This is a genomic window from Streptomyces sp. NPDC029674, from assembly GCF_044903205.1.
Lineage (GTDB): Bacteria > Actinomycetota > Actinomycetes > Streptomycetales > Streptomycetaceae > Streptomyces.
The window spans coordinates 392,754-508,096 of record NZ_JBJDPY010000005.1 but is presented as its reverse complement, the minus strand read 5'-3'; the positions used below and the strand labels follow the sequence as shown (position 1 = coordinate 508,096).

Annotated in this window: 65 protein-coding genes (2 of these 65 cut by a window edge); 44 read left to right on the top strand and 21 right to left on the bottom strand. The window is 73.5% G+C overall.

Going from position 1 to position 115,343, the window contains the following annotated elements:
• The 8 genes from ACI2L3_RS15480 to ACI2L3_RS15445 all read left to right on the top strand — a co-directional run.
• Positions 1–8,001, top strand: partial view of a type I polyketide synthase gene (locus tag ACI2L3_RS15480; RefSeq protein WP_404752870.1) — the 3' portion only. The gene continues 6,831 nt to the left of window position 1, outside the view; the window shows 8,001 of its 14,832 coding nt (coding positions 6,832–14,832); its start codon lies beyond the left edge, outside the window; it ends in the stop codon at positions 7,999–8,001.
• Positions 8,002–8,087: 86 nt separating this feature from the next.
• Positions 8,088–20,492 (top strand): beta-ketoacyl synthase N-terminal-like domain-containing protein, encoded by a 12,405-nt coding sequence (locus ACI2L3_RS15475; RefSeq protein ID WP_404752869.1) that lies wholly within the window; start codon positions 8,088–8,090, stop codon positions 20,490–20,492.
• On the top strand, positions 20,489–31,573 hold the full coding sequence (locus tag ACI2L3_RS15470) for an SDR family NAD(P)-dependent oxidoreductase (protein ID WP_404752868.1): 11,085 nt from the start codon (positions 20,489–20,491) through the stop codon (positions 31,571–31,573). The genes ACI2L3_RS15475 and ACI2L3_RS15470 overlap by 4 nt, the downstream gene beginning before the upstream one ends.
• 25 nt (positions 31,574–31,598) lie before the next feature.
• Complete coding sequence (locus ACI2L3_RS15465) at positions 31,599–38,009, top strand: type I polyketide synthase (RefSeq protein ID WP_404752867.1); 6,411 nt, start codon at positions 31,599–31,601, stop codon at positions 38,007–38,009.
• 29 nt (positions 38,010–38,038) lie between these two features.
• Positions 38,039–38,950: a 3-hydroxyacyl-CoA dehydrogenase family protein gene (locus ACI2L3_RS15460; RefSeq protein WP_404752866.1), complete on the top strand. Its 912-nt coding sequence runs from the start codon at positions 38,039–38,041 to the stop codon at positions 38,948–38,950.
• Positions 38,950–39,267 carry an acyl carrier protein gene (locus ACI2L3_RS15455; protein WP_404752865.1) on the top strand — a complete coding sequence of 106 codons (318 nt, stop codon included), beginning with the start codon at positions 38,950–38,952 and terminating at the stop codon, positions 39,265–39,267. Before ACI2L3_RS15460 ends, ACI2L3_RS15455 begins: the two co-directional genes overlap by 1 nt.
• Positions 39,268–39,274: 7 nt before the next feature.
• Entirely contained in the window at positions 39,275–40,465 is a 1,191-nt protein-coding gene (locus tag ACI2L3_RS15450) for an acyl-CoA dehydrogenase family protein (protein ID WP_404752916.1), read from the top strand.
• A gap of 98 nt (positions 40,466–40,563) precedes the next feature.
• A complete protein-coding gene (locus tag ACI2L3_RS15445) occupies positions 40,564–41,604 on the top strand; it encodes an HAD-IIIC family phosphatase (RefSeq protein ID WP_404752915.1) in 1,041 nt (346 codons plus the stop codon).
• A gap of 57 nt (positions 41,605–41,661) precedes the next feature.
• Here ACI2L3_RS15445 and ACI2L3_RS15440 read toward each other — a convergent pair whose 3' ends face one another.
• Positions 41,662–42,324, bottom strand: a complete 663-nt coding sequence (locus ACI2L3_RS15440; protein WP_404752914.1) for an O-methyltransferase — start codon at positions 42,322–42,324, stop codon at positions 41,662–41,664.
• A 233-nt stretch (positions 42,325–42,557) separates the two neighbouring features.
• Here ACI2L3_RS15440 and ACI2L3_RS15435 point away from each other — a divergent pair, with 233 nt between their 5' ends.
• The 5 genes from ACI2L3_RS15435 to ACI2L3_RS15415 all read left to right on the top strand — a co-directional run bounded on the left by ACI2L3_RS15435 (position 42,558) and on the right by ACI2L3_RS15415 (position 58,880).
• On the top strand, positions 42,558–49,913 hold the full coding sequence (locus tag ACI2L3_RS15435; protein ID WP_404752864.1) for a SpvB/TcaC N-terminal domain-containing protein: 7,356 nt from the start codon (positions 42,558–42,560) through the stop codon (positions 49,911–49,913).
• Between the two features lie 56 nt (positions 49,914–49,969).
• The gene (locus tag ACI2L3_RS15430) at positions 49,970–55,297 is read left to right on the top strand and encodes a neuraminidase-like domain-containing protein (RefSeq protein ID WP_404752863.1); all 5,328 of its coding nucleotides are present in this window, start codon (positions 49,970–49,972) and stop codon (positions 55,295–55,297) included.
• 178 nt (positions 55,298–55,475) lie between these two features.
• Positions 55,476–55,829 carry a hypothetical protein gene (locus ACI2L3_RS15425; RefSeq protein WP_404752862.1) on the top strand — a complete coding sequence of 118 codons (354 nt, stop codon included), beginning with the start codon at positions 55,476–55,478 and terminating at the stop codon, positions 55,827–55,829.
• Between the two features lie 607 nt (positions 55,830–56,436).
• Positions 56,437–57,594 (top strand): PLP-dependent cysteine synthase family protein, encoded by a 1,158-nt coding sequence (locus ACI2L3_RS15420; RefSeq protein ID WP_404752861.1) that lies wholly within the window; start codon positions 56,437–56,439, stop codon positions 57,592–57,594.
• The gene (locus ACI2L3_RS15415; RefSeq protein ID WP_404752860.1) at positions 57,591–58,880 is read left to right on the top strand and encodes an MDR family MFS transporter; all 1,290 of its coding nucleotides are present in this window, start codon (positions 57,591–57,593) and stop codon (positions 58,878–58,880) included. The genes ACI2L3_RS15420 and ACI2L3_RS15415 overlap by 4 nt, the downstream gene beginning before the upstream one ends.
• A gap of 72 nt (positions 58,881–58,952) precedes the next feature.
• On the opposite strand, the gene ACI2L3_RS15410 is transcribed toward ACI2L3_RS15415, so the two are convergent.
• The 3 genes from ACI2L3_RS15410 to ACI2L3_RS15400 form a co-directional block, all read right to left on the bottom strand.
• A complete protein-coding gene (locus tag ACI2L3_RS15410; protein ID WP_404752859.1) occupies positions 58,953–59,624 on the bottom strand; it encodes a DUF3105 domain-containing protein in 672 nt (223 codons plus the stop codon).
• A gap of 109 nt (positions 59,625–59,733) precedes the next feature.
• Positions 59,734–60,186: a hypothetical protein gene (locus ACI2L3_RS15405; RefSeq protein ID WP_404752858.1), complete on the bottom strand. Its 453-nt coding sequence runs from the start codon at positions 60,184–60,186 to the stop codon at positions 59,734–59,736.
• Between the two features lie 445 nt (positions 60,187–60,631).
• The gene (locus ACI2L3_RS15400; RefSeq protein ID WP_404752857.1) at positions 60,632–61,474 is read right to left on the bottom strand and encodes a class I SAM-dependent methyltransferase; all 843 of its coding nucleotides are present in this window, start codon (positions 61,472–61,474) and stop codon (positions 60,632–60,634) included.
• A gap of 144 nt (positions 61,475–61,618) precedes the next feature.
• Here ACI2L3_RS15400 and ACI2L3_RS15395 point away from each other — a divergent pair, with 144 nt between their 5' ends.
• A complete protein-coding gene (locus ACI2L3_RS15395; protein ID WP_404752856.1) occupies positions 61,619–62,203 on the top strand; it encodes a TetR/AcrR family transcriptional regulator in 585 nt (194 codons plus the stop codon).
• A 49-nt stretch (positions 62,204–62,252) separates the two neighbouring features.
• On the opposite strand, the gene ACI2L3_RS15390 is transcribed toward ACI2L3_RS15395, so the two are convergent.
• Both ACI2L3_RS15390 and ACI2L3_RS15385 read right to left on the bottom strand, forming a co-directional pair.
• On the bottom strand, positions 62,253–63,449 hold the full coding sequence (locus tag ACI2L3_RS15390) for an FAD-dependent oxidoreductase (protein WP_404752855.1): 1,197 nt from the start codon (positions 63,447–63,449) through the stop codon (positions 62,253–62,255).
• A gap of 195 nt (positions 63,450–63,644) precedes the next feature.
• Entirely contained in the window at positions 63,645–64,160 is a 516-nt protein-coding gene (locus ACI2L3_RS15385; protein WP_404752854.1) for a hypothetical protein, read from the bottom strand.
• Positions 64,161–64,490: 330 nt separating this feature from the next.
• On the opposite strand from ACI2L3_RS15385, the gene ACI2L3_RS15380 reads away from it, so the two are divergent.
• From ACI2L3_RS15380 to ACI2L3_RS15370, 3 genes are read left to right on the top strand one after another with little or no spacing between them, the layout of a single operon-like run.
• Positions 64,491–65,177, top strand: a complete 687-nt coding sequence (locus ACI2L3_RS15380) for an ABC transporter permease (protein WP_404752853.1) — start codon at positions 64,491–64,493, stop codon at positions 65,175–65,177.
• Positions 65,174–65,854, top strand: a complete 681-nt coding sequence (locus ACI2L3_RS15375; RefSeq protein ID WP_404752852.1) for an ABC transporter permease — start codon at positions 65,174–65,176, stop codon at positions 65,852–65,854. Before ACI2L3_RS15380 ends, ACI2L3_RS15375 begins: the two co-directional genes overlap by 4 nt.
• The gene (locus ACI2L3_RS15370) at positions 65,851–66,816 is read left to right on the top strand and encodes an ABC transporter substrate-binding protein (protein WP_404752851.1); all 966 of its coding nucleotides are present in this window, start codon (positions 65,851–65,853) and stop codon (positions 66,814–66,816) included. The genes ACI2L3_RS15375 and ACI2L3_RS15370 overlap by 4 nt, the downstream gene beginning before the upstream one ends.
• Before the next feature lie 99 nt (positions 66,817–66,915).
• Here the strand turns inward: ACI2L3_RS15370 and ACI2L3_RS15365 are convergent, their stop codons facing one another.
• From ACI2L3_RS15365 to ACI2L3_RS15330, 8 genes are all read right to left on the bottom strand, one after another.
• On the bottom strand, positions 66,916–68,079 hold the full coding sequence (locus ACI2L3_RS15365; RefSeq protein WP_404752850.1) for an ABC transporter ATP-binding protein: 1,164 nt from the start codon (positions 68,077–68,079) through the stop codon (positions 66,916–66,918).
• Between the two features lie 22 nt (positions 68,080–68,101).
• A complete protein-coding gene (locus ACI2L3_RS15360) occupies positions 68,102–68,749 on the bottom strand; it encodes a lactate utilization protein C (protein ID WP_404752849.1) in 648 nt (215 codons plus the stop codon).
• A complete protein-coding gene (locus ACI2L3_RS15355) occupies positions 68,746–70,266 on the bottom strand; it encodes a LutB/LldF family L-lactate oxidation iron-sulfur protein (protein ID WP_404752848.1) in 1,521 nt (506 codons plus the stop codon). The genes ACI2L3_RS15360 and ACI2L3_RS15355 overlap by 4 nt, the downstream gene beginning before the upstream one ends.
• A complete protein-coding gene (locus ACI2L3_RS15350) occupies positions 70,263–71,024 on the bottom strand; it encodes a (Fe-S)-binding protein (protein ID WP_404752847.1) in 762 nt (253 codons plus the stop codon). The genes ACI2L3_RS15355 and ACI2L3_RS15350 overlap by 4 nt, the downstream gene beginning before the upstream one ends.
• Before the next feature lie 19 nt (positions 71,025–71,043).
• Positions 71,044–72,522, bottom strand: a complete 1,479-nt coding sequence (locus ACI2L3_RS15345) for a rhamnulokinase family protein (protein WP_404752846.1) — start codon at positions 72,520–72,522, stop codon at positions 71,044–71,046.
• Between the two features lie 69 nt (positions 72,523–72,591).
• Positions 72,592–74,664, bottom strand: coding sequence for a bifunctional aldolase/short-chain dehydrogenase (locus ACI2L3_RS15340; protein ID WP_404752845.1), 2,073 nt, complete (start codon positions 74,662–74,664; stop codon positions 72,592–72,594).
• A complete protein-coding gene (gene rhaI / locus ACI2L3_RS15335) occupies positions 74,652–75,839 on the bottom strand; it encodes an L-rhamnose isomerase (protein WP_404752844.1) in 1,188 nt (395 codons plus the stop codon). The genes ACI2L3_RS15340 and rhaI overlap by 13 nt, the downstream gene beginning before the upstream one ends.
• 34 nt (positions 75,840–75,873) lie before the next feature.
• Positions 75,874–79,092 carry an alpha-L-rhamnosidase gene (locus ACI2L3_RS15330; protein ID WP_404752843.1) on the bottom strand — a complete coding sequence of 1,073 codons (3,219 nt, stop codon included), beginning with the start codon at positions 79,090–79,092 and terminating at the stop codon, positions 75,874–75,876.
• A gap of 280 nt (positions 79,093–79,372) precedes the next feature.
• Here ACI2L3_RS15330 and ACI2L3_RS15325 point away from each other — a divergent pair, with 280 nt between their 5' ends.
• From ACI2L3_RS15325 to ACI2L3_RS15290, 8 genes are all read left to right on the top strand, one after another.
• Positions 79,373–80,869 (top strand): sugar ABC transporter ATP-binding protein, encoded by a 1,497-nt coding sequence (locus ACI2L3_RS15325; protein ID WP_404752842.1) that lies wholly within the window; start codon positions 79,373–79,375, stop codon positions 80,867–80,869.
• 22 nt (positions 80,870–80,891) lie between these two features.
• The gene (locus ACI2L3_RS15320; RefSeq protein WP_404752841.1) at positions 80,892–81,950 is read left to right on the top strand and encodes an ABC transporter permease; all 1,059 of its coding nucleotides are present in this window, start codon (positions 80,892–80,894) and stop codon (positions 81,948–81,950) included.
• A complete protein-coding gene (locus tag ACI2L3_RS15315; protein WP_404752840.1) occupies positions 81,943–82,932 on the top strand; it encodes an ABC transporter permease in 990 nt (329 codons plus the stop codon). Before ACI2L3_RS15320 ends, ACI2L3_RS15315 begins: the two co-directional genes overlap by 8 nt.
• Before the next feature lie 61 nt (positions 82,933–82,993).
• Positions 82,994–84,100, top strand: a complete 1,107-nt coding sequence (rhaS, locus tag ACI2L3_RS15310) for a rhamnose ABC transporter substrate-binding protein (protein WP_404752839.1) — start codon at positions 82,994–82,996, stop codon at positions 84,098–84,100.
• 96 nt (positions 84,101–84,196) lie between these two features.
• The gene (locus ACI2L3_RS15305; protein WP_404752913.1) at positions 84,197–85,234 is read left to right on the top strand and encodes a LacI family DNA-binding transcriptional regulator; all 1,038 of its coding nucleotides are present in this window, start codon (positions 84,197–84,199) and stop codon (positions 85,232–85,234) included.
• 112 nt (positions 85,235–85,346) lie between these two features.
• Positions 85,347–86,648: an alpha/beta fold hydrolase gene (locus ACI2L3_RS15300; RefSeq protein ID WP_404752838.1), complete on the top strand. Its 1,302-nt coding sequence runs from the start codon at positions 85,347–85,349 to the stop codon at positions 86,646–86,648.
• Positions 86,649–86,710: 62 nt separating this feature from the next.
• Positions 86,711–87,472 carry a PIG-L deacetylase family protein gene (locus ACI2L3_RS15295; protein ID WP_404752837.1) on the top strand — a complete coding sequence of 254 codons (762 nt, stop codon included), beginning with the start codon at positions 86,711–86,713 and terminating at the stop codon, positions 87,470–87,472.
• A gap of 64 nt (positions 87,473–87,536) precedes the next feature.
• Positions 87,537–88,370: an enoyl-CoA hydratase/isomerase family protein gene (locus ACI2L3_RS15290; protein WP_404752836.1), complete on the top strand. Its 834-nt coding sequence runs from the start codon at positions 87,537–87,539 to the stop codon at positions 88,368–88,370.
• A gap of 38 nt (positions 88,371–88,408) precedes the next feature.
• Here the strand turns inward: ACI2L3_RS15290 and ACI2L3_RS15285 are convergent, their stop codons facing one another.
• Positions 88,409–89,353, bottom strand: a complete 945-nt coding sequence (locus tag ACI2L3_RS15285; protein WP_404752835.1) for an SDR family oxidoreductase — start codon at positions 89,351–89,353, stop codon at positions 88,409–88,411.
• A gap of 205 nt (positions 89,354–89,558) precedes the next feature.
• Positions 89,559–90,587 (bottom strand): NAD(P)/FAD-dependent oxidoreductase, encoded by a 1,029-nt coding sequence (locus ACI2L3_RS15280; RefSeq protein ID WP_404752912.1) that lies wholly within the window; start codon positions 90,585–90,587, stop codon positions 89,559–89,561.
• A 135-nt stretch (positions 90,588–90,722) separates the two neighbouring features.
• Between ACI2L3_RS15280 and ACI2L3_RS15275 the strand changes: the two genes are divergently transcribed.
• From ACI2L3_RS15275 to ACI2L3_RS15235, 9 genes are all read left to right on the top strand, one after another.
• Positions 90,723–91,334 carry a helix-turn-helix domain-containing protein gene (locus ACI2L3_RS15275; protein WP_404752834.1) on the top strand — a complete coding sequence of 204 codons (612 nt, stop codon included), beginning with the start codon at positions 90,723–90,725 and terminating at the stop codon, positions 91,332–91,334.
• A gap of 97 nt (positions 91,335–91,431) precedes the next feature.
• Positions 91,432–92,400 carry an NADPH:quinone oxidoreductase family protein gene (locus ACI2L3_RS15270; protein WP_404752833.1) on the top strand — a complete coding sequence of 323 codons (969 nt, stop codon included), beginning with the start codon at positions 91,432–91,434 and terminating at the stop codon, positions 92,398–92,400.
• Positions 92,397–93,584: an acyl-CoA dehydrogenase family protein gene (locus ACI2L3_RS15265; protein WP_404752832.1), complete on the top strand. Its 1,188-nt coding sequence runs from the start codon at positions 92,397–92,399 to the stop codon at positions 93,582–93,584. The genes ACI2L3_RS15270 and ACI2L3_RS15265 overlap by 4 nt, the downstream gene beginning before the upstream one ends.
• Positions 93,581–94,678, top strand: coding sequence for an acyl-CoA dehydrogenase family protein (locus ACI2L3_RS15260; protein WP_404752831.1), 1,098 nt, complete (start codon positions 93,581–93,583; stop codon positions 94,676–94,678). The genes ACI2L3_RS15265 and ACI2L3_RS15260 overlap by 4 nt, the downstream gene beginning before the upstream one ends.
• Before the next feature lie 150 nt (positions 94,679–94,828).
• Positions 94,829–96,424: an ABC transporter substrate-binding protein gene (locus ACI2L3_RS15255; RefSeq protein ID WP_404752830.1), complete on the top strand. Its 1,596-nt coding sequence runs from the start codon at positions 94,829–94,831 to the stop codon at positions 96,422–96,424.
• A 77-nt stretch (positions 96,425–96,501) separates the two neighbouring features.
• The gene (locus ACI2L3_RS15250; protein ID WP_365360630.1) at positions 96,502–97,467 is read left to right on the top strand and encodes an ABC transporter permease; all 966 of its coding nucleotides are present in this window, start codon (positions 96,502–96,504) and stop codon (positions 97,465–97,467) included.
• Positions 97,460–98,353, top strand: a complete 894-nt coding sequence (locus tag ACI2L3_RS15245) for an ABC transporter permease (RefSeq protein WP_404752829.1) — start codon at positions 97,460–97,462, stop codon at positions 98,351–98,353. The genes ACI2L3_RS15250 and ACI2L3_RS15245 overlap by 8 nt, the downstream gene beginning before the upstream one ends.
• Positions 98,354–98,397: 44 nt before the next feature.
• Positions 98,398–99,309 carry an ABC transporter ATP-binding protein gene (locus ACI2L3_RS15240; protein WP_404752911.1) on the top strand — a complete coding sequence of 304 codons (912 nt, stop codon included), beginning with the start codon at positions 98,398–98,400 and terminating at the stop codon, positions 99,307–99,309.
• On the top strand, positions 99,302–99,976 hold the full coding sequence (locus ACI2L3_RS15235) for an ABC transporter ATP-binding protein (protein WP_404752828.1): 675 nt from the start codon (positions 99,302–99,304) through the stop codon (positions 99,974–99,976). The genes ACI2L3_RS15240 and ACI2L3_RS15235 overlap by 8 nt, the downstream gene beginning before the upstream one ends.
• Before the next feature lie 9 nt (positions 99,977–99,985).
• Here the strand turns inward: ACI2L3_RS15235 and ACI2L3_RS15230 are convergent, their stop codons facing one another.
• Complete coding sequence (locus tag ACI2L3_RS15230; RefSeq protein WP_404752827.1) at positions 99,986–100,387, bottom strand: RidA family protein; 402 nt, start codon at positions 100,385–100,387, stop codon at positions 99,986–99,988.
• A gap of 249 nt (positions 100,388–100,636) precedes the next feature.
• On the opposite strand from ACI2L3_RS15230, the gene ACI2L3_RS15225 reads away from it, so the two are divergent.
• The 3 genes from ACI2L3_RS15225 (at position 100,637) to ACI2L3_RS15215 (ending at position 103,484) form a co-directional block, all read left to right on the top strand.
• Positions 100,637–101,503, top strand: a complete 867-nt coding sequence (locus tag ACI2L3_RS15225) for a phosphatidylinositol-specific phospholipase C/glycerophosphodiester phosphodiesterase family protein (RefSeq protein WP_404752826.1) — start codon at positions 100,637–100,639, stop codon at positions 101,501–101,503.
• Positions 101,504–101,632: 129 nt separating this feature from the next.
• Complete coding sequence (locus ACI2L3_RS15220) at positions 101,633–101,827, top strand: hypothetical protein (protein WP_404752825.1); 195 nt, start codon at positions 101,633–101,635, stop codon at positions 101,825–101,827.
• 88 nt (positions 101,828–101,915) lie between these two features.
• The gene (locus tag ACI2L3_RS15215) at positions 101,916–103,484 is read left to right on the top strand and encodes a hypothetical protein (RefSeq protein ID WP_404752824.1); all 1,569 of its coding nucleotides are present in this window, start codon (positions 101,916–101,918) and stop codon (positions 103,482–103,484) included.
• A gap of 7 nt (positions 103,485–103,491) precedes the next feature.
• Here ACI2L3_RS15215 and ACI2L3_RS15210 read toward each other — a convergent pair whose 3' ends face one another.
• Positions 103,492–104,700 carry a phosphodiester glycosidase family protein gene (locus tag ACI2L3_RS15210; protein WP_404752910.1) on the bottom strand — a complete coding sequence of 403 codons (1,209 nt, stop codon included), beginning with the start codon at positions 104,698–104,700 and terminating at the stop codon, positions 103,492–103,494.
• A gap of 154 nt (positions 104,701–104,854) precedes the next feature.
• The gene (locus ACI2L3_RS15205; RefSeq protein WP_404752823.1) at positions 104,855–105,238 is read right to left on the bottom strand and encodes a DUF779 domain-containing protein; all 384 of its coding nucleotides are present in this window, start codon (positions 105,236–105,238) and stop codon (positions 104,855–104,857) included.
• A gap of 132 nt (positions 105,239–105,370) precedes the next feature.
• Between ACI2L3_RS15205 and ACI2L3_RS15200 the strand changes: the two genes are divergently transcribed.
• Positions 105,371–106,057 (top strand): L,D-transpeptidase, encoded by a 687-nt coding sequence (locus ACI2L3_RS15200; protein ID WP_404752822.1) that lies wholly within the window; start codon positions 105,371–105,373, stop codon positions 106,055–106,057.
• Between the two features lie 30 nt (positions 106,058–106,087).
• Here ACI2L3_RS15200 and ACI2L3_RS15195 read toward each other — a convergent pair whose 3' ends face one another.
• Entirely contained in the window at positions 106,088–108,202 is a 2,115-nt protein-coding gene (locus ACI2L3_RS15195; protein WP_404752821.1) for a choice-of-anchor A family protein, read from the bottom strand.
• A gap of 280 nt (positions 108,203–108,482) precedes the next feature.
• Between ACI2L3_RS15195 and ACI2L3_RS15190 the strand changes: the two genes are divergently transcribed.
• The 6 genes from ACI2L3_RS15190 to ACI2L3_RS15165 all read left to right on the top strand — a co-directional run bounded on the left by ACI2L3_RS15190 (position 108,483) and on the right by ACI2L3_RS15165 (position 114,546).
• On the top strand, positions 108,483–108,761 hold the full coding sequence (locus ACI2L3_RS15190; protein WP_404752820.1) for a polyprenyl synthetase: 279 nt from the start codon (positions 108,483–108,485) through the stop codon (positions 108,759–108,761).
• Entirely contained in the window at positions 108,751–109,806 is a 1,056-nt protein-coding gene (locus ACI2L3_RS15185) for a polyprenyl synthetase family protein (RefSeq protein ID WP_404752819.1), read from the top strand. The genes ACI2L3_RS15190 and ACI2L3_RS15185 overlap by 11 nt, the downstream gene beginning before the upstream one ends.
• Positions 109,807–109,834: 28 nt before the next feature.
• Positions 109,835–110,995, top strand: coding sequence for an oxygenase MpaB family protein (locus ACI2L3_RS15180; protein WP_404752818.1), 1,161 nt, complete (start codon positions 109,835–109,837; stop codon positions 110,993–110,995).
• An 84-nt stretch (positions 110,996–111,079) separates the two neighbouring features.
• On the top strand, positions 111,080–111,991 hold the full coding sequence (locus ACI2L3_RS15175) for a glycoside hydrolase family 16 protein (RefSeq protein WP_404752817.1): 912 nt from the start codon (positions 111,080–111,082) through the stop codon (positions 111,989–111,991).
• 156 nt (positions 111,992–112,147) lie between these two features.
• Positions 112,148–113,626: an esterase gene (locus ACI2L3_RS15170; protein ID WP_404752816.1), complete on the top strand. Its 1,479-nt coding sequence runs from the start codon at positions 112,148–112,150 to the stop codon at positions 113,624–113,626.
• Between the two features lie 98 nt (positions 113,627–113,724).
• Entirely contained in the window at positions 113,725–114,546 is an 822-nt protein-coding gene (locus tag ACI2L3_RS15165) for an SDR family NAD(P)-dependent oxidoreductase (RefSeq protein WP_404752815.1), read from the top strand.
• On the opposite strand, the gene ACI2L3_RS15160 is transcribed toward ACI2L3_RS15165, so the two are convergent.
• A protein-coding gene (locus tag ACI2L3_RS15160) for a hypothetical protein (protein WP_404752814.1) crosses the window boundary here: on the bottom strand, positions 114,543–115,343 show its 3' portion. It continues 324 nt past the right edge of the window; 801 of the gene's 1,125 nt are visible here — the last part of the coding sequence; the start codon falls outside the window, past its right edge; its stop codon occupies positions 114,543–114,545. The two genes, ACI2L3_RS15165 and ACI2L3_RS15160, sit on opposite strands and share 4 nt — an antisense overlap.

Genomic DNA, 115,343 nt, shown 5'->3' with positions numbered 1-115,343 from the left:
GGCGACCCCGCGGCCCTGGAGGAACTGCACGGCGCGCTCGCCGACGACGGCGTGCTGTGCTGGCCCATTCCCGGTGTCGACTTCGCCGGGCACTCCCCGCAGGTCGACGAGATCCACGACGAACTGCGCAGCCTCCTCGCCGGGATCACCCCGCGCCCGTCCCGCGTGCCCTTCTACTCGACGGTCACCGGCGCCGTCCTCGACACCTCGGTGCTCGACGCCGCGTACTGGTACCGCAACCTGCGCGAGCCCGTCGCCTTCCACCGGGCCGTCGACGCCCTCCTGGCCGACGGGCACCGCCTGTTCGTCGAGACCAGCACCCATCCGGCGCTCACCGTATGGCTCCAGGAAGCCCTGGAGACGGCCGGCGGCACCGGCGGCGTCGTGGGCACCCTGCACCGGGGCGAGGGCGGCCGCGCCCGCGTGCTCACCTCCCTCGCCGAACTCCACGTCCACGGCCACCCGGTGGACTGGGACGCGGTCTTCGACGGCACCGGGGCCCGCCGCTGCGAGCTGCCCACGTACGCCTTCCAACGCCGCCACTACTGGCTGGAGCCCCGGGTCCGGAGCGAGGCCGACGGCGGTACCGACCCCGTCGGCCAGGGCTTCTGGGACGCCGTGACCGGGCAGGACCCGGACGCCCTCGCCACCCACCTGCGCATCGAGGACGACGACGTACGGGCCGCCATGACCACGGTGACGCCCGCCCTCTCCGACTGGCTGCGCGGCCGCCGGGGCCGCACCACGCTGGACTCCTGGCGCCACCGCGTCGCCTTCAAGGCCCTGGCGCAGGACAGGAGTTCCGACCTCGCGGGTACGTGGTGGATCGCCGTGCCCGAAGGCGGTGCCGAGGCCCCCGCCGTCGGTGCCTGCGCCCAGGCCCTGCGCGAGCACGGCGCCCACCCCGTCCTGGTGGAACTCGGCGCCGCGGACGCCGGGGAAAGCGGCCGGCGACCGCTCGCCGACCGGCTGCGCGGCCTCGCCGCGGACTCCCCGGCCGACGGCGTGCTCTCCCTGCTGGCCCTTGACGAGTCCCCCTGCGCCGACGGGACCGCCCTGCCCACCGGCCTCGCCCTCACCACCGCGCTGCTCCAGACGCTCGGCGACGCCGACGTGCGGGCGCCCCTGTGGTGCGCGACCCGGGGCGCGGTCTCCGTGGGCCGCTCCGACCGCGTCGCCGCACCCCTCCAGGCCCTGCACTGGGGCCTCGGCGGAGTCGCCGCCGTCGAGCACCCCGAACGCTGGGGCGGCCTCGTCGACCTGCCCGAACGCCTCGACGAGCGGTCCCGCGCCAGGCTCGCCGCCGTCCTCGCCCAGCCGGACGGCGAGGACCAGCTCGCCGTCCGCGCCTCCGGGGTCTTCGGCAGGCGCCTCACCCACGCGGAACCTCGGCGCGAGGGTGACGGTGCGGGCTGGACCCCCGACGGCACCGTCCTCGTCACCGGCGCCACCGGTGGACTAGGTGCCCGGATCGCTCGCCGGCTCGCACGCACCGGCGGCGCACACCTGCTGCTCACCAGCCGGGGCGGCCCGGACGCACCCGGTGCCGATGCGCTCGCCGACGAACTGCGCGCCGCAGGGGCGGAGTTCACCATCGCGGCCTGCGATGTCGCCGACCGTGACGACCTCGCACGGCTCCTCGACGGGATACCGGCGACACGGCCGCTGCGGGCCGTGTTCCACGCCGCGGGCGTGCTCGACGACGGTGTCCTCGACACCCTCACCCCGGAGCGCGCCGCGGGCGTACTGCGCCCCAAGACGGACGCCGCACTCCATCTCGACGAGCTCACCCGGGGCGCGGACCTGACGGCCTTCGTGCTGTTCTCCTCGCTGGCCGGGACCCTCGGCGGCACCGGGCAGGGCAGCTACGCCGCGGCCAACGCGTTCCTCGACGCCCTCGCCCAGGACCGCCGCGACCGCGGGCTGCCCGCCACCTCCGTGGCGTGGGGCCTGTGGGGCGGCGACAGCCTGGCCGCCGGCGCCACCAGCGAACGCCTCGTCCGCAACGGCCTGCCCGCCATGGACCCGGAGCTCGCCGTCGACGCCCTGTGGGAGTCCCTGGACGACGACGAGACCCGCCTCATCGTCTCCGACTTCGCCTGGGACCGCTTCGTCCGCGCCTACACCGCGCTGCGCCCCAGCGCCCTCCTCGGCGACCTCCCCGAGGTGCGCCGCGCCCTCGCCGAGAACGCGGCCGCGCCCGGCGGGGGAGAGGACGGCCCCGCCGCCCGCCTCGCCGGACTGGCGGAGGCCGAACGCGGCGAGAAGCTGGCCGAGCTGGTGCGGTCGTGCGCCGCCGACGTCCTCGGCCACGACGACCCCGCCGCGATCGAACCGGAGCGGGCGTTCAAGGACCTCGGCTTCGACTCGCTGACCGCCGTCGAACTCCGCAACCGCCTCGCCGAGGCCACCGGCCTGCGCCTGCCCGTCACCCTCGTCTTCGACCACCCGACCACCACCGCCCTCGTCGAGCACCTGAGCGCGGAGCTGCCCGGCGCGCCGAAGCCCACCGCCGCGCCCGCCCCGGCGGCCCGCGCCGTCCTGGACGACGACCCCATCGCGATCGTCGCGATGAGCTGCCGCTTCCCCGGTGGGGTCACCAGCCCCGAGGAGTTCTGGCAGCTCCTGGCCGACAACACCGACGCCGTCTCCGGGTTCCCCACCGACCGCGGCTGGGACCTCGCTGGCCTCTACGACCCCGACCCGGAGAAGGTCGGCCGCACCTACGCCCGAGAAGGCGGATTCCTCTACGACGCCGACCACTTCGACCCCGCCTTCTTCGGCATGTCGCCCCGCGAGGCCCTCGCCGTCGACCCGCAGCAACGCCTCCTGCTGGAGACGGCATGGGAGGCGTTCGAGCGGGCGGGCATCGACCCGCGGACCGTCAAGGGCAGCGACGGCGGCGTCTTCGTCGGCTCCAGCTACCGCGACTACGGCTCACGCGTCACCGAGCCGTCCGAGGAGTTCGAGGGCTACCTCGGCATCGGCAGCGCCGGCAGCGTCGCCTCCGGCCGCATCGCCTACACCTTCGGCCTGGAGGGCCCGGCCGTGACCGTCGACACGGCCTGCTCGTCCTCCCTGGTCGCCGTCCACATGGCGGCGCAGGCGCTGCGCGGCGGCGAGTGCTCCCTGGCGCTCGCGGGCGGTGTCACCGTGATGGCGACACCGGGCGCGTTCGTCGAGTTCAGCCGCCAGCGCGGCCTCGCGGCCGACGGCCGGTGCAAGCCGTTCGCGGCCGCCGCCGACGGCACCGCGTGGGCCGAGGGCGCGGGCCTCGTGCTCCTGGAGCGCCTCTCGGACGCCCGCCGCAACGGCCACCCGGTGCTCGCGCTCGTACGCGGCTCCGCCGTCAACCAGGACGGCGCCAGCAACGGCCTCACCGCCCCGAACGGGCCGTCCCAGCAGCGCGTCATCCACCAGGCCCTCGCCGGCGCGGGCCTGGCACCCGGCGACGTCGACGCCGTCGAGGCGCACGGCACGGGTACGAAGCTCGGCGACCCCATCGAGGCGCAGGCCCTGCTCGCGACGTACGGGCAGCAGCGCCCCGCCGAACGGCCGCTGCTCGTCGGCTCGTTGAAGTCCAACATCGGTCACAGCCAGGCCGCCGCGGGCATCGCAGGCATCATCAAGATGGTCCTCGCCATGCGGCACGGCACGCTCCCGGCGACCCTCCACATCGACGAGCCGACGCCGTACGTGGACTGGTCCGCGGGCCACGTACGGGTGCCCACCGAGAACACCGACTGGCCCGACGCCGACCGGCCGCGCCGCGCCGCCGTGTCGTCCTTCGGCGTCAGCGGCACCAACGCCCACACCATCCTGGAACACGTCCCCGGCCCTCCGGCACCCGCCGCGGCACCACCGGCCGTGTCCCGCCTGCCCTGGCTGCTGTCCGCCCGCGGCGAGGACGCCCTGTGCGCTCAGGCACGCCGGCTCCTCGACCGCGTCACCGCCGCCGGTCCCGCACCCGATCCGGACGCCGTCGGGAAGGCCCTGGCCACCGGCCGCAGCTCCTTCGAGCACCGGGCCGTCCTCATCGGCGCCGACCGCGACGCGCTGACGGCCGCCCTGACCGCGCTCGCCGACGGCACCGCCTCGCCCGACGTGATCACGGGCGTCGCCGGGCGGGGCGGCAAGACCGCCTTCCTGTTCCCGGGACAGGGCAGCCAGCGCCTCGGCATGGGCGCCGAACTCGTCGCCCGCCACCCGGTGTTCACCGATGCCTTCGACGCGGTGTGCGCCGAGCTCGACCCGCTCCTGGACCGGCCGCTGCGCGACGTCGTCCACGCCGCGCCGGGCAGCGACGACGCGGCGCTGCTCGACACCACGGCCTACACCCAGCCCGCCCTGTTCGCGCTCGGCGTCGCCCTCCACCGGCTCGTCGAGTCGTACGGGGTACGGCCCGATCTCGTCACCGGGCACTCCGTGGGACAGCTGGCGGCCGCGCACGTCGCCGGAGTGCTCTCGCTGACCGACGCCGCCGCCCTGGTGGCCGCACGCGGCCGCCTGATGCAGGCCATGCCCGGCGGTGGCGTGATGGTCGCGCTCACCGTGCCCGAGGCGGAGCTGCTGCCCCAACTGGCGGGCAGGGAGGGCGAGGTCGCGGTCGCGGCCGTCAACGGGCCCGCGGCGACCGTCCTGTCCGGCGACGCGGCGGCCGTCGAGGAGATCGCCGCACACTGGCGCGCCAAGGGCGCCAAGACCCGGCGGCTCACCGTCAGCCACGCCTTCCACTCCCCGCACATGGACGGCATGCTGGCCGACTTCCGGGCCGTCGCGGAGCAGGTCACCTACCACGGGCCGGAGATTCCGGTCGTCTCCGACCTGACCGGCGCCCTCGCCACCACCGAGGAACTGCGCGACCCCGACCACTGGGTCCGCCACGTCCGCTCCACCGTCCGCTTCCACGACGTCGTACGCACCATGGAGGCCGCCGGCGCCACCGCCCTGGTCGACCTCGGACCCGACGGCGCCCTGGCCGCGCTCGGCCAGGACTGCCTGACCGGTGCCGACGGGGTCGTCTCGGTGCCGCTGCTGCGCAAGGACACACCGGAGCCGGCCGCGGTCACCACGGCCCTGGCCCGCCTGCACGTCCACGGCGTCGCCGTCGACTGGGCCCCGCTCTTCGCCGACGTGCCGGACGGGCACGTCACGCTGCCCACGTACGCCTTCCAGCGCTCCCGGTACTGGCTCGCGCCGACCCCTGCGGCGGGCGACATGCCCGCGGCGGGCCTCCAGCCGTCCGCCCACCCGCTGCTCGGCGCGGCCTCCCCGCTCGCCGACACCGGCGGGTTCCTGTTCACCGGCCGCCTGTCCGTGGCCGCCCACCCGTGGCTCGCCGACCACGCCGTACTCGGCGGCGCGCTGTTCCCCGCCACGGCCTTCCTCGAACTCGCCGTCCACGCGGGCGACCGGACCGGCTGCGCGGAGGTCGACGAACTCACCCTGGAAGCGCCCCTGACCCTGCCCGAGCAGGGCGCCGTCACCCTCCAGCTCGCCGTCCAGGCCCCCGACCCGACCGGCGCGCGGGACTTCGCCTTCCACGCGCGCCCCGAGCACGCCGCACCCGACGAACCCTGGACCCGGCATGCGACCGGCCGCCTGGGCACCGGCACACCGGCCGAGGCCGACGACCTGACGGCATGGCCGCCCCCCGGAGCAGACCCCCTCGACGTCGAGGGCCTCTACGAACGCCTCGCCGACGGCGGCTTCGCCTACGGGCCCGCCTTCCAGGGCCTGCGCGCTGCCTGGCGCCTGGGCGACGACATCTACGCGGAGGCACGCCTGCCCGAGGAGCAGCAGCAGGACGCCGCCCGCTACGGCCTGCACCCGGCGCTCCTCGACAGCGTGCTCCACTCGCTGGCCTTCGGCGTGCTCGAAGGCAGCGACCAGGGGTGGCTGCCGTTCTCCTGGAGCGGCGTGCGGCTGCACGCGTCGGGGGCGGCGTCCCTGCGGCTGCGCATGACGCCGACCGGGCGTGACGCCGTCGCCCTGACGGTCGCCGATCCGACGGGTGCCCCTGTCATCTCCGCCCGGTCCCTGGTGCTCAGGCCGGTGACGGCCGAGCGGATCCAGGAGTCCCGCGCGGGGGCGTACGAGGACATGTTCCGCCTGGAGTGGCCCGTCGCGGCGGCTGCCGGGGATGCGTCCGCGTCCGTGGTCGGGCTCGGGGACGACTTCGCCGACCTCGCGCCGGTGCACGCGGATCTCATGGCCCTGGGCGCGGCGATCGACGCGGGCGCCGAGGTGCCCGGCCTCGTGCTGACCGCCGTGCCGGGCACGGACAGCGGCGACACGGCCCGCGTCGTACACGAAGTCACCTCCCAGGTACTGGAGTTGGTGCGGGCCTGGCTCGCCGACGCCCGCTTCGAAGGGGCGCGGCTGGTCCTCGTCACTGAGGGCGGTGTTCCCGTCGATCCCGGCGACGACGTGCCCGACCCGGCGCACGCCGCCGTGTGGGGACTGGTCCGCTCCGCGCAGACCGAGAACCCCGACCGGTTCGTACTCGTCGACACCGACGGCGACGCGGCCTCCCGCGAGGCCCTGACCGCGGCACTCGCCACGGGTGAGCCTCAACTGGCTTTGCGTGCAGGGCAGTTGCACGTGGCGCGGCTGGCCCGCGTCCCCGCCTCCATGCCCGCGGGTGAAGCCCCCTGGGACCCCGACGGCACGGTCCTGATCACGGGCGGTACCGGCTCCATCGGCGCGCTGGTCGCCCGCCACCTCGCGGGCGTGCACGGCGTACGGCACCTGCTGCTCGCCAGCCGCAGCGGGCCCGACGCCGACGGCGCCGACGAAGTCCTCGCCGACCTCGCCACGTTGGGCGCCGACGCCGAGATCGTCGCCTGCGACGCCGCCGACCGGGAGGCGCTGGAGAAACTCCTTGACGGGCTGGAGCAACCGCTGCGCGGTGTCGTGCACACCGCGGGCGTCATCGACGACGGCGTGGTCGCCGACATGCCGCCCGAGCAGCTCCACCGCGTGCTGCGCCCGAAGGTCGACGCCGCCGTCAACCTGCACGAACTGACCGCCGACCAGGACCTCACCGCGTTCGTCGTCTTCTCCTCCATCGCCGGCGTCTTCGGCGGCATGGGCCAGGCCAACTACGCGGCCGCCAACGCCTTCCTGGACGCCCTCGCCCACCGGCGGCGCGCCCGCGGCCTGCCCGGTACCTCGCTGGCCTGGGGCCTGTGGGCCACCGGCGGCGGCATGACCGGGCACCTCGGCGAGGCCGACCTCGCCCGCATCGCCCGCGGCGGCATCGTCGCCTTCACACCGGCCGACGGCGTCGCCCTCTTCGACACGGCCACCGGCCTGGACGCGCCCGCCCTCCTGCCGCTGCGCCTCGACACCGGCGCCCTCGCGGAGCAGGCCGCCGCGGGCGGCGTACCCGCCTTCCTGCGCGGGCTCGTCCGCACCCCCGTGCGCCGCGCCGCGGCGGGCGAAGGGACGGGACCCGACGCCGCCGACGCGCTGAGGCAGCGCCTGACCGGCCTGCCCCCGGCACAGCGCGAGCGGGTCCTCGTCGACCTGGTCCGCACCCACGCAGCCCTGGTCCTCGGCTTCCCCGACCCGGTGGCCGTCGGCGCCGAACTGCCGCTGCTCGACCTCGGGTTCGACTCGCTGACCGCGGTGGAACTGCGCAACCGGCTGCGGGCCGCCACCGGGCTGCACCTGCCCGCGACCCTTCTCTTCGACCACCCCACGGCCACCGCGGTCGCCCGTCACCTCGCCGAGGAGATCGCCCCCGACGGCGGCACGGGCGGGCCCGCCCCCGCGGCCCTCGCCGAACTCGACCGGCTGGAGACCGCGATGCGCGACGCCGTGCACGACGACGGAGCGCGCACCGCCCTCACGGCCCGGCTCCAGAACCTCCTGGAGACCCTGCGCCCCGACACCGCCACCGACACCGACTCCGCACAGGGCGCCGTCGAGGACCGCATGGGCTCCACCGACGACGAGCTCTTCGACTTCATCGACAGCGAACTCGGCAGGCCCTGACATAGCAACCCGCTACCCGCTACCCGCCACCCGTCCGCCCCTACCGCCCTCCGCCCGCCCCCGCGTACCAAAGGTGACGATGCACGGTGAATGACGACAAGCTGCGCGACTATCTCAAGCGGGTGGCCGCCGACCTGCACTGGACCAAGCAGCGCCTCGGTGAGGCCGAGGCCAAGGACCGGGAACCGATCGCCGTCGTCGCGATGGGCTGCCGCTACCCCGGCGGTGTGCGCACCCCCGAGGACCTGTGGCGCCTCGTCTCGGCGGGCACCGACGCGATCACGCCGTTCCCCGCCGACCGCGGCTGGGACCTGGCCGACCTGCACGACCCGGCGGGGGAGCGCCCCGGCACCACCTACAGCGCCGAGGGAGGCTTCCTCGACGACGTCGCAGGCTTCGACCCCGGCTTCTTCGGGATCTCCCCGCGCGAGGCCCTCGCCATGGACCCGCAGCAGCGGCTCTTCCTGGAGACCACCTGGGAGGCCTTCGAGCGCGCCGGGATCGACCCGCACACCCTGCGGGGCAGCCGTACCGGCGTCTTCGCCGGAGTGATGTACCAGGACTACGCGGCCCGGCTGCGCCAAGTGCCCGACGACGTCCAGGGCTACCTCGGCAACGGCAGCTCCGACAGCGTCGCGTCCGGCCGTATCGCCTACACCTTCGGACTCGAAGGCCCCGCCGTCTCCGTCGACACCGCCTGCTCGTCGTCGCTGGTCGCCCTCCACCTGGCCTGCCAGGCGCTGCGGCAGGGCGACTGCACGCTCGCGCTCGCCGGCGGCGCGATGGTGATGTCCACGCCGGTGCCGTTCGTGGAGATGAGCCGGCAGAACGGCCTCGCCGCCGACGGGCGCTGCAAGTCCTTCTCGGCCGCCGCCGACGGCACCGGCTGGGGCGAGGGCGTCGGCATGCTCCTCCTGGAGCGGCTGTCCGACGCCCGCCGCAACGGGCACCCCGTGCTCGCGCTCGTACGCGGCTCCGCCGTCAACCAGGACGGTGCGAGCAGCCGCCTCACCGCGCCCAACGGGCCTTCGCAGCAGCGCGTCATCCGCCAGGCCCTCGCCCACGCCCGGCTCACGGCGGCGGACGTCGACGTCGTCGAGGCGCACGGTACGGGCACGCCGCTCGGTGATCCCATCGAGGCGCAGGCGCTCCTCGCCACGTACGGCCGCGAGCACACCGCCGAACGGCCGCTGCTGCTCGGGTCGTTGAAGTCCAACATCGGCCACACGCAGGCCGCCGCCGGCGTGGGCGGCGTCATCAAGATGATCCTCGCCATGCGGCACGGCGTGGTGCCGCCGTCCCTGCACGGCACCGACCTCAGTCCCCAGGTCGACTGGTCCACCGGGGCGCTGAAACTCGTCACGGACCCCACCGACTGGCCCGAGACCGGCCGCCCGCGCCGCGCCGCCGTCTCCTCCTTCGGCGTCAGCGGCACGAACGGCCATGTCGTCCTGGAGCAGGCCGAGCCGGTGGGGGAGCGGCCGGTGGGGGAGGGGCCGGTGGGGGAGGGGCCCACCCCGCAGCCCCGTGTGGAGCACACCGGCCCCCTGCCCTGTCTCGTCTCCGCGCGTGACGGTGGTGCTCTGCGCGCCCAGGCGGCCGCCCTCCGCGCCCACCTGGTGGACCACCCCGATCTGCGCCCGGCCGACGTCGCCCACACCCTGGCGAAGGGCCGGGCCGCGCACGAGCAGCGGGCCGCCCTCATCGCCGACGACCGGCAGGCGCTGCTCGACGGGCTCGACGCGCTCGCCCGCGACACCGACCCGCTGCCGCCGGGCACCGTGCGCGGCGCGGCCCGTACCGGCGAGGCCGTCGCCTTCGTCTTTCCCGGTCAGGGCTCCCAGTGGCCCGGCATGGCACGCGAACTGCTCGACGCCTCACCGGCGTTCGCGGCCCGGCTCGCCCAGTGTGCCGACGCCCTCGCCCCGTACACCGACTTCGCACTCCTGGACGTGGTCCGCGGCGTCCCCGGCGCCCCGGGGTTCGACCGCGTGGACGTCGTGCAGCCCGCGCTGTTCGCGGTGATGGTCTCCCTCGCGGAGGTGTGGCGCGCCCACGGCGTCGAACCCGCGGCCGTGGTCGGGCACAGCCAGGGCGAGATAGCCGCCGCCTGCGTCGCGGGGGCGCTCACCCTCGACGACGCCGCGAAGGTCGTCGCCCTTCGCGCGAGGGCGCTGCGGGCCCTCGCCGGGCACGGCGGCATGGCGTCGGTCCCGCTCCCCGCCGACCGCGTACGGGAACGCGTCGCGCCGTGGGGCGGACGGATCGCGCTCGCCGCTGTCAACGGCCCCGAGTCGGCCGCCGTCTCCGGCGACCCCGACGCCTTGGCCGAACTGCTCGCCGCCCTCGAGGCCGACGGCGTACGGGCCCGGGCCATCCCCGTCGACTACGCCTCGCACGGCCCGCACGTCGAGCGGATCCGCGCCGAGCTGTCCGAGGCCCTGGCGGACATCGCGCCCCGCGCGGGGGTCGTACCCTTCTACTCGACCGTCACCGGCGGCCTCCTGGACACCGAGCGCCTCGACGCCGCCTACTGGTTCGAGAACCTCCGCCACACCGTGGAGTTCGAGCAGGCCACGCGTGCCCTGCTGGCCGACGGCCACCGCGTGCTCGTCGAGGTCAGCCCGCACCCCGTCCTGACGGCGGGCCTTCAGGACACCGCTGCCGCCGCCGGCACCGACGCCCTCGCCCTCGGCACACTGCGCCGCGACGACGGCGGCCCGCGCCGCGTGCTCACCGCCCTCGCGGAAGCGCACGTGCGCGGCGTCCCCGTCGACTGGGACGCCGCTCTCTCCCGGTACAGCCCGCACCACGTCGACCTGCCGACGTACGCCTTCCAGCGGGAGCGCTACTGGCTGGAGGACACCGGCACGCCCGCGAGTGACGCCGCCTCCCTCGGCCTGGACCCCTCGGGGCACCCGCTCCTCGGCGCCGTCGTCGCGCTCGCCGACAGCGACAGCCTGCTGTTCACGGGGCGGCTCTCGCTGCGCACCCACCCCTGGCTCGCCGACCACACCGTGCAAGGCAACGCCCTGCTGCCCGGCACCGCCTTCCTCGAGCTCGCCGTCCTCGCGGGCGACCGCACCGGCTGCCCCCGCGTCGACGACCTCACCCTCGAAGCGCCCCTGACGCTGCCCCGGGACGGAGGCGTCGTGTTGCGCCTGTCCGTCGGCGCTGCGGCCGCCGACGGCACCCGCACCCTGGCCCTGCACGCGCGGCCCGACGACCCGGACACGGACGACGAGTGGACCCGCCACGCCACCGGCCTCCTCGCCCCGGCCGCCGCCGAGCCGCCCGCGGACCTGAGCGCCTGGCCGCCGCCCGGCGGCGAGCCCATCGACCTAGACGGCATGTACGCGCGCTACGCCGAGGGCGGCTTCGCCTACGGGCCCGCCTTCCAGGGCCTCACGGCGGCGTGGCGGCTCGGCGACGACCTGTACGCCGAAGCGGTGCTGCCGCCGGAACTCCACCAGGATGCCCAGCGGTTCGCCCTGCACCCGGCGCTGCTCGACGCCGCTCTGCACGCCAGCGGAGTGACCGCTGAGGACGCCGGGGGCGACGGCGGGCGCATGCCGTTCGTCTGGTCGGGGGCGACCCTGCACGCGTCGGGCGCCGTCGCGCTGCGCGTCCGCCTGGCCCGGACCGCGCCGGACACCCTCGCCCTCGACGTCGCCGACGCCACGGGCGGCCCCGTCGCCTCCGTGGAGTCCCTGACCCTGCGCCCGGCGGCACCGGGCGCAGGGGCGGCCCGAACCCACCACGACTCGCTGTTCCAGGTGGAGTGGTCCCCCCTCACCTGCCCGCCCGCACCCGTGACCCCCGACTGGGCGGTCATCGGCCCCGTCGACGCCGCCCTGCCGACGGCGGCGACCGCCTATGCCGACACCGCGGCCTTCATCGCCGCCCTCGACGCGGGCACGACCCCTCCCAGCCTCGTGCTGGCGCCGCAACCGCCGTGCGAGGACGCCGACGCGGACGGCGTGGAGGAGGTGCACGCCGCCGTCCACCGGGCCCTGGAAACCCTCCGGATCTGGCTGTCCGACGAGCGTCTCGCCGATACGAGGCTCGCCCACGTCACCCGGGGTGCCGTTGTCACCGGGGACGTCGTCAATGGTGCGTCGGCTGCCGCCGTCGCGGGCGGAGTAGGTGGCGGCGGCGCGTCAGCTGGCGTGGCCGGTGGCGCCACCGGCGCTTCGTCAGCGGTCGCCACCAGGGGGGCCGTCCGTGACGCGTCAGCGGTCGTCATGGGGGGCGCCGTCGGTGACGCGTCTGCCGTCGTCATGGGGAGCGCCGCGGGTGATGCCTCAGCCGTCGTCATGGGGAGCGCCGGTGGTGACGCGTCAGCGGTCGTCACTGGAAGCGCCGTCGGTGACTCGGCAGCCGTCGCCGCCGAGGGGGCCGATGGCGACGCGCCCGCCGACGGCGCCCGGGGGTCCGTCGGCGACGCGCCCATCGACCCGGCCCGCGCCGCCGGTGACGTGTCAGCCGTCGTCACGGGGGGTGCCGCCGGTGACGTGTCAGCGGTCGTCACGGGGAGCGCCGCCAGTGATGCCTCAGCCGTCGCCACGGAGAGCGCCGCCGGTGACGCGCCAGCCGTCGCCGCCGAGGCGGCCGATGGCGACGTGCCCGCCGACGGCGCCCGGGGGTCCGTCGGCGACGCGCCCATCGACCCGGCTCGTGCCGCCGTGTGGGGCCTCGTGCGCTCCGCCCAGACCGAGCACCCCGGCCGCTTCGTCCTCCTCGACCTGGACGAGGACGCGGCACCGGAGACCGTCGCCGCCGCGCTCGCCTCCGGGGAACAGCAGCTCGCCGTACGCGGCGACACCGTCCTGACGCCCCACCTCGCCAAGGTCCCCGACACCGACCCGGTCCAGGCCGACCTCGACCCGGACGGCACCGTCCTCATCACCGGCGGCACCGGGCTGCTCGGCTCCCGCGTGGCCCGCCACCTCGTCGCCCGGCACGGCGTCCGCCACCTCCTCCTCGCAGGACGCGGCGGCCCCGACGCGCCAGGCGCCACAGAGATCACCGCGGAACTCACCGAACTCGGTGCCCACGTCACCGTCGCCGCCTGCGATGCCGCCGACCGGGACGCCCTCGCCGCCCTGCTCGACGGCGTCCCCGCCGGCCATCCCCTGACGGCCGTCGTCCACGCCGCGGGCGCCCTCGACGACGGCGTCATCACCTCCCTCACGCCCGACCGCGTCGACACGGTGCTGCGCCCCAAGGCGGACGCGGCCCTGCACCTGCACGAGCTCACCCGCGACATGGACCTGCGGGCCTTCGTCCTGTTCTCCTCCGCCGCGGGTACCTTCGGCGGCCCCGGCCAGGGCAACTACGCCGCCGCCAACGCCTACTTGGACGCCCTCGCCCAGCACCGCCGCGCCCTCGGCCTGCCCGCGCAGTCCCTGGCCTGGACCCTGTGGGAGCAGCGCTCCGCCCTGACCGGCCGGCTCGACGACGCCGACCTGCGCCGCCTGACCCGCTCCGGCATGCCGCCGCTCGCCACCGAAGAGGGCCTCGCGCTCCTCGACGCGGCCCTCACCGTCGACGCCCCGGCGCTGCTGCCGCTCCGGCTCGACCCGCGCGCCGTGCGGGCCCGGGCCGCCGAGGGGGAGCCGGTGCCGCCCCTCCTGCGCTCCCTCGTACGCGTACCCGTACGCGTACGCAGGGCCGCGTCCGCCGCCGCACCCTCCGGGGACACCGGCGCCGCACTGCCCGAGCGTCTCGCCGCGCTGCCCGAGGCCGAACGCCTGCGCACGCTCGTCCAGTTGGTGTGCGCCCAGGCCGCCGCCGTGCTCGGCCACACCTCGGACAGCGCGGTCGTACCGGCGCGTGCCTTCCGCGACCTCGGCTTCGACTCCCTCGCCTCCGTCGAGCTGCGCAACCGCCTGAACGCCGCCACCGGCCTGCGGCTGCCCGCCACGCTGGTCTTCGACCACCCGTCGCCGGAGGCCCTGGCCGCACACCTCCGGGACGAACTCACCGGCACGTACCCCGCATCGGCCCCCACACCCGTGTCCGCCGCGTCCGCCGTCGACGAACCGATCGCCATCGTCGCGATGGGCTGCCGCTTCCCCGGAGAGGTCCGCACCCCGGACGACCTGTGGCGGCTCGTGGCCTCCGGCGGCGACGGCATCCGCGCCTTCCCCACCGACCGCGGCTGGGACCTCGACGCGCTCTACGACCCGGACCCCACCCACACCGGCACCTCGTACGTGCGCGAAGGCGGATTCCTCACCGATGCCGCCCACTTCGACCCCGACTTCTTCGGCATCTCGCCCCGCGAGGCGATCGCCATGGACCCGCAGCAGCGCCTCCTGCTCACCCTCACCTGGGAGGCGTTCGAGCGCGCCGGCATCGACCCGGCCGCGGTGCGCGGCACCCCCGCGGGCGTCTTCATCGGCCTGATGCAGCAGGACTACGCGGTACGGCTCCTGCCGCACATCCCCGAGGACGTCGAGGGCTTCCTGGGCACAGGCAACTCCGGCAGCGTCGTCTCCGGCCGCATCGCCTACACCTTCGGCCTCGAAGGCCCCGCCCTCACCATCGACACGGCGTGCTCCTCCTCGCTCGTGGCCCTGCACACGGCGGTCCAGTCGCTGCGCCGCGGCGAGTGCGCGCTCGCCCTCGCGGGCGGGGTCACCGTGATGTCCAGCCCCGAACTCTTCGTGGAATTCAGCCGCCAGGGCGGCCTGGCCGCCGACGGCCGCTGCAAGTCCTTCGCCGCGGGAGCGGACGGCACCAGCTTCGGCGAAGGAGCCGGAATCCTGCTCCTGGAGCGGTTGTCGGACGCGCGTCGGAACGGGCATCCGGTGCTGGCGGTGGTGCGGGGCAGCGCGGTCAACCAGGACGGTGCGAGCAATGGTCTGACGGCGCCGAACGGTCCGTCGCAGCAGCGGGTGATCCGTGCGGCGCTCGCGGACGCGGGGCTGTCGGCGAAGGACGTCGACGCGGTGGAGGCGCACGGTACGGGCACCACGCTCGGGGACCCGATCGAGGCGCAGGCGCTGCTCGCGACGTACGGCCAACAGCGCACGGGCGGAAGGCCGTTGTGGCTGGGATCGTTGAAGTCCAACATCGGTCACACCTCCGCGGCGGCCGGTGTCGCCGGAGTGATGAAGATGGTCCTGGCCATGCGCCACGGACTGCTCCCGCAGACGCTCCACGTCGACGAACCGACCCCGCAGGTCGACTGGTCGGCGGGCGAGGTGCGGCTGCTCGACGAGGCGCGCGCCTGGGAGACCGGTGGCGGGCCGCGGCGGGCCGGTGTCTCGTCGTTCGGCGTCAGCGGGACGAACGCGCACGTGATCGTGGAGCAGGTGCCGGAGGAGCCCGCCGCGGCGGAGGCTTCCGAGGTGCGTACGCCCGTGCCGTGGGTGCTGTCGGCGAAATCGCCGGAGGCGCTGCGGGCGCAGGCGGAACGGCTGCTGAAGTCGGAGGCGTGCGGTGCGGGCGTCCGGGTCGGCGACGTGGGCCTGTCGCTGGCCGCTACCCGCACGCACCACGAGTACCGGGCTGTGGCGGTCGGTGACCACCACCAACTGCAGCAGGGCGTAGGCGCGTTGGCGACCGGTGAGCCCTCGCCGTTCGTCGTGACGGGGAAGGCGTCGGTGTCCGGCGGTGGGACGGTGTTCGTGTTCCCGGGGCAAGGGGCGCAGTGGGCGGGCATGGCGCGCGAACTGCTCGATGAGTCGCCGGAGTTCGCCGGGTTCATGGAGGAGTGCGAGGCGGCCCTGTCCCCCCATGTGGGGTGGTCGTTGCTGGACGTGGTGCGCTCGGGCGACGGGCTCGAGCGGGTCGACGTGGTGCAGCCCGCGCTCTTCGCGGTGATGGTGTCACTGGCGCGGCTGTGGCGTGCCCACGGCGTCGTGCCCGATGCCGTCGTGGGGCACTCGCAGGGGGAGATCGCGGCGGCCGTGGTGGCCGGCGCGTTGACGCTGGAGGACGGGGCGAAGGTCGTCGCCCTGCGCAGCCGGGCGATCGTGCGGCTTGCCGGGCACGGCGGGATGGTGTCGCTGGCCGTGTCGTCGGCGCGGGCCGCCGAGCTGATCGAGGCCTGGGACGGGCGCCTGTCGGTGGCCGCCGTCAACGGCCCCTCGGCCGTGGTGGTCTCCGGCGGCTCCGACGCCCTTGCCGAGCTGCTGGCCGGCTGTGAGGCCGAGGGGGTACGGGCCCGTCGTATCGACGTGGACTATGCCTCGCACTCGGCTCATGTGGAGCGGATCGAGGAGGAGTTGCGGGAGGTTTTGGAGGGCATCGAGCCGGTCGCCGGGCGGGTCCCGCTGTTCTCCACGGTTGCCGGTGACTGGCTGGACACCTCGGGGATGGACGCCGGTTACTGGTACACCAACCTGCGCCGCACCGTCGCCTTCGAGCCCGCCGTCCGCACCCTCGCCGCCGACGGATTCGGCGCCTTCGTCGAGGTGAGCCCGCACCCCGTCCTGACGATGGCGGTCGAGGAGACGCTGGAGTCGGCCGGGGTGACGGCCCCGGTACTCGGCACGCTGCGCCGTGCCGAGGGCGGCCTGGACCGTATGCTCCTGGCCCTCGGCCAGGCCCACGCACACGGTCTTCCCGTCGACTGGACGCCCGTCTTCGACGGCACCGGCGCCACCCGCGTCGACCTGCCCACCTATCCCTTCCAGGAGCGCCGCCTCTGGCTGGACGTCCCGACCACCAGCTGGGACGTCGCCTCGGCCGGACTCGGCACGACGGGACACCCGCTCCTCGGCGCCGCCGTGGAGGTCGCCGACACCGGCGAACTCCTCTGCACGGGACGGCTCTCACGGCGTACGCACCCGTGGCTCGCCGAGCACGCGGTCGAGGGGACCGTCCTGCTGCCCGGCACCGCCTTCCTGGAACTCGCGCTGCGCGCCGCCGCCGAAGCCGGGTGCGCCGCGGTGGACGAACTCACCCTGTCCGCACCGCTGTTGCTGCCGGAAGAGGGCGCCGTTCTCGTACAGGTGCGGCTCGAAGCGCCCGACGGGGAGGGGCGGCGCGCGCTCGGCCTCTACTCACGCGCCGAACGCGACGCCCAGCGCGACGCCGAGGACGTAACCGGGACCGGAATCGGGACCGGAATCGGGGCCGGACAGTCGTGGACGCCCCACGCCACCGGCACTGTCACCCCCACCGGACGACCCGCCGGACCCGCCCTCATCGCCTGGCCGCCGCCCGGGGCCGAGGCCGTGGACGTCGAGGGACTGTACGAGCGGTTCGCGGCCGCCGGATACACGTACGGCCCCACGTTCCGGGGCATCCGCGCCGCCTGGGCCCTGGACGGCGAAATCTGTGCCGAACTCGTCCTGGACGAGCGCCAGCACGCCGACGCCCCCGGATACCGCCTGCACCCGGCGCTCCTGGACGCCGCCCTGCAGACCGCCGCGCTGCTGCCCGGCCGTGACGACACCGCGCGGCTGCCCTTCAGTTGGAACGATGTGACCGCGCATACCACCGGGGCCACCGCCGTACGGGTCCGGCTCACCGCCGACGGTGCGGACGCCGTCGCCCTGACCGTGTACGACCTCGCGGGACAGGAGGTTCTGTCGGCCGGTTCGCTCGCCCTGCGCCCCGCCGCCCCGGGCGGGCTGACCCACGCGGGAGGCGGCAAGGACGGGCTGCACCGGGTGGACTGGGTGCCCGTGCCTGACGTCAAGGAACCGGAAGAGGCGCTGAGTTGGGGCGAGCTGTCGGACCTGCTCGCTGATCCGGACAGCCCCGTGCCCGCCCTGGTCGTCGCGGACTGCCCGCACCCGGATGCCCCGCACGGCGGCGCAGGTGAAGGTGGGGACGAGGGCGCGGTGTTCCACGCCGTCACCGCCGACTGCCTCGCCCTCGTACAGGAGTGGCTGTCCGACGAGCGGTTCGACGGCTCCGTCCTCGCCGTCGTCACCCGGGGCGCCGTGCGCACCGGACCCGGCGACCGGACGGCCGACTGGACGCGGTCCGGCACGTGGGGGCTGCTGCGGACCGCGCAGGCCGAACACCCCGGCCGGTTCCTGCTCGTGGACCTGGACGGCCACCCGGAGTCGCGTGCCGCCCTGCCCGCCGCGCTCACCTCCGGCGAACCCCACGTCGCCGTACGGGCCGGGGAGATCCTCGTGCCACGCCTGACCGCCGGGCCCGGCCGGGACACCCTGGTGCCGCCCCCGGACAGCGCGGACGGCTGGCAGATCGCCCTCTCCGGGGACGGCACGGTCGACGGGCTCACGGCCGTGCCCGCGCCCGACGCGCTCGCCCCGCTCGGAGCGGACCAGGTGCGGGTCGCCGTACGGGCCGCGGGCCTCAACTTCCATGATGTGGTGGTCTCCCTCGGACTCGACCCCGACCAGGCCGGGCTCGGCAGCGAGGGCGCCGGAGTCGTCCTGGAGGTCGGCGCCGGCGTCGGTGACCTCACGCCCGGGGACCGGGTGATGGGGGTCTTCGCCGGCGCGTTCGGGCCGACCGCCGTCGCCGACCGGCGCACCCTCGCCCGGATACCGGCCGGCTGGACCTTCGCGCAGGCCGCGTCGGTGCCGATCGCGTTCCTCACCGCGTACTACGGCCTGTTCGACCTCGGCGGGCTGCGGCGCGGCCGGTCCGTCCTGGTGCACGCGGCGGCGGGCGGCGTCGGCATGGCCGCCGTCCAGCTCGCCCGGCACGCCGGGGCCGAGGTGTACGGGACGGCGAGCCCCGCCAAGCAGGGCGTGCTGCGCGCCTCCGGCCTGGCCGACGACCACATCGCCTCCACCCGCACCCTCGACTTCGCCGACCGCTTCCTCGCGGCCAGCGGCGGCCGGGGCGTGGACGTCGTACTCGACTGCCTGGCAAGGGAGTTCGTCGACGCGTCGCTGGCGCTGCTGCCGCGCGGCGGCCGGTTCGTGGAGATGGGCAAGACCGACATACGCGACGCGGAAGAGGTGGCACGCGACCACCCCGGCGTCCACTACCGGGCCTTCGACCTCATGGAGGCCGGAGCGGAACGGGTCGGCGCCATGCTCGCCGAGGTGCTCTCCCTCTTCGAGCGGGGCGTCCTGACGCCGCTGCCCCTTACCTGCTGGGACCTGCGCCAGGCCCCGCAGGCGTTCCGGCACCTGAGCCAGTCCCGGCACATCGGCAAGAACGTCCTCACCCTGCCCGCGCCCCTCGACCCGGACGGCACCGTCCTGATCACCGGCGGCACCGGCACCCTCGGCGCACTCGTCGCCCGCCACCTGGTCACCGCCCACGGCGTACGCCGTCTGCTGCTGGCGGGGCGGCTCGGCATGGGCGCCCCGGGCGCCGGACACCTCGTACGCGAACTGCGTGACGCCGGCGCCGAGGTGACCGTCGCGGCGTGCGACGCGACCGACCGCGCCGCGCTCGCCGAACTCCTCGCGGGCGTACCGCACGCGCACCCGCTCACCGGTGTCGTGCACGCCGCCGGAGTCCTCGACGACGCCACCGTCACCGCGCTCACGCCCGAGCAACTCACCCGCGTACTGCGGCCCAAGGCGGACGCCGCGCTCGCCCTGCACGAACTGACCCGGGAGCACGACCTCGCCGCCTTCGTCCTGTTCTCGTCCGGCGCCGCCCTGCTCGGCGCCGCCGGACAGGCCAACTACGCCGCCGCCAACGCCGCACTAGACGCCCTGGCCGCACGCCGCCGTGCCGAAGGGCTGCCCGCCGTGTCCATCGCGTGGGGCATGTGGGAGGAGCGCAGCGCCCTCACCGCGCACCTCACCGACGCCGACGTACGGAAGATGGCGCGGGGCGGCATCGGCGCCCTCTCCACCGCAGAGGGCCTCGCTCGCTTCGACGCGGCCCTGGGCGCGGCGCAGCCGCACGTACTGGCCGCCGACGTCGACACGGCCAGGCTGCGCGCGGCGGCCGCCACGGGCACCCCGTTGCCGCCGCTGCTCAGCGGTCTTGTGCGTGGCGCACCCCGCAAGGGCGCCGCACCCGCCGCCTCCGCCGCGCCCGCCGGGCCCTCGCTCGCCGAGCAGTTGGGCGGCCTGTCACCCGCCGAGGCGCACCGCTCCCTGCTCGACCTGGTGCGCGGCAACGCCGCCGCCGTCCTCGGCCACGCCTCCACCGAACTGGTCGGAGCGGACCGGCCGTTCAAGGAGCTCGGCTTCGACTCCCTCACCGGCGTCGAACTCCGCAACCGGCTCATGACGGTCACCGGGACACGGCTGCCGGCCGCCCTCGTCTTCGACCACCCCACCCCCGAAGCGCTCGCCCGCCACCTCGCCGCCCGGCTCCTCACCGGTTCCGCACCCGCCGCGCCACCCGGCGCCGCCGAACTCGACCGGCTCGACACGCTCGCCGCCGAACTGGCCGACGCGGGTACCGACGGGGCCGAGCGGCGCGCCGATCTGGCCCGGCGGCTGCGCGGCGCCCTCGCCCGCCTGGAACCGGCGACGGAGGCCGCAGGGGCCGACGGCGGCGCGGACTCCGCCGCGGCCGTCGAGTCCGCCACCAACGAAGAGATCTTCGACCTGATCGACAAGGAGCTGGGCATCTCGTGAGTCCCGTCCAGAAGCCGCAGCACGAACGGAACGAGCAGAAGCCGCAGCGCGAACGGAGCGAGCAGAAGCCGCAGCACACCGAGCAGAAGCTCCGCGACTACCTCAACCGCGTCACCGTCGACCTGCGCGACACCCGGCGACGGCTGCGCGAGGCCGAGGGACGCGGCCGCGAGCCGATCGCCGTGGTCTCGATGAGCTGCCGCTTCCCCGGCGGCGTCCGCACCCCCGAGGAGCTGTGGGACCTCCTCGCCGAGGGCCGTGACACCGTCACCGGCGTGCCCGGCGACCGCGGCTGGGACACCGCACGGCTCACCGCGGGCGGGGTGCCCTGCCGCGGCGCGTTCATCGACGGCGCCGCCGACTTCGACGCCGAGTTCTTCGCCGTCTCCCCGCACGAGGCCGTCGCGATGGACCCGCAGCAGCGGCTGCTGCTCCAGGCCGCGTGGGAGGCCGTCGAACGCGCGGGCATCGACCCGGCGTCGCTGCGCGCCACCCGCACCGGGGTCTTCGCCGCCGCCATCGACCAGGGCTACGCCCAACTCGGCACCGGCGCCCCCGAGCTCGTCCAGGGCTTCCTGATGACCGGCAACTCCATGAGCGTCATGTCCGGCCGCGTCGCCTACGCACTCGGCCTGGAAGGGCCCGCGGTCACCGTCGACACCGCCTGCTCGGCGTCGCTCGTCGCCCTGCACCAGGCGGCGCGTGCGCTGCGCGCCGAGGAGTGCTCGCTCGCCCTGGCGGGCGGCGTCACCGTGATGTCGCGGCCCTCGGTGTTCACCGAGTTCAGCCGGCAGGGCGCCATGGCCGCCGACGGCCGCTGCAAGCCGTTCTCGGCCACCGCCGACGGCACGGGCTGGGGCGAGGGCGTCGGCATGCTCCTCCTGGAGCGCCTCTCGGACGCCCGCCGCAACGGCCACCCCGTCCTCGCCGTGCTGCGCGGCTCCGCCGTCAACCAGGACGGCGCCAGCAACGGACTCACCGCGCCGAACGGACCCAGCCAGCAGCGCGTCATCCAGGCCGCGCTCGCCGACGCGGACCTGACCGCCGCCGACGTCGACGCCGTCGAGGCCCACGGCACCGGCACCACCCTCGGCGACCCCATCGAGGCCGACGCGCTGCTCGCCACGTACGGCAGGGAACGGCGCGCCGAACAGCCCCTGTGGATCGGCTCGCTCAAGTCCAACATCGGCCACACCCAGGCCGCCGCCGGCGTCGCGGGCGTCATCAAAACGGTCCTCGCGCTGCGCCACGGACTGTTGCCGCAGTCCCTGCACATCACCGAACCGACCCCGCACGTGGACTGGAGCGAGGGCGCCGTCGCGCTCCTGACCGAGGCCAGGAAGTGGCCGGGGACCGGCGGGCCGCGCCGCGTGGGCGTCTCCTCCTTCGGCATGAGCGGCACCAACGCACACGTCATCCTGGAACAGGCCCCCGAGCCCGAACCCGACTCTGAGTCCGGGTCCGCCGCTCAGCCGCACCCCACCGGCACCACCCCGGACGCCGTCCCGTGCGTCCTCTCCGCACGCACCGCGGCCGCCCTGCGCGACCAGGCCGTACGCCTCAGGGCACGCCTCTCCGCGGACCCGGAGGCGCGCCCCGCCGACATCGGCTACTCGCTCGCCACCACGCGTACCGCGTTCGCGCACCGCGCCGCCGTGACAGCCGCCGACCGCACTGAACTCCTCACCTCGCTCGACGAGATGGTCCGCGCCGCCCGCGCCCCGGAGAGCGCCGCGTCCGCCGTGACCGGCCTCGCGGTGCCCGGACCCGGCCGAGTCGCGATGGTCTTCCCGGGGCAGGGCGCGCAGTGGCCCGGTATGGGACGCGAACTCCTCACCTCCGCCCCGGAGTTCGCCCGCTCCATGGCCGCCTGCGAGGGCGCGCTGTCCCCCTACGTGGACTGGTCGCTGCACGACGTCGTACGCGGCGGGGGGCCCGGCGCGGCCGCGCTCGACCGGGTCGACGTGGTGCAGCCCGCACTGTTCGCGACCATGGTGTCGCTGGCCGCCCTGTGGCGGTCGTGGGGTGTCGAGCCGGACGCGGTGGTGGGGCACTCGCAGGGGGAGATCGCCGCGGCGGTGGTCGCCGGGGCGCTCTCCCTGGAGGACGGGGCGAAGGTCGTCGCCCTGCGCAGCCGGGCCATCGCCGCGCTCGCGGGCGCCGGCGGAATGGTCTCCCTCGCGGTCCCCCGCGAGCGGGCCGAGGAAGTGATCGCACCCTGGGCGCCCCGGCTGTCGGTCGCCGCCGTCAACGGCCCCGCGTCCGTGGTCGTCTCCGGCGACGCGGCGGCCCTCGCCGAACTCACCGCGCAGTGCGCGGCCACGGGCCTTCGGGCCCGCACGATCCCCGTCGACTACGCCTCCCACTCCGCGCACGTCGAAGGCATCGAGCAGCAGATCCTGACGGCCCTCGCAGGCATCGCCCCGGCCGCCTCCCGCGTCCCGCTCTTCTCCACCGTCACGGGGGAGTGGCTGGACACCACGGCGATGGACGCCGCGTACTGGTACCGGAACCTGCGCCGCACCGTGCGCTTCGACACCGCCGTCCGCGCACTCGCCGAGCAGGGCCACGGCGTCTTCCTCGAAGTGTCCCCGCACCCTGTCCTGACGGCGCCGGTCCAGGACACCGCCGATGCGGCGGGCTTCCCCGACGCCGTCGTCACCGGCACCCTGCGCCGCGACGAGGGCGGCATCCGCCGCGCCCTCACCTCCGCGACCGAACTGTGGACGCGGGGTGTGCCGGTGGACTGGCGGAAGGTGTACGAGGGCTGGGGCGCGGCCCGCGTCGACCTGCCCACGTACCCGTTCCAGCAGCGCCGCCACTGGCTGACCCCCGCCTCGCCGCCGCCCGCCGACGGCGACGCGGACTTCTGGAACCTGGTGGAACGCGGCGACGCGACGGAAGCGGCCACCGCCCTCTCCGTCGACGCCGCCCCCCTCCGCGAGGTCCTCCCCGCACTTCGCACCTGGCGCCACCACCACAACACGACGGACCCGACCGCCGCCTGGCGCTACCGCGTGACCTGGCACCCCGTCCCCGACCCACCGGCCCCCACGCTCACCGGAACGTGGCTGGTCCTGATCCCCGAGAACCACGGTGAGACGGAAACCGTACGGAACGCCCTACGGGCATTGCGGGAGCACGGCGCCGAGGTGGTCACGGCGGAGGTCGCGGCGATGGGCGGGGTCGGCTCGGCTGCTGGGGGTGGGGGTGGGGGTACCGCCGACGGGGGCGGCCCGGCGGTCGGCTCCGGGGGCGCGGCCGGTGGGGTCGGCTCGGCTGCCGGTCCCGGGGATGTCGCCGGCGGGGTCGGCCCGGCGTCGGGCTCTCACGGTGCCGTCGGCGGGACCGGTCCGGCCCCCGGCTCCTGGGGTGCCGTCGAGGGGTTCCGTTCGGGCACCGGCCCTCGGGACGGCGCCGACGGGGTCGGCCCGGAGCCGGGCTCTCAGGGCCCCGCCGGCGGGGCCGGTCCGACGGCTGGCTCCCGGGGTGCCGTCGACGGGGTCCGGCCGGGCATCGACCCTCGGGACGGCGCCGACGGGGCCTGCTCCGTCACCGGCTCCGGGGGTACCGCTGCCGGCCTCGGGGATGTCGCCGACGGGGTCGGCCCGGCGTCGGGCTCTCACGGTGCCGTCGGCGGGGCCGGTCCGGCCCCCGGCTCCTGGGGTGCCGTCGAGGGGTTCCGTTCGGGCACCGGCCCTCGGGACGGCGCCGACGGGGCCTACTCCGTCACCGATCCCGGGGGTGCTGCCGACGGGACCTGCCCCGTCACCGATCCCGGAGGTACCGCCGACCGCACCCGTCTCGCCGCCACCCTCGCCACCGCTGTCGCCGACGGTCGGCCCCTCGCCGGAGTTCTCTCCCTTCTCGGGCTGGCCGATCAGCCGCATCCCCGTCACCCGGGGCTGCCCGCCGGCACGGCTCTGACGCTCGCGCTCGTTCAGGCGATGGGCGATCTCGGTGTCACCGCGCCTCTGTGGTGTGCCACGCAGGGCGCCGTCTCCACCGACGCGGCCGATGTGCTCGCCGCGCCCGCGCAGGCGCAGGTGTGGGGCACCGGGATGGTCGCCGCGCTCGAACACCCGCAGCGCTGGGGCGGGTTGGTCGACCTGCCCGGCACGGTCGACGCCCGGGCCGGGGAACGGCTCTGCGCGGCGTTGAGCGGCGTGGACGGCGTGGACGGCGAGGAAGGCGAGGACCAGCTCGCGGTGCGTCCTGCCGGCCTCTTCGTACGCCGTCTCGTCCGCGCCCCGCGCCCCGCCCACCCCACCGGCACCCGCCCCTGGAAGCCCCGCGGCACCGTCCTGCTCACCGGCGGTACCGGAGCCCTCGGCCCGCACCTCGCCCGTTGGCTGGCCCGCGGCGGTGCCGCGCACCTGGTCCTGCCCGGGCGGCGCGGGGAGGACGTACCCGGAGCGGACCGACTCCGCGAGGAACTCGCCGAGTCCGGCACGACGCTCGCGATGCCCGTCTGCGACCTGGCCGACCGCGACCAGGTCGAACGGCTCCTCGCCGGACTCGACGCGGACGGCACACCCGTCACCGCCGTCGTGCACGCCGCCGCGTACATCGCGCTCGCCCCGCTCGACACCATCCCCGTGGCGGCGTACGAGCGTGTCGTCGCCGCCAAGGCGGCGGGCGCGGCCCACCTCGACGCCCTGCTCGACCGCGACCTCGACGCGTTCGTGCTGTTCTCGTCGATCGCCGGCGTGTGGGGAAGCGGCGACCACGGCGCGTACTCCGCGGCCAACGCCCACCTCGACGCCCTCGCCCAGTACCGGCGCGGCCGCGGCCTGCGTGCGACCGCCGTCGACTGGGGCATCTGGCGGGCCGGCCCGCCGGACGGAAGCACCGCACCGCCCTCCGACCTCTTCAACCTCGAAGAGCACGGCCTGCCCCGCATCGACGCCGAGCGCGCACTCGACGCGCTCCAGCAGGTCCTCGACGACGACGAGACGCTCGTGACCGTCGCCGACGTCGACTGGGAGCAGTTCGCCCCCGTGTTCACCTCCAGCCGCCCCAGCCCGCTCCTGAGCACCGTCCCCGAAGCCCGCCGCGCCCTGGCAGGACCCGGTGACGGCGTCGGCGACGGCGACGCCCCGGCCGCCTCCGAACTGCGGCGGCGGCTCACCGCGCTGCGGCAGCCCGCCGAGCGGGACCGGCTGCTGCTCGACCTCGTCCGCGGCCATGCCGCCGCCGTCCTCGGGCACGACCGAGCGGACGCCGTACCGCCCGGAACGGCGTTCCAGGAGCTCGGTTTCGCGTCCCTCACCGCCGTCGAACTCCGCAACCGCCTCAACAAGGCGACCGGTCTGCGGCTGCCGTCGACCCTCGTCTTCGACCACCCGTCGGCCACCGCGCTCGCCGCCCATCTGAAGTCCCGCCTGCTCGGTGCGGAGGAGGCGGCGGCCGTGGCGGGGGCAGGTCAGGGGGTCCGTTCCGAAGTCGCCCGTCTCGAAGTCACCCGTCCTGAAGTCACCGGTGACGAACCGATCGCCATCGTCTCCATGGGCTGCCGCCTCCCGGGCGGCATCGCCTCACCCGAGGAACTCTGGCGGCTGCTCGCCGACCGGGGCGACGCCGTCACCGGGTTCCCTGCCGGGCGCGGCTGGGACCTCGACGCGCTCTACGACCCCGACCCGGAGAACCCGGGGACCTCGACCACCCGGCACGGCGGATTCCTGCACGACGCCGCCGACTTCGACGCCCCCTTCTTCGGCATCTCGCCCCGCGAGGCCCTCGCCATGGACCCGCAGCAGCGGCTCCTGCTGGAGATCTCCTGGGAGGCGCTGGAACGCGCGGGCCTGGACCCGGAGGCGCTGCGCGGCAGCCGTACGGGCGTCTTCACCGGCGTCAACTACAGCGACTACGGCGCCGCGGTGGCCCGCTCCGCGGAGGGCGAGGGGCACCTGCTCACCGGCAGCGCCCCCAGCGTCGTCTCCGGGCGCGTCGCCTACACCCTCGGCCTGGAGGGCCCGGCGGTCACCGTCGACACGGCGTGCTCCTCCTCCCTGGTCGCCCTGCATCTGGCCGCCCGCGCGCTGCGCGCCGGGGACTGCTCGCTGGCCCTGGTCGGCGGCGTCGCGGTGATGGCGACACCGGGCGCCCTCATCAGTTTCTCGCGGCAGCGCGGGCTCGCCGCCGACGGCCGCTGCAAGGCGTTCTCCGACGACGCCGACGGCATGGGCATGGGCGAAGGAGCCGGCGTGCTGCTCGTCGAGCGGCTGAGCGAGGCCCGCCGCAACGGCCACCCCGTCCTCGCCGTGCTGCGCGGCTCCGCCGTCAACCAGGACGGCGCCAGCAACGGCCTCTCCGCGCCCAACGGGCCCAGCCAGCAGCGCGTCATCCGCGCCGCCCTCGCCGACGCGGGCCTGTCCGGCGCGGACGTCGACGTCGTGGAGGCCCACGGCACGGGCACCACACTGGGTGACCCCATCGAGGCCCAGGCGCTCCTCGCCACGTACGGGCGGGATCGGCCCGAAGGGCGGCCCCTCCTGATCGGGTCCCTCAAGTCCAACATCGGCCATACGCAAGCACTTTCGGGCGTCGCGGGCGTCATGAAGACGGTCCTGGCCCTGCGCCACGCCACCGTCCCGGCGACGCTCCACGTCGACCGTCCCACCACCCACGTGGACTGGACCGAGGGGGACGTCGCGCTCGTGACCGAGGCCGAGCGGTGGCCCGAGACGGGCAGACCACGCCGCGCGGGCGTCTCCTCCTTCGGCCTCAGCGGCACCAACGCCCACGTCGTCCTGGAACAGGCCCCGGAGCCCACAGAACAACCCGCGACCGACCCACCGGAGTCCGAGCGTGTCCGCCCCGCCCCGGCGGTCGTCCCCTGGTGCCTGGCGGCCCGGTCCGCCGACGCCCTGCGCGATCAGGTCGAACGCCTGCTCCGTCACCTGGACCGGGCGGCCCCCGCCGACGCGGCAGACGTCGCCCTCTCCCTCGCGGGACGCACCGCCTTCCCGCACCGCGCCGTCCTCGTCGGCGGCCACGGCCAGCTGCTGGCCGCCCTGAAGGAGTGGGCCGCGGGCGGCGCCCCCGCCGTCAACGGCGTCGCGGACCCCGACGGGCGCACCGTCCTGATGTTCCCCGGCCAGGGCTCGCAGTGGACCGGCATGGCCCGCCGACTCCTCGACGAGTCGCCGGAGTTCGAGGCCGCCATGCACCTGTGTGCGGCCGCGCTCGAACCGTACGTGGTGGACTGGTCACTGCTCGACGTCGTGCGCGACGGCACCGGCCTCGACCGCGTCGACGTCGTGCAGCCCGTCCTCTTCGCCGTCATGGTGTCCCTCGCACGGCTGTGGCGGGCGTACGGCGTCGTCCCGGACGCCGTCGTCGGGCACTCCCAGGGCGAGATCGCCGCGGCCGTGGTGGCGGGCGCGCTGACGCTGGAGGACGGGGCGAAGGTCGTCGCCCTGCGCAGCCGCGCGATCGCGCGGATCGCCGGGCACGGCGGCATGGTGTCGCTCGCGCTGCCGTCGCGGCAGGCCGCCGAGCGGATCGCGCCCTGGGCCGGACGGCTGTCGGTGGCGGCGGTCAACGGGCCGTCGACGGTGGTGGTCTCCGGCGACGCGGACGCCCTGGACGAGCTCATGGCGGCCTGTGGGCCGGACGGTGTACGAGCCAAGCGCGTCGACGTCGACTACGCGTCCCACTCCGCCCACATGGAAGCCCTCGAAGCCGAACTCGTCACCGCCCTCGGCGGCATCGAGCCCGTCACCGCGGACGTCCCGCTGTACTCCACGGTGACGGACGACTGGCTGGACACGGCGACGATGGACGCCCGCTACTGGTACGCCAACCTCCGCCGCACCGTCGGCTTCGAGTCCGCCGTCCGCGCCCTCGCCGCGGCGGGTCACCGTACGTACATCGAGGTGAGCCCGCACCCGGTCCTCACCCCGGCCGTCGAGGAGACCCTGGAGTCGGCGGACGCCGACGCGGCCGTGCTCGGCACCCTGCGGCGCGACGAGGGCGGCATGGAGCGCGTGCTCCTGTCCCTCGGCGCCGCATGGGCGCACGGCGCCCCCGTCGACTGGGCGCCGCTCCTCGCGGGCACCGCGGCTCACCGCGTCGACCTGCCGACGTACGCCTTCCAGCACCAGCCCTACTGGGCCGTGCCCGGCCCGGACACCGGCGGCGATGTCACGGCGATGGGCCTCGGCGCGACCGGGCACCCCCTCCTGGGCGCGGCCGTCGAGCTCGCCGACACCGGCGAGACGCTGCTCAGCGGGCGGATCTCGGCGCGCACCCACCCCTGGCTCACCGACCACGCCGTATCGGATGTCGTGCTGCTGCCCGGCGCCGCGTTCGTGGACCTCGCCGTCCGCGCCGGCGACGAGGCCGGCTGCCCCGTCCTGGAGGAACTCACCCTCCAGGCGCCCCTGGTGCTGCCCGCGACCGGCGGCGTGCAGCTGCAGGTGCGCGTCGGCGCCCCGGACGCCACCGGCCGCCGCACCGTGGACGTACACGCCCGGCCGGACGCAGTGACCGACGCGCCGTGGACGCCGCACGCCTCCGGATTCCTGACCGAGGCGGATGCGCGAGCCGAGGCGGCTGCGCGAGTCGAACCGGCCGCGCGAGTCGAACCGGCCGCGCGAGCCGAACCTGCCGCACGAGCCGACGCGGCCGCGCGAGCCGAACCTGCCGCACGAGCCGACGCAACTGCGCGAGTCGAACCTGCCGCACAAGCCGACGCGGCTGCACGAGCCGACGCGGCCGCACGAGCCGACGCAGCCGCACGAGCCGACGCGCCCGCACAAGCCGAACCTGCCGCACGAGCCGCGGAAGAGTCACCGCTGGACAGGGCCGGCCGGCCCCCGGCCGGTGCCGAGCCGGTCGATGTCGGCGACCTCTACGACCGCTTCGCCGCGGCCGGATACGGCTACGGTCCCGCCTTCCAGGGCCTGCGCGCCGCCTGGCGCCACGGCGGCGACCTGTACACCGACGTACGCCTGGACCAGGACCAGCACGCCGCAGCGGCCGCCTTCGGCATTCACCCCGCGCTGCTCGACGCGGCGCTCCAAGGCCTGTGGCTGGCACCCGGCAGCGCCGGGGGCGCGGATCTCGCACCGGGCACCGCACGGCTCCCGTTCGCGTGGACCGGCGTGACCCTGCACGCCTCCGGCGCCACCGCGCTGCGCGTCCGCCTCTCCCGGAACGCCGACGAAACCGTGTCCCTCACCGCGCACGACCTCTCCGGCCGGCCGGTGATCACGGTGACCGGACTCGCCGTCCGGCCCGTCGACGTCGAGGCCCTGCACGCTGCCACCACCCCGGCGGCGGACGACTCCCTGTACCGCCTGGAGTGGACGCCCGTACCCGCACCGGTCCCGGCCACCGACCGCACCCCGCCCGCTCGTTGGGCCGCTCTCGGCTCCGGCGTGCCGCTGCCCGACACCTACCCGGATCTCGCCGGCCTCGCCGCGGCCGTCGACCGCGGGGCACCCGTGCCCGACGTGGTCCTCGTACCGTGTGCCGCGGCCGACGGGGACGACGCACCCGCCGTACGGGCCCTCGTGGGCAGCACCCTCGCGCTGCTCCGGACCTGGCTCGCCGACGACCGGTTCGCCGACGCCCGCCTGGTGTTCCTCACGCGCGGCGCCGTACGCACGGGACCCGGCGACATCCTGAGCGATCCGGCCGCCGCCGCGGCACGCGGCCTGGTGCGGTCGGCCCAGTCCGAGCACCCCGGCCGCCTCTTCCTCGTCGACGCGCCGGACAGCGACGAGCTGCTCGCCCTGCTGCCGGGCGCCCTCGACCTCGGCGAACCCCAACTGGCCCTGCGCGGCGGCCGACTGCTCGCCGCCCGCCTCGCCCGCGTACCGGCACCGAAGGAAGCCGGCGAACGCCCCGCACCGCTCGACACCGGCGGCACCGTCCTCGTCACCGGCGCCGGCGGCGTGCTCGGCGGGCTCGTGGCCCGGCACCTCGCGGCCCGGCACGGGGTGAAACACCTGCTCCTGGCCGGCCGGCGCGGAGCCGACGCGCCCGGAGCCGCCGCACTCCTCACCGACCTCCAAGAACTCGGTGCCGAAGCGGACTTCGCGGCCTGTGACGTCGCCGACCCGGCGGCCGTCGCGGAGCTGCTCGCGAGGGTGCCGGCCGAGCACCCCCTGACAGGCGTCGTGCACGCCGCCGGCGTCCTCGACGACGGCGTCCTCACCTCGCTCACCCCCGAACGCCTCGACCGCGTCCTGCGGCCCAAGGTCGACGCGGCCCTCGTCCTGCACGAGGCGACCCGCGACCTGCCGCTCTCCGCGTTCGTGCTCTTCTCCTCGGCGGCGGGCGTCATCGGCAACGCGGGCCAGGCCAACTACGCCGCCGCCAACGCCTACTTGGACGCCCTGGCCGAGCGCCGCGCCGCCGAGGGGCTGCCCGCCCAGTCCCTCGCCTGGGGTCTGTGGGAACAGCGCAGCGAGATGACCGGCACGCTGGGCGGGACCGGACTCCGGCGGATGACCCGCGGCGGAGTCGCCGCGCTCTCCGACGCCCAGGGCCTCGCACTGTTCGACGCGGCGCTGCGCCTCGACGACGCCGTCCTCGTGCCCGTCCGCCTCGACACCGCCCGGCTGCGGGCGGGCACCGCGCGTGGCTCCGTGCCGCCGCTGCTGCGGGGCCTGGTGCGCGGCGCCCGGCCCACCGCGGCCGGGGTCGACACCGGGCAAGTGGCGTCCCTGCACGATCAGTTGGCGCCCTTGAGCGCCGAGGAGCGCCGGGAGCGGATCGAGGAGCTGGTGCGGGCCCGCGTCGCCGACGTACTCGGGCACGCCGGCCCCGAAGGAATCGACCCGGAGCAGGCGTTCAAGGACCTCGGTTTCGACTCCCTGACCGCCGTCGACCTCCGCAACCGCCTGAACGCGGCCACCGGCCTGCGCCTGCCCGCCACCCTCGTCTTCGACCACCCGACCCCCGCCGCCGCGGCCGCGTACGTGACCGACCGCCTCGCCCCGCCCACCGAACCCGCCTCACCCACCGAACCCGTCGCCCCCGACCCCGACCCCGACGCGATCAGGGAGATGGAAGTGGACGCCCTCGTGCGCATGGCTCTGGGCGGCGGCGGTGGCGAGCGTGCTTGAACCGGAGCGGGAAGAAGGGAAGAACATGTCCACGGACCAGGTGGTCGAGGCGCTGAGGGCCTCCCTCCTCGACAACCAGCGCCTGCGCCAGGAGAACAACAGGCTCGCCGAACGAGCCACGCAGGCCGACCAAGCCGACGGGGCCCGAGAGCCGATCGCCGTCGTGGCGATGAGCTGCCGCTTCCCCGGCGGCGTCGACTCGCCCGAAGACCTGTGGGAACTGCTCGTCAAGGAGCGGGACGCCGTCACCGGCTTCCCCGCCGACCGGGGCTGGGACCTCGACGGCGTCTTCGACGACGACCCGGACACGCCGGGCACCTCGTACACGCGCGAAGGCGGATTCCTCCACGACGCCTGCGCCTTCGACCCCGGCTTCTTCGGGATCTCGCCCCGCGAGGCCCTCGCCATGGACCCGCAGCAGCGCCTCCTCCTCGAAACCTCCTGGGAGGCGGTCGAGCGCGCGGGCATCGACCCCCTCACCCTCAAGGGCAGCCGCACCGGCGTCTACGCGGGCGTCATCAACAGCGAGTACGGATCACGTCTCACCCGTGTGCCCGAGGAGCTGGAGGGCTTCCTCGGCACCGGTTCCATCTCCAGCGTCGTCTCCGGACGCGTCGCCTACACCCTGGGCCTGCAAGGGCCCGCGGTCACCCTGGACACCGCCTGCTCTTCCTCGCTCGTCGCAATCCATCTGGCCTGCCAGGCCCTCCGGGCCGGGGACACCACGCTGGCCCTCGCGGGCGGCGTGACCGTGATGGCGACGCCCGGGCTGTACGTCGGGTTCAGCAAGCAGCGCGGCCTCGCGCCCGACGGCCGCTGCAAGTCCTTCTCCGCAGCCGCCGACGGCGCGGGCTTCGGCGAAGGCGTCGGCATGGTCCTGCTGGAGCGCCTGTCGGACGCCCGCCGCAACGGGCACCCGGTGCTCGCCGTCATCCGTGGTTCCGCCGTCAACCAGGACGGCGCGAGCAACGGCCTGGCCGCGCCCAACGGCCCCGCCCAGGAACGCGTCATCCGGCAGGCCCTGGACAGCGCCGGTCTCGCCCCGGCCGAGGTCGACGCCGTCGAGGCGCACGGTACGGGAACCGTGCTCGGCGACCCCATCGAGGCGCAGGCCCTGCTCGCCACGTACGGCCAACAGCGGCCCCCCGGGCGACCGTTGTGGGTCGGCTCCCTCAAGTCGAACCTCACGCACACGCAGGCGGCCGCCGGTGTCGGCGGTGTCATCAAGACGGTCCTCGCGCTCCGCCACGGCCTGCTGCCCCGCACCCTGCACATCGACCGGCCCACCCCGCAGGTCGACTGGACGGAGGGTGCCGTCTCCCTGCTCACCACCGCGACGCCGTGGCCCGCCACGGGCCGCCCGCGCCGCGCCGGGGTCTCCTCCTTCGGAGCCAGCGGCACCAACGCCCACGTCGTCCTGGAACAGGCACCCGATGAACCGGCACCGGAACCGGTTCCGGCGCCGGCGCCGACGGGCGAGCGTGAGGAGCGCGGCGGCCCCGTCGCCTGGCCGCTGTCCGCCAAGGGCGCGGCGGCGCTGCGCGGGCAGGCCGCCACGCTGCACGCCCACATCCTGGCCGACCCGGCGCTCCGCCCGGCCGACGTCGGCCTCTCCCTGGCCACCGGCCGCTCCCTGTTCGCGGACCGCGCCGTGCTCGTGGGCGCCGACCGGGGCGAACTCCTGGATGGGCTCGGCGCGTTGGCGCGCGGCGAGCTGCTCACCGAAGGCGCCACCGGCACCGCCCCGCGCGGCGGCCGCAAAGCCGTGTTCGTCTTCCCCGGACTCGGCGCGCAGTGGCCCGGCATGGCCACCGAACTCCTCGACACGTCACCGGTGTTCGCCGCCCGCATGGCGGAGTGTGAGCGGGCCTTCGCCCCGTATGCGGACCAGTCCCTGGAAGCGGCGCTGCGCGGCGGGCCCGGCGCGCCGTCCCTGGACCGCGTGGAGGTCCTGCAGCCCGCGCTGTTCGCGGTGATGGTCTCCCTCGCACAGGTGTGGCGCTCGTACGGCGTCCGGCCCGCCGCCGTCGTCGGGCACAGCCAGGGCGAGGCCGCGGCGGCCTGCGTCGCGGGCGCCCTGACCCTGGACGACGCGGCCCGTGTGGTCGCCCTGCGCAGCCGCGCCCTGTCCGGGGTCACCGGCGGGGGCGGCATGGCCACGCTCATGATGTCCGGGGACGAGGCCGAGGAGCTGCTCGCCGCACGCGGCGGCGACGTGTCGGTCGCGGCCGTCAACGGCCCCCGCGTCGTGGTCGTCGCGGGCCCGGCGACCGCCGTCCACGACCTCGTCACCGACCTGTCCGGTCAGGGCCTCATGGCCTGGAACATCCCGGTCGACTACGCGTCGCACTCCGGAGCCGTCGACGCCGTACGCGACGAGCTGCGCACCGCCCTCGCCGGCATCACCCCGCGCACGCCCGCGATCCCGCTGCTCTCCACCGTCGACGCCGACTGGCTCACCGCCGAGCAGCTGACCGCCGACCACTGGTTCCGCAATCTGCGGGAGCCCGTCCGCTTCCATCCGGCCGTGCGCCGCCTCCTCGACGCGGGCCACCGCACCTTCGTCGAGGTCAGCCCGCACCCCACGCTCACCTACGGCATCGCGGACACGGCGGCCGACGCCGGCCTCGACGACGTCGAGGTGATCGGCACGCTGCGCCGCGACGAAGGCGGCCCGCGGCGCCTGCTGCTCGCCCTGGGCGAGGCGTACGCGGCCGGGCTCCCCGTCGACTGGCGGCCCGCGTACGAGGACACCGGCGCATGCCGCGTCGACCTGCCCACGTACGCCTTCCAGCGGCAGCGTTACTGGCTCGACGCCCCCGCCGCCGGCGGCGACCCCGCCACCTCCGGCCAGCGCGACCCGGGCCACGCCCTGCTCGGTGCGGCGGTCGACCTGCCGGACGGCGGCACCCTCTTCACCGGGCGGCTGTCGACCGCCGCCCACCCGTGGCTCGCCGACCACGCCGTCGCCGGCACCGTCCTGCTGCCCGGCGTGGCCTTCCTGGAAATGGCGGCCCACGCCGGCACGCTGCTCGACTGCGCGCAGGTCGAGGAGCTGACCCTCGCCGCCCCGCTGGCCCTGCCCGCCGCCGACGAGGCCACGGGCGTTCAACTCCGCCTCTCCGTCGGGCCCTTGGACGAGCAGGGGCGACGCGCAGTCGCGTTCCACTCCCGACCCGAGGACGCGGCGCCGGAAGAGCCGTGGACGCAGCACGCGAGCGGCCACCTCGCACCCGCTCCGGCGGACCGCCCCACGCACGCCGGGCCTGCGGTCTGGCCGCCGGAGGGTGCTCGGCAGCTGAGCGTCGACGACCTGTACGGCGCCATGGAGTCCAGGGGCGTCGAGTACGGCCCCGCCTTCCAGGGCCTGCGCGCCGCCTGGTCCCGAGGGGCAGACATCTTCGCCGAAGTGGCCCTGCCCGACGGCGTGCCGGACGCCTTCACGGTGCACCCCGCGCTGCTCGACGCGGCCCTCCAGACGGCCGGCCTGCGCCCCACCGCCACGAACGCCGACACGGACGCCGCCACGGACGCCGGCGAGGACGGTGGGGATACGTCGGGCGTCCCGCTGCCGTTCTCGTGGAGCCGGGTGACCCTCGGCCCCGGCGCGGGCCGTACGTTGCGCGTGTCCCTGCGTGCTGCGGGGACCGACGGGGCTGATGGGGCTGACGCGGTCAGCGTCCGCATCACCGGTGAGGACGGCCGACTCGTCGCCGACATCGGGGCGTTGACCCTGCGCATGGCCTCGTACGACGGACTGCGCGCCCTCGACCGTTCGCTGTACCGCGTGGATTGGGTCCGCGTGGAGCCGCCCGCCGCGCCACCCGTCGATCGCCGCTGGACGGTGCTCGGGGAGTGCGACGCCGGACTGCTGCCGGACGGACTCACCGCCACGAGGGTTCCCGCCGGCGGGATCAACGGGACCGACGGCGTCGACGCGGCCGTGCTGCCCTGTCCTCCTCCCGCTGCCGGAGCCGACACTCCCGAAGCGGTGCACGCCGTCACGGCGGCCGTCCTGGACCACCTGCGCGCCTGGCTCGCGGACACCGCGTCCGCGTCGGTCCCGCTGGTCGCCCTCACCCGGGGCGCGGCCGGGCCCGGCACGGAATCCGCGTCCGTCCCCTCCGCCTCCTCCGGCTCGTCCGTCGCGTCCGCCGCCGTCTGGGGGCTGCTGCGTTCGGCCCAGCTCGAACACCCCGGGCGGTTCGTGCTGCTGGACACGGACGACCCGGCCGCGACGCCCGCGGTCCTGCCCGTCGTACTCGCCGCCGAAGAGCCACAACTTGCCGTGCGAGGCGGGGTGTTGTACGCGCCCCGGCTCGTCCGTGCCGCAGCGCGGGCCGCCGGGAGCGGTGCGGGGACGTTCGGCCCGGACGGCACCGTCCTGCTGACCGGTGGGGGCGGCGTCCTGGCCGGGATCCTCGCCCGCCACCTCGTCACCCGGCACGGCGTACGCCACCTGCTGCTGCTCGGCCGCCGGGGCGCCGACAGCCCCGGTGTGACCGAACTGGCCCAGGAATTGGTGGAGTCGGGCGCCGACGTGACGGCCGTGGCCTGTGACGTAGCGGACCGCGAAGCCGTCGCCCACGTCCTGGCCGGAATTCCGGCGGAGCACCCGCTGCGCGCCGTCGTCCACACCGCGGGCGTCCTCGACGACGGCCTGCTGGAGGCGCAGACCGCCGAGCGGCTGAGCGCCGTGCTGCGGCCCAAGGTGGACGGGGCCCACCACCTGCACTCCCTCACCCGAGACGCGGGCGCGGACCTGACGGCGTTCATCGTCTACTCGTCGGCCGCCGGCATCTTCGGCAGCCCCGGCCAGTCCACGTACGCCGCCGCCAACGCCGCGCTCGACGCCCTCATGACGGAACGCCACCGCCTCGGCCTGCCCGCCACCTCACTGGCCTGGGGCCTGTGGGAGCAGCGCAGCGGCCTGACCGCCGACCTGTCCGACACCGACCTGCGGCGCATGAACCGCAGCGGCGTACGCGGCCTTTCGGCGGCGGAGGGCATGGCGCTGTTCGACAGCGCGCTCGGCCTGGACGAGCCTGACGAGCGGCCGGACGCGCCGAATGGACCCAGCGCGCCCGGCGATCCCAACAACCCCGTCCTCGTCCCCGTACACCTCGACCTCACCGCCTACCGGGGCCGGGCCGTCCCGCCGCTCCTGCGCTCCCTTGTCAAGGCGCCGGCCAGGCCCCGGACCGCGGCCGACAGCGCGCCGCTGCGGCAGCGCCTCGCCGCCGCCGACGTGACCGAACACGGGCGGATCATCGTCGACCTCGTCCTGAGCCAGGCCGCCGAGGTGCTCGGCCACGCCACACCCGAAGCCCTGCGCGCGGACGACGCGTTCCTCTCCGTCGGCTTCGACTCGCTGACCGCGGTCGAGCTGCGCAACCGGCTCGCCGCCCGCACCGGCCTGCGGCTGCGCCCCACCACGGTCCTCGACAACGGCACTCCCGCCCGCCTCGCCGAACTGCTGCGCACCGAACTGGCCTCGGCGGACCAGATCGCGGACGCGGACCCGGATGTGCCCGGGACCGTACCGCCCGAGGCCGCCGATCCCGTCGGCACCCTTTTCCGGCAGGCCTGCGAACTGGGCCGGGTCGACGACGGCATCGCCCTGTTGAAGCACGCCGCCGCCCTGCGCCCCGACTTCCGTACCGGCAGCGAACTCCTTGCCGCCGGGACGAAGCCGGAGCTGCTGCACCTGTGCCGCGACGACAGCGCGCCGCAGCTGGTCTGCTTCGGCTCCGTCGTCGCGCTGGGCGGCGCGCACCAGTACGCCCGATTCGCCGCCCGGTTCCGCGACCGCTACGGCGTCAGTGCCCTCGCGGCCCCCGGTTTCCTGCCGGGCGAACCGGTCCCGGCCGAGATGTCCGCGCTCCTCGACTTCCAGGCGCGGACCCTGCGCGAGGAGCTCGGCGAGCGGCCCCTCGTCCTCCTTGGCTCCTCCTCCGGCGGCACCCTCGCGCACGGCGTCGCGGCACGCCTGGAGGAGCTGGGCGCGGGACCGGCCGCGGTGGTGCTGCTCGACACCTACCTCTCGGACAACGAAGGGATGACCCAGTTCAACGACGTACTGATCGGCGGCATGTTCGCGCGCGAGGAACGGGCCGCCCCCATGGACGGCACCCGGCTCACCGCCATGGGCCGCTACTTCCGCCTCCTCGACACATGGACGCCGCCCCCGGTGCAAGCGCCCGTCCTCCTCGTCCGCGCCGGCGAGCCCCTCGCCGAACCGGACCCGGGTGCGGGCGACTGGCGCGCCACCTGGCCGACCGCCCAGAGCGTCGTCGACGTGCCCGGCGACCACTTCTCCCTCATGGAGGAGCACGTCGACACGACGGCCGGGGCCGTCACCGACTGGCTCGACACCGTCCTCGCCCCGTCACCCACCACCACGCGGCGCACACCCCGCACACGCCGCACGTCCTGACGTCCCACCGACACCGCTAGGAGAGGCGCATGACACGAGCGCCACACACCACCCCCGATACGCGGGCCGCCGCCGATCCGCGGTCTCCCGCCGGCAACCACCGGATCGCCGTCCTCGGCGCCGGCGTCATGGGCGTGGGCATCACCGCCCTCGCCCTCGGACACGGCGTACCGGTCCTCCTCGTCGACGTCGACGAGGAGCGGCTCGACCGAGCCAAGGACGACATCGACCGCGAACTGCGCATGGCTCAGCTGATGGGCCACCTCCCGGCCGCCGCCGGCACCGGGGCCCTGGAACTGGCCACCACCACCGAAGGCGTCGCCGACGCCACCGCCGTCGTCGAGGCCATCACCGAGGTCGCCGAGCTCAAGGCCAAGGCGCTCGCGGACGTCTCGGCCCGGGTGCGCCCCGGCACCCCACTGATCTCGAACACCTCGTCCATCCCCATCGACGAGCTCGCCGGTCACGCGGAACGCGCCGAGGACGTCGTCGGCACGCACTTCATGAACCCGCCCTACCTGATCCCGACCGTCGAGGTCATCCGGGGCGCCAGGACCGGCGAGGAGACCATGACCGCCGTCAGCGGTCTGCTCACCGCCCTGGCCCGCCACCAAGTCGTCGTACGGGACGCCCCCGGCTTCGTCACCAGCCGCGTCCTCCACCCGATGATCAATGACGCGGCCCGGGTCGTGCAGGAGGGCACCGCGACGGTCGAGGCCGTCGACGCCCTCATGGAGGGCTGCCTGGGTCACCCCACAGGACCGCTGCGCACCGCCGACCTGATCGGCATCGACAACTTGGTGGACTCGCTGCGCGTCCTGCACCAGCACACCGGAGACGAGGGCTGCCGCCCCTGCGACCTGCTGCTCGACAAGGTCCGGCAGGGCGAACTCGGCCGCAAGACCGGCCGTGGATTCTACGCATACCAGGAGGAGAACTGATGAGCAGCTTCGACGCCGGCGCCACCGAGTCCGCCGAGTCCCCCGAGTCCGCCGACTCCACCGAGGCCGTCGAGAAGGAGATCCTGCGCTTTCTGGAGGCGCGCACCAAGCGTTCCTGGGGGACCGACGCGGACCTCTTCGCCTCCGGCGGGCTCTCCTCGCTGTTCGCGATGGAGCTCGTCGTGCATCTGGAGAAGTCCTTCGGCGTCTCCGTCCGCGGCGCCGATCTCCGGCTGGACAACTTCCGTACGGTCACGGCGATGACAGAGCTCGTCCAGCGACTCCAGAAGGCGGCGGCCGGAGGAGCCGGTGAGTGACCAGCTACTGACGGAGGCACCGACCGACGCACCGCCCAACAGGCCCTCCCCGGAGGAGGCGGCCGCCGCCGTCACCGCCCTGGTGGGCGACGAGGCCGACGCCTGGGACCGCGCGGGGCTGCTGCCGGTCGGTCTGCTGCGGGAGCTGGGCGCCGCAGGGCGGCTCTGCCCCCAGGTGCCGGCGGAGTACGGGGGCTGGGGGCTGTCCAGCGCGGCCGCCGGGGAGTTCACCGCGCACGTCGGCAGCCTGTGCAGCTCCCTGCGGTCCGTCATGACCTCGCAGGGCATGGCCGCCTGGACCATCGAGCGCTTCGGCTCCGCCGGGCAGCGCGGGGAGTTCCTGCCCCGGCTCACCGGCGGCGGCCTCGCGGCGGCCGGGTTCAGCGAACGCGGCGCCGGAAGCGATCTGTCCGCCATGACGACCCGGGTGCGCCGCGACGGGGACACGGTCGTCCTCGACGGCCACAAGGTCTGGGTCACCGCCGCGCACTACGCGGACCTGCTCGTCGTATTCGGCAGGTACGAAGACGGCGGCAAGTACGAAGACGGCGGCGGGAACGGGGACGGAGGCGACGGCGACGAGGCGGTGGCCGTCGTCGTCCCCGCGGACACCCCCGGCGTCCGCGTCACCCGCGTCGCCGACCCGCTCGGCTGCCGCGCGGCCGGACACGCCGACATCGCCCTCGACGGGGTGCGGGTACCGGCCGCGCACGTGCTCGGCGGCTCGTCGCTGCCCTTGCCGCTCCTTGTCACCACCGCTCTCGCCTACGGCCGCATGTCGGTGGCCTGGGGGTGCGTCGGCATCCTGCGCGGCTGTCTGACGGCCGCCGCCCGGCACGCGGCCACGCGCGAGCAGTTCGGCGTTCCGCTGGGTGAGCACCAGCTCGTCGCCCGCCACCTCGCCGAGCTCTTCGTCGCCGAGCAGACCGCCGCCCGGGCCTGCGAGCACGCCTCGCGCTGCTGGGACGACGGCTCACCGGAGCAGGTAGTGGCCACGGTCCTGGCCAAACACGTCAGCGCGGGCAGCGCGGCCCGGGGCGCGGCCACCGCCGTCCAGGTGCTCGCCTCGGCCGGAGCCCGGGACGGGCACGTGGTGGCCCGCGCCCACCGCGACGCGAAGCTCATGGAAATCATCGAAGGCAGCAACGAGATGTGCCAGTTGATGCTGGCGCGGCACGTCCTCGGCAGCAGTGTGTGAAGGGAATCGGAGTGACAACCACCGGAGCGAACACACCCGCAGCGACCACGGCGACGCGTGACGCGCCGCCCCTCCATTCCGCCCCCGTACTCAAATGCCTGGTCTGGGACCTCGACAACACCCTGTGGCAGGGGACCCTCCTGGAGGACGGCGAGGTGACGCTGCCGGACGCGATACGCGATGTCGTCGTGGAGCTGGACTCCCGCGGCATCCTCCAGTCCGTCGCCAGCAAGAACGACCACGAGACGGCGTGGGCCCGACTGGAGAAACTCGGCGTCGCCGAGTACTTCGTGCTGCCGCGGATCGGCTGGGGCCCCAAGTCGGACGCGGTACGCCGGATCGCCGACACCCTGGGATTCGCCCTGAGCGCCGTCGGCTTCATCGACGACCAGCCCGCCGAACGCGCCGAGGTCACCTACCACCTCCCCGAGGTCCGCTGCTACGACGCCGAGGACGCCGAACACCTGCCGGGGCGCCCGGAGTTCACGCCGCCCCTGCAGACGGTGGACTCCCGGCGGCGGCGCCAGATGTACCAGGCGGGGTTCCGGCGCGAGGCAGCCCGGGCCGAGGCGGCCGGGCCGGACGAGGACTTCCTGCGCTCCCTGGAGCTGGACATGCGCATCGGCCGCGCCACCGACGACGAACTGTCGCGCGTCGAGGAACTCACCCTGCGCACCAGCCAGATGAACGCCACCGGAGTGCACTACTCCGACGCCGACCTGCGCCGGCTGCTCACCGATCCCGGCCACGAGGTCCTGGTGGTCACGCTCACGGACCGCTTCGGCCCGCACGGCGCCGTCGGCGTACTGCTCCTGGAGCGCCGCCCGGCGGCGTGGCACCTCAAACTACTCGCCACCTCCTGCCGCGTGGTGTCGTTCGGCGCGGGCGCGACCATCCTCAACTGGCTCATCGACGAGGCGGCCCGCGCGGACACGCATCTGGTGGCCGACTTCAGGCCCACCGAACGCAACCGCATGATGGAGATCGCCTACCGCTTCGCGGGATTCACGGACGCCGACCCGTGCTCCTGCGTCGCGACCCTCCCGCCGGCGGCGGACGACCTCCAGCGCCTGCATCTGCGGCCCTCGCCGCGCCCGGCATCGACGACGATCAAGGTGAGCGCGGTGAACCTGGTCTGAGGGACGGGGCGGCCCGGTACGTGGCTCCCACGCACGGGGCCGCCCCCGCCTCCGTACTCAGCGCTTGCGGGCCAGTGTGATGCCGTCCGCCATCGGCAGCAGGGAAATGTCCACGCGTTCATCCGCGGTCAGCGCCGAATTGAGCTCGCGAATGGCCACGGTGTCCGCGTCGTCGAATTCCGGGTCCGCGACGCGCCCGAAGAAGAGCGTATTGTCGATGACGAGAAGCCCGCCGCTCCTGGTGAGAGCGAGCGACTTCTCGTAATAGGTCCGGTAGTTGGTTTTGTCGGCGTCGATGAATACGAGGTCGAACGCGCCGGCGCCCCGTTCCGTGAGCAGCTCGTCCAGGGTGTCCCGCGCGTCCCCGACGCGCAGCTCGATCCGGTCGTCGATGCCGTCCCGCTTCCAGTACGCGGCGCCGATGTCGGGCCACCGGTCGGTGACGTCGCAGGTCACGACCTTGCCGTCGGCGGGCAGCGCCCGCGCCATGCACAGCGTGCTGTACCCGGTGAAGGTGCCGAGCTCCAGCACCGACCGTGCTCCGGTGAGGCGGACGAGCAGCGCCAGTAACTGGCCTTCCTCCGCCATGACCTGCATGGCCGTGCCACCCGGCAGCTGCGCCGTTTCCTCCCGCAGCCCTCTCAGAATGTCGTCGTCGCGGAGTGACACATCCCTGACGTAGGAAAGGAGGGGGCCGGTGGAATCGATCTGGTCAGCCATGAAGGCAACGCCCTTCTCTCTGCCGCGCAATGAATGGGAAGTAATCCCTTCACGACCGTAACAGCGAATACCGCGGCAAGGTCATCGAACGGCTGAAACCGAGCGGTGCTCAATTTCCTGCGGCGCGGGGCGTGACAGGCGGCTCCACGAGGTCCAGACTTCAGCCCCCGGGCACCCGGTCAGACCCGAGCCGGTCCGACTCGGTTCGGTGTGGGGGAGCGGAGGCTCGGCGCATGGGTGGAGGAGCGGCTGCCGCGGCAGAGGGCGCGGTGATCTCGCTGCCCCAGGGCGGCGGTGCGGTCAGCGGTCTGGGGGAGACGTTCGCCCCCGATCTGTTCACCGGCACGGGCAACTTCACGGTGCCGATCGGGATACCGCCCGGCCGCGCGGGGCTGACGCCCCAACTGTCCCTGGGGTACAGCACGGGACAGGGCAACGGCCCCTTCGGCATCGGCTGGCAGCTGAGTCTGCCGGGAGTGGCGCGCAAGACGTCCCGTGGTGTTCCGAGCTACGCGGACATCCCGGGAAACGCGGCCGACCGGCGGCCCGGTGCGGTGGCGCGGCCCGATGTGTTCGTCCTGTCCGGGGCCGATGACCTGGTGCCCGTCGAGGGCGGTCTGCCGGGACGGACGCGCTACCGGCCGCGCACGGAGGGACAGTTCGCGCGGATCGAGCACGTCCGGGACGGGTCGGGCGACTTCTGGGAGGTGCGCGGCAGGGACGGCATGCTCAGCCGCTACGGCAGCCGGCGCCCGGGCGGCGCGGACGCGGCCTGGCGCGATCCCGCGACGGTCGCCGACCCCGACGCCCCGCAGCGGATCTTCGGCTGGCGGGTCACCGAGAGCCGGGACGCCCTCGGCAACCTGATCCGGTACGAGTATTTGCGCGACAAGGGCCGCGAGCCCGGGCACGCCTGGGACCAGCCGCTGCTCTCCCGTATCCGGTACGCGGACTACGGGGACCGGGCGGCCCCTTCGTTCCTGGTCGAGGTGGCGTTCGCGTACGAGCAGCGGCCCGATCCGTTCTCCGGCCACCGCTCCGGGTTCGAAGTGCGCAGCACGCTGCGGTGCCGCTCCATCCGGGTGACCACGCATGCCGCGGACGGTGTCGCCCGTCCGGCGCGCGAGTACCGGCTGGGCTACGAACAGGCCGTGTTCAACGGGGTGTCGCTGCTGACGCGTGTCGACGCGGTCGGCGTCGACGACCAGGGCCTCCCGCCGGGGCAGGAGGCCGCGGAGGAGCGGCTGCCACCGCTGACGTTCGCCTATACGGGATTCGACCCTGCCGCGCACCGCTTGGCCCCGCTGACGGGGCCCGGCCTGCCGACGGCGTCGCTCGGCAGTCCGGTGCTCGCGCTGGTGGATCTGCGCGGCAGCGGGCTGCCCGATGTCGTCGAGCTCGGGCCTGCCGCGGCCCGCGTGTGGCGCAATGCCGGCGGTGGGCGCTTCGAGTTGCCCCGCGCCCTCGCCGAGGTGCCGCCCTGTTCGCTCGCCGATCCCGGCGTGCGGTTCCTGGACGCCAACGGCGACGGCCGCCCCGACCTTCTGGTGTCCGAGAGGGCCGCGCGGGGCGGGCCCACGGGAGCGGGCGTGCGGGCCGAGGGCATGGCGGCGGGCTACTTCCCGATGAGCTTCGCGGGAGGCTGGAGCCGTCGCTCGTTCACGCGCTACGGGCAGTCGCCGTCGGTGGAGCTGAGTGACGCGAACGTACGCCTCGCCGATCTGGACGGGGACGGCCTGACCGACGTGGTGCGGTCCGGGGCACGTCTGGAGTGCTGGTTCAACGACCCGGACCCGCGGCTGGCGTGGCGACGCTCGGCCAGCGGTGCGGCCGCCGGACCGCCGGTCGACTTCACGAACCCCCGGGTGCGGCTCGCCGACATGACCGGTGACGGGCTGCCGGACATCGTGCTGCTGAGCAGCGGCAACATCTCCTATCAGCCGAACCTGGGGCACGGCCGGTGGGGGACGCGGGTGACCATGCGCAACTCGCCCCGGCTGCCCGCGGATTACGATGCGCGGCGGCTGCTGCTCGGCGACGTCGACGGGGACGGCGCGGCCGACCTGATCTTCGTCGACCGCGGCCGGGTACTGCTCTGGGGCAACAGGTCCGGCAACGGGTGGACGGACGAGCCGGTCGCCGTCCGGGGCACCCCGGACGTGGTGGGCACGGACTCCGTGCAGGTGTGCGACCTGTACGGAACCGGCATGCAGGGGCTGCTGTTCAGCCGCACCGCCGACGGGTCCGGCCGCCCGCACTTACGGTTCCTGGACTTCAGCGGCGGAGTCAAGCCGCGGCTGCTCGAGCTGATGGACAACCACCTGGGGGCCGTGACCCGCGTGACGTACGCGCCCTCCACCGAGGAGTACCTGCGCGATCAGCGTGACCCGGCGACCCGCTGGCGCACCACCCTGCCGTTCCCCGTCCACGTGGTCACGAGCGTCGAGGTGACCGACGCACTGTCAGGCAGCCGGACGAGCGCCACCTACCGATATCACCACGGCTATTGGGACGGCGTGGAGCGGGAGTTCCGCGGCTTCGCGAGGGTCGACCGCCTGGACACCGAGACGTTCACCCAGGCATCCCTGCCCCACGAGCGGGAAGAGCACTTCTCGCCGCCCACGCTCACCAAGAGCTGGTTCCACCCGGGCCCCGTCGCCGCCGCCGAAGCGAGCGAATGGACCGAAGCGGACCTCCGCCACGAGTACTTCGGCGGAGACGCCCCGATGCTGCCGCGCCCGCCGGGGCAGTCCGCGTTCCTCGCCTCCCTGCCGCGCGCCGCCCGCCGCTCCGCCCTGCGCGCCCTGCGCGGCCGGCTCCAGCGCACCGAGCTGTACGCCCTGGACGGCGCCGCCCACGCATCCCGCCCCTACACCGTCACCGAGTCGCTCCCCGGCATCCGCGAGGAGTCGCCGCCGACCGGGGACGACGCCCGCGAGCGGATCTTCTTCCCGTTCACACTCGGCGAGCGCGTCACCGAGTACGAGCGCGGCGTCGAACCCATGACGCGCTTCACCTTCCCCGCCGGGCACGACCGGTACGGCCTGCCGACCGGACAGCTGGCCCTCGCCGTGCCGCGCGGCCGCGACCCGCTGGCCGCCGTCGCCACCGTGACGCAGCCCTACTTGTCGACGTACACGATGCTGGAGTACGCCCGCCGCGACGACGCCACGCACTACCTGGTCGACAAGGTCGCGAGGAAGACCGAGTCCGAGGTCGTGCACGACGGCCGGCTGCGCGTGGCCGACCTGCGGGACACCGTTCTCGCCGGGCCGCCACAGGGCAGCGGGGTGGAGCTGCGCCTGCTCACGGACACGCGCAACCGGTACGACGGCGACGCGTACACGGGGCTTCCGCACGGAGTGCTCGGCGAGTTCGGACTGCTCTCCCGCACCGAGTCCCTCGCCTTCACCGACGCGTTCCTCGACTCCCTGTACCGGTCCGACGATCCGGCGGCGACCGGTCCCCGCCCGGCATATCTCACCCCGGGCGGAGCCACCGCCTGGACCGGCGAATATCCGCGGGAGTTCCGCGACCTGCTGCCCCGGCTCGCCGGACATGTGCACCACACCGACGGCGAGCTGCCCGGTTCACCCGCCGGCTACTACGTGATCACCGCACGCCATCAGTACGACACCCAGGTGGCGGGCCGGACACCCCGCGGCCTGCCGCTCGCGTCAATCGACCCGCTGGGCGCGCACAGCCGCATCGACTACGACGCGCACGACCTGCTCCCGGTGCGCTGCGTCGACCCGGCAGGGCTGACGACCGACGCCGTGGCCGACCACCGGCTGCTGTATCCGCGTGAGCTGACGGACGCCAACGGCACGACCACCACGGTCGCCTACTCCCCGGCCGGTTTCGTCACCGCCCGCTCCGTGCGCGGCCGGAACGGGGAGGGCGACCGTGCGGCGCCCGGCACCCGCACGACGTACGACCTGCTGGCCTTCGCCGAGGGGCGGGGCCCGGCCGCCGTGCGCACCGTGCGCCGTGTGCACCACGACACGGACACCGACACGCCGCCCGAGCGCGTCGACGACGTCCTGGTGTCGGTGCAGTACTCCGACGGATTCGGCCGTCTCCTCCAGACCCGCACCCAGGCCGAGGACACCCTCTTCGGCGATCCCGCGTACGGCGGCGGCACCATACCGGCGGGCGACCTCACACCGGTCGGCGACACCATCGGACGCACCCGGGGCGCCTCGGATCCGGAGAACGTGATCGTCTCCGGCCATCAGGTGTACGACAACAAGGGGCGGGTGGTGCGCAAGTACGAGCCGTTCCACGCCACCGGCTTCGCCTATGCCGAGGCGCCCGACGCCCGGTCGGGGCAGCACACCGAGCTGTTCTACGACCCTCGCGGTCAGGTGGTGCGCACCCTGAACCCGGACGGCAGCGAGCAGCGAGTCCTCTTCGGCGTCCCGGCCGACCTCACCGACCCGGACGGTTTCGCGCCGACCCCCTGGGAGTCGTACACCTACGACGCCAACGACAACGCGGGCCGCACGCACCCCGACTCCACGCAGCCCTACGCGAGCCACTGGAACACCCCGGCGAGCATGGAGGTCGACGCGCTCGGCCGGACGGTGCGTACCGTCGCCCGCAACGGGGCCGGGCCGGCGGACCGCATCACCACCGGAGCCGAGTACGACGTCCGGGGCAACCTCGTCTCGGTGACGGACGCGCTCGGCCGGGAGACGTTCCGGTACGTGTACGACATGGCGCGGCGGCGCTGGCGGGCCGACGGCATCGACTGCGGGCGCCGCGACACGGTGCCCGACGCGCTCGGCCGCGCCGTCGAGACCCGGGACAGCAAGGGGTCGTTGACGCTGTGCGCGTTCGACGCACTGCGCAGGCCGACCCGCGTGTGGGCGCGCGACGACGGCACAGGTCCGGTGTCACTGCGTCAGATCGTCGAGTACGGCGACGGCGGCACGCCCGGGCAACCCGCCGCCGAACGGGCCGCGGCCCGCGCCCGCAACCTGCTCGGCCGCCCCGTGCGCCACCACGACGAAGCGGGGCTCGTGACCGTCACCGCGGCCGACTGCAAGGGCAATGTCCTGGAGACCACACGGCGGATCATCGCCGACGCCCCGATCCTCGACAGCTACGAGAACGCTGCGGGCAGGGACTGGCAGATCGTGCCGTTCCAGGTCGAGTGGACACCCGCTCCCGGCCAGTCCCGCGAGACCCGTGACGCACAACTCCTCGAACCCGTCGGCTACGTGACCAACTCGGCGTACGACGCCCTCGACCGGGTCGTGAGGCATGCGTTCCCCGTCGATGTGGAAGGACGCCGCCGGGTCCTCAGGCCCACCTACAGCCGGGCGGGCACGTTGGAGCAGGTGCGCCTCGACGACACGGTGTACGTGCAGCGGATCAGCTACGACGCCAAGGGACAGCGGACGCTGATCGCCTACGGCAACGGCGTCCTCACCCGGTACGCGTACGACCCGCACACGTTCCTGCTCACGCGGCTGCGCAGCGAGCACTACACCCTCGTCGACGCGCGTACCTACCGGCCGTCGGGTGACCCGCTGCAGGACCACGGCTACGAGCACGACCTCGCGGGAAACCTCCTGACCCTGCGCGAACGGACGCCGGGCAGCGGCATCCCGGGCAACGCGGCCGCACTCGGCACGGACGACCCCATCCTGCGCAAACTGCTTGGCGGCGGCGACGCGCTCGACCGGCACTTCACCTACGACCCCTGCTACCGGCTGCTGAGCGCGACGGGCCGCGAGCACCGGGCCCCGCCCGCCGGTGACCCGTGGCACGCCACACCACGCGGCACCGATGTGACCAGGGCGCAGGCCTACCGGGAAACGTACCGGTACGACGCCGCGGACAGCCTGCTCGCCCTGACGCACACGGGCACCGGCGGTTTCGCGCGCACCTTCACCCTCACGCCCGGCAGCAACCGGCTGCGGCGCACGACCACCGGGCAGACACCGTACGACTACACATTCGACCGCAACGGCAACATGACCGGGGAGACCACCTCACGGCACTTCGCGTGGGACCACGGCGACCGGCTCAAGGCGTTCGCGACCCGGACCGCGGGAGCCGAGCCGTCGGTCCACGCGCAGTACCTCCACGACGCGACGGGCCGGCGGATCAAAAAGCTGGTGCGCCGCCAGGGCGGTGGCGTGGAAGTCGTCCACTACGTCGACGAGCTCTTCGAGCACCACCGCTGGGCCGGGTCCGCGGGCAGCGGCGAGAACCAGCACATCCACGTCATGGACGACCGCCGCAGGGTCGCACTCGTCCGGCTCGGCCCGGCCCACCCGGACGACCGCGGCCCCGCCACCGCCTTCCACCTGGGCGACCACCTCGGCAGCAGCACCGCCGTACTGGACCACGCCGGGATCCTCACCAACCGCGAGGAGTACACCCCCTACGGCGAGACCAGCTTCGGCGGCCACACCAGGAAGCGCTACCGGTTCACCGGCGCCGAGCGCGACGAGGAGAGCGGGCTGAACCACCACGGGGCCCGCTCCTACGCGCCGTGGACCGCGCGCTGGACCAGCTGCGACCCGCTGGGCATCGTCGACGGACTCAACCTCTTCACCTACGTACGCGCCAATCCGCTGCGCCTCACCGATCCCACGGGCAAGCAGAGCGCGACCGTCGGCGACGTCGCGTCCGACGCGATCGGCCTTCTCGACAGCTCGGAGAACCCCTTCCAGGTCCAGGGGAAGGCAGGTCTGCGCGAGATTCCCGTCTCGCTCGACATCGACGAGGCGCTGCCGGTCGGACAGCGGGGCATCTCGGTGGGGGAGGCCCGGGCCAGGGCGCTCGACGTGTCCAACCGTCAGCTGCTCGACCCGGCCACGAACCGGTACACCAAATACCTCGGGACCGAGGCACGGGCCGGCTCCCTCAGCCGTGTCGTCCGGTCGGTCGCCGAGGACGCGAGCCTCCTGTTCACACACCGGTTCAACGAGATCACGGAGATGCGGACGGTCTTCGCCGACGCGGTCGCGAGGGTCCGCGACCCCATGGGGATGTCGCCGACCGCCCTCAAGGCCGCGGTCAACGGGCACGTCTGGGACATCATCAAGACGGGCACCGGCCCGGCGGCGACGCGGGTGCGCGAGGCCCTCGGCAAGCTCGGCTTCGAGAACGTCCCCAAGACCGGCTTCGTGATGCGCGGACCACCCGGGGGCGGTGCGGGCCCCGTCCCGTCGGGCGCGGCGCCGGCCCGTCCGTCGGCCGGGGCGGGCACCGCGGCGAAGGGGGCGGCCGCGGCCGAGGGCGTGGCCGCTGCCGAAGTGGCGGAGAAGGGGGCCGGGCTCATGGGCAAGGCCGGGCGGGTCGTCGGCTTCGTCGGCAGGGCGGCCATCGCCGTCCCGGTCGTGTACCGGTCCTTCATGGCCGGCACCCATCTGCGCGAGGGACACGGCTGGGAGGCCGCCAAGCAGGTCGGCCTGCTGCTGTGGGAGGTGAGTCCCGGCCCGCTGCTGCTCGCCGGGGCGGAGGGCAGGCAGCAGCTCGTCGAGCGGATCAGGGCGACCCACGACGCGAAGACGGCGGAGCAGATCATCCGCAACTCCTGCCTGTACGCGTCACCGATCTGCCGTCAGTGATCCGTACCGCGCTCCTCTCGACGACCGTCCGGACACATACACAAGAGGGGGGCGACGTGACCGCCGAGGACCACGAGACACCGCACACGGCGGAGAAGGCCGCGACGGGGAAGCGGCTGCCCGTCGCGGAAGCCCCGCCCATCCCGAAGGCTCCGCCCGACGTCCCGCCGTGGGTCAGCGTCTCGGTCCCCGCGACCCGGGTCGTGGCGGGCACGCCCACGACGGTCGTCGTGCGGGAGGACCGCGGCACCCGCTGGGTCTGGGTCCCCGCGGACCTGACCTGGGAGCCGAGGGACGCCGTCACCTACACGGCGACCCGGATCAGCGTCGACGGCACGGTGGTCATCAACGACCCCCAAGGCGGCGGAGGAAGCTACTCCGTGACGTTCGCACGCCCCGGCGACCACACGCTCGTCGCGGTCGGAGTGGCGGGGGCCCGCGACATAGTGTCGCCGCCCCTCACCGTCCACGTGGCGGCCGCCGCACCACCCGCCTTCACCCTCACCTCCCCGGCCAACGGCGCGGTGGTCAACCTCGACGAGGGCGGCGGACAGGTCTCCGTCCAGTTCACCACGGGCAGCGACCAGTTCTTCCCGCTCACGGTGAGCATCACCAGGGACGGACAGACCACGTCCGAGCGGTTCACCGGCACCACGTACGCGAAGCCGGTGCTGCTCGCACCCATGCCGCTCGGCACCCGGTCCCTGTCGGTCACCTGCGCCGACCCCGACGGCGTGGCGACGACCCAGACCCGCTCCCTCACCGGCCGCGACATCGCGTCGCCACGGGTGCGAGTCGTCTCACCGCAGCCCGCCGCCAACATCATCGGCGACGCCAACGGCGCGGTGACGGTGTCCGTGCAGGGCACCGCCGAGGACGCCCAGAGCGGCATGGTGGGCGCACCGGCCACCGTGGCCTGGGCGCTCGCGCCCGGTGGCCCCTGGACCGCGGCCCGGCCCGCGGCGACGGGTGACTTCCGCAACTGGAGCGCCGACGTACCGCTGTCCGGATTCGGCGCCCACACCATCCATGTGCGGGCGACCGACCAGGCCGGCAACACGACCCCGGCCCCGCAGCTCGCCGTCCCGGTCGTGGTGATCAGCTCCTACGTCCCCGCCACCCTGGACGAGCGGCTCAACGAGCGGCAGTATCTGAGCGGCCTGCTGTCCTTCGCGCAGGAACAGGTCACCGTCCCCGGCACCCCGCCCGCCCCGCTGGACACCCCCACCCTCGTCGCCGCCCTCGGCCAGCCCCTGGGCCGGCTCAGCCAGCCCCTGTCCGCCGCGGCCGACCGGGGCAGCCGCGAGGTCAGCCAACTCCGCGTACCCGTCGAGCTGTTGCGCGCCCGCATCGCCGCCACCAACACCCCCACAGTCCCCGGCGCCGCCGCCGAAGCCACCTACCGCGACACCGCCTACGCCGATCTGCTCGCCGCCTTCGGCACGTCCTACGCGGAGCTGCGACTGGCCAGGGGAGCCGACCCCGCGGCCCGCCGTGCCCTCGCCGGCCGGCTGGGCATCCGCCTCACGGGCCAGCGCCCCGACGAACTGGACCGTCTCGTCCTGGACGGCACGGCCCTGACCGAAGCCGCCCTGGAGACCCTGTTCGGCCTGCCGTCCAGTGCGGCCACCGACCCGCTCAGAGCGCCCGTGACCCCGCTCATCCTCACCTGGCAACTGACCGCCCTCACACCGTCCTGGGCCGAGCAGGACCAGCACCCGCGGACACCCAGGGCCTTCACGGCCCTTGCCGACCCCGACGTCATCGGCGCCGCCGACGTGGTGGCGGGCCCCAAGGGCGACCCCGTCCGCACCCTCCTGGCCCAGCGCGCCCACGCCCTCTCCGACTACGGGAACCTGCTCAACAGCCTGCGCAACGCGGAGACCGATCCCGTGAAGGGCCTCGCCGCGATGACGGCACGCGCGTTGCCGGACACCGACCTCGCCGACCTGGAGGCCAAGGACACCCGCGGCACCGACATCGGCCCGGCCCTCGACGCGGTCGGCCTGCCCCGCGGCGGCTTCCTGCACCTGCGGGCGCTCGCACGCCTCGCAGCCGCCGGGCCGCTCACCCGCGCCGAGTGGACCGACGCCATCGCCGTCCTCGTCGGCGCCCGCCGACGCCAGCTGTACCCCACATGGCGGGCCCAGGAGACGGCGTTCGTCCTCTCGCCCGACTACTTCGTGCTCTCCGGCACCGGCCCCCAGGTCGCCCCGCTCCGCGCCGACCCTCGCGCGCGCGACGACTGGCAGACCGTGCTGCGCGGCCGCACCGCCGAGCGCCAGGACATCCTCGCCGCCGGAGTGCGGGCCGTCGCCTCCGCCGAGCAGGCGGCCCTGCCGATCCTGCGGGACGCCCTCCTCACCGACCTCGCCGCACCCACGAACAGCGACCTCACCGACACCGGCGAGGCGATGTCCGCCCTGTTCCTGGTCGACGTACTCGCCGGCGGCACCCTGCGCACCACCCGGATCAGGCAGGCCATCGAAAGCGTCCAGTCACTGCTGTCCGCGAAGCGCTCCGGCGCGCTGCCCCCGGCCCACCCGGCGGCCGCCTGGACCCTCAACGACTTCGACGCGTTCACCGCCGCCTGGGTGTGGATGGGCGAGCACGGCAGCTGGCAGGCGGCCACCACGGCCTTCCTCTTCCCCGAACGCAACCTCGACCCGACGCTCCTGGTCCCGAACGCCACCCCGGCGAAACCGTTCGACACCTTCTACGCCAACATCCGCGGCACCGGCCCCTTCAGCGCCGCCGACGCCAAACGGCACGCGGCGACATACCTGACCCAGCTGGGCCTGAACTTCACCTACCTGGACCCGAACAGGTCCATGGCACACCAGCGGGCCCTGCGGGACCTGTCCGCCGCCCAGAGCGAGACGGCCGCCCGGGAGACCTTCTGGGCCGTGCCGCTGTTGCTCGCCGCACGCCTGCAGTCGGTCGGCGACCACCCCGCCGCCCTCGACTGGTACTGGCTCGTCCTGCCCTACGACGTCAGCGACCCGGTCTCCATCTACCACCGCCTCAACCTGGAGACACCCGCCCGGCCCGACCTGCGCTTCCCGCCGAAGTGGACGACGCGGCTCGACCCGTTCACGCTCGCCGCGACCCGCCCGACCCCCTACAGCCGGTACACCCTCCTCTCCGTCGTACGCTGCCATCTCGACCACGCCGACGCCGAGTTCACCCGCGAGACCGACGAGTCCGTCGCCCACGCCCGCGCCCTCTACGTCACCGCCCGGCGGCTCCTCGACGCACCCCGGCTCAAGGCGCTGCCGCCGACCAACACCGGCGAACCGGCCCTGGCCATCCCGGAGGCCGAGTCGCTGCGCGCCCGTGCCCGGGTCCAGCTCGCCAAGTTGCGCCAGGGCCGGAACATCGCCGGCATGCCCCGCGCCCAAGGCGTCTCCACGATGCTGACCGTCAGCCAGCCGACGCCGTACCGCTTCCGCGTACTGCTCGACCGGGCCCGTCAACTCACCGCCCAGGCCGCCCAGATGGAAGCCGGATACCTCGCCGCGCTGGAGAAGTACGACGAGCGGAACCTGCGCGTCTTCGAAGCGCTCAAGGGAATCGACCTGAGCGCCGCGCACGCCACCCTGGCGACGAGCCGGATCACCGAGGCCACGGACGCGGTGAGCGCCGCCGAGGCGCAGAAGACCAGGGCCGACGTCATGGCCGAGCGCTACACGGCCGCGATCGAAGCGCCCCCGAACGCCTACGAGACGAGGATGCTGACCGACTACGACAAGCTGCGCGACATCAAGGACGGCATCGTCACTGCGGACACCGCCATCGGCATCGCCCAGGCGGCCTCCAACGCGTCCAGCCTCGCCGACGTCTTCTTCAGCGGAGGCGCCAAGGTGGCCCTCGCCCTCTCCATCTCGGCGGGCGTGGTCATCAAGGGCGGGCTGCAGGCATGGCAGAACGACGTGGAGGCACAGCTCCAGGCCAACCAGCTGCACGCCGGAATCGAGCAGCGCCGTGACGACTGGCGGCGCCAGCTGGTCGCCGCGGAACAGGACTCCCTGATCGCCGCCGCCCAGGTGGCGACGGCCCGGGACCACCTGGGCATCGCCATCCAGGAGTCGGGCATCGCCGCGCTCCAGCACGACCAGGCGCTGGCGACCCTCAAGTTCCTGGGCGACCAGTTCACCAACGCCGACCTGTACCTGTGGCTGAGCACCACGCTCGGCGGCGTCTACCGCTACTTCCTTCAGCAGGCCACCGCCACCGCCCGCCTCGCCCAGGCACAGCTCGCCTTCGAGCGGGCCGAACCGGCACAGTCACTCATCCGCAACGACTACTGGCGGTCGCCCGCCGAAGCCACCGGGCCCAGCCGCCGGGGCCTCGCGGGCGCCGAACAGCTCGCCGAGGACCTGACCCGCCTCGACCAGTACGCGCTCAGCTCCGAACGGCGCCGCCTCAACCTGTCCCAGACGTTCTCGCTCGCCCGCCTCATGCCGGTCGAGTTCCAGGACTTCCGCGCGACGGGCACCCTGTCCTTCGCCACGCCCACGGCGCTGTTCGACGCGGACTTCCCCGGCCACTATCTGCGCCTGATCCGGCAGGTGCACACCAGCGTCGTCGCACTCGTACCACCGGACCGGGGCATCCGCGCGACCCTCCTCTCCAACGGAATCTCGCGGGTGACCACCGGCCAGGACGGCGTGTTCCGCGACATCACCGTGCGGCACGACCCGTCGGTCGTCGCCCTGACCTCCCCGGTGGGAGCCACCGGCGTCTTCGCACTCGACGCCCAGTCCGACCTGCTGCTCCCCTTCGAGTCCAGCGGCGTCGACACCAGCTGGGAACTGCAACTCCCGCCCGCCGCCAACCCGTTCGACTTCTCGTCCATCGTCGACGTCCTCATCACCATCGACTACACGGCTCTGTACGACAGCGGCTACCGCGAGCAGGTCACCGCCCGCCTCAACGCCGACCGGCAGCGCGGCGCCGACTGCGTCTTCAGCCTCGCCCGGGACTTCCCCGACCAGTGGTACGACCTCAACAACCCGCCCGACGCCGGCGACCGCGCGACCACGCTCGTCCTGCGCGACGCCGACTTCCCGATGGGGATCGAGGAGCTGACGACCGCGGCGGTCGCCGTACGCCTCACGAGCTCCGCGGCGGTCCCGCCCACGGTGGTGGCCCTGCGCCGGGGCGCCGCCGGCGGCGAGGCCACCACCAACGACGGCATCGCCTCCACGCGCAGGGGCAACGCGGCCGACTGGCGATCCCTGAACGGCACCACACCGGCCGGAGCCTGGCACCTCGCCTTCGGCCCCGAGGCCAGGACGCTGTTCGACTCCGGCACGCTGGACGACATCCTCCTGGTCCTCAGCTGGTCGGGGCGCGGCCCCGCGTGGACGTCGTCGGGGTGAACCGGACACCTCAGGTGGCTTGTTCCTGCGGTGTACCAGTGGGGCGTGGGTGCCGGGGGAGACGCGGCCGGGCTACGATCACGGCGTGATGACGGCCTGGTCTCCTTCCGGTACCCGGCGGAGCCGCTCGACAGCGGTTCTGCGACGGGCCGTGGGGCTGGGCCTCTTCCTTTTCGCGTTGCTGGTCGCCCATGTCATCGGTCCCGACGCCACGAGCCGGCATCTCGCCGCCGAGAGCGGGGCCGTGCCGGTGGCGGTGGCGGTGGTGGAGGCGTCGGGGGTTTCGGACGGTCCGCGTGCGGGTGAGGGGCCGGGGGGTCATCGGCACGACCACCCCCAGCAGCACACCGTCGCGGAGTGCGCCCTGGGGCAGCCGCCGCAGGGGCCGGCTGTGGACGTGCCCTGCCTCTCCCCGCTCGGGTCGCGGGGGTGGGACGGCGCGCCCGCCCCGACACGCGCCCACCACGTCGCGGGGCGCGACTTCGTGGTCCCGATAGCGCACGCGGCCGACTCCACGATTCTGCGGATCTAGGCGGGACCGGGGCGCTTCCGGTCGGTTCGTCTCCTTCGTTTCCACGGACTGCCCCCGACGAATGTTGCTGAGCTCTGCCCACCTCCCGGGCCCGGCCCCTCGGCCGGGCCGCTGCCGCCACCTGTACCGCTACCTCTACCGCTGCCGTCGTCGCGCGGAGGATCTGTGCCGTCTGTTCCGTCTGTGCTGCCTCAGTCGTCCGTCCGCACCACCCTGTACGCCCTGCTGCTGTGCGCGGTGCTCGCCTGCTTCGGCGGGCACCCGCACGATCACGGACCACCTCACTCACCGGCCACGGCCCACGCGGTCGTGGACGTGTACACCGATACTCCTTCCGACCACTGTCACGAGCCCGGCTCCGGTGCGGGCTCCGTCGTGCAGTCGTCCACCCGACTGTTACCGCTCCCGCTGCCGCTCACCACCGCGCCCCGGGCCGCGGACACCGTGCGTGCCTCCGCGCTCCGCAGTACCCGGAGGGACGGGCGAAGAGCGGTGCCGGGAGGTGGCCGTACCGCACTCGACTCGCTCTGCCGGTGGCGCATATAGGGGCCGACGCGACCCCTCGTATGCGTCCACCCCCCTCGAACGAGAGCGAAGAAGCGAAGAGATGCACTCACCCGTCGCACAAGACCCCACCCCTCTCGGCTCCACCCTCCCCGGCCTCGTCGGCAACACCCCCGTCCTCCACGTCTCCCAGCCCTTCACCCCGCCGGGGCGCGGTTTCTGGGCCAAGCTGGAAGGGTTCAACCCGGGCGGCATCAAGGACCGGCCCGGGCTGTACATGATCGAACGCGCCCGGGTGCGGGGCGAGTTGAAACCCGGAGGCCGCATCGTCGAGTCGACCAGCGGCACCCTCGGGCTCGGCCTCGCGCTGGCCGGGACCGTCTACGGGCATCCGGTCACCCTCGTCACCGACCCGGGCCTCGAACCGTCCATGGTCCGGCTGCTCGCCGCGTACGGAGCCACCGTCGACACGGTGCCCGAGCCGGACCCCGCCGGAGGCTGGCAGCAGGCCCGCCGGGAGCGCGTCGCCGAACTCCTCGCGGAGCACCCCGGCTCGTGGTGCCCCGACCAGTACGGCAACCCCGACAACGTCACCGCGTACACCCCGCTCGCCCTCGAACTCGCCGCGCAGCTCGGCCACATCGACGTACTCGTGTGCAGCGTCGGCACCGGAGGGCACTCCGCGGGCATCTCCCGCGTCCTGCGGCAGCTCTATCCCGGGCTGCGGCTGGTCGGCGTCGACACCGTCGGCTCGACCATCTTCGGCCAGCCCGCCCGGCCCCGGCTCATGCGCGGCCTGGGGTCGAGCATCTATCCGCGCAACGTCGCCTACGAGAACTTCAGCGAGGTGCACTGGGTCTCACCGGCCGAATCCGTCTGGGCGTGCAGGCAGTTGGCGACCTCGCACTACGCGACCGGGGGCTGGAGCGTCGGCGCGGTCGCGCTGGTGGCGGGCTGGCTAGCCCGGACGCTGCCGCGGGACGCCCGTGTCGTCGCGGTCTTCCCCGACGGACCGCAGCGCTATCTGGAGACCGTCTACGACGACACGTACTGCGCCGAACACGGCCTGCTGAACGGGCCACCCGCACCCGAACCCGATGTGGTGGGCCGACCCGACGAGAAGGAAGTCACCCGCTGGACCCGCTGCGCCACCGTCCACGACCCGCTCCTCGCCGCCGACCGGCGGGCGTACGCGGCCGGCGCCGCGGAGAGGGCCGGCGCCGCGGAGAGGGCCGGCGCCGCGGAGGGGGACGCCCGGTGAAGACCACGCTCAAGCAGTTCCGCTCGTACGACCGGAGCGTGCAGCTGCTCCTCGCCAACCAGTTCACCATCAACCTCGGCTTCTACATGCTGATGCCGTATCTCGCCCAGCACCTGTCCGGCACGCTCGGCCTCGCCGGCTGGCTCGTCGGACTCGTCCTAGGGGTACGCAACTTCAGCCAGCAGGGCATGTTCCTCGTCGGCGGCACCCTCGCCGACCGGTTCGGCTACAAACCGCTGATCGTCGCCGGATGCGTCCTGCGCACCGTCGGCTTCGCCACGCTCGGCCTCGTCGACTCGGTGCCGGCGCTGCTCATCGCCTCCGCGGCCACCGGGTTCGCCGGGGCGCTGTTCAATCCCGCGGTACGGGCCTATCTCGCCGCCGACGCGGGGGAGCGCCGCGTGGAGGCCTTCGCGCTGTTCAACGTCTTCTACCAGGCGGGCATCCTGCTGGGCCCGCTCGTCGGAATGCTGCTGACCGGCGTCGACTTCAGGGTCACCTGCCTCGTCTCGGCGGCGGTCTTCGCGCTCCTGAGCGTCGTACAGATCCGCGCGCTGCCCGCTCGCAGGGGAAACGACGCGGGCAACAACACCGTGGACGGCGTCGTCACGCAGTGGCGCGGCATCGTGCGCAACCGCGCCTTCCTGCTCTTCTCGACCGCGATGATCGGCTCGTACGTCCTCACCTTCCAGGTCTATCTGGCGCTGCCCCTGGAAGTGCGGCGGCTCGGCGGCGACGGGCAGTTCGGCACCGTCGCCGTCGCGCTGCTCTTCGCGGTGTCCGGCCTCACGACCATCCTCGGGCAGACACGGGTGACGGCCTGGTGCAAGGAGCGACTGGCGCCGGGACAGGCTTTGGTGCGCGGGCTGTTGTGCATGGGGCTGGCCTTCGTGCCGCTCCTGGCAGCGACGGCGCTGCCGGTGCCCGGCGGGGGCGTCGGGCGGTGGCTGCTCGCCGCCGTGCCGCCGACGCTGGCCGCGCTGCTGCTCGCGCTCGGCACGATGATCGCGTACCCCTTCGAGATGGACACCATCGTCCGGCTGTCGGGGGACCGGCTCGTCGCCACCCACTACGGCCTCTACAACACCATCTGCGGTGTCGGCATCACCGTCGGCAACTTGCTGACAGGGGCCGTCCTCGACGCGGCCCGGGAAGCGGGGATGTCGGCGCTGCCCTGGCTCGCGCTGCTCCTCCTCGGCCTCGGCTGCGCGGGGGCCCTGCACGGAATGCACCGCGCCGGGCGCCTGACCCGCGCGGCCCCCGGCACGCAGCCTGCGGCGGTCTGATCTGAGAGGGTCCGGCCGGCGCGCAGACTTGGGCGCCGCGCGCCGGCCGGACCCGGATCACGTCACGTCACGTCACGCCGAGTCGATCCCTCCGGAACACGCGGCACCCGGCTCGGGGGTCTGCGGGCCCTGCACGTACTTGCTGAAGAACTCGCCGACCCGCGGGTCCGCTGCGCTGTCGACGGTCAGCTGGTGCCCCCAGGCCGACAGCATGATCGGACTCCGCTGCTTCGCGACCGGACTCATCAGGCTGTACGGGGTCTTCGAGACCTTGTCGCCCAGCTTCTTGACGTCAGCGGCGGGCGCCTTGTCGTTGTACGTGACCCAGACCGCGCCGTGTTCGAGGGAGTGCACGGCGTTCTCGTTCGGTATCGCCTTCTCGTAGACCGTGGCGTCGCAGGTCATCCAGGCCTGGTTGTGGTCGCCGCCGACCGGCGGCGTCATCGGATAGTCGACGGCCTTGGTGACGTGGTCACGCCCCAGCTTCTTCGCGTCCCACGTCTTTTCGCCCCGCACGGGCTTCTTGGCGGCGGCGGAGTTCTGCTCCTCCTTGTCGTTGGCACGGTCGACGGCGTACGCGCCGAAGCCGATGAGCCCCGCCACGATCACCGTGCTCACGGTGACGGTGATGATGCGGTTCCGCCGCTCGCGCGCCTGTTCCGCACGGCGCATCTCTTCCATACGGGCTCTGCGCTCGGCGGCGGCCGCCTTCTTGTTCGGCTTGTGTGCCTTGGCCTTGGCCATGGGTGTTCCTTGTCCCCGCCGCGCGGTGGCACGGCGGTGGTGGCGGTGTCGGTGGATGCCGGGGCAGGGGGGGCATGCCGATGAGGCGGGCCGCCCTGCCGGGGTCCGCCTAGGTCCGCTGCACCTGGAGCATGTGGAGATCGGGAGAGCCACGGTCCGATGGCTGCTCGACCGCGGGACCCGGCACCGACAGCGCCTGGGGATACGGGGCCGGCCGGTCGCAGGCCGGTAGCGACGGACCACCGGGGGTCAGCACCGCCCGCACACCGTGGGCGACGGGCGCGCAACGCCGTTCGCCCGGCGGACAGTCGGAGTCCCGCACACGCGGCACGCGCTCGTCGAGGGACACGGTCCCAGCGACGGCCGTCGCGCGGCCGGCGCCCTGGTGATCATCGCCGTGCGGGAGAGGGCCGAGACAGATGAACAGCGCGGCGAGGAGGGAGGTGAGGGCGATGAGGGGCGTGAGGGAGTTGAGGCGAGTGAGAAAGACGGGGGCAGCGGTAGGCGCGACGCGGCACGAGGCGTGCCGGGAGGCGCCGGACCACTGAGTCGTCTGTCTCATCGCAGCGCATCGTAGCGATCGTCGACTGCGAGGACGATGGGCACCCCGTTCCGGGGCTTACTCCGTGTGGGGTGGTGCGGAGCGGTGCTCGGGGTGTGGAGCGGTGCTCGCGGGGCGGTGCGGTGCTCGGGGTGTGGTGCGGTGCACGCGGTGCGGGGTGGTGCTCGCGGTGCGGAGCGGTGCACCCGGTGCGGGGTGGTGCTCGCGGTGCGGTGCGGTGCTCGCGGTGCGGGGTGGTGCACGTGGCGTGTGCGGTGCACCCGGTGCGGAAGTGGTGCTCGCGGCCTGGAGCGGTGGACGCGGTGCGGTGCCGTGCACACCACGCGGGCCGTGCTCGCGGTGTGGAGCGGCGATCGCGGTGCAGAGCAGTGCCCGCGGTGTGGTGCCGTGCTCGCGGTGCGGGGCACCGCGCGCGGGGCGGATCGCGGCGGGCGGCTCCCGGCCTTCACCCCCGTACCGCTGTCACCAGCAGCGCCGCGCTGCGCAGGCGCAAGGTGCCGGCCTGCTCGTGGGGGCGCAGGAGCTCCGTCAGGCGGTGGTGGGCGCGGTCCCGGATCTCGGGGGTGACCTGGCCGGTCAGGTGGCGTCCGGGGCCGGAGTCGAGGAGGAAGCTCGCGGCGTCGGCGGCGTCCCGCCCCCACGTCCCGTACGCCTCCACGTGGGTCGTCCCGATGTGTTCGAACCCGGCGGCGGAGAGGATCTCGCGCGTTTTGTCGGCGTCCGCCAGGGCGAACATTCCCGGGCCGCCGGGCTTGCCGAAGCCGCCGATGGGCAGCAGGTCGCGGAGTTCGGCGAAGGCCTGGAGCCATTCGTTGGCCTCGGGATACGCGCCGCAGATGAACGCCGCGCGCCCGCCGGGGCGCAGCGCCCGCCCGATGTTGGCGAAGCCCGCGACCGGGTCCGCGAAGAACAGCACGCCGTAGCGGCTGATGGCGACGTCGTACGCGGCGGGCGCCAGCGCGTGGACCTGGGCGTCGCCCTGCTCGAAGGAGACGTTGGCGATGCCCTCCTGCCGCGCGGTGGCGCGGGCCCGCGCCAGCATCGGTGCCGACAGGTCGACCCCCAGTGCGTGGCCACCGCTCGCCCGGCGCGCGGCGAGCCTGGTCGTCTGCCCGGCGCCGCAGCCGATGTCCAGGACGCGGTCGTTCCCACCGGGGGAGGCGGCGTCCAGGAGCGGGGAGTTGAGACCTTCGTTCACCGCGTCCCAGCGGTCCTGGTGGCGGGCCCAGTGGTCCCCCTCGTAACCGTTCCATGCCTGTGCTTGCTCGGTGTTGACGATGTTCAGCATTCTCTGCCCCCTGATGAATGGCGCGCGCATGGCGAACGTATGGCGAATGAGGCGCCCCTCAGCGTTAGAATGGGCGCTCGCCCAAACAGTATGGGCAGGTGCCCATTCTGGCAATGGGGTGGGTGAGAGTACGAGGAGGAAGCCATGTCACCGCGTGGAGTCGCGATTCCGGACCTTCGTGAGCGGCTCTTCGGCGCCGCCGAGCGGATCGTCGCCCGCGACGGGGCCGCGGCGCTCACCAGCCGGGCCGTCACCGCTGAGGCGGACTGCGCCAAGGGGGTACTGCACACGCACTTCGGCGGGGTCGACGCGTTCGTCGCCGAGCTCGTGCTGGACCGGTTCGCGCGGACCGCGGCAGCGGCGCAGGAACTTCCCGGGCGGGCCGGCCAGGACACCGTGGCCGCGAACCTCACCGACGTCGCGCTGGGGCTCCTGGACTCGCTCGACCCCGGAGTCGTCGGCCTCGCCATGACCAGCAACGCCACCTCCCAGCGGATTCGTGACGCACTGGCACAGGGCGCACCGGGCTTCGCCGCGATCCAGGAGGCGCTCGCCGCCTACCTGGACGCCGAGCTCCGGCTCGGCCGCCTGCCGGCCGGCACCGACACCGCCACGACGGCGCTCGCCCTGGTCGGAACCGTCCACCACCTCCTGATGACCGGCTGGGCCGGGACGCCGGACCCCCGCGAACAGGTCGAGGATCTGGTCGCCCTGCTCGTGCCGCGCTGAGCGTGCGCCGGGCACCGGGGCGCAGGCGGTAGGTACAGGGGGCAGGCCCTCAGTCGTCGCAGCACGCCGCCACGGACTTCGTGAGCCGCGGACCCGCGAACCACGTGCCGCTGACGAAGCGCAGCGCGGGCCCGAAGCTCGCGGCCGCCGGCGGTCCGGTGAAGTGCAGGCCCGGCACACTGGTGGCGAAACCCTTGTCCAGGACGGGGAATCCGCCGGTCAGCAGGAGGTCTCCACGGAGTTCGGGGGAGAGGAAGTCCAGCGCCTCGACATGGACGCGATAGCCGGTGGCGGCCAGGACGTGGTCCGACCTGACGGTGTGTGTGCCGCCGTCCGGCGTCGCCGTGTGGAGGGTGACGCCGGCCCCGTCCGCCTCCGCCGCCGTGATCCGCCGTTCCGTGAGGACGGGCACTCTGCCCTCGAACCGCTCCTTGAGCCACCACGCCCCGCCCGGCCGCAGCCCCCGCTCGGCGAGCCGCAGCCGCGCGGCCGCGGGCAGCCGACGGAAGGCGGCCGGGTGGCGGGTGAGGCCGTACCGCGACCAGGACCGGCCCGCCGGGGTGTCGGGCTGCAGGCGCGGGCCGGACGACGGCGTCCTGTCGAAACGTACGCGCGTGCCCCGAGCGAGCAGCTGGACGTCGGCGCCCGCCTCGTGGAGCAGCGCCGCGCTCTCCAGGGCGGACTGCCCGGCCCCGACGACGGTCACGCTCCGCCCCGCGAAGGAGCCCGGATCGGTCTGCTGGGAGCTGTGCGAGATCCGGCCCAGGGCCGACGGGCCACCGGCCGCCGCCGCGGCGAGAGGCGCGGGCAGCCGGGCGAAGCCGGTGAGGCCGGTGGCCACGACCACGGCGCGGGCCCGCAGCACCTCACCCGAGGACAGCTTGACGCGGAAGCCGTCCGCGCCCCGGTCGACCATCGCCACCCGCTCGTCCTCGACGCGCGGCACCAGCCGCTCCCTGAACCACCCGCCGTACCGGATGAACAGGTCGACCGGCACCGGGTCGTGGTCGCCCGGCCTGCGCTCCCCGGCCTCGCGGCAGTAGTCGTGGAGAGTGAAGCCCTCGCGCGGGGTGGCGAGCGCGGAGGCGGCGGGCGGCGTCCGCAGGAGCATGCCCGCGGGCATGCGCCGGGCCCAGTTCGCCACGGGGGCGCCGAAGGTCCGGACGGTGAGACCGCGGGCCCGCAGGTGCGCGGCGGCGGACAAGCCGTACGGGCCCGCGCCGATGACGACGACGGTCTTGGACATGGGGGTCCCTCCTGGCGGCCGCCCCGGCGCGTGCTCCGTGTACTCCGTGTGCTCGGTGTGCTCGGTGTTCTCTACGGGCAGGGCTCGGGCGGCGGCGCCGGAATCAGCAGCTGTGGAAGGTGCGGAGTCGGGCGGTCGGGCATGCCGGGCCGCTCCCGTCCGCGTGGCCGGCGCGGGTGACGCGCTTCGGCACCGTCAGGCGGCGGCGAGCGGCGGCCGGGCGGGCGGACCTCGCCGTACGACCGCGTCCGCGAGGAGGAGGGGGAGAGAGGGCGCGCGGACCGGCCGCCTCGCGCGGTGGACCGGGGCCGGCCGCGGCAGCGCGACGGGCAGCGACGCGCGGAAGGGTCGCAGCAGCCGCGCGAGAACGGCCCACAGGAGCCGCAGCATCCGCGCCAGGCGGGCGTGGGCCGCGGTTGGCCGGGGCCGGGCGCCGTGCCGGGTCTCTCGCCGGGTGCCGTGTGGGGTTACGCGTCGGGCGCCGCGCTGGGCCTCGTGCCGGGTGCTGTGCTGGACGTCGCGCCGAGCGACGCGCAGGATGCCGCCGGACGGGGCGTCCGCGCCGTGCGCCGGTTCGGACCACCGTGAGGCGGAGGTGGCGGCCTGCCCGGCGCAGAACAGGACGGTGGCGGCCACCGCCCGAACGTTCCAGGAGGCCGTCGATCCGAAGGCGAAGTGGTATCCGGCCACCGCGAGGAGGGCGCTCGCCACGGAAAACACCACGGACCGCGCCAGCTCCCCCGGGCGCGCGCCCTCCGTCGGTCGCACGGCGGCCGGCCCGCGGCCGCCGTGCGACCGAGAGCGAGGCGCCGGTCCCGAAGTCTCCATGACTCACCCATCATGCGGCGTCAGCTCGCCGCTGTCACGTGGCGCGGGCCGTCCGGGGAAACAACTCAGCCTGCACGTAAGGGAGTTGACGCCTCACATTTGCCCTGCGGGTCGAGTTCGTCCTGGGGCCGGGAGGAGAGCGGCAGTGGCCGGGTGACCCGCTCGGGTCACCAGAACGCGCCGCCACCCCGCGTCTCCGCCTTGAATGGACGAGTGACCGCGCCTCCCGACGACTGCCTCGCGCGCAACGAATGGATCTGCGGTGAGTATCTGAGCACCCGCCGCCAGATCCTGCTCGACGCGGTCGTCCAGCACCTGCAGCTGACGAGCCTCTCCGTCCTGATCGCGCTGGTCGTCGCGGTGCCGCTGGCCGTGCTCGCCCGCCGCTGGGGGTGGGCCGCCGGACCGGTCCTCGCGCTCACCACCGTCCTCTACACCATCCCCTCGCTCGCGATGTTCTCGCTGCTGCTCCCGGTGTACGGACTCTCCGCGTCGCTCGTCGTCGCGGGCCTCGTCCTCTACTCCCTCACCCTGCTCGTGCGGAACATCCTCGCCGGGCTGCGCGCCGTCCCCGAGGACACCCGGCAGGCCGCCCGCGGCATGGGCTACGGCCCGATCCGCCTCCTGCTCACCGTCGAACTGCCGCTCGCCCTGCCCGCCGCCATGGCCGGGCTCCGCATCGCCACCGTCTCCGCGGTCTCCCTCGTCACCATCGGCGCGATCGTCGGCTTCGGCGGGCTCGGCAACCTCATCTACACGGGCATGAACACGTACTTCAAGGCACAGGTGCTCACCGCGTCCGTGCTGTGCGTCGTCATCGCGATCGCCGCCGACCTGCTGCTGCTCGGCGTGCAGCGCGTCCTCACCCCCTGGGAGAGAGCGAGGGCGGCCCGCCCATGAACACACTCGGCGACGCGTGGACGTGGCTCACCGACTCCGCGCACTGGGCCGGCGACGACGGCATCTGGCACCGGCTCACCCAGCACCTCGTCCTCACCGTCGTCTGTCTGCTGCTCAGCTGCCTCATCGCCCTGCCGGTCGCCCTCGTCCTCGGCCACCTCGGCAAGGGCGGCGCGCTCGCCGTCAACATCTCCAACGTCGGACGCGCCGTGCCGACCTTCGCGGTCCTCGTCCTGCTGCTCCTCACGCCCCTCGGCAAGTGGGGCGACGGGCCGACCGTCGTCGCGCTCGTGCTGTTCGCCGTACCGCCGCTGCTCACCAACGCGTACGTCGGCATGCGCGGCGTCGACCGCAGCGTCGTGCAGGCGGCGCGCGGCATGGGGATGACCGGGAGCCAGATGCTGTGGCGCGTCGAACTGCCGCTCGCGCTCCCGCTGGTGCTCAGCGGCGTCCGCATCGCCGCCGTGCAGCTCGTCGCCACCGCCACCATCGCCGCTCTCGCGGGTGGCGGCGGCCTCGGCCGGATCATCACGGCGGGCTTCAACCTGGCGAGCACCCCGCAGGTCGTGGCGGGCGCCGTCCTCGTGGCCGTCTTCGCGCTGCTCGTCGAAGGAGTCTTCGAGGTGGCCGAACGGCTCGCACCGGGCTGGACGCGCAGGCGGGGGAGTACCGGATGAAGCGGCGTGCTGCCGAGCGCCGGACGCAGCGGCGCACAGGGTTCGCGGCGGCTCTCCTCGTCCTCGTGGGCGGCTGCGCGACCGGGCCCTCGCTGGAGAACCGGGGCGAGGTCACCGCGCCACCGGGCGACAGCAAGAACCTCGTCGTCGGCTCCGCCGGCTTCACCGAGTCCGACCTGCTCGCCCAGATGTACGCGCTGCTCCTGAAGAAGGCGGGATACGGCACGCGCATCCTCTCCGTCGCCAACCGCGAGCTCTACGAACCCGCCCTCGAGTCCGGCCAGATCGACGTCGTCCCCGAGTACGCGGCGACCTTCGCGGACTGGCTCAACGCCAAGAAGAACGGCGCCGACGCATCCCCCGTGGGCTCACCCGACCTCGACAGAACCATGAAGGCCCTGCGCCGCCTCGCCGCGCCACGCGGTCTCACCGTCCTCGACCCCGGCAAGGCCGTCGACCAGAACGCCTTCGCCGTCGCCGCCTCGTACGCCGAGCGGCACAAGCTCAAGACGCTCAGCGACCTCGGCCGATCGGGCCTGCGGGTGAGCCTCGCCGCGGGCGACGAATGCGTGCAACGCCCCTACTGCGCCCCCGGGTTGAAGAAGGTGTACGGCATCGACATCACCCGCGTCGACCCCAAGGGCGTCGGCACCACCCAGGCCAAGAAGGCCGTGCAGGGCGGCCAGGACCAGATGGTGCTCACCACGTCGACGGACGCCACCCTCGACAACTTCGGCCTGGTGCTCCTCAAGGACGACAAGCACCTCCAGAACGCCGACTACCTCGTGCCCGTGGTCAACCGCTCCCGTGCGGGAAGTGAGGGCGTCGCGGCCGCCCTGGGCCGCCTCAACCCCGTCCTGACGACCGAGGACCTCGCCTCCATGAACGAACAGGTGGACAGCTGGCGCCGCCTGCCGCAGGACGTGGCAAGGGCGTACTTGGAGGACAAGGGCCTGCTCTGAGCGCCCCTTCAGGGGCGCGGGGAACTGCGCGCCCAGCCACAACCGGCCCGCAGACAGAGAACCGCCCGCACACAGGAAACCGCCCCACCAGCGGAGCGCTCACGCGTCGGCGACCGAGTCGAACTCCACCTCGTCCCGCGCCACACCCTGCGCGTCCGCGTCCACCGAGCGCCGCAGCGCCTCGTGCAGCTTCGCCGGGGTGAGGACGCCGAGGAAGCGGGCGCCGTCCAGAACGGCGACCCAGCCCGCGTCGTGCTGCAGCATCACGCCGAACGCCTGCTTGAGCGGCGCGCCGACCGGCACCCACGAGTTCATCCGGTGCGCCAGGTCACCGACCGTGCCGCCGGTGCCGGCCAGCGCGACCTCGTCGAGCCCCACCCAGCCGTGCAGATCGCCGTCCGCGTCCAGGACGACGGCCCAGCGCGCCTCCTCTGCGCGCAGCCGGGCGGCGGCCTGCGCGGCGGGCTCGTCGAGGCGGGCGATCGGCGGCTCCTCCAGGTCGTCCGTCTGGATCTCGGTGACGGAGAGCCGCTTCAGCCCGCGGTCGGCGCCCACGAACTCGGCGACGTACGGCGTCTCCGGCGCCCCGAGCACCGCCCCCGGCGTGTCGAACTGCTCGATGCGCCCCTGTCCGTACACCGCGATCCGGTCGCCGAGCCGGACGGCCTCCTCGATGTCGTGCGTGACCAGCAGCACCGTCTTGCGCACGGCCGCCTGCATCCGCAGGAACTCGTCCTGCAACTGCTCCCGCACCACCGGGTCGACGGCACCGAAGGGCTCGTCCATCAGGAGCACGGGCGGGTCGGCGGCCAGCGCCCTCGCCACCCCCACGCGCTGACGCTGGCCGCCCGACAGCTGCTCGGGATAGCGGGAGCCGTACGTCTTCGGATCCAGGCCCACCAGGTCGAGCAGCTCCGCCGCACGGGCCCGCGCCTTCGCCTTCTTCCACCCGATGAGAGCCGGAACGGTCGCCGTGTTGTCGAGGATCGTGCGGTGCGGGAAGAGACCGACCTGCTGGATGACATAGCCGATACGGCGGCGCAGGCGCACCGGGTCGACACCGGCGATGTCCTCCCCGTTCACGAGGATGCGGCCCGACGTCGGCTCGATGAGCCGGTTCACCATCATCATCGTGGTGGTCTTGCCGCAGCCGGAGGGACCGACGAGGGTGACCAGTTCGCCCTCGGCGACCTCGAAGGAGAGGTCGTCCACGGCCGTCGTGCCGTCCGGATAGCGCTTGGTCACCTGCTCGAACCGGATCATGTCCTCACGCTAGCCGCGCCCGTCACTCACCGCTCATCAGCACCACCTCCAGGGTGCGCGGGCCGTGCACGCCCTCGACCCGGTCCAACTCGATGTCGCTGGTCGCGGAGGGCCCGGAGATCCAGGTGAGCGGGCGGGCCGGGTCCAGCCGTTCGAGCGCCCGCGGCACGGAGGCGACGACCTGTTCGGGCACCCGTACGACACAGATGTGATGGTCCGGCACCAGGGTGATGCGGCGGCGGCCCTGGTCCGGGGAGCCGTCGAGCACGATCGTGCCGGTCTCGGCGACGGCCACCGCGCAGCCCGTCACGACGCTGTCGACCCGGTCCAGCTCCTGGGGCGTGTTCGCGGCCCGGTCGTGGATCCGCACCGCATCCGCCTCGGCCGGCCAGCCGTGCGGCAGCCCCGGCGGCACCAGCACCGTTTGGGCGCCGTGCTCGGCGAGCAGCCGCATGAGCGTCGTCGGGAGCTCCGCGCGGGTGGCGCGGTGCACGATCGCCCGGTAGTCCGCGAGGTTCTCCGCGAGCAGCTCGACGGTCTCGTCGAGGGTGCGCTCACCGTGCTCGCGGGCATAGTCCCGGCGCACCGCCGCCTCGTACGGCAGGTCGTCGGCCGGTACGTCGGCGAGCGCCCGCCGCACCCGGCCCAGAATCCGGTCCCTGCTGCTCACCTGTCGTTCCTCTCCGCCGTGCCGTCCGTCGTGCCGCCGCGGGTGCGCTGCCACCAGTCGCGGAACGGCTCCGCCGGAACCTCCGGCAGGTCACGGGTCGCGCTCCAGGCCCGCCCCGGCCCGGGGAGCGTGCGCGGATGGAGCCACCGGGTGCGTGCCGCCAGCCGCTGGCCCGCACGCAGCGCACCGGGACGGGCGAACGCCAACCCCGCCGCGCGCATCGCCGCCCGCTCCACCGCGTGCCCCTTGGCGGGCTTCAACGTCACCCTGTTGCCGTGTCGCGTCGCCGCACCGCCCTGCACGACCCGCTCCCTCAGGTGCACGAGGACCTCGGGGATGTCGATGGCGACCGGACACACCTCGTAGCAGGCGCCGCAGAGGGAGGAGGCGTACGGCAAGGAGGCATCGATCGCGCTCTGGGTGCCCCGCAGCTGCGGGCTGAGGATCGCGCCGATCGGGCCGGGGTAGACCGAGCCGTACGCGTGCCCGCCCGCCCGCTCGTACACCGGGCACACGTTGAGACACGCCGAACACCGGATGCAGCGCAGGGCCTGGCGGCCCACCTCGTCGGCGAGGGTGTCGGTGCGGCCGTTGTCGAGCAGGACCAGGTGGAAGGTGCTCGGGCCGTCCTGGTCGGCGGTGCCGGTCCACATCGAGGTGTACGGGTTCATGCGCTCGGCCGTGGAGGAACGGGGGAGTGTCTGCAGGAAGACCTCCAGGTCGCGCCAGGCCGGGACGACCTTCTCGATGCCGACGACGGAGATCAGCGTCTCGGGCAGGGTCAGACACATCCGGCCGTTGCCCTCCGACTCCACGACGACCATCGTGCCGGTCTCGGCGACCATGAAGTTCGCCCCGGAGACGCCGACCTTGGCGCGCAGGAACTTCTCCCGAAGGTGCAGGCGCGCCGCCTCGGCGAGCTCGGCCGGGGTGTCGGTCAGCCCGTCCGGAGCCGGGCGGCCCCAACGGGCCATCCGGCTGCGGAAGATGTCACGGATCTCGCCGCGGTTGCGGTGGATGGCGGGGACCAGGATGTGTGAGGGGCGGTCGTCGCCGAGCTGCACGATGAGCTCGGCGAGGTCGGTCTCGTAGGCGTGGATGCCCGCCTCTTCGAGGGCTTCGTTGAGGCCGATCTCCTGCGTGGCCATCGACTTGACCTTGACGACCTCCGTCTCGCCCGTCTCCTGGACGAGCCTGGTCACGATGCGGTTGGCCTCGTCGGCGTCGGCGGCCCAGTGGACGGTGCCGCCGGCCGCCGTCACCGCCTCCTCCAGTTGGACGAGGTAGTGGTCCAGGTGACGCAGTGTGTGGTCCTTGATCTGCCGGCCCGCCTCGCGCAGCGCGGCCCAGTCGTCGAGCTCGGCGACGGCGCGGGCCCGCTTGTCCCGGATGGTGTGGGTGGCGTGCCGGAGGTTGGCCCGCAGTGTCGCGTCACCGACGGCCTCGCGCGCGGCCCTCGGGAACGCGGGCATACCGACGAAGGTGCCGCCACTGCCGACCGATGTCCCACCGCTCATGACAGGGGCTCCTCTTCTGTGCTCGCCAGGATCTCCGCGATGTGGACGGGGCGCACGGCCGTACGCAGCCGGGCCATCGTGCCGCCGATGTGCATCAGACACGAGTTGTCCGCCGCGCACAGCACCTCGGCGCCGGTCGACTCTGCGTGGCGCACCTTGTCGGCGCCCATCGCCGCCGAGACATCGGAGTTCTTCACGGCGAAGGTGCCGCCGAAGCCGCAGCACTCCTCGGCGCCGGGCAGCTCCACCAGCTCAAGTCTCTTGACCGCCCGGAGAAGCCGCGTCGGCCGGTCGCCGAGCCCGAGCGCACGCAGTCCGTGGCAGGTGGGGTGGTACGTCACCTTGTGCGGGTAGTACGCGCCGACGTCCGTGACGCCGAGGACGTCCACCAGGAACTCCGTCAGTTCATACGTCTTGGGCACCACGGGGGCGAGCGTGCGCGCGAGCCCTTCGCCGCGCCCCTCGGCGCGGGCCCGCTCGCCCATGCGCGGGTACAGCTCCCGCACCATCGCCCCGCACGACCCGGACGGCGTCACGACCGCGTCATACGCATCCGACCCGAATACATCGGAGAAATGCCGGGCGAGCGGCTCTGCCTGGTGGCGGTAGCCGGTGTTGTAGTGCGCCTGCCCGCAGCACGTCTGCGCCATCGGGAAGTCGACGTCGACTCCCAGCCTGGTCAGCAGTTTCACCACTGACCGGCCCGTGTCCGGATACAGCGTGTCGTTGACACAGGTCAGGAACAGGGCGACACGCATCGCGGTTCCTCCTAGTCGGTCATCGGATGATGCAGCGTACGCGGGCCTCGGCGGCCCGCCAACGGGCCGTGTCGCCGCGAGGTTCGTAACGCATCGGTGGCTGGCTGCGGGCCACCAGGGCGCGTGCCTCGGCGCGGTCCGCGACGAGGCCGTGGGCGCGTGCCTGCACCAGAATGTTGCCGAGTGCGGAGGCCTCCGCCGGGCCGGCCAGGAGCGGTATCCCGCAGGCGTCCGCGGTCAGTTGGCACAGCAGCGCGTTACGGGCGCCGCCCCCCACCAGATGCACGACGTCGACCGTGCGTCCGGTCAACCGCTGGGCGTCCGCCAGGGCCCGCCGGTGCGCGAGCGCCAGGGAGTCGAGGACGCAGCGGGTCGTCTCGGCGGGCGAGGCGGGCACGGGCTGCCCGGAGGCGCGGCAGGCCTCGGCTATCCGCTCCGGCATCCGTCCCGGTGCCAGGAACTCGGGCGCACCCGCGTCCACGACCGAACGCAGCGGTTCGACCTCGGCCGCCGCGGCGATCAGCGGGCCCGGGTCGGGTCGGCGCCAGGCGCGCAGGCACTCCTGCAGCAGCCAGAGCCCCATGATGTTGCGCAGGTACCGGACGGTGCCGTCGACGCCCAGCTCATTGGTGAAGTTGGCCGCCCGGCTCTCCTCCGTCAGCACGGGGGCGTCCAGTTCGAGCCCGGCGAGCGACCAGGTGCCGGTGCAGAGGTACGCGAAGCGGGTGCCGTCGGCCGCGGGCACGGCGGCCACGGCGGACGCGGTGTCGTGCGAGGCGACGGCCGTCACGGGGACGTGGCCCGTCAGGCCGGTGTCCCCCAGGACGTGGGGCAGCAGCGGGCCCGCCGGGTCACCCGGCTGCCGCAGCGGCGGGAACAGACCGAGGTCGATGCCGAGGCGGCCGGCCACCTCGTGCGACCAGCCCCGGGTGCGCGGGTCGACAAGCTGCGTGGTGGAGGCGTTGGTCAGCTCGGTACCGAGCCGCCCGGTCAACCAGTAGGCGATCAGGTCCGGGATGAGCAACGCGTGCCGGGCCGACGCCAGTTGGGCAGTCCCGTTGGCGGCCGTGAGCTGGTACAGGGTGTTGAACGGCGCGTGCTGCACCCCTGTCGCCGCATACAGCTCGGCGGCCGGGACCCGCGCCCACACCTGCTCGGCGGCGCCCTCCGTGCGCCGGTCGCGGTAGTGCACCGGGTTGCCGAGAAGCGCGCCGTCGGCGTCCAGCAGGCCGTAGTCGACGGCCCAGCTGTCGATGCCGACGGACGCCACCTGCCCGGCGGCGCGCAGCCCTTCGAGCACGCCTGCGTAGAGGGCGAGGATGTCCCAGTGCAGAGTGGGACCAATGCGTACGGGGGTGTTCGGGAAGCGGTGGACCTCCTCGACGCGAAGGCTGTGGGGACTGCCGGGACTGCCGGGCCCCACCCGGCCGACCATGACGCGCCCACTGGACGCGCCCAGGTCGACCGCGGCGAAGCGGGAGGCTGAGCTGGGAGACATGACGGCTCACTGGGTCGGTGGTGGGCGTGGCGTGGTCCGACGGGGCAGGGGACAGGCAAACGGGGGGGCTCAGCGCAGGAAGGCCGCCGCCACACCCGCGTCCACCGGTATGTGCAGGCCCGTCGTGTGCGAGAGGTCCCCGCCCGTCAGGACGAACACCGCGTTCGCCACGTGCTCGGGCAGAACCTCGCGCTTGAGGAGGGTCCGCTGCGCGTAGAACTCGCCGAGCTTGTCCTCCGGCACGCCGTACACCGCCGCGCGCCGCGCTCCCCAGCCACCGGCGAAGATGCCCGAACCCCGCACCACACCGTCCGGGTTAACGCCATTGACGCGAATCCCCTCCTCACCCAACTCGGCTGCCAGCAGGCGCACTTGGTGGGCCTGGTCCGCTTTGGTCGCGGAGTAGGCGACGTTGTTCGGGCCCGCGAACACCGCGTTCTTGGAGGCGATGTACACGACGTCGCCGCCCATCCCCTGCGCCCGCATCACGCGCGCCGCCTCCCGGGAGACCAGGAAGGAGCCGCGCGCCATCACGGAGTGCTGGACGTCCCAGTCGTGGGCCGTGGTCTCCAGGAGGGGCTTGGACAGGGAGATGCCCGCGTTGTTGACGACCAGGTCCACGCCGCCGAAGGCGAGGACCGCCGCGTCGAACGCCGCGGCGATCTGTGCCTCGCTGGTCACGTCCATGGTGACGGCGATCGCCTTGTCCCGCCCGCCCAGTTCGTCGGCCACGGTGGTCGCGCTCCGTGCGTCCAGATCGGCGACGATCACGCACGCCCCCTCGGCGGCGAGGCGGTGCGCGATCGCCCTGCCGATGCCGCTGCCCGCACCCGTCACCAGGGCCACCCGGGTCGCCAGGGGCTTCGGCGCCGGCATGCGGCGCAGCTTCGCCTCCTCCAGCTCCCAGTACTCGATGCGGAACTTCTCGGACTCCTCGATGGGGGTGTACGAGGAGACGGCCTCCGCGCCCCGCATGACGTTGATCGCGTTCACGTAGAACTCGCCCGCCACGCGTGCGGTCTGCTTGTCCTTGCCGAAGCTGAACATGCCCACGCCCGGCACCAGGACGATCGCCGGGTCGGCGCCGCGCATCGCGGGCGAGTCGGGCTCCGCATGGCGCTCGTAGTAAGCCGCGTACTCCGTGCGGTACTCGGTGTGCAGCTCGCGGAGGCGGCCGATCGTCTCGTCCAGGGGTGCCGTCGGGGGCAGGTCGAGGACCAGGGGCCGGACCTTCGTCCGCAGGAAGTGGTCGGGGCAGGAGGTGCCGAGGGCGGCGAGCCGTGGGTGTTCGGCCCGGGAGAGGAAGTCCAGGACCGGCGTCGTGTCGGTGAAGTGGCCCACCTGCGGGTGGTCCTGGGAGGCCAGGCCCCGGATGACGGGAGCGAGCGCGGCCGCCCGCGCGTGACGCTCGGCGGTGGGCAGCGGGCCGTACCCCGCCAGCTCCGCTCCGAACGGGTCCTGCCTGCCGCGCTCGGCGAGGAAGCGCTCCGCGGTGCGGATCATGTGCAGGGAGTTGCGCGCGCACTCCTCGGAGGTGTCCCCCCACGCGGTGATGCCGTGCCCGCCGAGGACGCAGCCGATCGCCTCCGGGCGCTCCGCCCGCACGGCCGCGATGTCCAGGCCCAGCTGGAACCCCGGGCGGCGCCACGGCACCCACGCCACCGTGTCACCGAAGCACTCGGCGGTCAGCTTCTCGCCGTCGGCCGCACAGGCGAGCGCGATACCGGAGTCGGGGTGCAGGTGATCGACGTGCGCCGCCTCGACCAGGGCGTGCATCGCCGTGTCGATGGACGGCGCGGCACCGCCCTTGCCGTGCAGGCAGTAGTCGAACGCCGCGACCATCTCGTCCTCGCGCTCCACGCCCCCGTACACCCCCGTGAGGGCGCGCAGCCGGTCCAGGCGCAGCACCGCGAGGCCCGACTCCCGCAGCGTGCCGAGATCGCCGCCGGAGCCCTTGACCCACATGAGATCGACGGCTTCCCCGGTCACCGGGTCGGGCGCGGCACCCTTCGCCGACGCGTTCCCACCCGCGTAATTCGTATTGCGCGGATCCGCGCCCAACGCGTGGGCGCGCTCCAGCAGTTCCCTGACACTCGTGTGCTGCTCCTGCTCCTGCTGCTCCATGCCGCTCACGCCCCCCATCCGGCCTGTACGCCGCCGACCCGCTCCTCGACGATCTGCTCCTGCCAGCCTGACCGCTCATAGGCCCCGAGCGGATCAGGGGCGATCCCCAGGTCCTCCCTGACTTCTGCCAGTAGGGGACGCACGTCGGTGCTGTACGCGTCCATCAGCGCACCGTTCGCCGCGAGCACGTCGCCCGAGCGCTGGGCGGCGGCCAGCGCCTCGGCGTCGACGAGCAGAGCCTTCGCCGTGGCCTCTTGGACGTTCATGACCGAGCGGATGATCGCGGGGATCTTCGCCTCGATGTTGTGGCACTGGTCGAGCATGAACGCGACACCCGGCGTGTCGGGGGTGCTCGGCGTGAATCCGCCGCCGCGCACCACCTCGTACATGATGCGGAAGAGCTGGAAGGGATCGGCCGCGCCGACCATCAGGTCGTCGTCGGCGTAGAACCTCGAGTTGAAGTCGAAGCCGCCGAGTCTGCCCTCGCGCAGCAGCGTCGCGACGATGAACTCGATGTTGGTGCCCGGCGCGTGGTGTCCGGTGTCGACGACGACCTGCGCCTTGGGGCCCAGCTTCAGGCAGTGCGCGTACGCGGTGCCCCAGTCGGGGACATCGGTGGCGTAGAACGCCGGCTCGAACAGCTTGTACTCCAGGAGCATCCGCTGGTCGTCGCCGAGGCGGTCGTAGACCGTGCGCAGTGCCTCCGCCAAGCGCTCCTGCCGGTCCCGCAGGTCGTCCTGGCCGGGGTAGTTGGTGCCGTCGGAGAACCAGAGCTTGAGGTCCTTCGAGCCGGTCGCGTCCATGACGTCGACGCACTCCAGGAGGTGTGCGACGGCCTTGCGCCGGATGGCCGGGTCGGGGTTGGTGACCGAGCCGAGCCGGTAGTCGTCGTCCTGGAAGACGTTGGCGTTGATCGCGCCGAGGCGCAGCCCGCGCTCCCTGGCGTACTCGGCGAGCGCTCCGTAGTCGTCGACGCGGTCCCACGGGATGTGCAGGGCGACGGCCGGCGCCACGCCCGTGTGCGCGTGCACGCGGGCGGCGTCGTCCAGCTTCTCGCGTGTGGTCCGCGGGACGCCTGGCTGCGCGAAGACCTTGAAGCGTGTGCCGGAGTTGCCGTACGCCCAGGACGGTGTCTCCAGGGCCTGGGTGGTGAGTGCCGCTTTCACGGCGTTCCTGCTGGGTCCGGCGGTCATCGCGCAGCCTTTCCGAAAGGTGGTTCTACGTGGGTCAGTTGGAGAAGTGGTGCGTTCCGGCGGCCGCAGCGTAGACGGCGCAGCCGTCGTCCATCCGCAGGAACTCGGCCGTTCTATGAGTCACTTGGGAGGCCTTGGCGGCCGGTATCCACACCTCTGCCGTGGTGTGGGCGGGCAGGGTGAGCGTGAGGCGGAACCCGTCCGGGCCGGCCTTCCAACGGGTGGTGACAGGGCCGCGGACCGAGTCGAAGCGGCCTTCCGCCTCGGTCACCCCGCCGCCGGGGCGCGGCCGGACGAGGACCTTGCGGAAGCCCGGTTCGGCGGGGGCGATGCCCGCGATGTTCGCGTACATCCACGCGCCCACGGAGCCGTAGGCGTAGTGGTTGAAGGAGTTCATGCCCGCGTCCTGGAAGCCGCCGTCCGGCTTGATGGAGTCCCAGCGCTCCCACATCGTGGTGGCGCCGCGGTCGATCTGATAGCCCCAGCTGGGGAAGGAGCGCTGGAGCAGGAGCCGGTAGGCGACATCGGTGTGGCCTGTCTCCGTGAGCACGTGCAGCAGGCGGGGTGTGCCGAGGAAGCCCGTGGAGAGGTGCCACTGCTTGGACTTGACGAGTTCGACCAGGCGGTCGGCGGCAGGGCCCCGGTCGTCGGCGGTGAGCAGGTCCATGGAGAGGGCCAGTACGTAGGCGGTCTGTGTGTCGCCCTTCACGCGGCCGGCTCCGGAGACGTACGCGGCGCGGAAGGCGTCCCGCACGCTGCGGAACATCGCCGTGTACGGGGCGGGGTCCTTGCCGAGCACCTCGGCTGCCCGCGCCACGAGGGCCGCGCTGTGCGCGAAGTACGCCGTGCCGATGACGTCCTTCGGAGTCTCGTCCTGGACGTTCAGCCAGTCTCCGTAGCCCTCGGCGGGGCGCAGCCAGCCGCTGCTGTGCTTCTCCAGGTAGTCGAGCCACTTCAGCATCGAGTCCCAGGCCCGCTCCAGTACGCGAGTGTCTCCGTAGGCCTCGTACAACGCCCAGGGGACGGTGACCCCCGCGTCGCCCCAGCCGGCGACGCCCTTGCCGAGCTGCCCCACGAAGGGCGCGACATCCGGGAAGGCGCCGTCGTCCGCCTGGCCGTCACGCAGGTCGTCGAGCCACTTGGTCAGGAAGCGGGCGGACTCCATGGTGTAGGCGGCGGTCGGCGCGAACACGTTGATGTCGCCGGTCCAGCCGAGCCGCTCGTCGCGCGCGGGCGTGTCGGTGGGGATGGACACGAAGTTGCCGCGCTGGCCCCAAGTGATGTTGCTGTGCAGCTTGTTGAGCATCGGGACGTTCGTCCTGAAGTCCATGGTGAACGGCGCCGACGTGTGCAGCACGCGTCCCATTACCGCGTCCAGCGGCGGCTTCCCGGGGTAGCCGGTGACCTCCACGTAGCGGAAACCGTGGAAGGTGAAGCGCGGTTCGTACGTCTCCGTGCCACCGCCCTTGAGGGTGTACGTGTCGGTGGCGCGGGCCGTGCGGAGGTTGGCCGTGTAGAGCGTGCCGTCGGGGTTGAGGACCTCCGCGTGCCGCAGCCGGACCGTCGTGCCCGCGGTCCCTCCGGAGACGGTGAGCCGGACGACGCCGACCATGTTCTGGCCGAGGTCGTAGACGAAGACGCCGGGCTTCGGCTCGGTCATCTTCCGGGCGGAGATCTCGCTCTCCACGCGCGTGGGTGCGTCGACAGCGGCGACGAGCTCGGCAGGCACCTTGTCCACGGTGTCGGCGGCGGCCCAGCCGGAGTCGTCGAATCCGGCGCGGGTCCAGCCCGGGGTCTCCCGGCGTGCGTCGTACTCCTCGCCCGACATCAGGTCGGCGCCGGTGACCGGGCCGAGTGCGGCACGCCACCCGGGCCCGGACAGGACGCGTTCGGTCGTCCCGTCGGTGTACGTCACCTCCAGCTGGGCGAGGAGCGCGGGGCGTTCGCCGTACTGGTGGGGGCCGAACCAGGCGATGTTCCCCGCGTACCAGCCGGTCGCGAGCGTCACGCCGAGGGCGTTCGCCCCGGAGGTGACCAGCTCCGTCACGTCGTACGTCCGGTACTGGACGCGCTTGCGGTAGTCCGTCCAGCCCGGCGCGAGACGGTCCTCGCCGACACACCTGCCGTTGAGGTGCGCCTCGTAGAGGCCGAGCGCGGTGGCGTACAGCCGGGCCCGCGCCACCTTGCGGCCGCGCAGGCGGAACTCGTGGCGCAGCTGCGCGGCGGGGGAGTGGGCGGGCACCACCTTGCCCCACGGGCCCGCGCCCCACGCGGCGAGGACCTTGGCGGCCGCCCAGGAGCCGTCGTCGTATCCGGGGGAACGCCACTCTCCGGAGGGCTCCTTGTCGGCGGTCCGCCATGTGGCGTCGGTGACGACGGTGCGCACGCCGTCGGCGGTGGTCAGTTCCAGGAGGCCGAGCAGGCCGGCGGGTCCGGCCGTGGCGTTGGTCGCGGAGACGGCGAGGACCGCGGCGCCGGCAGCCAGGTGCTCGGTGACGTCCACGAGCACGGGCCGGCGCCAGTTGTCGGCGGCGCTGTCGGCCTCGGTGCGGGCCACGCGCGTGCCGTTCACGTACGCGGTGAATCCGTCGTCGGCCGTGAGGACGAGGCGGGCCCGGCGCACGCCCTGCGGCACCTCGAAGCGTCCGCGGAACCACCGTGTGGCGGCGGGAGCGCTGTCGGCCGGTTCCCCTTCGGGGAACCAGATCCAGGAGGCTCCGTCCAGGGCGGGGGTGCCGACGAGCGCGGCGGGCGCGCCGATCCAGCGTGCGGACCAGTCGGACGCCGCGGTGAGACCGGTCTCCCACCAGGACGGCTCGCTCCACGGGGAGGGCCGTCCGGCGGCGTCCCAGACGCGGACCGACCAGAAGTAGCGTGTGCGTGACTCGAGTTCGGGCCCTGCGTACGGGACGAGAACCGAATCGGGCGACTTCACTTTGCCGCTGTCCCACACGTCGGGCTCGTCGAGGCGGTCCGCCGCGGTGGCGACCCGTATCCGGTAGGCGCTCTGGGCCTGCCCCGGCGTGTCGGAGGCCATGGGCCAACTCAGCCTGGGGCGCGGGGTGTCGAGGCCGAGCGGATGTCTCGCGTACTCGACGGTGGGCCGGGTGACGCGCAGGGACTTCGCGGCGGTGCCGGTGACGGGCGCCGCGGCGGAGGCGGGCGTGGCCCCCGTGGCGGCGGTGGTGCCCGCGACGGCCGTGCCCAGGGCGATGGTGCCGGTGGTGCCGAGCAGTCGTCTTCTGCTGATCACAACGGAGCTCCGTAACGACTCGGGGATGAATCGTTTCACGGACCGCGAAGCTAGGCACAGGGATTGCTGCTGTCAAGAGGTCCGGCAGGGAGGAGTCGCGGCTCAACCCGCGAAATCCCGTGCGGCCACAGGATTCTCAAGTCCTGCCCATTGACGGTGCAGTTGGCGCGGGTCTAGCTTCCCTGCCACCTGTTTGAAACCTTTCACATCACCGTTCCCTGTCCCAGGCCCCCGACCTCAGTCCCCGACCCAGTTCCCTCATCACCGATCGGTGCTGCCCATGAGAGAGCCCCCCGTCCTGGCCGCGCACGGCCTGAGCAAGTCCTTCGGCGCGGTCCGCGCCCTCCGGGACGTCTCCCTGCACCTCCACGCCGGAGAGGCGCACGCCCTCGCGGGCGAGAACGGTGCCGGGAAGTCCACCCTCATCAAGACCCTCGCCGGAGTGCACCGGCCCGACACCGGAAGCCTCTCGCTCGACGGCGAACCGGTCGTCTTCCAGGGACCCGCCGCCGCCCGTGACGCAGGCGTCGCCGTCATCTACCAGGAACCAACGCTCTTCCCCGACCTGTCCGTAGCCGAGAACATCTTCATGGGGCGCCGCCCGCGCCGCTCCCTCGGACGGGTCGACCACAAGGCCGTGACCGCCGCGGCCCGTTCGCTCTTCGCGCGCCTCGCCGTGGACCTGGACCCCGAGCAGCCCGCGCGCGGACTGTCCATCGCCGATCAGCAGATCGTTGAGATCGCCAAGGCGCTGTCCTTCGACGCCAGGGTGCTCATCATGGACGAGCCGACCGCCGCGCTCACCGGCAGTGAGGTGGCCCGCCTCTTCGGCGTCGTACGCGCTCTGCGCGAACAGGGCGCCGCGGTGCTCTTCATCTCCCACCGCCTGGAGGAGATCTTCGCGCTCTGCCAGCGCGTCACGACCCTGCGGGACGGCGCCCTGATCGCCAGCGAGCCGCTCGACGGACTCACCGAGGACGACCTGGTGCGCCGCATGGTGGGCCGCGACCTCGACGAGCTCTACCCCAAACAGGCCACCAGGGCCGGTGAGATCGCGCTGAGCGTGCGGCGGCTGACCCGCGAGGGTGTCTTCACCGATGTGTCGTTCGACGTCCGGCACGGGGAGATCGTCGGCCTCGCCGGACTCGTCGGCGCCGGCCGCAGCGAGGTGGCGCGGGCCGTGTTCGGTGTCGACCGGTGGGACGCCGGGACCGTCGAGGTCGACGGCAGGGCCCTGACCAACGGAGCGCCCAGCGCCGCCATGGCGGCCGGGCTCGCCCTGGTCCCCGAGGACCGGCGCGCCCAGGGCCTGGTGATGGACATGTCGATCGAGCGCAACATCGGCCTGACCGGGCTGCGCACCACCACCCGCGCCGGGCTCATGGACCGCGGCGCCGAACGCGGCCGCGCCCTGGACTGGGCGCTCAGGCTCCAGGTGAAGTACGCGCGGATCGCCGACGCCGTCGGCACACTCTCCGGAGGCAACCAGCAGAAGGTCGTCCTCGCCAAGTGGCTGGCCACCGGGCCCCGCGTCCTGATCGTCGACGAGCCGACCCGCGGCATCGACGTCGGCACCAAGGCGGAGGTGCACCGGCTGCTCTCCGAACTCGCCGCTGACGGCGTCGCGGTACTGATGATCTCCTCCGACCTGCCCGAGATCCTCGGTATGGCCGACCGGGTCCTCGTCATGCACGAGGGACGGCTCACCGCCGAGATCCCCCGCGCGACCGCGACGGAGGAGGCCGTGATGGCGGCGGCCACCGGGAGGGCCGCATGACCGTGACACTCCGGAGGGCGGCGTGACCGTGACGACAGAGAGTCCCGCATCCGCCGTCGACCCGCGGAAGGCCGGCGCCGCCCGCATGGTCGAGCGCGTCTTCAAGATGCGCGAACTCGCCATCCTGCTGGTCTTCCTGGTGATGATCGTGCTCACCCAGGCGGGCAACAGCGAGTTCCTGTCCGAGCAGGGCATCAAGGACCTGCTCCTGAACGCGACCATCCTCGTCCTCGTCGCCACCGGCCAGGCCCTGGTCGTCATCACCCGCAACGTCGATCTGTCCGTCGGCTCCACGCTCGGCATCAGCGCGTTCGCCGCGGGAAACCACCTCCAGGGCGGCGGTACGTCCGGCACCGCGATCCTGCTTGCCGTCGCCCTGGGCGTCGGCTGCGGACTCCTGAACGGCGCACTGGTCAGCCTCGGCCAGGTGCCCGCGCTCGTCGTGACCCTCGGCACGCTCTACGTCATCCGCGGCATCGACTCGATCTGGGTCGGTTCGCGCCAGATCACCGCCTCCGACCTGCCCGGCGGATACGTCGACTTCGGCTCCGGCGGGGTGTCCGCGGTGCCCTGGCTCGCGCTGATCGCCCTCGCCGTCCTCGTCACCGTGGCGTACTACCTGCGGCACTACGGAGGCGGCCGCGAGCTGTACGCACTCGGCTCCAACCCGGAGGCCGCACGCCTGGCCGGGATCCCGGTCCGCAGGCGGATCCTCATCGCGTACACCGTGTGCGGCGCGCTGGCCGGTCTCGCGGGCGCCCTCTACCTCGCCCGCTTCGGCAACGTCGACTCCGCCACCGGCAACGGCTACGAACTCACCGTCGTCAGCGCCGTCGTGGTCGGCGGTGTCGCCTTCACCGGCGGCTCAGGCAGCGTCTACGGGGCGGCGCTCGGCGCGCTCCTGCTGACCTCCATCAACAGTGTGCTGCCCGCACTGGGTGTCAGCTCCGTATGGGTGCTCGCCATCAACGGAGTGCTGCTCGTCCTCGCCATCGCCGTCGACCGGGTCGTCGCCCTCCGGGTCGCCCGCTCCTTGAAGAAGAGGTCGGCATCGAACAGAAGGAGTGGCCGCCTTGACTGACTCACCGCTCACGCGTGCCGTCCGCTGGGACACGGTCGTCGGCGTGCTCCTCGTGGTCCTGCTGCTGCTCTCCTTCGGCTTCGTCGACGGCTTCGGCAACGCCCTCAACCTGTCGTTCCTCATCGGCAATACGCTGCCCATCGCGCTGATCGCCCTGCCCATGACCCTGCTCGTGGTCTCCGGAGAGATCGATCTCTCCGTGGCGTCCACGGCGGGGCTCTCCGGAGCGGTGATGGGCGCCCTCTGGAACGCGGGCATGGCCATCGAGACGATCATCCCGCTCTGCCTGCTCCTCGGCGTCGTCTGCGGACTCGTCAACGGCCTCCTGGTGACCCGTCTCGGACTGCCCTCCCTCGCCGTCACCATCGGCACCATGGCCGCCTACCGGGGCATCGCCCAAATCGTCCTCGGGTCGGATGCCGTCACCGACTTCCCCACCCAGTACCTCGACTTCGCGGCGGGCCGCATCGGCGACACCTTCGTCCCGTACGCCTTCCCGCCCTTCCTCGTGCTGCTCGCCCTCGCCGTCGTCGCCCTGCACGCCGCACCCTTCGGACGCTCGCTCTTCGCGATCGGCGCCAATGAGGAGGCCGCGCGGTTCGCCGGGGTGCGCGTCAAACGGCACAAGCTGTGGCTGTTCGTCGCCACCGGCCTGATGGCCTCCCTCACGGGCGTCTTCTGGGCGCTGCACTACGCGAGCGCACGCTACGACAATGCCACCGGCCTCGAACTCTCCGTGGTCGCGGCCGTCCTGCTCGGCGGCATCGACTTCGACGGCGGCAAGGGAACGCTCGGCGGCGCCGTCGCCGGTGTCTTCCTGCTCGGCGCGCTGCAGAACGCGATGAGCCTCCTCAACGTCTCCGCGCAGTCGCAGATCGTCGTCACCGGCGTGCTCCTCGTCGTCTCCGTGCTCGCGCCACGCGTGGCACGGCAGCTGACCACCACGCGCGCGGGACGCCGAGCAGCGACACCCGCCCCCTGAAGCCCGCCCTCCGACGCCCGGCCCCCCGTTCCGGCACCCCCTCCGAAAGGGACCACCCGCCATGCCCTCCACCGTGCTCCGCACCCCCGCCACCCGCCGGCTCTGCGCCGCCCTCGCCGCCGCCGCGCTCGCCCTCACCGCCACGGCCTGCGGAGGCACCACCAAGGAGTCCACGAAGAACTCCGCGAAGGACGACGACGGCGTCCGGTCCTCGGACGCGAAGGCCGACCCGAACGCCGCCACCAAGAAGGACCTCACCGTCGCCTTCCTGCCGAAGCAGGTGAACAACCCGTACTTCACCGTCGCCGACAAGGGCGGCGAGAAGGCCCTCGCGGAACTCGGATCGACGTACAAGGAGACGGGCCCCAACAGCGCCACCGACACCAGCGGGCAGGTCGGCTACGTCAACACGCTCACCCAGCAGCAGGTCGACGCCATGGCCGTCTCCGCGCAGGACCCCGGCGCCTTGTGCACCGCCCTCAAGCAGGCCATGAAGAACGGCGTCAAGGTCGTCACGTACGACTCGGACACCAAACCCGCCTGCCGGCACGTCTTCGTCTCCCAGGCGAGCGCGGAGGCCCTCGGCCGCAGCCAGGTGCGGCTCCTCGCCGAACAGCTCGGTCACAAGGGCGAGATCGCGATCCTCTCCGCCGCGCAGACCGCCACGAACCAGAACACCTGGATCGGCTACATGAAGGACGAGCTCAGGAAGCCCGCGTACAAGAACATGAAGCTGGTGAAGACCGCCTACGGGAACGACGACGCGCAACAGTCCTTCCAGCAGACGCAGGGCCTTCTCCAGGAGCACCCGAAGCTGGCCGGGATCATCTCGCCGACCACGGTGGGCATCAAGGCGGCCGCCCAGTACCTGTCGGGCTCCAAGTACAAGGGCAAGGTCCTCCTGACCGGCCTCGGCACCCCCAACGACATGCGCCAGTACGTGAAGAACGGCACCGTCGAGGGCTTCGAGCTCTGGGACCCCGCCAAGCTGGGAGCCCTCGCGGCGCACACCGCCGTCGCGCTGTCCTCCGGGCAGATCACCGGCAAGAAGGGCGAGACGTTCGAGGCGGGCGACCTCGGCACCTTCACCATCGGCGACGACGGCGTCGTCGACCTCGGCGAGCCCACGGTCTTCGACAAGAAGAACATCGACCGGTACAGGTTCTGACGCAGCCGCCCTCTCCTGGGCCGCTGCCTTAGAGCCGCACTGCCTCAGTACGCTGGGCCGCACGGCCGGTGACGGCCGGACAGCAGGATGGAGCACCTGGAACGCATGGTCGGCATCAAAGACGTGGCGAAGCACGCCGGAGTGTCGGTGGGCACCGTGTCGAACGTGATCAACCGCCCGGACATGGTCTCCGAAGAGACCCGCCACCGGGTGCTCGCGGTCATCGACCGGCTCGGCTACGTGCGCAGCGAATCGGCGCGCCAGCTCCGCGCGGGCCGCAGCCGCATCATGGCGCTGCTCGTCCTCGACATGGGAAACCCCTTCTTCGTGGACGTCGCCCGCGGCGCCGAACGGGCCGCCCGCGAGGCCGGTCTCCGTGTCATGGTGTGCAACAGCGGACAGAGCCCCTCCGAAGAGGCCGAATATCTCGCGCTCTTCGCCGAGCAGCGGGTGCACGGCGTCCTGCTGACGCCCGCGGACGCGACCGGACGGAACATCGAGGCCTTCCGCAGGCACGGCATTCCGTTCGTCCTCGTCGACCGGGTCGCCGAGGGCGCCACCGAGTGCTCCGTCTCCGTGGACGACGTGATGGGCGGCGCGCTCGCCGTGCGCCACCTCGTGGACGCGGGACACCGCGGCATCGCGTACGTGAGCGGCCCGCCCGGGCTCAACCAGGTCAAGGACCGCCGCGAGGGCGCCCTCCAGGCGCTCGCCGAGGCGGGTCTGGACGCGTCGGCGCTGCGGGAGCTGCCCACCGAACGCCTCGACGTGGCGGCGGGACGCGACGCGGGCGCCCGCATCCTCGGCCTCGCCGAGCGGCCCACCGCCGTCTTCTGCGCCAACGACCTGCTGGCGCTCGGGGTGCTGCAGGCGATGTACGCGGCGGGGGTGCGCGTTCCCGAGGACATCGCGATCGTCGGGTACGACGACATCGAGTTCGCGGCCGCCGCCGTGGTGCCGCTCACCTCGGTGCGCCAGCCCGCCGTCACCATGGGCGCGATGGCGGCGGAGCTGCTCCTGGAGGAGACGACGGAGACGGAGAAGGCCCGGGGGGCCGCCGACGCGCACGGGCACCGGCGCGTGGTGCTCAAGCCCGAGCTGGTCGTGCGCCGCTCCAGCCTGCCGCCCCGCTGACGGGCGGCGACGGCGGCGACTGCCGAGTGGCGGCCCCGAACCCTGTCGGCCGTGCCCATGTGCTGGACTGGGCACCGAACACACGTACCCGCCACGTCGTCCAGGAGCAGCCTTGACCACCACGTACCGCCAGCCGGGAGTAGTCCTCGCCGACCGCCGCTTCAGCGTGCCGCTCGACCACGACGATCCGGCGGGGGAGCGGATCGAGGTCTTCGCGCGCGAAGTGGTGTCGGCGTCCAGGGGCGGTGCGGACCTGCCCTGGCTGGTCTACCTGACGGGCGGCCCCGGCTTCGGGGCGACCCGCTTCAACGGCAGGGAGTCGTGGCTCGGCCGCGCCCTGGAGGACTTCCGCGTCCTCCTCCTTGACCAGCGGGGCACCGGCAGCTCCACGCCCGCCAACCGCCAGACGCTTCCCCTGCGCGGCGGCCCCCGCGAACAGGCCGACTACCTCGCACACTTCCGTGCCGACTCCATCGTCCGCGACTGCGAGGCGATTCGCGCCGAGGTGACCGGCGGCGCCCCCTGGACCGTCCTCGGGCAGAGCTTCGGCGGCTTCTGCGCCACGCACTACCTGTCGGCGGCGCCGGAGGGCCTGAACACCGCCCTGATCACCGGCGGCCTGCCCACGCTCGACGGCCACGCGGACGACGTGTACCGCGCCGCCTACCCGCGCATGGAGCGCAAGACCGCCGCGCACTACGCCCGTTACCCGCAGGACGTCGAGCGGGCCCGCCGCATCGCCGCCCACCTCGCCGAGCACGAGCCGGTCCTCAATGGCGGCTACAAGCTGACCGTGCGGGCCTTCCAGTCCCTCGGCATACTGCTCGGCCTCGGCGACGGCAGCCACCGCCTGCACTACCTCCTCGAAGACGCCTTCGTACGGACACCGGCGGGATTCGCCCTCTCCGACGCCTTCCAGGAGAACGTGCAGGCCACCCTCTCGTACGCCGGCAACCCGCTCTTCGCCGTCCTGCACGAGGCGATCTACGGCCAGGGCGAACGGCCCACCGCCTGGTCGGCCGAGCGGACGCGCGCCGAATTCCCGCAGTTCGACGCGGAGAAGGCCCTGGCGGGCGACGCCCCGCTGCTCTTCACGGGCGAGGCCGTGCAGCGCTGGATGTTCGACAGCGACCCCGCGCTGCGCCCGCTGCGCGAGACCGCCGACCTGCTCGCCGAGCGCACCGACTGGCCGCGCCTGTACGACACGCAGCGCCTCGCCGCGAACGAGGTGCCGGTCGCGGCGGCGATCTACCACGACGACATGTTCGTCGACACGGAGCACTCCCTGCGCACCGCCCGCGCCATCCGGGGCCTGCGCACCTGGGTCACCGACGAGTTCGAGCACGACGGGCTGCGGGTCAGCGGTCCGCGTGTGCTGGACCGGATGCTCGCGCTGACGCGCGGCGAGGCCTGAGCACCGGGCCCCTGCCACGAACACCCGACCGGTTGTCGGACCCCGGGGCTAGGCTGAGAATCATGACCGAGCCGCAGAGTTCAGCCGCCCCAGCCGACCAGCTCACGCCCATGCCCGAGGACTGGCGGCGCGCGCTCGCCGTCGTCGCCCACCCGGACGACCTGGAGTACGGGTGCTCGGCGGCGATCGCCGGCTGGACGGACGGCGGCCGCGAGGTCACGTACCTTCTGGCGACCCGTGGCGAGGCCGGCATCGACACGCTCGACCCGGCCACCTGCGGGCCGCTGCGCGAGCGCGAGCAGCGGGCGAGCGCGGCGGTGGTCGGCGTGGACGCCGTGGAGTTCCTCGACCACAAGGACGGCGTCGTCGAGTACGGCACGGCGCTGCGCCGTGACATCGCCGCCGCGATCCGCAGGCACCGCCCCGAGCTCGTCATCACGCTCAACCACCGTGACACGTGGGGCGGTGTCGCCTGGAACACCCCCGACCATGTGGCGGTCGGCCGCGCCACGCTGGACGCCGCGGCGGACGCGGGCAACCGCTGGATCTTCCCGGAGCTGATCGAGGAGCAGGGACTGGAGCCGTGGGACGGCGTGCGGTGGGTCGCCGTCGCCGGTTCGTCGACACCCACGCACGCGGCGGACGCGACGGCGGGCCTCGACCGTGCGGTCGCCTCGCTCCTCGAACACCGCACCTACATCGAGGCGTTGACGGACGAGGATCCCGAGAAGTACTGCCACAGGTTCCTGACGGGGAACACGCAGGCCCTGGCGCCGCGCTTCGGTGGCAAGCCGGCGGTGGGGTTCGAGGTCTTCAGTCGGTGAGCCCGCGCCCTTAGCCTGACGGCCCATCAGAAGTGGTGGGCCAAGTGATGGGTCAGGAGAGCGGATGATCGACACCGTCGGCACGGACATCCCGGAGGGCGAGGAGCGGCTGCGCCTCGACGTCGAGGACGGGCTCGGCGTCCTCACCCTCTGCCGCCCCCGCAAGCTGAACGCCTGGAGCTGGGAATCCACCCGGCAGCTGGGCCTGTTCGCCGACCGGATCCGCTTCGACGACTCGATCCGGGTGGTGCTGCTGCGCGCCGAGGGCCGGGCGTTCTGTGCGGGCATCGACCTCACGGCGCCGGGCGGCGCGATCACGGGCCGCTCCGGCGCCGAGCGCACCCGCAACTACTACGAGGGCATGCGCTGGGTCCACGAGCGCTTCCGTGCCTTCGCGGAGCTCCCGCAGCCGGTCGTCGCGGCCGTGCAGGGCTACTGCCTGGGCTTCGGCTTCGAGCTGGCGCTCATGGCCGACCTGCGGGTCGCGTCGAACGACGCGGTGTTCGCGCTGCCCGAGGCGCGGCTCGGCGTCGCGGTGGACGCGGGCGGCGATCTGCGCATCGCGCGGGAGGCCGGCGCGGGCTGGGCCAAGTTCCTCGCGCTCACCGGCCGTCGCATCGACGCGGCGACGGCCGAGCGGCTGCGGCTCCTCCAGCAGGTCGTGCCGGCAGTGGAGTTGGCCAGGACGGCCCGCTCCTTGGCCGCCGAGATCGCGGCGAACGCGCCGCTGGCCGTGCAGGGCATCAAGCGCGGCATCGACGCGTACGCCGACGCGGGCATGGCGGGCGCGCTCGACCGCGTCGCGGTGAACGCGGCGCTCACGCTCACGTCCGAGGACTCGCGCGAGGGGTTCGGGGCGAAGGCGGCGGGCCGGGACGCGTGCTTCGAGGGGAAGTGAAGGGGGCGTCCCGCTTCAGCTCACTTCACCCCACCCCGTCAGCCTCCGAAGGGCCCCTTCCCCATCTGCTCCCGCACCGTCACCACCGGTGGGCTCACCAGCCCCCTGCGCTGCCAGTTCGCGCCGTCGACCACCAGCGTGTGGCCCGTGATGAAGCGGGCGTAGGGGGAGGCAAGGAAGGTCGCCGCCCAGCCCAGTTCGCGGGGCAGGCCGACGCGGAGGGCGGGCTGGCGGGCGGCCTTGTCCCGGGCCCGGTCGAGGTTGTCGCGGATGTCGCCGGTCATGTCGTCGTGCGGCATCAGGCCCGGCACCAGGCCGTTGATCCGGATGCCGTACGGTCCCCACTCCACGGCGAGGGTCTCCACCAGGCTCTTCACCCCGGCCTTGGCCGCCGCGCTGTGCGCGAAGCCGGGGCCGCCCGTCCAGGCGTACGACGCCCCGACGTCGATGACCGAACCGGGGGTGCCCGCGGCGAGGTGGCGGCGGCCGAACTCGCGCGTCATCAGGAACGTGCCGGTGAGGGTGGTGTCCACGACCGCACGCCATGCGTTCGGCGACATGTCCTCCGCGGGGACGGGGAAGTTGGCGGCCGCGTTGTTCACCAGGACACCCGGCATCCCGTACGCCTCCTGCGCCGCGTCGAAGACCTCCGCGACGCGGTCGGCGTCCCGGATGTCGCAGACGACGGTCGTCACGCGGCCGCCCAGCGCCGCCAGTTCGTCCCGCGCCGCCTTGAGCCGGTCCTCCTTGCGGCTCGCGATCACCAGATCGGCGCCGAGCCGCGCGAACTCGGCCGCGACGGCCTTGCCGAGGCCCGTCCCGCCGCCGGTGACGAGGACGACGGTCCCGGCGTAGGTGTCCGGCGGCAGGGCGGTCGCCCCTGTCGGGGGAGGCGGCGGGAGCCCGGGCAGCGCACCGGCCGGCCTGGCATCGCCGCCGTCCGTCTCCTGGCTCACCCCGTCATCCGCGCCGTGGTTCGTCATGCGCGCATCGATACCTCGTACGGGGTGAAACCTCCATGCCCGACGTCGGATTCCGTGCGCCGATGGAGGCCGCGCGACCTCACCCCCTCCGGGGAAGTGGTGCCGTCGTCGACGCCCTGCGGCGCGTCAGCCGCTGCGCGCGTGTGTTCTCCGCGGGTGCGCTGTGGCTGGTCGCGCAGCTCCCCGCACCTCTGGAGGGGCACACTCAGCCCCTCGCGCCGTGTGCGTGCTTACGCGTCGTCACCCATGCCACCGCCGCCTCCGTTTCCGGGGTGAAGACGCCCGCCCGGCGGCGGGACACCTCCGCGTCGATGTCCGCCATGACGAGCTCGGCGTTGATCGTCAAGCCGGCGCGGTAGCCGGCGCTCGCCGCGTTGATCACCTGCTCCGTGGGGCCCGCCGCGTTGCCGACGGCCCAGACGCCCGGGACGCTGGTGCGGCCCGTCTCGTCCACCGCCGGGTACGGGCCGACCGGGGTGTCCCTGAGCTCGGCGCCGAGCGCGGTCAGCAGGCCGTCGCGCGGCACCGGCTTCGCGGCGACGAACAGTACCGAGCGGGGGAACACCCGGCCGTCGGCGAGCCGCACGCCCGTCAGGCGGTCGTCCTCGACCACCAGGCCCGCGACCTCGCCGTCCACGACCTGGACCCCGGCGGCCGCAAGACGCTCCCACTCCGCGTCCGGCAGGTCCCGCACGGTGTGCAGGAACAGCGTCACGTCCTTGGACCACTGCGTGACGAGCAGCGCCTGGTGGCTGTTGAAGGGTTCACCGGCGAGCACGCCGAAGGGCTGGTCCCGCACTTCCCAGCCGTGGCAGTACGGGCAGTGCAGCACGTCACGGCCCCAGCGGTCTGCGAGCCCCGGCAGACCGGGCACTTCGTCCACCAGGCCCGTCGCCATGACGACCCGGCGCGCGTGCACGTCCCCGCCGGCCGCCAGCGCGATCCCGAACTCGCCCGCGCCGTCCGGCGTCACGGCCGACACGCGGTCCCGGACGACCTCCACGCCGTACCGTTCCAGCTCCCGTCGTCCCTCGGCGAGGAACTCGGCGGGCGGCATGCCGTCCCGCGACAGATAGCCCTGCATGTGCGCGGCGGGCGCGTTGCGCGGCTCGCCCGCGTCGACCACGAGGACCCGCCGCCGGGACCGGCCGAGGACGAGCGCCGCGCTCAGCCCCGCCGTGCCGCCGCCGACGACCACCACGTCGTAGCTCTGGTTCCGCATAGCAGTCCGCATAGCGGTCGGCGCCGCCTCACGCCTCTCGTCCTTGTTGTCGGTCATGGTGACCACCTCCACTGAGACCATCACGCAGAAGATGCGATATCGACAAGCCTCTTTGCTGGTTCCGCAATAAGGGGCATGATGATTCCCATGAGCGACGACACCGCAGAGCCCGAAGCGATGGACCAGATCCTCACCGAGGTCGGCCCCCGGCTGCGCCGCATCCGCAAGGAGCGCGGCGCCACCCTGGCGGGGCTCTCCGCCGCGACCGGCATCTCGGTGAGCACGCTGTCCCGGCTGGAGTCGGGCCACCGCAAGCCCAGCCTCGAACTCCTGCTGCCGATCGCCCGCGCCCACCAGGTGCCCCTCGATGAGCTGGTCGGCGCCCCGCCCGTGGGGGACCCGCGCGTGCGGGCCAAGCCGATCGTCCGGCACGGGCGCACGATGCTGCCGCTCACCCGGCAGCCCGGCGGCCTCCAGGCGTACAAGGTCGTGGAGCCCGCCCGGACCACCGCGCCGCCGGACCCGCAGACGCACGAGGGGTACGAGTGGCTGTACGTGCTGTCGGGAAAGCTGCGGCTGATCCTCGGGGATCACGACGTGGTGCTCGGTCCGGGGGAGGCCGCGGAGTTCGACACGCGGGTCCCGCACTGGTTCGGGGCCACGAGCGAGGCCGGGGCGGAGTTCCTCAGCCTCTTCGGGCCGCAGGGGGAGCGCATGCACGTACGGGCGCGGCCCACCCGTAAGGGGGACGCGGGCTGACAGTGCGGCGGGCCTTCACCGGAGTGTTCCCATAGGGGCAAGCGACCGCTTAGTATGCGGACGAGCACGGTCTACGACAGCCCCGTGGAGGCCCCGCATGCAGGCATGGCAAGTGCACGAGAACGGCGAGCCGGGCGAGGTGATGCGCCTCGCGGAGGTGGACCGCCCCCCGCTCGATGAGGGGCAGGTGCTGCTGAAGGTCCGCGCCGCGAACATCAACTTCCCGGACGCGCTGCTCTGCCGGGGCCAGTACCAGGTCAGGCCCCCGATACCGTTCACGCCGGGCATGGAGATCTGCGGCGAGACCGAGGACGGACGGCGCGTGATCGCCAACCCCGTGCTGCCGTACGGCGGCCTCGCGGAGTACGCCGTCGCGGAGAGCGCCGCGCTGCTGTCCGCCCCGGACGCGCTGGACGACGCCGAGGCCGCCGCGCTCCACATCGGCTACCAGACCGGCTGGTTCGCCCTGCACCGCCGCGCGCACCTCCAGGAGGGCGAGACCCTGCTGGTGCACGCGGCCGCGGGCGGCGTCGGCAGCGCCGCGGTGCAGCTCGGCAAGGCCGCGGGCGCCAAGGTCATCGGAGTCGTCGGCGGCGAGGACAAGGCCCGGGTCGCGCGCGAGCTCGGCTGCGACCTGGTCCTCGACCGGCGTACGGACGACGTGATCGGCGCCGTCAAGGAGGCCACCGGCGGCCGCGGCGCCGACGTGATCTACGACCCCGTGGGCGGCGACGCCTACGCCAAGTCCGCGAAGTGCGTCGCCTTCGAGGGCCGCATCGTCGTCATCGGCTTCGCCAGCGGCTCCATCCCGACGCCCGCGCTCAACCACGCCCTCGTGAAGAACTACTCGATCGTGGGCCTGCACTGGGGCCTGTACAAGACCAAGGACCCGAGCCTGATCCAGCGCTGCCACGAGGAGCTGTCCGAGCTCGCCGCCAAGGGCGCCATCAAGCCGCTGGTGAGCGAGCGCGCGCCGATGGCCGATGCCGCCGCCGCCGTGCAGCGCGTCGCCGACGGCGTCACGACCGGCCGTGTGGTCGTCCTCCCGCACGGGGGTGCCGCATGACCGACGCCGCCGAACTGCGCACCCGTACGCAGGAATTGCTCGCCGCGTACCCGCCCGCCACGACGGACCGCGCCGATTTCCTCAAGGCCCGCTTCGACGCCGGCCTCGCCTGGGTGCACTACCCCGAGGGCCTCGGCGGGCTCGGCGCGCCGCGCTCCCTGCAAGCCGTCGTGGACGCCGAACTGGAGGCCGCGGGCGCGCCCGACAACGAGCCGCGCCGCATCGGCATCGGCCTCGGCATGGCCGCGCCGACCGTGCTCGGCTTCGGCACCGAGGAGCAGAAGCAGCGCTTCCTGCGCCCGCTGTGGACCGGCGAGGAGGTGTGGTGCCAGCTCTTCAGCGAGCCGGGCGCCGGATCCGACCTCGCCGCGCTCGGCACGCGCGCCGTCCGTGACGAGGCGACCGGCGACTGGGTGGTCAACGGCCAGAAGGTGTGGACCTCCAGCGCGCACACCGCCCGCTGGGCCATCCTGATCGCCCGCACCGACCCGGACGTGCCCAAGCACCGGGGCATCACGTACTTCGTGTGCGACATGACGGACCCCGGCGTCGAGGTGCGGCCGCTGCGCCAGATCACCGGCGAGGCCGAGTTCAACGAGGTGTTCCTCACCGACGTGCGCATCCCGGACGCGCACCGCCTCGGCCCGGTCGGCGACGGCTGGAAGGTCGCCCAGACGACGCTCATGAACGAGCGCGTCTCCATCGGCGGCATGCGCATCCCGCGCGAGGGCGGCATGATCGGCCCGGTCGCCAAGGCCTGGCGCGAGCGCCCCGAACTGCGCACGCACGACCTCCACCAGCGCCTGCTCAAGCTCTGGGTCGACGCGGAGGTGGCCAGGATCACCGGGGAGCGGTTGCGCCAGCAGCTCGTCGCGGGCCAGCCGGGACCCGAGGGCTCCGGCATGAAGCTGGGCTTCGCCCGCCTCAACCAGGAGATCAGCGGCCTGGAGGTCGAACTCCTCGGTGAGGAGGGCCTGTTGTACGACGACTGGACGATGCGCCGGCCCGAGATCGTCGACTTCACCGGCCGCGACGCGGGCTACCGCTATCTGCGCTCCAAGGGCAACAGCATCGAGGGCGGGACCAGCGAGGTCCTGCTGAACATCGTCGCCGAGCGCGTCCTGGGCCTGCCCGCCGAGCCGCGCACCGACAAGGACGTCGCCTGGAAGGACCTCGCGCGATGAGCGACCTGCTGTACTCCGAAGAGGAAGAGGCGCTGCGCTCCGCCGTGCGGGCGCTGCTCGCCGACCGGTGCGAAGCCACCACCGTCATCGCGCGCGTGGAGAGCGACGACCCGCTCGACCGCGAACTGTGGAAGGCGCTCACCGACGGCATGGGCCTGGCCGGGCTCCTCATCCCCGAGGACCTCGGCGGCCAGGGCGCCACGCACCGCGAAGCGGCCGTCGTGCTGGAGGAGCTGGGCCGCGCGGTGGCGCCCGTGCCCTACCTCACCAGCGCCGTCGTCGCCACGGAGACGCTGCTCGGCTGCGCCGGGAGCGAGGCCACCGAGCTGCTCGGGGCGCTCGCCGCGGGGCGCACGGTGGGCGCGCTCGCCGTGGGCCTCGCCGTCGCTCCGGGTGCCCCCGTCAGGGGTGTACGTCATGACGAGGGCGCCCTGCACGGGAAGGTGACCGGCGTCGCGGACGCGGTCGGCGCCGATGTGTTGCTCGTCCCGGCCGACGGCGGGCTCTACGCCGTCCACACGGCCCAGGACGGCGTCACCGTCACCCCGCAGACCTCCCTCGACCTCACCCGGCCGCTCGCCACGGTCACCTTCGACGCGGCACGCGCGCGTGAGCTGTCCCGGGACGCGGACGCGGAAGCGGCCGTACGGCGAGGCCTGCGGGCGGGAGCCGCGCTGCTCGCCTCCGAGCAGCTGGGCATCGCCGAGTGGTGTCTGACGGAGACCGTCCGCCACACGAAGGAGCGGCACCAGTTCAACCGCCCGGTCGGTTCCTTCCAGGCGCTCAAGCACCGGCTCGCCCAGCTGTGGACGGAGGTCGTCAACACCCGCGCCGCCGCCCGCAACGCCGCCGACGCCCTCGCCACGGGCAGCGCCGACGCGGACGTGGCGGCCGCCGTTGCCCAGGCCTACGCCGCCCCCGTGGCGGTGCGCGCCGCCGAGGAGGCGCTCCAGCTGCACGGCGGCATCGGCATGACCTGGGAGCACCCCGTCCACCTCTACCTGAAGCGCGCCAAGGCGGACTCGGTCGCCTACGGCACGGCTGGACGGCACCGCGAGGCGCTCGCGGAGCTGGTCGACCTCCAGGCACCCTGACCAGCCGAAGACCTACCGAGGACCTGCCGAACCCCTTTTGATGCAGCCCGCACCTACCAGGTGCGGGCTGCGCGTTTTACGCCGCCATTACGTGGTGCATAATTGCGAGCTGTTCGCAATAACAGCTGATCTTCAGTAGGGGTGTGGAGCATGAGGGCCCGATCGATACGGGGCGCAGGCGCGGTGGCGACGGCGGCCGCGATAGCGGTCGCCGCCTCCGCGTGCTCGGCGCCGGGCGACGGCGGCGGCGCGGGCGGCGCGAAGGACTCTGCGGTCGTCGGCATCGCGTACGAGCCCGAGACCCTCAGCCCGCTCCTCGGCTACGGCAAGGACGGCAACTCGAAGATCTTCGACGGGCTGCTCACGCACGACGCCGACATGAAGCTGAAGCCCGCCCTCGCGGCCGAGCTGCCCAAGGTCACCGACGACGGCAAGACCTACACGTACAAGCTTCGCAAGGGCGTCAAGTTCAGCGACGGCAAGCCGTTCTCCGCCAAGGACGTCGTCTTCACGTACGAGACGATCCTCGACAAGAAGACGAACAACGCGTCCAAGACCGAGCTGGACGCCGTCAAGAGCGTCGAGGCGAAGGGCGAGGACACCGTCGTCTTCCACCTCAAGTACCCCTACGCGCCGTTCGCCGAGCGCACCGTCCTGCCCATCGCCCCCGAGCACATCGCGGCCAAGCAGGACGTGAACAACGGCGCCTTCACCACCAAGCCGGTCGGCACGGGACCGTACGAGCTGGTCAAGTGGTCCAAGGGCGAGAAGCTCACCTTCAAGGCCAACCCCGACTACTGGGGCGGCGCGCCGAAGATCAAGAACTTCACCATGGCGATCATCAAGGACGACGACATCCGCGCCACCCGGCTCGACGCCGGTGAGCTCGACGGCGCGATCCTGCCGCCCAACCTCGCCAAGAAGTACAAGAGCGACAGCGGCAAGAACACCTACGCCGCCAAGACCTTCGACTACCGCGTCGTGACCCTGCCCACCGGCAACAAGGTCACGGGCGACACCGCCGTCCGCCGCGCCCTCGACGTCGGAGTCGACCGCAAGGCCATGGTCGACTCCATCCTGTACGGCGAGGGCAAGGAGGCCTACGGGCCCGTCCCGACGGACAGCCCCTGGTTCACCAAGGGCACCGAGCGCAAGTTCGACACCGCCAAGGCGAAGAAGATCCTCGACGACGCCGGCTGGAAGCCCGGCAAGGACGGCATCCGCGAGAAGGACGGCGTCCAGGCGAAGTTCCCGCTCTGGTACCTCTCCGGCGACAAGCTCCGCCAGGACCACGCCCTCGCCTACGCCTCCGACGCCAAGAAGATCGGCGTCAAGGTGGAGGTGCAGTCCGGTACGTGGGAGGTCATCGAGCCCCGCATGCCCAAGGACGCGGTCCTCGCCGGCGGCGGTTCCCCGGCCGACCCGGACTTCGACCAGTACACGCTGCTGAAGTCCTCCCTCGCCGGTGACGGCTTCAACAACATGGCGCACTACGACAACCCCAAGGTCGACAAGGCCCTGGAGGACGCCCGCAAGAGCGGCGACCACGCCGAGCGCCAGGCCGCGTACGACACCATCCAGCGCGAGCTGGTGAAGAACCCGGGCTACACCTTCCTCACCCACATCGACCACCTCTACGTGGTCGACAAGAAGTTCGGCGACCTCACCACCCAGGTCGAGCCGCACGACCACGGCCTGGCCTCCGGTCCCTGGTGGAACGTCGAGGACTGGCAGCCGAAGAAGTGACGCCCGCGATATCCGAGGCCCCGGCTCCGGCGCCGACTTCCGGGAAGGCGGCGCGGCGTCGCCTTCCCTGGGGGCCGATGGCACGCCTCGCGGCACGGCGGGCGCTGTTCGCCGTGCCCGTGCTGCTCGTCGTCACCTTCGGCGTCTTCGCCATCGCCGCCGCCTCGCCCTTCGACCCCGTCAAGGCGTACGCGGGCACGGCCGGGCTCACCGCCTCGCAGGAGAACCTCGACCAGCTGCGCGCCAACCTCGGCGTCGACAAGCCGCTGGCCGCCCGCTGGTGGGACTGGCTGACCTCGGCCCTCACCGGTGACCTCGGGGACTCCAGCACGCTGCGGCAGCCCGTCGCCGACGCCATCGGCGAACGCGTCGGCTGGTCCGTGCTGCTCGCCGCGACCGCGTTCCTCGTCGCGATCCTGCTCGGCACCGCCCTCGGCGTGCTCGCCGCCCGCCGCCCCGGCGGCTGGCTCGACCGCGCCGTGACGTCCCTCGCGTACACCCTCGAAGCCGCGCCGCCGTTCTGGCTCGGTCTCCTGGCCGTCTGGTTCTTCGCGCTGAAGCTCGGCGTGCTGCCCTCCGGCGGCCTGACCGACACGGCCAGCTCGACCGTGACCGCCGGACAGGTCGCGAGCCACCTCGTGCTGCCCGCGGGCGTCCTCGCGGTCTCCCAGCTGCCCTGGTTCGTCCTGTACGTCCGCCAAGGCGTCGGCGACGCGCTCGGCGACGACCCCGTACGCGGCGCACGCGCGCGTGGCCTCGCCGAACGGACCGTCCTGCTCGGACACGCGCTGCGCTCCGGCATGCTGCCCGTGCTCACGCTCATCGGTTCCCGCGTGCCCGAACTGATCACCGGTGCGCTCCTGGTGGAGACCGTCTTCAGCTGGCCCGGCATCGCCGCGGCCACCGTCCAGGCCGCGACCTCCGTGGACTTCCCGCTGCTCGCCGCGCTGACCGCGCTCGCCACCGCAGCGGTGCTCCTGGGCAACCTCGTGGCCGATCTCCTGTACGGCCTCGCCGATCCGAGGGTGGGTTTCGATGGCTGAGCCGGCCGAGAGGACCGAGATGACCGACATCGTGTGGCGTGCCAGGGGCGGCGTGCGCCGTTCCACGCGCGCGTGGCGGGTGCGTACCTCCGCGGTGCTCGTCGCCGCGGTCGTCCTCGCCGTCCTCGTCGTACCGCCGCTCGTGAACCTCGACGAGCAGGCCGTCGACCTCGCGTCGAAGCTGCGGCCGCCGTCCCTGGCCCACCCCTTCGGCACCGACGACGTCGGCCGCGACCTGCTGCTGCGCTGCGTCTACGGCCTGCGCGTCTCGCTCCTCGTGGGCGTCGTCGCGGCCGTCGTCGCCACCGTCATCGGCACGGCAGTGGGCGCCCTCGCGGCCGCCTCCGGAGGCTGGGTCGACCGGATCGTGATGCGGCTCGTGGACGTCTTCTCGTCCGTGCCGCACCTGCTGCTCGGCATCTTCATCGTCGCGATGTTCCGGCCCGGGGTCTGGCCGGTCGTCGTCTCCGTGGCGCTCACCCACTGGCTGTCCACCGCCCGCATCGTGCGCGCCGAGGTCCTGTCACTGCGCTCGCGGCCCTACGTCGACGCGGCGATCTCCGGCGGCGCCTCACGGCTGCGGGTCGCGGTGCGCCACCTGCTGCCCGGCGTCCTGCCGCAGGCCGGCCTCGCCGCCGTCCTGATGGTGCCGCACGCCATCTGGCACGAGTCCGCGCTGTCCTTCCTCGGCCTCGGACTCCCCACCCACCAGGCCAGCCTCGGCACGCTCGTGCAGAGCGCGCGCGGCTCACTCCTGGCGGGCGACTGGTGGCCGACCCTCTTCCCCGGCCTCTTCATCATCATTCCCACCCTGGCGATCGCGGGCCTCGCGGGCGCCTGGCGGGAACGGATCAACCCCCGGCGCCGATCGGAGCTCATGCTGTGAAGGACCCCGTCCTCTCCGTACAGGGCCTCTCCGTACGGTTCCGCATGCGCGGCGGCACCCACGTCTCCGCCGTCACCGACGCCACCTTCGACCTCGCGGCGGGGGAGTGCCTCGCCCTGGTCGGCGAGAGCGGCTGCGGCAAGTCCGTGCTCGCCTCCGCGCTCCTCGGCCTGCTCCCGGAGAACGCGCAGACCGCCGGGTCGGCCCGCATCGACGGCATCGACCTGCTGACCGCCGACGAGCGCACCCTGGCCCGCACCGTGCGGGGGCGCCGCGTCGGCCTCGTACCGCAGAGCCCCGCCGCGCACCTGACGTCGGTCCGCACCGTGCGCTCCCAGCTGGAGGAGACCCTCCGCGAGCTCGCGGGCGTACGGAAGCCGCAGCTGAGGGCCGCCGCCGAAGCGGCCGCCGAACGCGCCGCGTTCCCCTCCGGCCACCTCGACCGCTACCCCCACGAGCTGTCCGGCGGCCTCGCCCAGCGCGCCGCCACCGCGCTCGCCCTCATCGGCGACGCGCCGCTGCTCCTCGCCGACGAGCCCACGACCGGCCTCGACCGGGACCTCGTGGACCGCACCGTCGACGAACTGCGCCGGCACGTCGGCGACGACCGCGCGCTGCTCCTGATCACCCACGACTTGGCCGCCGCCGAACGGATCGCCGACCGCGTCGCCGTGATGTACGCCAGCCGCGTCGTCGAACTCGCCGACGCCGCCGACTTCTTCGGCACGCCGGGACCCCGGCACCCCTACGCCCGCGGGCTCCTGAACGCCCTGCCGGAGCGCGCCTTCACGCCTGTCCCCGGCATGCCGCCCGAGCTGTCCGCGCTCCCTCAGGGGTGCGCGTTCGCGGCGCGCTGCGAACGGGCCGACGAGGCGTGCGGCGCGCTGCCCGCCCTCACGGACGGCGCGGCCTGCCACCACCCTCACGCGGACGTGCTGGAGGCCCCCCGTGCTTGAACTGCGCGCCATCACCGCCGGGTACGACCGGCGGGCCCCCGTCGTCCGGGGCGCCGAACTCACCATCGCCCCCGGCGAGTCCGTGGGCCTGCTCGGCCCCAGCGGCTGCGGCAAGTCCACCCTCGCGCGGGTCGCCGCGCTGCTGCACCGCCCCGACGCGGGCCAGGTCGTCATCGACGGCGAGACCGCCCGCGGCTGGCGCCACCGCGCCCCCCGCGAACAGCGCACCGCCTTCGGCGTCGTCTTCCAGCAGCCGCGGCTCTCCGCCGACCCCCGGCTGGCTCTCGTGGACCTGATCGCGGAACCACTGCGGGCGGTGGGCCGCGGCTCCGAAGCGGCCACCGCGGTCCCGGATCTCGCCGCCCGCGTCGGCCTCGGCAAGGACCTCCTGGGCCGCCGCCCGCACGAGGTCAGCGACGGCCAGCTGCAACGGGCCTGCCTGGCCCGCGCGCTGGTGCTGCGCCCCCGCTGGCTGATCTGCGACGAGATGACGGCGATGCTGGACGCCTCGACGACGGCGGCGCTCGTCCACGTCGTGGAGGAGTACCGGGCCGAACGCGGCGCAGGCCTGCTGGCCGTCGGCCACGACCGCGTCCTCCTGGAACGCTGGTGCGACCGCACGGTGCACTGGGCGGAGCTGGCGGGCAGGACGCCTGCCACACCGTAGGACGCCCGCTCAGGCGGGCAGCCGGGTGTCGATGACGCAGCTGATCTCGACGACCTGGCCGGGGAAGGTCAGTTCGGTGACGCCGACGACCGTGCTGACCGGCCGGTGGTCACCGAAGTACGCCAGGTTGCCCGCCGCCACCGCCCCCGCGTTCTGCCGCAGGTTCACCACGTACAGGGTCTGCGACACGATCTGAGCGCGGGTCGCGCCGTAATGGCTGAGGATCTTGTCGAAGTTGGCGTACGTCAGGCCCAGTTGGGCCGCGAAGTCGTCCGGGTGAAGGAAGTCGCCGGCCTCGTCGAGCGAGAGCTGTCCGGAGACATGGATCAACTCGCCCGATCTGATCGCCTGTGCGTATCCGAAGTCGCTCTCGGCCGGCACGTTGTGGTTGAAGACGTCACTCGTGGCCATGCTGCCTGTTCTCCCGTCGTGAGGGCTGTATCGCTCTCCTGTGGTTACTCAGGAACCGTAGGAGAGCGTCAGTCGAACGGGAAGAACGCACTTTTCGGCAACTGAGGAACCAGTCGGTGACCGTGCAGGTCACAAGCTCCTAGGGTTTCCTGACCCGGACCGAGCCGCATACTCACTGAGGTTCCGCTCACCGTCGTACTCGCGCGTCGCGTCCCGGCGCGCTCCGACCCGTCCCTCCGGGAGGCAGTCATGGCCCTCACCACCCGTCGCAGAGCCCTCACCACCTTCGGCGCGGCCCTCGCGGGCAGCATCGCGGCACCCGCCTACGCGCACGCGAGCGGCGGAGGTCACCGTCCCCGTCCCCGCCCCCTGATCCGCGCCCACGCCCACAACGACTACGAGCACCCCCGGCCCCTCCTCGACGCGCTCGACCACCGCTTCGGCAGCGTCGAGGCCGACATCTTCCTTGTCGACGGGCAGCTCCTCGTCGCGCACGACCCGGTCGACCTGGACCCCGCCCGCACCCTCGAATCGCTGTACCTGGAGCCCCTGGCGGCACGTATACGCGCCAACCACGGCTCCGTGTACCGGGGTTACCACCGCACCCCCTTCCACCTGCTCATCGACATCAAGACCGAGGGCGCGTCGACGTACGCCGAGCTTCACCGGCATCTGCGGCCCTACCGGCGGCTGTTCACGTCGTACGCCCACGGGAAGGTGCGCCGGGGCGCCGTCACGGCTGTCGTGTCCGGGGACCGCGCCGCGCGTGCGCCCATGGAGGCGCAGCGGGTCAGGCACGCCTTCTACGACGGTCGTCTCGCCGACCTGGGAACCGCCGCGCCCGCCTCGTTCATCCCGCTGATCAGTGACAACTGGTCTCTTAACTTCAGCTGGCAGGGCACAGGGCCGATGCCCGCCGCCGAACGGGACAAGCTGCGCGGCATCGTCTCCGCGGCCCACGCGCGCGGGCAGCGCGTCCGTTTCTGGGCGACGCCCGACCTGCCGGGGCCGCAGCGCGACGCGGTCTGGGGCGAGCTGCTCGCCGCCGGTGTCGACCACCTCAACACCGATGACCTCGCGGGGCTCGAGGCCTTCCTCGACGCGCACGGCCGATGATCTTCCCGGATCAACCTTCGGGCAAGTAACACCCGTTCGGAGCACAGGTCAGACGCCCGGACGCCTCCTCCGCTACGCAACACTGACGGCCGGAAGCCGCGGTCCCGCGTGGCGGAGGAGGTACTTCGCATGGCTGTTTCGATCTCTGTCGTGCTGCTGCTCGTGATCCTTGCGGCGGTCTTTCTGCGCAACGGAGCGCTGAAGCTGTCGCACGCCGTCGTCTGTCTGCTGCTGGGCTTCTATCTGGCGAGCACGAGCATGGCGCCGACCATCCAGGACGGTCTGACCGCCACCGCCGACATCGTCAGCGGGATCCGGCCGTGAGCATGCCGAGCGGGCTGATCCTTTCGGGTTCATGAACAACTGACGCCGTTTCATGGACACTTCAAGGGACGCGCTCTAGCTTCGGCGCATGTCCAGCAGACTGCGCCGCCTCGTTCCCGCCGGAGCCGTGGCCCTGACCGTGTCCCTCACGGTCCCCGCGTACGCCGACGAAATACCCAGGGCCCCCGGGCACCGGCTCGTCGAGCAGTACGAGGGCGCGCCCGCCGACGCCCGCCCGCTGCCCGGCACCCCGCCGCCCCAGCACCCGTACCTCGCCGCCAACGGCCGCAGCGGCATGCACGCCGACGCGGCGGGCAGCGGCACGTACCCCTGGAGCGGGCCGCTCGGCAAGCGGCCCGCCGTCGACAGCGAGAAGATGGCGGCGCTGGGCGGCGAGTGCGCGACCGTCACCTTCGACCGCGACGGACGCATCGTCACCGTGTGCGGCACGTTCACCGGCTTCCTGGTCAAGCTGCTCGACCCGAAGACGCTGGACACGCTCGCCGAGTACAAGCTGCCGCAGCGGCCCTCGACCGTCGAGGCCATCACCCGGCTCGACTTCTCGAAGATCTTCAAGGACACGTCGGGCGGCGCCTATTCGTACCTCGACAACGAGGACAGGCTGGTCCTCGCCGACTCCCGCCAGCACATCGTCCGGCTCGCGCACGAACGCACGGCCGACGGCACGTGGCGCTTCGTCGTCGACAAGGAGTGGGACCTGACGGACCACGTCCCGCACGACTGCGTGAGCTGGACCAACCTCTACCCGAGCGGTGAGTGCGACCCGGTCACGTCGGTGATGCCGGACTGGGGCGGGCGCATCTGGTGGGTGACGCGTCAGGGACGGGTCGGGACCGTCGAGCCGAAGTCCGGCGACATCCGCTCGGTCCGCCTCGACGGCGAGGAGATCCAGAACTCGTTCTCCGTCGCCGAGGACGGCGTCTCCATCGTCTCCGACCACGCCCTCTACAGCTTCCGGGCCGCCCCGGACGGCACACCGAAGGCCGTCTGGCGCCAGACGTACGACCGCGGCACCGGCACCAAGCCCGGCTCGGTCAACCAGGGTTCGGGCACCACCCCCGACCTCTTCGGTGAGCACGACGACTACGTCGCCATCACCGACAACGCCGACGACCGGATGAACGTCCTCGTCTACCGGCGCGGCGCCGACGTGCCCGACGACGAGCGGCTCGTCTGCAAGGTCCCCGTCTTCCGCTCCGGCGCGTCCACCACCGACAACTCGCTGATCAGCTGGGGCGACAGCCTCGTCGTGGAGAACAACTACGGCTACGAGAACATCACCTCGCTCACCCTCGGCCGCAGCGTCGTCGGCGGCGTCAGCAGGATCGACGTGCGCGAGGACGGCAGCGGCTGCGACACGGCCTGGGAGAGCGGGGTGCGGGCCCCGTCCACCGTGCCGAAACTCTCCACCGCCAACGGACTGCTGTACTTCTACACGAAGGAACCCAACAGCTTCGGCGTCGATGCCTGGTACCTCACCGCGGTCGACTTCCGCACCGGCGACACCCGCTGGAAGCGGCTCGCCGGCACGGGTGTCGCCTACGACAACGACTGGGCGCCCGTGACGCTCGGCCCCGACGGGACGGCCTATGTGGGCGTCTTCAACGGGCTCGTGGCGGTACGCGACACGGAGTGACGACCCGTCATCCCCGGGAGAACACGCCGATGCCGTTCGGAACCGGCCGCTCGATCCCGCCGCTGGGATTGTTGCGGACCGTCACGGCATCGGCGCCCGGGGCCCGCGCGACCAGCGTGGACGTGGCGGAGACCAGGGTGGAGGAGCCGCCGCCGTCCAGGCTGAAGCCGTCCCGCGCGCCGAGGCCCCGCAGCGTCTCGGCGACCTCGGCGATCGTCAGGCCCGCACGGAACTCCGGGGAGCCGTCGAGCGACAGGAGCAGCAGCCGGCGGCCGTCGTCGGAGATGCCGGCCGCCGTCCGCACCGCCGACGTGGTGGCATCGAGGCCCGGCAGCGGCACACCGTTCCGCAGCACCGGATATCCGCCGAGCGCGAAGCGGAACGGCGCGCGCGACGCGGCCGACACCAGACGGTGCCTGACGTGCACCCGCTCGCCCGTCGACAGCTTCCGCAACTCCTGCGCGCCAGCCTCGCGGCCGACCAGGACCGTCTCGTCCGGGGCGATCGGGCCGCTGCCCGGCGTGTCGGCCGAGGCCACGACACGCCCGTCACGCACCGTCACCTCATGCGTGTCCGTGCTGCACGGCGCGCCGCGGTTCGTGTCAGTGCCGCAGGTCGCCCGCACCCGCGAGACGGTGCCCCAGTCGCCGGTGAAGGCGCCGACGGACCCCACCGGCAGCGCGTACTGGTTGAGGCCGCCCAGCGGGAGGCGCGAGTCACGGGTGCGGATCTGCCCGTCCAGGGTGAGGTTGTCGAGGCGGGCCCGGCGGTCGTAGCCGACGCCGAGGACGGCCTCGGTGGTGACGCCCGGCGGCATCGCGGGGCCGAAGCGCTGCCCGTTCGGCACGGCCGCCTTGAGCGGACGGCCGCCCGCGATCGCCGGGCCGACGGGTGCGCCGGTCGCCGCGACACCGGGGTGCTGCGTCTCGGTGATGTTGAAGAAGTCGCCATTGATGCCGCCGACGGCGCCGGCCCCGTCCGCGAGCGCGGAGACGGGCGCACGTGCGGCGACCTTGCCCGGATAGAGCAGGCCGACGCTCGTGCGCGGGTCGCGCAGATCCACGTCGAGGACGTGCGCGCGGGCGGTGCCGTGGGAAGCTTCCATGTCAAAGTACCGGTACTCCACACCCGGTGCGATGTCGCTGCCGGCGCGCTTGCCGGCCCCTGAAGCACCACCGGCCGGTGCCGCTCCCGCGAGAGCCGCACCGGCCAGCATGCCGAGCGTGGTGAGGAGAGTGCAGGCCGTTCTGAACCGTCCACCGCGTTGCGTCTGGCGTGCCACAGATCCCCCTGGTTCCTGGTGTCGGCCGGGCGGCGAGTGAGCGAAGCAACTGTCGCAGCAGCCAGGGGAGTTCACCAGATGCCGGTGGCTACGTTCCGACCAAGCGGGAACGGATGAGGAAACGTACGCCCTCCGGTGCCTCCAGGGAGAAGCCGCTGCCTCTCCCCGGCACCACGTCCACGATCAGCCGGGTGTGGCTCCACACCTCGTACTGGCTCTTCGACATCCAGAACGCTACGGGCTCGGCCACCCCCTCGACCGTCAACGACGCGAGGCACACGTCGGAATCACCGGTGCGGAACTCGCCGTCCGGGAAGCACATGGGTGCGCTGCCGTCGCAGCAGCCGCCCGACTGGTGGAACATCAGCGGCCCGTGCAGCTCCCGCAGCCGCCGTACGAGCCCTGCGGCGGCAGGGGTGAGCTCCACCCGGGGGGCGCTGCCCCCGGCGTCCTTCGTCTCCTGACGGTCCATGGGAGGACTCTGCCCTCCGGCACGTTGCAACGGGGTTGCGAGGAGCGGCCGCCCGCCCCTGTTCGGAGTAATCGTGTGATGGTCGGGCCGTGTCGCCGGGCGAGCGGTGACGGACGGGCCGAAGCTGGTGCGATGCGCTGGCTCCTCTCGTCGATCGCCGCCCTGTCGCTGGCCGTACCCGTGTCGCACGGGGCGGCGGCCGCTCCCGCTCCCGCCGCCTTCGTCGAGCCGGCCTGCCGCGCGGGCACCGCGCCCTACCAGCGCGAGCTGGAGCGTGAGCTGCGGCTGCCGGTCGACGGGCGCCAGTCCACCGCCGACTGCGTGGCCATCCGGCGCCTCCAGCAGCGGCTCGGCATCCGCCCCGCGGACGGCTCCGCGAACCTGCGGACGTACCGCTTCGTCGTCGCGGACTCCATCCGCCGGGACCCGGCGAAACGGCGGGCCTGCCCCGTGAAGCCGTACCGGGTCACGTGCGTGGACCTGAGCCGGCAGGTCCTGTGGGCCCAGTCCGGCCGAAGGCTGGTGTTCGACCCGGTGCCGATCCGCAGCGGCCGCGACGGCCTGGAGACCCGCCGCGGCTGGCAGCGGGTCTACCTGAAGAAGAGCTACCACTACTCGACGATCTACCACGTCCCCATGCCGTACGCGCAGTTCTTCAACGGCGGCCAGGCCCTGCACGGCACCCGCTCGGACCTCTTCTCGTCCGGTTCGGGCGGCTGCGTGAACCTGGCCCTGGGTGACGCCAGACGCCTCTACGACCTGCTGCTCAAGGGCGACCGGCTCTACCTCTGGGGCACGAAGCCGGGCACGGACGGCTGACGCCGTCCGTGCCCGGAGGAACCGCGGGGGTCACTTCCCCTTCTTGCCTCCGCCGCGCTCGTTGGTGAGCGTCACCGTGACGCCCTTGGCCGCGTTGCCCGCGGTCACCCTGTACGGTCCGCTGACCGTCTTCGACGGCAGGACGTAACCGTCGGGGACGGCGGTCTCCTTCAGGTAGTACGAGCCGAGGTTGAGGCCCTGGAACGCGCACCGGCCGCGGCCGTCCGTGGCGCAGCCCTCGTCGGTGAGCGTGTCCCGGCCCGCGCCCGAGGTCTGCAGGCCCGGCCTGCCGTTGGTCTCGTGCCACAGCTGGAAGACGGCGCCGCCCAGCGGCCTGCCCGTCTTCTTGTCCTTCTTGACGACCGTGATCGCGCCGACGTCCTCCGGTTCGTCACGCACACTGTTCAGCGCCTCGACGGAGACCCCTTCCGAGACGGCGGCCGGGGTGAGGACGAGGGGCCCGAAGACCGCCGGGTCCGGCAGCACGTACCCGTCCGGTGCCTTGGTCTCGACCCAGTAGTACGTGCCGACGGCGACCTCCCGCTCACAGCGGCCGGAGGCGTCCGTCGCGCAGGGCGAGCCCGTCGGGGTGTCGGGGTCCGACCCCTTCCGCTGCAGCCCGGCGGTGCCGTTGGTCTCGCGCCACAGCTGGAAGACGGCGCCCGGCAGCGGCTTCCCCGTGTCCTTGTCCTTCTTGACGACGGTGACCTCGCCCTCCACGACGGTGGGCTTCTTCTCGTTGGCGGCCGTCACCGACACGCCCTCGGCGGCGTTGTCCCCGGTCAGCTCCAGGGGGCCGAAGACATTCGGCGACGGCAGGTCGTAGTCGCGCGGGGCCTTGGTCTCGCGCCAGTAGTACGTGCCGAGCGGCACCGTCCGCGCGCACTCGCCCGGCGCCCCGGTGACGCAGGGTCCGCCGATCTCCGTGTCCGGCTCGTCGCCCCGGGTCTGCAGGCCGTCGACGCCGTTGGTCTCCTGCCACAGCTCGAACTCGGCGCCCGCGAGCGGCTCCCCGTCGTCCTCGTCGGTCTTGACGATCTTCACCTGGCCGGAGGCGGGCGTTTCGGAACAGTCGGGCAGGTCGCCGTCGAACGGGTAGTTGTGGAACTCCTGGCCGCCACCGCCCGTCGACGAGCTGGTGTGGGTGAGCGAGCCCGTGGTGAAGAACCGGCCGTTCATGCCCGGCAGGCTGACCGTGGCCGTCGAGCGCCGTTCGCCGATCAGGACACTGCCCTGGAACTGTCCGGTGCCCTTGAACTCCACGGAGGTGGCGTCCGGGAAGTTCCACAGCAGGCGGCCGCGCAGCTTGTTGAACGGGCTGCTGTCGTCGATGGTGCCGCTGTACGTGTTGATGGTGCGCTTCTCGCCGAGGACGTTGACCAGCACCGTGGCGCCGTCCGGGATCCCCTCGAAGCGGATGCCCTCCTGGCCGCCGCTGCCGCCCATCAGGTCGAAGTCCACGTTGAAGACCTGGAGCACGGAGGTGTTGTCGCCCCGGAACAGGGTCTCGCCGCCGGCGTGCGTGGCCGTGCCCGTCGGGGTGCGGGTGCCGCCGTCGGGGTGGGCGTAGCACTGGCTGGCGGCGGCGAGTTCGTTCCGCAGCGGCTTGTAGGGCTCGGCGGCCTCCTCGTCCTCGCGCACGGTGGCGACGATCGTGCCGGTGGCGTCGCGGGCGTGGCGCACCACGCCGTCCTCGGCGAGCAGCCGCTCGCCGTCGGCCACGGTGACGTCGCCGCCCGTGGTGAGCCAGTCCGAGCCGACCGGCGGCGCCACCCGGGAGCCGACGCCGGCCTCCCCGATGTTGTAGACGCTGCTGGCGCCGGCGACCTTGTCCTGGTCGAAGTCGCCGAGGACGACGACGCGCCCCTCGGCCTCCGCGGCCCTTCCGCGGACGAGGAAGTCACCGCCGACGTACATGTTGATGCCGTTGTCGCGGTACTTGATCCCGCCGTTGTTGACGGGCGGGTAGCCGCCGTCGGGGCAGTTGCCCGGCACACACGGGCCGAGCCCGCCGGGCAGTGGCTTCGCGGCGGCGGCCGCGGCGGAGTGCGCGGCGGCGGGCATGGCCGGCAGGCCGCTTCCCGCCACGACGGCGAGGAGACAGAGGTACCTCATTCCGGACCGGATGAGGGAGGGGGCGGTCACGTGCACATCAGCTCCTCACAGGAACAAAACGACGTGCAGGAGGCTCGCACGATTGCCGTCCGGGGCCGATCAACCGATCCGTGCCTTCATACGAAGAGCACCGCAAAGGGCGAGTGCCGGCCCTCGCGGCTCTGTTCGCCGTGGCCGCGATCCGCACGGCCGAGCGACATGATCACTCGATCGTGAGTTCTGCCGCTCCCGGGCCCGCTCGGGCGCGATGCTCGCCAGGACGGCGGGCGCCCCGCGCCGCCCGGACGCGCGAGGGGATGGGGGAGACGGCATGACTCGGGAAGCGGAACGGCACGAAGGCCCGGACCGGCAGGCGCTGCTCCTGGTGGCCGGACTGGCCGATCTGGCGGTGAGCACGGCGAGTTCGGCGCTGGGGGCGGTGCGGGGGCTGCTGCGCCGCTCCGACACCGCCGAGCTGGCGGCGGAGGCCGAGCGCGAGCTCACGGCCCGCGGGCGCCTGGCCCTTGACCGGTACGCGGCGGTGCCCCCGGCCCATCTGGAGATCCTGGCCCGGCGCGCCCTGGCCCGGCGGGCCGCCGATGACGTCTGAACCGTGGGAGCCGACGGGCTTCAAGGACCGCGTCGACGACATCCTGCACCGCTTCGTCGCCGAGGAGGCGGACCGGTTCGCGGCGGTCGACCCGCTCCTCGGCCCGGTGGCCGAGCAGGTGGAGGCGGCGGTCGCGGACGGCAAGCGGCTGCGGGCCGCGTTCTGCTACTGGGGCTGGCGCGCGGTGGGGCAGCCCGACAGCGACACGCTGGTACGCGCGGCGGCCGCCATGGAACTGGTACACGCCGCGGCGGTCGTGCACGACGACCTCATCGACGACAGCCCGCTGCGGCACGGGCGGCCCACCGCCCACCTGGCCCTGCGCGGCGCCGTGCGGGGCAGGCCCCGCCGCGACGCCGCCGCCAGGTCACTGGCGATGCTGGTGGGAGACCTGCTGATGGCCCTGGCCGGAGAGCTCTTCGCCGCCAGCGGCCTCCCTGCCGCGTACCTGGCCCGGGCCAGACCGCTGTGGACGGTGATGGCCAGGGAGCTGATCGCGGGTGAGTGCCTGGAGATCCTGCGCACCGGAGCCGTCCCGGACACCGAGGCGTCGCTGAAGGTGATCCGCTACAAGACCGCCAAGTACACCGTCGAGCAGCCCCTGCTCATCGGCGGGGCCCTGGCCGGTGCCGGGACGCGGCTGCGTGACGGCTTGCGCGCGTACGGGCTGCCGCTGGGCGAGGCGTTCCAGCTGAGGGACGACCTGCTCGGCCTGTTCGGGGACCCGGAGGTCACCGGCAAGGCCAACGCCGACGACGTGCGCGGCCACCGGCCCACGGCGCTCCTCGCGGAGACCTGGCGCCTCGCGGGCGACGCCGAGCGGGAGCGGCTGCGTGGTCTCCTCGGCCGGCGGGACCCGCGCGGCGAGAGCCTCGAAGAGGTGCGCGAGGTGATGCGCGGACTCGGGGCGCCCGCCCGCATCGAGGACATGATCGGCGCACGGGTCGAGGAAGCTCTCGACGCCCTGCACGAGCTGGTCGTGCCCTCGCACGCGGACACCGCGCTGACCGCCCTGGCGCGTTCGGCCGCGCTCCGTCCGTCCTGACCCGCAACGGAAGACGAGGAACCCTGCCATGACCTGCACCGAGGCATCGATGGACGGCCTGCGCCGGGCCGGGGACGAACTCGCCGACGCCACCGTCGCCGCGCTCTTCGAACGTGGGCAGGTCGGCACCTTCAACACTCTGATGCGTTACGTCTCCACCGTCGGCGCCCCGCTGCCGGACGGACTGCCCGACGTGGCACGGGAGTACCTGGAGGCCACCCGCGTCCCACCGCCCTGGGTGGACTGGGGCGAGATGGAGAAGGCCCGGCTGTTCTTCATCGACAACAACGTGCACATCTCCACCGCCCTGTCCTTCGCCGCCATGCCCGCCTGCTACGTCGTCCCGCACGTGGCGAAGCTCCTTTCGACCACGCACGGACTGAAGTACCCCTCCAAACGGATGGCGGAGACCGGGCAGTTCACCGTGTACCTGATGCGGCCCGACGCCTTCGAGAGCGGCAGCCGCTTCATCCCCGCGGCCCAGAAGGTACGCCTCCTGCACGCGTCGATCCGCCACCACCTGGAGCGCGAGAACCAGTGGGACACCGCAGCCCTCGGCACGCCGATCTGCCAGGAGGACATGATCGGCGGGCAGCTGTTCTTCTCGCTGCTCGTGCTGGACAGCCTGCACCGCCTGGGCATCCACATGTCCACGGAGGGCGCGGAGTCCTACTACTACGCCTGGCGCGTGGTCGGCGCGATGCTCGGCGTCGACCAGGACGCGGTCCCCAAGACGCTCGACGAGGCCCGCCGGTTCCTCGATCTGTACATGCTCCGGCACATGGGCCCCTCCGAGGAGGGCGCACACCTGACCCGGCAGCTCATCGACCTCTATGAGGAAGTGGTGCCGGGGACCCTGCTGGACCCCGTCGTCTCCGCTCTCATCCGCTTCCTCGTCGGGGACACGTGCGCCGACTGGCTCGCGGTGCCGCGCACGCCGTGGGACACCGTCGTCAGGACGGTGCCCCGCCTCCTCGGCGTCCTGGAGAACATCGAGGACCGTTCCCCGTACGGCGCCTGGGCGCTGGACCGCCTCGGCCACCTCGTCAGCGTCTTCGAACTGTCCTCCCTCACCCGTGGACGCGTGATGCACTACGCCATCCCGGAACAGCTCAAGAAGGAGTACGGCGTCTCCACCACGGTGGCGCCCGGCCGACGGTGGACCCCGCCGCCCGCCTCGGCCCCTTGAGGACCGCCGGGGCTCTGGCGGTGCGTCGCGTGCTGCACGAGGATGACCCCTCCTCGGGGGTGTCCGCGGAGCGGAGGCAGCGCGATGGGCAGACACGCGGTGGCGGGACGGCGGCGCAGGCGGCCGGTCGTGTCGGGCGCGCTCGGCGTGACGCTGCTCGGCGCTCTGCTCTGCATCCCGAGCGCCGGGGGAGCGCCGGTGCCGGCCGACGCCTGCCGCACCGCGGGCAGCACGCTGCCACGCGGGGACTGCGGGCCGTTCTGGCAGGTCCTCGCCGAGGACTTCAACGGCGACCGGGTGCCGCTCGGCGCCTTCAGCGACTGCGACCACCACGCCGACACCTCCGCCGCGTACTGCGCCGGACTCGACGGCGACTACCGCGACAACTGGTGGGCGTACCCCACGGGCTGGCGCGACACGGCGAACGACCGGGACCGCGACGTCGTCGGCGTCTACCACCCGGAGGACACCGTGAGCGTGGGCCCCGCGGCCGACGGCGACGGCCGTATGCGCATCCGCATGTGGCGGCCCGCCGACGGAGGGCCCGTCCACGCGTCGGCGGTGGTACCGCGCGCCGTCATGCAGATGAAGTACGGCAAGTACAGCGCCCGCATCAAAGTCACCAAGCAGGCTCCCGGCTACAAGTCGGCGTGGCTGCACTACGGCGGCGGCTGCGAGATGGACCATCCCGAAGGCGAGTGGACCGGCTCCCTGAACGCCTTCCACCACCCCTGCGGCGGAGGTGAGCAGGGCTCGTACGAGGGCGCCGACGACTGGACCGAGTGGCACACCGTCTCCACCGAGTGGACCCCCGGCCACGTGCGGTTCTTCGTCGACGGACGCGAGACGGGACACGACACGAGGGGCGTGCCGGACCGGCCGCTCTCCTGGATACTGCAGAACGAGAGCGCCCTGGAAGGACCGGGGGCGGCGCCCGGCAGCAGCGCCCAGCTGGAGATCACCTGGGTGGCCGCGTACGCGTACGGCTGGAAGTGACGCCGGGAAGCCGGGAGTTCACCCGCGCTTAGCGGAATCGTCACCTCGTACAACCCTTGCGCCGCATCCCGTGTCGAACAGGGCGCCGGACAAGGAACGGGCCCTTTCCGGACACCCCCGCGCCTGCCCGGCAACCTTCTTTCACAGGAGCCGCTCGTGCGCAAGAACCGTTCGGCCGCCCTCGCCGCGGCATCGTTCCTTCTGCTGACCGGGGCCGGTATCGCCGCCGCCCCCTCCGCCTTCGCCGGCACCCCTGGGGGTACCCGCGCCGACGACCGCAACAGCGACTTCAACGGCGACGGATACGAGGACGTCCTGGTCGGCGCCCCGGGCGCCACGGTGAGCGGGGCCAAGGGAGCCGGCCTCGTCACGGTCCAGTACGGCTCGACCAGAGGCATCGGCACCACGAACGTCGCCCGGTTCAGCCAGTCGACGGCCGGTGTCTCCGGCGCCGCCGAGGCCGGTGACAACTTCGGCAAGGCCGTCGCCACCGGCGACCTGGACGGCGACGGCTACGACGACGCGGTCGTCGGCATCCCCGGCGAGGACCTCGACGAGGGGACGGACGCCGGTGGCGTCGCCGTCCTCTGGGGCTCCGAGTCGGGACTCACCGGCGCCGCCAGCAGCTGGCTGCAGAGCTCGGAGGCAGCCGCGGGCCAGCAGTTCGGCCTCGGCCTCGCCGCGGCGCACTTCACCGCGGACACCCCCGGTGACCTCCTCGCCGTCCTCGACCGGGACAACGTGGATCTCTTCGTGTACGACCCCGCGCCGCAGGCCCGGGGCGAGGCGCCGCTGCGCCGTGAGGCCACCGAGCGGCTCGGCAGGTCGGCCGACGCCAGCCAGATCGTGGCCAAGTCGCTGACCACCGGCGACTACGACAAGAACGGCTACGCCGACCTCGTCGCCGCCGGTACGACGGAGGGGGACGAACCCGGCCACGGCTGGTCCGTGCAGTTCGCGGGCGGCGCCGACGGCCTCACGTACAAGAACGACCTGCGCGGCGGGCCCGCGGCTGCCTCCGGTGACATCAACAACGACGGCTACGACGACCTGGTGACCGGCGAGCCCAACTCGCCCGACGACGGCGGCGAGACGATGACCGGCGGCCTGATCGGCGTGCGCTACGGAACCGAGGACGGCCTCAAGGAGGAGGCCAAGTGGTGGACGCAGGACGCCGAGGGCGTGCCCGGCACGGCCGAGCGCGGTGACGGCTGGGGCGCCGACCTGTCCGTCGCGGACACGGACGGCGACGGCTACGCGGACGTCGCGATCGGCGCACCGGGCGAGGACATCGGCACGGTCGCCGACGCCGGCGCGGTCTGGGTGCTGCGCGGCTCGGCGAACGGGATGACGGCGAGCGGCGCGAAGTCCTTCGACCAGGACTCCGCGGACATCCCCGGCGTGCCCGAGAAGGGCGACAAGTGGGGCGCGCAGGTACGGCTCTCCGACCCCAACCGCGACGGCCGGTTCGGGCTCCTCGCGGCCGCGCCCGGCGAGAACGCCGGGGACGGCGTGGTGTGGGTCCTGTCCGCAGGATCGGGCGGCGTCACCGGCGCCGGGTCCTGGACGTACGGCGCGGGCTCGCTCGGCGCGCCGGCCACGGGGGCGGCGTTCGGCGCGGCCATCGACGAGTAGCCGTCCGGCCTGAACAGGTCTCCGGGCGCGGGTCGTGGACGGGTGGCTCCGTATCATCGCGGCAGCTGCTCACGACTGCGTCCGGAGGCTGAACAGGCATGACAGAGAGTCGAGTCGTCATCGTCACGGGCGGCGGCACCGGCATCGGGGCCGCCACCGCACGGCAACTGCGCGCCACCGAGCACCGGGTGGTGATCTCGGGGCGCAGGCCCGAGCCGTTGCTCCGGGTCGCCGAGGAGACCGGGGCGCTGGCGCACCCCGCCGACGCGGGCGATCCCGGGGCGGTCGCGGGGCTCGTGGCCGCGGCCGTGGAGGCGTACGGCCGCGTCGACGGGCTCGTCCTCAATGCCGGGGTCGGCCGCAGCGGCGCGGTCGGCGACCTCTCCGACGAGGACTGGGACACGGTCCTGCGCACCAACCTCACCGGCCCCTTCCTGCTGTTGCGCGCCGCGCTGCCGCACCTGCTGGAGACGCGCGGCTCGGTCGTCGCGGTCGCCTCGGTCGCCGCGCTGCGCAACGGCGTGGCGAACGCCGCGTACGCGACGTCCAAGGCGGCGCTCCTCCAGCTGTGCCGGTCCGTCGCCGTCGACTACGGCAGGGCCGGGCTGCGCGCCAACACCGTCTGCCCCAGCTGGGTGCGGACCGAGATGGCCGACCGGCGGATGACACGGTTCGCGGCGGAGGCGGGCCTGGGCGAGGGCGGTGCCGACGCGGCGTACGACGAGGCGACGCGGCTCGTCCCGACGGGCCGCCCCGGACAGCCGGAGGAGGTCGCCGAGGCGATCACCTGGCTGCTGTCGCCCGCCGCGTCCTTCGTCAACGGCGCGGCGCTGACCGTCGACGGCGGCGTGACGGCGATCGACCCGGGAACGGTCGCCTTCGACTTCGGCATCACGCCGCGCGCCGGATCAGAGGGCTAACCGAAGCGCTCCACGCGGAGTTGGGCCGGTGGGAAGGGTGAGAAGGACGTCGTGCCCACCGACCAGTAGCCGCCGTCCGTGCCCGGGATCCGGGCGATGGCCTCGGGCAGGTAGGTGGCGGGCGTCTCCGGGCCCCGCTCGCTGACCCACGTGGTGCCGTTCCAGCGCAGGTAGTGGGCGCGTTTCTGGTCCCAGAAGTCCCAGCCGGAGATCAGGTCGGGGCGGCCCCGGTCGTCGCCGCAGATGCCGCTCAACAGGCCGATGCCGAACGGGGCGCCGGGGTGGACCCACTCCGTGCCGTCCCAGTGCTCTAGGCGGATCCCCGGCGGCTTGCCGGGCGGGCCGCCAGGACCGATCGCGAAGCCGGTCAGCCAGATGTCGTCGTGCGCGACCGGCAGCAGCCCCGTCACCGAGGCGCGGAGGCCGGGCAGGCGCGGCACGACCGTCCAGGCGCCGTCCCAGCGGGCGATGATGTCGCCGAACACCCAGACGTCGCCGCCGGGTGTCACGGTGACCCCGGTGGGCGTCGGCGCGGCCGGGTCCGGCAGTGGCTTGCACCAGCGCCGGCTCTTGCTGTCGACGCGCAGCAGTCCGGCGCGGTCGCCGTGCCGCCCCGACACCCAGAACCGGCCGTCGGGCCCGGCCGCGACATCCGTGAGCCGCGTCCCGGCCTCACCGCGCCCGGGGAAGCCGACTTCCCGCCAGGTCGCGCCGTCCCAGGTGAGGAGCTGGTCATGGCCCGCGGCATCGGTGCCGACGGTCCAGGCCGCGCCGCCCGAGGGGTCGGCGGCGACGGC

What these genes read in the sequence shown, in the direction of transcription:
- ACI2L3_RS15465 (WP_404752867.1), top strand. Translation starts at nt 31,599, where the DNA reads ATGTCCACGGACCAGGTGGTCGAGGCGCTGAGGGCCTCCCTCCTCGAC.
- ACI2L3_RS15460 (WP_404752866.1), top strand. Translation starts at nt 38,039, where the DNA reads ATGACACGAGCGCCACACACCACCCCCGATACGCGGGCCGCCGCCGAT.
- ACI2L3_RS15455 (WP_404752865.1), top strand. Translation starts at nt 38,950, where the DNA reads ATGAGCAGCTTCGACGCCGGCGCCACCGAGTCCGCCGAGTCCCCCGAG.
- ACI2L3_RS15440 (WP_404752914.1), bottom strand. Translation starts at nt 42,324, where the DNA reads ATGGCTGACCAGATCGATTCCACCGGCCCCCTCCTTTCCTACGTCAGG.
- ACI2L3_RS15435 (WP_404752864.1), top strand. Translation starts at nt 42,558, where the DNA reads ATGGGTGGAGGAGCGGCTGCCGCGGCAGAGGGCGCGGTGATCTCGCTG.
- ACI2L3_RS15420 (WP_404752861.1), top strand. Translation starts at nt 56,437, where the DNA reads ATGCACTCACCCGTCGCACAAGACCCCACCCCTCTCGGCTCCACCCTC.
- ACI2L3_RS15410 (WP_404752859.1), bottom strand. Translation starts at nt 59,624, where the DNA reads ATGGCCAAGGCCAAGGCACACAAGCCGAACAAGAAGGCGGCCGCCGCC.
- ACI2L3_RS15405 (WP_404752858.1), bottom strand. Translation starts at nt 60,186, where the DNA reads ATGAGACAGACGACTCAGTGGTCCGGCGCCTCCCGGCACGCCTCGTGC.
- ACI2L3_RS15400 (WP_404752857.1), bottom strand. Translation starts at nt 61,474, where the DNA reads ATGCTGAACATCGTCAACACCGAGCAAGCACAGGCATGGAACGGTTAC.
- ACI2L3_RS15395 (WP_404752856.1), top strand. Translation starts at nt 61,619, where the DNA reads ATGTCACCGCGTGGAGTCGCGATTCCGGACCTTCGTGAGCGGCTCTTC.
- ACI2L3_RS15390 (WP_404752855.1), bottom strand. Translation starts at nt 63,449, where the DNA reads ATGTCCAAGACCGTCGTCGTCATCGGCGCGGGCCCGTACGGCTTGTCC.
- ACI2L3_RS15375 (WP_404752852.1), top strand. Translation starts at nt 65,174, where the DNA reads ATGAACACACTCGGCGACGCGTGGACGTGGCTCACCGACTCCGCGCAC.
- ACI2L3_RS15370 (WP_404752851.1), top strand. Translation starts at nt 65,851, where the DNA reads ATGAAGCGGCGTGCTGCCGAGCGCCGGACGCAGCGGCGCACAGGGTTC.
- ACI2L3_RS15365 (WP_404752850.1), bottom strand. Translation starts at nt 68,079, where the DNA reads ATGATCCGGTTCGAGCAGGTGACCAAGCGCTATCCGGACGGCACGACG.
- ACI2L3_RS15355 (WP_404752848.1), bottom strand. Translation starts at nt 70,266, where the DNA reads ATGAGCGGTGGGACATCGGTCGGCAGTGGCGGCACCTTCGTCGGTATG.
- ACI2L3_RS15350 (WP_404752847.1), bottom strand. Translation starts at nt 71,024, where the DNA reads ATGCGTGTCGCCCTGTTCCTGACCTGTGTCAACGACACGCTGTATCCG.
- ACI2L3_RS15345 (WP_404752846.1), bottom strand. Translation starts at nt 72,522, where the DNA reads ATGTCTCCCAGCTCAGCCTCCCGCTTCGCCGCGGTCGACCTGGGCGCG.
- ACI2L3_RS15340 (WP_404752845.1), bottom strand. Translation starts at nt 74,664, where the DNA reads ATGGGGGGCGTGAGCGGCATGGAGCAGCAGGAGCAGGAGCAGCACACG.
- rhaI (WP_404752844.1), bottom strand. Translation starts at nt 75,839, where the DNA reads ATGACCGCCGGACCCAGCAGGAACGCCGTGAAAGCGGCACTCACCACC.
- ACI2L3_RS15325 (WP_404752842.1), top strand. Translation starts at nt 79,373, where the DNA reads ATGAGAGAGCCCCCCGTCCTGGCCGCGCACGGCCTGAGCAAGTCCTTC.
- rhaS (WP_404752839.1), top strand. Translation starts at nt 82,994, where the DNA reads ATGCCCTCCACCGTGCTCCGCACCCCCGCCACCCGCCGGCTCTGCGCC.
- ACI2L3_RS15295 (WP_404752837.1), top strand. Translation starts at nt 86,711, where the DNA reads ATGACCGAGCCGCAGAGTTCAGCCGCCCCAGCCGACCAGCTCACGCCC.
- ACI2L3_RS15290 (WP_404752836.1), top strand. Translation starts at nt 87,537, where the DNA reads ATGATCGACACCGTCGGCACGGACATCCCGGAGGGCGAGGAGCGGCTG.
- ACI2L3_RS15285 (WP_404752835.1), bottom strand. Translation starts at nt 89,353, where the DNA reads ATGACGAACCACGGCGCGGATGACGGGGTGAGCCAGGAGACGGACGGC.
- ACI2L3_RS15280 (WP_404752912.1), bottom strand. Translation starts at nt 90,587, where the DNA reads ATGCGGACTGCTATGCGGAACCAGAGCTACGACGTGGTGGTCGTCGGC.
- ACI2L3_RS15275 (WP_404752834.1), top strand. Translation starts at nt 90,723, where the DNA reads ATGAGCGACGACACCGCAGAGCCCGAAGCGATGGACCAGATCCTCACC.
- ACI2L3_RS15270 (WP_404752833.1), top strand. Translation starts at nt 91,432, where the DNA reads ATGCAGGCATGGCAAGTGCACGAGAACGGCGAGCCGGGCGAGGTGATG.
- ACI2L3_RS15265 (WP_404752832.1), top strand. Translation starts at nt 92,397, where the DNA reads ATGACCGACGCCGCCGAACTGCGCACCCGTACGCAGGAATTGCTCGCC.
- ACI2L3_RS15260 (WP_404752831.1), top strand. Translation starts at nt 93,581, where the DNA reads ATGAGCGACCTGCTGTACTCCGAAGAGGAAGAGGCGCTGCGCTCCGCC.
- ACI2L3_RS15255 (WP_404752830.1), top strand. Translation starts at nt 94,829, where the DNA reads ATGAGGGCCCGATCGATACGGGGCGCAGGCGCGGTGGCGACGGCGGCC.
- ACI2L3_RS15250 (WP_365360630.1), top strand. Translation starts at nt 96,502, where the DNA reads ATGGCACGCCTCGCGGCACGGCGGGCGCTGTTCGCCGTGCCCGTGCTG.
- ACI2L3_RS15245 (WP_404752829.1), top strand. Translation starts at nt 97,460, where the DNA reads ATGGCTGAGCCGGCCGAGAGGACCGAGATGACCGACATCGTGTGGCGT.
- ACI2L3_RS15240 (WP_404752911.1), top strand. Translation starts at nt 98,398, where the DNA reads ATGCGCGGCGGCACCCACGTCTCCGCCGTCACCGACGCCACCTTCGAC.
- ACI2L3_RS15230 (WP_404752827.1), bottom strand. Translation starts at nt 100,387, where the DNA reads ATGGCCACGAGTGACGTCTTCAACCACAACGTGCCGGCCGAGAGCGAC.
- ACI2L3_RS15225 (WP_404752826.1), top strand. Translation starts at nt 100,637, where the DNA reads ATGGCCCTCACCACCCGTCGCAGAGCCCTCACCACCTTCGGCGCGGCC.
- ACI2L3_RS15220 (WP_404752825.1), top strand. Translation starts at nt 101,633, where the DNA reads ATGGCTGTTTCGATCTCTGTCGTGCTGCTGCTCGTGATCCTTGCGGCG.
- ACI2L3_RS15215 (WP_404752824.1), top strand. Translation starts at nt 101,916, where the DNA reads ATGTCCAGCAGACTGCGCCGCCTCGTTCCCGCCGGAGCCGTGGCCCTG.
- ACI2L3_RS15210 (WP_404752910.1), bottom strand. Translation starts at nt 104,700, where the DNA reads ATGCTGGCCGGTGCGGCTCTCGCGGGAGCGGCACCGGCCGGTGGTGCT.
- ACI2L3_RS15205 (WP_404752823.1), bottom strand. Translation starts at nt 105,238, where the DNA reads ATGGACCGTCAGGAGACGAAGGACGCCGGGGGCAGCGCCCCCCGGGTG.
- ACI2L3_RS15200 (WP_404752822.1), top strand. Translation starts at nt 105,371, where the DNA reads ATGCGCTGGCTCCTCTCGTCGATCGCCGCCCTGTCGCTGGCCGTACCC.
- ACI2L3_RS15190 (WP_404752820.1), top strand. Translation starts at nt 108,483, where the DNA reads ATGACTCGGGAAGCGGAACGGCACGAAGGCCCGGACCGGCAGGCGCTG.
- ACI2L3_RS15185 (WP_404752819.1), top strand. Translation starts at nt 108,751, where the DNA reads ATGACGTCTGAACCGTGGGAGCCGACGGGCTTCAAGGACCGCGTCGAC.
- ACI2L3_RS15180 (WP_404752818.1), top strand. Translation starts at nt 109,835, where the DNA reads ATGACCTGCACCGAGGCATCGATGGACGGCCTGCGCCGGGCCGGGGAC.
- ACI2L3_RS15175 (WP_404752817.1), top strand. Translation starts at nt 111,080, where the DNA reads ATGGGCAGACACGCGGTGGCGGGACGGCGGCGCAGGCGGCCGGTCGTG.
- ACI2L3_RS15165 (WP_404752815.1), top strand. Translation starts at nt 113,725, where the DNA reads ATGACAGAGAGTCGAGTCGTCATCGTCACGGGCGGCGGCACCGGCATC.